The following is a 109,662-nucleotide window of genomic DNA, read 5'->3' as shown; positions in this document are numbered from 1 at the left end:
TCTTCAATCCTCGCTGTCCGCCTGGAGACGCGGAGAAAAAACTCTAAATGCTCGTTTCTCCCTACCTTCAAAGGTGAGACCCTTGATGTTTGCCCCAGTGTTTTTGTCACTTAAGTCCAGTGGGCGACCGTAATGGAACGGTTGGAGGTAAATTGTCACTGACCTAAATTCTGTGGCACCATTACCCCGAAGGCCCTGAACGATAACATCCATTGCATCTTGGAAACGATCGAGGTCGTAAGCTCCGGTCATTCTAATCCGCATCGTCATGCACCTCATTACAAATCAGGGGCATGCCGGTGAAACCGGGTGTTGGTAACCTGAGCTCGCGCCAAGGCGCCGCCGCCTTTAGGCGAGCCTTGGACATACGCGACGGCCACCCGGTCGTGTGTTCACGACCGGCCGCAAGCTTCGGGGTTACCAAGCCCCATCGCCGGATCATAGGCGACAGGTCGGTTCGTCGCAGAAGATAGCAAGCAGTTCAAGACACCTCTCTTGCCGCGGTCCGAGGCCGTCAACATTTCCTTTGCTATTGGCTCAAGGTCCAGCTCACATGGGTTCAGGTTAGAGTGGCCCTCGAACAGCAAATCGCTGCAAGGTGCCGCATGGGCCTTACCTTCGAATCTACAACACCTGTTACGGGCCAGCGAGGATGCCAGCGTTGCGCCCACATCTCGATTATTTAAAGGTTGCGACTTTCGTCCGCTAGCCGACAGGAAGCTTTCAGCCTCGGGCGGAGTGACATACGGACATGATCTTTGACCACTTTCGTCACATGCGACAAAAAAGCAGCCATCAATACGCTCGCGACTTTCGAAAGCCTGCTGCCTTTGCAGCGCTTTCCGTACAAAAGCGCCTTTCCGCTCTGGTGGCGGCGTAATATGGTCGCCCAGGCATGTGATAAATCGATGCACCTTTACGGCTACGATTGCCCTTGATCGCACAGTTTAGACCATCGATGTAAACGGGCTCGCCGTCATAGCTCTCAGCCCCGCTCAGTCCTGTCACATGCAGTAGCGCTACTGGCGACACAGGTGCAAAAACGAACAGCGCAACCAATAGGATCGACGCGGTGAAAACGTAACGCATCTGCGGAAACTAATAGAACCATTTGGCTCTCGCAATCGCGCTAAGTGATATCCGAAATTCAACCAGCCGAGACCCGCAAATGCCCTGGAGCGCCTCACCCTCAGGAACCTTCATGAGCAAAAGCTAATCCTAGTCTGACCTGCTTCGAGCCGCCGCCCGAACAACGCAGCATCTCAAGACGGCACCAACTTGCCGCGACCGGCTTCGCCTCTGCTGAAGTCTCCCACGTCCCCTAGCCGCTTGCTACTCATGGTTTCCGTCTGATCGACCAGACCAATGCGCTCGCTGCCGTCAGCAACGCAGCCAACGCGAAAACACTCGTCGAATCCAACACGAACATCTGAACCTCCAGCTTTGCAAAGTTCGCATGTTCTATAAATGTTCCAAGTAGGAAAGTGCTTTGTGCTTGGGCACGCGCTCGCTAGCGTAACGCTATGCGTGAATGGGATGACGATAGCTCTGACGACGACGTCATCATCAAGCTCGAGTTTGGCTTTTGGCTTGCGTTGGCCATGCTGGGCCTAGGCAGTGTTCTGTACTGGCTGCTCGCGTGACAGCGCCTCCCGTAACAGAATGGGAGCAATGGGCCGTGGCGCATCACTACGTCGAAAAACATGGCAACGAAGCGCCTATCGCCATTGCCATGCGGGCCGACCAGCTCCTTGAGCGTGGCGAAATACTAGGCGCTAATACGTATGTCGCCATCATGCGGAAAAGCGAGCAGCTCCTAAACCGCAACAATGGCAGCGTCCATTGAACTTCGGCGGTCGAGCAAAATGATATGGAAAGAAGCCGATGATCGCGAGAGCGATATCGAGCAGCTCCAAAAGCTTGATGAGACGGCATCTTACGCAGAGAAAACACGCATCCAGAAGCAGATCGCAAATATTCGTGCGGGCCGCGCGGGGGAACGTGATGCAGCGCACTTTCTCGGGCGGGAATTCGGCGAAAGCCAGAAGCTGGGAATACTGCACGACTTGCGCCTGGAGCTGAATGGCGAAGTGGCGCAAATCGATCATCTCGTCATCCATCGCGTCCAAGCCACAGCGTGGGTTTTAGAGACAAAAAACTATGCTGGCCGCCTGACGTGCGATGAGCATGGCGACTGGACGCTGTGGAGCCGCGGAAAACCACGAGACATTCCATCACCTGTCAATCAAGCGCGCAGGCAATGCAAGCTCCTACGCCAATGGCTCGAGGCAAACAAAATCGCCTCGATCCAGAAAATCCAGCCTGTCGTCCTCATCTCTCCCAGATCCAGCATTGATCGTTCGAAACTACCCGACGACGCGCACGTCGTGAAATCGGACAACTTTGGCCAGTGGTGGCAGAAAGAAACTGACAGCATCGGCTTCGGCACGGCTTTACGGATGGTGTCAAAGCATTTTCTGTCTGGAATGTCGGAGCAAGATTTTGATGCGCTTGGACAGCGTTTAGCAGCTGCTCATCAGCCTACTGACTACGACTGGATAGCCATGTTGGGCTTGTCGGAGAAACAGGACGAGACCGAGCCAGCGGAAGTCACGAAAGATGATCAGCAAGTCGTCTCCAACAGTCCCTGCGACCTAGCCGGCGATGGGCCGTGGACTTTTCAGACATCCACCGGCGAAGTCAAAGTTAGCCGTATTCCCGATGGCCGGTTTGCCATCAGAAACGATGCCAATTCCGATCTGATCGAAGCCGTCAAAAACTCATGCAAAGGTCGTGGGCAGTGGATGCCGCGCTACCGCAATTGGCTAATCTCGGAGGCGGAAATCGACAGTGTACTCGGCGATATTCTGGCACAGGCATCGCCCGAACAAGTCACTGGAATACCTACGAAAACTTGACATTCTCGCTAGATTTCGCTACGATTACAGTAGTTTAATCAAACATCGAGGATCTTATGACCCAGCCCGCCAAGGTGCTGGCGCCTCCCGACGTTCGTCGCCTCTGCGCGCGAGCTGGGCGAGGTCGCTTTGCCGTGCGCAATCGCCTTATTATTTTACTGAGCTTCAAAGCCGGGTTGCGTGCTTGTGAAATCGCTGGCTTGGATTGGAGTATGGCAATCACTGCGAAAGGCAGGATCGCCGCAACACTGACCATTTCCAACACGATCGCGAAAAATGGCAGAGGCCGCGCGCTTCCCAACCATCCGGAGCTGAAGCGGTGTCTCGAGCAACACCATCGAGCCAGCGGCCGACCACTAAGCGGATCGGTGATACGTTCGCTTCGGGGTTCGCATATGACACCTAGGAGCATCGTAAACTGGTTCGCCGCCATCTATGCGGAGCTCGGACTGCATGGCTGCTCGTCACACTCTGGCAGGCGTACGTTCATCACGACGGCAGCCAGGCTCGTTAGCAAGACAGGTGGCTCGTTGCGTGATGTCCAAGAGCTCGCTGGCCACAGCGCGCTCACGACGACGGAGCGTTACATCGAAGGCGACAGGGATGCGCAGCGCAAGCTCGTGCGAATGCTGTGATTACGCTGGAGCGTTTCAAGCTGCTCGAAGCGGCCATTCGGGCGCGCGGCTACGGACCCACGATTGAATGGACTGAGAGCCTTGCGCCTCCAGCTGGCGCGGACGAGTTCGCCGAGCAAACGATCTATGTGATTTGCAATTCTGGTATGGCCAACACAGTCGCCGCGGTGATCTACGATCGCTGCATGAACGCGCTTCGGATCGGCGACAGCGTGACCGATGTCTTTCGCCACCCCGGCAAGTCTCTGGCGATCGATGCGATCTGGCGCGAGCGCGAGCGGCACTACGCTGACTACTTGGCTGCAGACGACAAGGTATCCGCGCTTCGTTCTTTGCCATGGATAGGCGACATAACGGCGCTGCATTTGGCTAAAAACTTCGGAGCAGACGTCGCAAAGCCAGATGTCCATATGGAGCGCTTGGCGCGCGCCGAGAACACTTCGACCGACGAGCTGTGTGCACGGTTGTCAGCAGCATCAGGCTACCGAGCGGCTACAGTCGACACGATCTTGTGGCGAGCTTGCGCGCTCAAGGTGCTCAACTCTGCGAGATACGAAACAACAGACTGGGATGCGGCGTACTCGCCAGGCGACTCAGCCTCTTAGAACCTTCGCGGTAAGAGCGATGGTATCGGCGCGATAGCGCTCCGTCGGCGGCGGATCCGCCAACTCCAACATCGATGAAGAAAGGATACGGCCATGACAGGCAGTGAACGGGCGCAGTGCGCCTGCGATACCCCGCGCGCAGAGCAAATCGCGCGCTTGAACGATCAACTTCGCAAGCACGGTGCGGGTGGTGCAATCATGCTGACACGAGGCGTAAGGATGATGGCAGGATTTAAGTCGACAGAATTGCTAACAAAGCTCGCATCCTACGAAAAGTTCGACGTCGAAAATGATCCACACGGCGAGCGCGACTTCGGCGATATCGACGTGGCCGGAACGAACTTGCTTTGGAAGATCGACTACTATGACAAAGCGATGAAGTTCGCATCGCCCGACCCTGCTGATCCCGATGTCACCGAGCGGGTGCTTACGGTCATGCTTCCTGAAGAATGGTGAGAGGTGAAAGAGCGCTGCTCATTGCGGCCGCGCTCACTCCATCCATTCGAGGTCCCTTTCAGGAAATAGCGCAACACTGGGGCTTTCCGGCGACACGTTCAGCGAGGCAATTCTATGACTAGATCCACGATATTAACGACACGACGGCTCCGCGTACGAAACTGGCTGCCCGCTGACGTCGAAGCATTTCACGAGCACTGCAACAGCGAAGAGGTCATGAAGTATCTCGACGGCCCCAGCACTAAGCGGGAAATCCGGCGCGAGGTCGCGTGGTATCAACAGCATCAAACACGGCACGGCCACACGTTTTGGGTGGTCGAGCGCAAGTGGGACCGAGCATTCCTAGGCTTCTGCGGCATCATCCGCGTGTCGGAGCGGCAAAGCCCACTCGATGGCAAGCTCGAGATTGGCTGGCGTATCAGGGCAGACAAATGGCGACGCGGCTATGCATTCGAAGCTGCGACAGCGGTAATCGACTGGGCCGAATGGGAACTACCTAGCAGCATTTTATACGCACGCATCCACCAGCGCAACGTGCCCAGCCAAGGTCTCGCACGCAAATTAGGGATGCGGAGGGCTAGGGTGATCGAGGCGCAGCAGCTGCCAAGGGAAGTGTCTTTGTGGGTGTTTCGATTGCGCCTTTAGCTGAATTAGCCTCGCGCTCTCGCTTCCCCAGAGAGAACTGCGGACAGATGATCGTCGTTGCAACTCATTCGAGGATGCTACTGACGATGACGTAAATACAGACCAGCTTCAGCTGCGTGGCAGGTCATATTGAAAAAGCTTTCGCGACGCTAGGGAGGGCAATCATGGGTACCGAAGTCTCACCAGTCACGCGCAGATGCGCGATCTACACCCGAAAGAGCACAAACAAGCGCCTAGATCACGATGTGAACTCGCTCGTCACGCAACGCGAAATCAGCAGCGCTTACATCACTAGCCAACAATACAAAGGCTGGATCGAACTTCCGACACGTTATGACGACGGAGGGCACTCTGGCAGCGGCTTGGAGAGACCGGCCCTCGCTCGGCTGATGCACGATATCGAAGCTGGCGAAATCGATGTCGTGGTGGTTTACAAGATCGATCGTCTCACTCGAAGTCTCGCCGACTTTGTAAGGCTCATCGAAATTTTCGACAGGCGAAACATCGCGCTCGTATCGATCTCACAAGCCTTCGATACGACAGACAGCATGGGGCGAATGATCCTAAACGTCTTGCTCACTTTCTCTCAGTTTGAGCGAGAGCTGATCGCCGAGCGTGTTAAAGACAGCATCCGAACAAGAAAGCGGCATGGCAAAATGCACGGTGGCCTGCCGCCTTTCGGCTACATCGCTACTACTGATGGCTTGCAGATTGACAAACCGGAAGCCGAGATCGTCCGCTTCATATTCGCAGAGTTTCTGCGAACACGGCGCTATACGCAAGTCATGACAGCAGTACGCGAGGCTGGCATGTGTAGCTCGATCAAATACTCTCCACGCGGGAAGGCCAGAGGCGGGACGCCGATCAATCCGAGCACAGTCTACAGCATAGTGCAGAACCCGATGTACGTCGGACGGATCAGAGGAGAAAGTTGCACCTATCCCGGCGAACACGAGCCCCTAATTTCACAAAACGTTTGGGATCAAGCGCAAGCTATTTGCCAAGAGCGGAAGAAAAGCGGGCCTCATAGCCGCGGGACTGACCATTTCCTCACAGGCTTGTTGTGGGACGAGCTCGGCCGCCACATGCTGCTCGACGTCAAACTTAAACGAGGGAAGCATTACGCGACATATGTGTCGAGCAACGCGATCTGGTCTCAAAAGGAATTTCGCCGGCAATACCGCTCTGCTGCCGATCAATTAGACGCTATCGTGGTCGCGTCAGTCGCCGAGTTTCTCGCCGACAGGATCAAATTACGGAAAGCTTTGAAGCGACTTGGCTTATTCGATCAAGAGCTTGAGGTGCTCGCTGGGCAAGGGTCTGCAGCTAGCGAGCGTTTGATGGCGACACCCAAGACGCAGCGCAAAGAGCTTTTCAAGGCGGTCCTTCACAGGGTCGAGCTGGGAGAGGATCAACTAACGATCGAATTTCGGATGCTCGAAATTCGCCGCTACATCGAATGGCAAGGCCGGTTGGCGTTTCGCGGCCGTCCTGCGGATTGGCAATGTAGCGACGCGCGATACGTCCATGTGATTGCAGTTAGAGCCGTGACGGCTGAACGTTGGCCATCACTTCACGTTGCCCCTCGTGCTAGCGAGTGCCCGGGCGTGCCAGACGAAAAGCTAGTCGCGCTTATGCGCAGCGCGAGGAAAGCGCAGTCGCTTCTGGAAGAATATCGAGAGCTAGACTTGGAAGCTTTGGCGAAGCTTCAAGGCTGCCGGACGGCTCAATTCGCGCGCTTGATCAGGCTGAATTATTTGGCCCCTGACATCGTAACTGCGATTTTCGATGGGACTCAGCCACAAAATTTGACGCGCAAAGTCTTTCTAAATTCCAATGTGCCGACCGACTGGGCTGTGCAGCGCAAACTATATGGATTTCCTACACCCGAAAGGGCCATCGATCCTCGGAATTTGTATGGCCGAGGCATGTGGCCAAGCGCGATGCCGGATTGAACGAACGTTGGCCATTTGTTGTAAAAGTGGTGGTAGGTCATGACGGCTTTGGGGCCGCTAGCCGTCGGTCTGCTTTCGGCCCATTCTATCGAAAAGCGGTCATTCCGCTTCCGACCCGATAGCAGTCGTTCAGAATGTTAGTTTGCCGACCTCTTCTCTGATCAAACGAGCTAGCTTTTCAACCCGCGGTGAGCGGGTCTTCCGCTTCAGCGTAATGAGGTGAAGTTGGAGGACGCTGGATTGCGGTAAGGACGCGATCGACAGTTTTTCGCGCTGCGGGAAAGCCAGGACTCCGCTGCGCGGCAGGATCGAATAGGCCAACCCTTGCGCAACGGGCGCGGGAATCTGGCCGATCTGGTTGACGAAGCTGCGGACGCGCAGGCTTTCTGTGCTGCGGTATTCGCTGGCGAAATTAGCTCCGAGAACCGCATCGGCATATAGTGCCCCGTCGGGATGCTGGACGAGGCCCAGCGCTTGCAAGTCCTCGAACTCGAGCGGGCGTCCCTCCCATTCAAGCGGCAAAATCAGGTCTAGCGGCTCAGCACCCAAATGCTCGCTCGTCAGACGCGGGTGGCGCGGCACATCCCCCACAATGCCGACATCATAAGTCCCTGCGAGAACACCGGACACGATGCTTTCTTCTGGCGCCGCTGTGAGGCGCGAGGAAATTTCCGGGGCCTCGGCCATCCAAGCAATCAAGCTAGGATAGAGCAACATCGCGAAACTGCCCGAACAGGCCACGCTGATCACACCTCGATCCTCACCCTCGTCCTCCAAGCTATCGAGAAACTCGCGTTCCTCGCGCCAACGTGCGCGCGCCATCGCAAGGGTCTTCTCGCCGGCATCGGTGAGGACGAAACCCGGCGTATCCCGCTCTATCAGCGATCTACCCAACTGCTGTTCCAGCTTGGCGATGTGCTGGGACATTCCGGGCTGGGTCATGTTGAGCCGCTCGGCTGCGCGCGTGAAGTGGCCCTCTTCACAAAGGACGGTAAAGGATCTCAGCCAATGCGAATTAAGCTCTGCCATAACGCAGTGTTATCACACTTATGCCAGATGATAATTTCAAATTCTTGCGCCGAAGGTCGATATCAGCGGAGTCAGATAGTGAAAGGATAACCATGAACGTATCGCCCAAGACCTTCTCGCATATCGGTCTCTCGGTCCCCGACCTCGAGGCTGCCGTCAAATTCTACACCGAAGTCCTCGGCCTTTATACCATAATGGAACCAACCGAGGTGTTCGAGGACGACAGTCCGATCGGCGTCATGTGCACAGATGTGTTCGGCCCCAATTGGAGGTCGCTCAAGATCGCCCATCTCGCGACGGCCGACCGAGTAGGCATCGAAATCTTCGAGTTCCCCGATAACTACGCCCCCGATGACAATCTCGATCAAAAGCGCCACGGGACCTTTCACTTCTGCGTGCAGGACCCTGACGTCGAAGGGCTGGTCGAGAAGATCGTGGCGGCTGGCGGCAAGCAGCGCATGCCGATCCGCGAATACTACCCCGCCGAAAAACCCTATCGCATGTGCTACGTCGAAGATCCGTTCGGCATCGTCTTCGAGGTCTACAGCCACAGCTACGAGCTGACCTACTCAGAAGGCGCCTACTCATAATCTCGGGCCTTGAGCGGGAGGTGTCGTACCTCTCGCTCAAGCTGCCATTCCGTTAAACGGTGTTCCGTAGTGCGCCAGGAGTAGACAGGCACGTCACGCGCGTACCTGCACAATTCACTCTTGGGCGGCGAGCGTTTCGAGCAGCTTTTCGGCAGCCGGCTCGCTCGAAGGCGGGTTCTGGCCGGTAATCAGCAGGCCATCCTGCACGACATAGGGTTCGAATACGCCGTCCTTGGTAAACTCGCCGCCTTGCTCCTTCAGCACGTCCTCGAGCAGGAAAGGTACGACGTCGGTCAGGCCGACCGCTTCTTCCTCCTCGTTGGTGAACCCGGTGACCTTCCGGCCCTTCACGATCGGGTCCCCTTCAGGCGTGGCGACATTCTTGAGCACGGCAGGGGCATGGCAAACGAGCGCCACCGGCTTGTCCGCCTTAAGCGCGCCTTCGATGATCGCTTTGGAATCGGCGCTTTCGGCCAGGTCCCACAAGGGCCCGTGGCCGCCCGGGTAAAACACCCCGTCGAATTTGGAGACGTCGATATCGGCAAGCTTGTGGGTCGATGCGAGGTGGGCCTGCGCTTCCTCGTCTTCCTTGAACCGCTTGGTCGCATCGGTCTGCGCGTCGGGCTCGTCGGATTTGGGGTCGAGCGGGGGCTGTCCGCCGGCCGGGCTCGCCAGCGTGATCTCGTGGCCCGCATCCTTGAGCAGGTAATAGGGCGCCGCAAATTCCTCGAGCCAGAAACCGGTCTTCTTGCCGGTATCGCCCAGTTTGTCGTGGCTGGTGAGAACCATGAGGATTTTCATGCGAGTAGTCCTTTTATCGAGGGAATTGCGCCCGTCGCAATCGAAGCGGGCTTCGTGATGTGAACACGCCAGCGGCAGTTCGGTTTCGAAACGCAATTTTCCCTGTCGGGCGGAACCGTTCGCGTGGCGGTGTTTATCCATGGAGAATGGGTCGCTCCGCGCGGTTGGCAGCCGGCCCATGTCGATTTATTCAACAACCATTGAATAATCATTTGCCGGGCCTTATGTTGCAGCGCACAAGGAGCGGTGAATGGCTGAGCGACGCGGGCGGGGACGCCCTAAAGATACCGATACCGACACCAGTGCGGCGATATCTCGCGCCGCGCTGCAGCGCTTTGCCGCGCAGGGTTTCGAAGCCACCTCGCTGCGCGAGATCGCGGGCGATGCCGGGGTCGATGTCGCGCTGATTTCCTATCGCTTCGGCGGCAAGCAGGGCTTGTGGAAGGATATCGTCTCGCAAGCCGGTGCCGACCTGCGGGATGCGCTCGAGCAGGCTCCCGGCAATAGCGACGAGGCAAGTGCGCAGCAGCGGCTCGACCATTCGGCCCGCGCCTTCCTCGCCTACCTCCTCGACCGGCCCGAGGTCCCCCGCCTGCTGCTGCGCGATATCACCATCGACAGCGACCGCTCGCAATGGCTGCTCGAAACGCTTTCGCTGCCGCTGCACCGCCACTTCATCGATCTGGCCCAGGCGGCGGCTGAGGAGCGGGGTGACGCACAGGCGCACCTGCAGTTCCGGGTGGCGAACTTCATCTATTCTGCCGCCAGCACCGTCGCCCGGCGCGAACGCCTCGGCAAGCTTGTCGGCGGCATGGAAGACGATGCGCGTTTTGCAGCCGCGCTCGAAGAGGTACTCGTCGCAGGAGCGCTGGTGCCATGACCGGGCGCGATACCCTCGTCGACACTGTGGACGGCTATCGGTTCAAGCCGCACGAGATGCCGATCCTCCCCGGCTCTCCGGCCAATCCCGACCACCCCCCGGCGCGCCGGGCGGCCTATCTCGCCATCGGTGTCTTCATGGCGCTGGTGGGCGGTGCGCAAAACGGCTTCCAGCTCGCCAATGCCCCGGCGCTCCAGGCCGAGTTTGCTCTGACCCCGGTCGAGGCCGGGTGGCTGACGGTGGCCTTCTATTCGACCTATGCCACGATGAGCATGCTGCTGTTCCGCGTGCGCCAGGAATTCGGCATCCAGCCCTTCGTGCGCTGGGCCATGGCGGGACTAGTCGCGGCCAATTTCGTGCAGATGATCGGTCCCGGCTTCTATCCCGAACTCGCCGCGCGTGCGGTTGCGGGCATTACCGCCAGCGGGCTGTCGGCGCTCGCCATCTATTACCTCATGCAGGGCCTGCCCCCCGCCATGCGCGTCGGCGGGCTGGTCATCTCGCTCGGCTTGACACAGGTTGCGATCCCGCTGACCCGTGCGCTGTCGCCAGCGCTGCTGGTCGATGGCGACATCAGCCACATTTTCCAGTTCCAGTTCGCGCTTTCCTTGCTCGGCCTGGGGATGGTCTACTGGCTGCGCCTGCCGCCGGGCATCCGCAAGCAGACTTTCGAGAAGCTCGATATACCGAGCATCGCCCTGTTCATCGTCGGTGTCGCCGCGCTCTGCGCCTTCCTCATCCAAGGCCGCATCCAGTGGTGGGACACGCCATGGCTCGGCTACGCGCTGGCCGCCAGCATCCTCGCGCTGGGCGGCTGCTTTCTGATCGAGGCGAACCGCAAGAGCCCCATGCTCGACCTTAGCTGGCTGTCGAGCCGCTCCATCCTCGCGCTCGCGCTGATCGGGGCGACGGTGCGCATTCTCGTGGCCGAACAGGGCTTCGGGGCGAGCGGGATGTTCGCCGCGCTGGGTTACGGCAACGAGCAGCTGACGGACTATTTCTGGGTGCTTGCCGGGGCGACGTTCGGCGGCATGGCGCTGTCGGTCGTGCGGCTGGACCCCAAGGACCTGACCCTGCCCGTGCTCTTCGCGATCCTCGTCATCTGCATCGCCGCCTTTTCCGATACGCGCACCGGGGTGATGACGCGGCCGCAGGACCTCTACCTCACGCAGGCCGCCATCGCCTTCGCGGCGGTCTTCGCGATGGGACCGATCATGATGGAGGGCATGCTGCGCGCGCTCGCGGCAGGCCAGAGCTATGTCATCAGTTTCATCGCGATATTCTCGCTCTCGCAATCGATCGGTGGCCTGGCGGGTATATCGCTGCTGTCCGCCTTCCATACCGTGCGCCTGAAGACGCATCTCATCGATGCGGGCAGTACGCTCACGCTCGCCAACCAGCAACTTGGCCAGGCTCTCGGCAATGCCGCACAGCGCGCTGCTCCGCTCCAGGGCGATCCCGCCCTTCAGCAACAGGCCGCCGCCGCGAGCGTCTCGCAGGAAGTCGGCCGCGAAGCCGCAGTGCTCGCCTTCAACGATGTTTTCTTCCTCATCGGCACGCTGTCGGCGGTGACGTTCGCCGCCGTCTTCGTGCCGTGGTTCATCAACAAGATCCGCGGGCGCAACCCGCTCGCCAAGGAACTGGCCTTCATGGAGGCCATGCTCGCAAGGACCAGACAATGATCGACCCGAACCTTTCCGGAACCGAAACCATGACCGAAGACGCGCGCGCTTCCGGGCAGGAGACAGGGTGGTCGCCCAATCCCTCCCGCCGCCGCATCGTGGTGGCGGTCGGAGCGATCCTGATCGGCGTTCTCGTGGCGTTGTTCGCCTGGGACCTCCCGCCCTTCGGCGGAGGCGACGAGACGACGAACAACGCCTATGTCCGGGGGCGCACCACGGTCGTCAGCCCGCAGGTCGCAGGCTACCTCGTCGATGTGCCGGTGGCGGACTTCCAGCGCGTGGAAAAGGGCGATCTGCTCGCCCGGATCGACGATGCACCCTACCAGCAAAAGCTCCAGCAGGGCGCGGCCAACACGGCGGCGCAGCAAGCCACGCTGGCCAACAGCGCCCAGAGCCTGCGCTCGGCACAGGCGCAGCTCGAAGCGCAGGATGCCGCCGTCGCTGCCGCCCGCGCCGGGCTACAAAAAGCGCAGGCCGACACGAACCGCATCGCCGAACTGGTCGATGAAGGCTCGGTCTCCTTACGCGAACGCGACCAGGCCCGTGCAGCGCTGCAACAGGCGCAGGCGGGCGTGAGGCAGGCGCAGGCGCAGCGCGCCATCGCGGCTGAAAACGTGCGCTCGGTCACCGTCGGGCGCGGCGCGCTCGAAGCGCAGGTGGCTGGCGCCCAGGCGACCAAGGGCCTCGCCGAGTTCGAGCTTTCCCGCACCGAGATCCGCGCGCCTCGGGCCGGACGCCTGAGCGAGGTCAGCGCGCGCGTGGGCCAGCTGGTCACTGCCGGGACCCAGCTCATGTATATCGTGCCCGACGATTTGTGGGTGGTGGCCAATTTCAAGGAAACGCAAACCGCGAACATGGCGGTCGGCCAGCGCGCCACGCTGGAGATCGATGCGCTGGGAGGCGTCGAACTCACCGGCCGCGTGCAGAGCATCGCGCCGGCGGCCAGCAGCGAATTCAGCCTCGTGAAGCCCGACACGGGGGCAGGCAATTTCGTGAAAGTGCCGCAGCGCATCGCCGTGCGCATCGTGCTCGACAAGGGGCAGGAGGCGGCAACGCGGCTCGGCCCGGGCATGTCGGTTGTCGCCACCGTCCATACGGAGGATTGATCGTGAAGCGCACATCGCTCGCTTTTTTGGCCACCACCGCGCTTGCCCTCTCTGCCTGCGCGCCTGCGTTGCAGGAGGCCCTGCTCGGTGCCGCGGTTACTCCACCGACCGAGTGGCGAACCAGCCTCGAGGTGACGGCTCCGGTCGAAGGGGATTGGTGGGACGCCTTCGGTGACCCGCAGCTTTCGCAGCTTGTCGAACAGGCCCGGCTCAACAATCCCGATGTGCAAATCGCCGCCGCCCGTGTCGAAGAGGCGCGCGCGACCGAGCTGGCCTCGCGCGGTTTCCTTCTTCCCGCACTTGGCGCGGGCGTCGAGGGCGGCGTCCGGCGTGAGGTTTCGCCGTTCGGACAGGCGCAGACCACCGTTGCTGCTCAGCCAGCATTCCGCGCTTCCTACGAGCTTGATCTCTTTGGCAAGAATGCCGCCCGCGTCGAGGCTGCCGAGGCGGGGGTCGCCGCAAGCGCTGCAAGCGCGGAAGCGGCGCGCCTATCGGTAAGCGCGGCAACCGCCAGCGGCTACATCACCCTTCTTGCGCTCGACAAGCGGCTTTCCGTGCTGCTGGAAACTCTGGTTGCACGGCAGGAGGCGGTGAAATTTGCCCGCGACCGAGCCGAGGTCGGCTACACCTCCCAGCTCCCCCTCAGGCAGGCCGAGGCCGAGTACCAGGCCACCGCGCAGCTCGTTCCGCAATTGAAGGCGCAGATCGCGCGGCAGGAAAATGCCCTCTCGGTCCTGACCGGCGAATTGCCAGGCGCAATCGAGCGGGGCGGGACGCTGGCCGATCTGCGCCGGACACCGGCACCTGCGACCCTCCCTTCCGAGCTGCTGCGCCGTCGTCCGGATGTCGCTGCAGCGGAGTACCGCATTGCGGCGGCAGATGCGCAAATGCGCGTGGCCCGCGCCGACTTCATGCCCTCCATCGACCTCGGGGCCGCGGCGGGGTTGGTGCTATCCGACCTGCTTGCCGATCCCCTAGGTGTATGGTCGCTTGGCGGCAGTATTCTCGCCCCTATTTTCCAGGGCGGCAAGCTGCAGGCACAGCTCGAGGGAGCGAAGGCACAGCGGGACCAGGCGGCCTGGGCATACCGCTCGGCCGTCCTCAACGCCTTTCGCGAGGTAGAAGATCGCATGGCGGTGCTGGCCAATCTCAAAGATCAGGAAGCTGCGCTCGAAGCCCAGCAGGTGGCCGTGGCCGATGCGCTGCGCCATGCGCGCAACCGCTATCGTGCCGGCTACACACCCTATATCGAGCAGCTCGATGCACAGCGTGCCTTGCTGGGCGTCGAGCTGTCGCTGGTGCAAGTGAGGGCCGATGAGCTGACCGCGCTGGTCGGGCTCTATCAGGCGGTCGGTGGGGCACCAGAATGAATAAACCAAGGCTTGCTGATTCTTGGTAGAGAACGGCTGCTTTCCACCCATAATCGGACATTCGCGGTGCTCATTGCCGGAGCAAAGCTGCCGGTCGGCTTTCAGGCATTCGCAGGGAGCATTCGAACGTCCGGAATTAGGGCGCGATGCTGACCGTCAGCTCTCATTGGTAGCGGTCTGGCGGCTTTGGGGCCGCTTGTGGAACTTCCGCTTCTAGTCGCCATGTGTTCGAGAGCAGCCACGCCGCGAGCGGGCGCATTGCTGAAATAACCAGCAACTCAGTTCAAGCGGCTACTCCGGATTCGAGTCAACGGATCAGCTTTCGGATGCTAGCGGCCTTCCATCACATCAATGATGTCTGGCGGAGTCTCGTCGAAGTCATCAGCTATCGAGATTTTACCTTCCAAAGCTCCAAACAACCGATCTCTCGAGGTTTTCAATGGGGGCGCCTCAGCATCAAGGTACTGCCGGACCACCAATAGGTCACTGACATTGCCCGCAGTCATTCGATCAAGAGCACTGATTCCGTCGAAGATCGGAGCATCGTTGGGCTGGCGAACCCACGCGGCTGCAATCTCCTTATCTGGCAAGAGGGTATTGATCCCCTGAAAAATCCCCAAGACGTACGAGATGCGCTCAAGCGTGTCCCTTGGAAGCGTCGGCCCTTCGCCGTGTCGCCACGCATCGAAAGTCGCCTGGTCTGGCTGACCCAAAATGCTTAGCTGTTCATCGTCGGTGAGCCCCCAAACCTTTGCAATCTTGAAAAAGGCACGAAGGGCTACACGGTCCTTAACTACCCTCGTCATGCGGAGATCCTCGCATCCGCGGCCTTGATATCCGCTTCTAACACTTGGCTCACTTCGAACGATGCTAATACTTACGGACCACACGCCGATTGACGATCGCAGGCGACGAAAAGAGTCCATTTGCGCGCGCTAACTCGTCACGCGTGACGTCGCCTTGAGCCAAAGCCTCGGCATCGACGTCTCGCTGTGCCTGCTTTCCAGCTCGACGCTCGATGGATCGAAGGTCAGCTTATCGTTCATGATCAGATAGTGACTTACTTCGGCTTGAGACGCAAATCGCCTGATTATATCTCAAAATTGTCAACTTGGAGGCCGGAAGCGGACCGACGGCTGTGGGATATTTGCAGGCGGAAAGCGAGCTGGCCGGTTTTGGTTCGCGCCTCCTCGTACAGGCAAGCCGACGGGAGGGCAGTCGATCAGGATGGTTATCTACCTGTATCGGCCTGCGACAGTTTCTTGCAGGCTTCCTTTGCGTCGGCTTCTTCGGCATTCTCCCATGCGAACGCACTCCCGCTTCCCGCACTGTCATCGATAGGTTGATTGGGCTCGATGGGAGACGCATGCCGTTCCTTATCAAGTGGCGGAAGGCGCCGCACGCAGACGGTCCAGAACGACTTCAAGAAATCGAAGACCCCGCCGCCGCTTTCCCACGCCGGATGCGGTTGGGGAATGATGAAGTCCGTATTGACGCGGCTGTCGCGCACCGTCCAGTCGTCGCCAATCAGATTTTGCCACTCGGCGCGGAGCGCGGCCACGTCGGCCTCGGTCTCGCAAGCAGCGAGCGATGCGGTCCGAGGCGAGACTGCCGAGGTCTCAATGTGGACGAAGAAGAGGCAGCCTTTCATATGCTCGCCTCATTGTCTCTAGTTACCCGACTTGCAGTCATCATCGCCGTCAACGCCGCTCGGAGATCGAGTTTACCCTTGTCGCTCAAGTTCAGGTGCAATCGGCGCGCGTCTTTGGGATCGTCCTCTCGAAACACTAGATCGAGAGCAACCAGTGCCTCGATATATCGCAGAGCGGTCGTGGGTGGCAGACCGGAGGCAATGCACGCGCTACTAATTGAAACCGGTTTCCCGCGCGCCCCCATGACGAACAGGTCCAGAAGGATATTCCATGCACCTTCTCCGAAAATGTCCGACGGGAGCGAACTATGTCGCGCCTGACGTCGGCGAATTTCACATTCGGCAAAGGCGATGAGGTTCTCGTCGGCGATTGCCTCCACAGTCGACGCGAGGCCCGGTGCTCTAGGTGTTCCAACCGCCATGGCGATCAGGCGCTCTCCTATGGCGCGCAGTTCATCCTCCTGGTCCTGCGTCACAGCAGGCCTCGATCTGCGCAACTGGCCGTTTCGGTGCGGGTGACGATGAGGTGATCGAGGAGCACGATGCCCAGCTGGCGACACAAGGTGGCGATGGCGACTGTCGTTTCGATGTCGGCTGCGCTCGGCTCCGCGATACCGGACGGATGGTTGTGCGCGAGAACGATGTAGCGGGCATCGAGGCACATGGCGCGGGCAGCGAGCGCGCGGGTCGAGATCGAAAGGTTCGCATCCGACCCTTCGGCCAGAACGTCTTCGGATATTAGGTTGCCCTGCGTGTCACCGAAGAAAACGACCATTCGCTCGTGCCGGAGCGCTCCGATGGCCATGATGAGGTATTTTTCGAGTTCGGCCCGCGCCTTGGTCAGCGGGCTGCGAAGAACCCGTTCGCGCATCCCCTCCTGCATCAACTTGCGAATGCAGAGAAAGGCTTCCGGCCAGGCTTCGCCGTCGAGGGCTGAACTGCGCACGGCTTCGTCGCTGGCCGCAGTGAGTGCTGCCAGGGATCCGAAGCGCCGCAGCAGCCGCCGGGCCAGGTCCTGCGGATCGGGATGTAAAGGCACCAGCAGCGACGTCAGGTGTCGCCAATTCTCCGATTGCGGGTCCAATGCAGGTAGGTCCCGAGACCCGTCACGACAATCGCAATCCAGACGGGCCAACGTTCCATCGTCGAGTAGACCAATGGATTGAGCGGGGCCTGCACCGCCTTCAGCAGGTGCGCGCAGAGCGCGAGTAATTGCGCGGAACCTACCCACAGGGTCCACCATCTGTCGTACAGTAAAGCAATGCTCGCGACTCCGATGAAGGCGGCAAGGTCGAGCAGGAAGCGGAACGTTATCAGCGAGCCGTAGCTGCCGTCGTCCCATTGGCCCACGAGCAAGACCTTGCCGACATCGAGAAACAACATCGTGGCATAGATCGTCGCCACGGCCTTTTCCGGCTTGGCGCCGAAGCGCCAAGCCGCGGCGAAGACCAAAAGTATGAGGACGACCTGTATTGCGAAGCGCGTCATGGTCCTGCACGGTGGGGCTTCGCCTGTGAGAAGACAAGATCAGGCGACGCGCAGGTCCGCCTCGCCCGTGTAGATGATTTCTTTCTCCGGGCAGGTCGGCTGTTCGGTAGCTCCTGTCTCGCGGGCGATGTCCATCAGCTGATCATGCACCCGCAACGCCTCGCCCTGGGCTTCGATCAGGCCACCGTTCAGTTTGAGGAGGCGCATGAAAGTCTTCTGCACTTCGACCGGCGAGCCTTCGCCAACGTCACGATGGGCGAGTGCGGCGGAATGCATGAGTGCCGAAGCTGCGACGATTGCGTCGGCGACGGCCTGTTCGGTCGCGGACATTTCGCGGCCAATGCGGGCAAAGGCGGTAGTTTTTTTAAGGGGCATTCGGTTTCTCCTGGTTGCGACAGACCGAGGAGGATTCAGACTCCGAAAAACGTCCCCAATGCGCTGGCCGAGGTCACCAGCAGGATGGCGACCGCCAGCAAGGCGATCGCGCCACCGACGATGGCGAGCAATTTGCCAGTTACACCGAGATCGGAAGGCCTGATCCCCGGTCGCAATCCGCGCCGATCACCGTGCCACGAAGCCCTCTGATCAAAGATGAGGGCATCCGAAACATGTAGGTGGCGATCGACCGGCTGCTGTGCCTTCCATGCGTCGGAAACAGAGGATTCGCCGACCCGTAACGGTTCACCCCGTAACCGTTCCGGGTCTCCTTCCACAGATCGGTAGATGCGCGCTGCCTCGTTTCTGGTGGCGACGCCAAGAATGCGGCAAGCCGCTTCGATGCGATCATCGAAACTTCGCGGGGAAATGTCGAGTTGAAGAGCCGCCTCTTTGGAGGTGTATCCCGCAGCGACAAGGGCCAGCGCCTCACGCCGTTTTTCGCTCAGCTTGGCCAAGCTGTCCTCTGTTCCCTGTTCGCCCACACGGTTCCAATAGCGATTCGTGACAGGAGTAAAAAGAGTGAGCGTTAACCATGTTCCCGCTAGAGAAAGCTAGGTCCTTGGGTCTTCCGAATCGACTTCAGACTTAACGAGACGATCCGCGATGGCACTTAGGTCAGCCGCGATCATCAGTTCGCCGCATGCTTCCGCTTCCAATATCGCGCTCTCGAAAAAGGCGCGTAGCCGAGCCGGATCGCCAGTCGGACTCTCCGTCTCTTCATTCGTGGGTCGCGGATCGTCTGCGCGCTGCATGCAAATACCTGTAGCGCACTTATAGTGAAAAAAAAGTTGATCCATGGAAGTAGGATTACGTAAGTCGCACTACCTTTGTGGAACATAGAGTGAACAACACACTTGCGGCGAATCCGGTCTGGGTATCAATAGACTGAAATGTCCGATGCGCCTCGCCCTGCAATCCATCGCCTCGCCACGCTTGCTCTGGACGTCCTCCAAGATGGCTATCGCGCAGCAGAAGTCGAGCCGTTGGAACGCACTGCACTCCATCGTCTGGCCTTGGGTTATCTGCTGCTGACCGGCTGCGCGACGAAGCGCCATGTGACGACGATCTGGAGGGTGCTGGGGCATGAAGGGAGCTTCAGCCTGCCGGCCTGCCGCCAGTCGCACTTCGGCGTAATGGTCCACGGCATTCGGATCAATGTCGACAAGCGGCTGCGCTGACATGGGCCGGATGCGCCTCGACACGGTCAGCGATGTCGCCAGACGAGGCTACAACCTGCGCATCGCCTGCCTAAGCTGCAGTCGCGTGATCGAAGCGAACGCGGTCCTGTTTAAGCTGAAACTGGAGGGCGATCGGTCCCCTGGGCCTAGGTTGAGCAACGAGATAGGGCATCAGACGTCGCCGGTTGGACCATAGTTGCTATATTTCCGTCTTTGAACGAACCGCAGCTTTCGGCCCACACGGGCTGCAGCCGAAATGGCCGGAATTGTGGCTCGTAGCTGCCGTACGTTCCGAACTGGACGAACGGCGGCTTTCAGGTCGTGTTGATGACGTCCCGGATGACCGAGATTAAGGCGCAAAGCGGTCACTAAGTACAAAAGTGACAAACTGTCATGAGAGCCGCGCGGCGCAGGCTGAACTCTCAGAACGAGTGTTCTTCGACTTCGATGCCGTTGGCTTGGCATAGTTCTTTCAGCTCGCTGACTGCGTGTGTGCTTCCCGACCAGGAGTGCTTGACTAAGGCCAGTGCCAATGCGCCAACATGCTCAGACGGTACCGTGACCCAATGCTCGTAGTCCCGGTCACCGAAAGCCGCTTCCGCAGCGTCGCCAATGTCGTGAAAGAACACTTCGAGCGATCCGTCTGATTTAAGCGTAGCGTCAATGACTAGCGTGCCGCTTTCGTCCGACCTGCGGAACAACTCGACACGTTTCTCGGTCATCTATTAATCCCGAACGTCTGCTCAACGCCGTTTTTCACATGCAACGCCATCGTTATCTCGGTCTAGGTGGCTGGCATAGCCGGGTTCGCCGCGAAAAATCGGATCGGCGCCTCTGCGGCTCGCACAGCATCGCAATTCGCATAGTAGACGTTACCTGATCGTCGGTCTTGTCGTCGAGGCGCAGTGTCCTTGGCGCGAGAACAGTGGCTGCGATCAATTTCATTGTGCCCTCACATCCTATCCGCCTTGCCATATAATAGGGTTAGCCAATCATAGCCTCGTATCGGCGCTTAATCTGGCAAACCTAATTTAGACAGACCAAATCCGCGCTGCAGAGTCACATAAAGCGTCCGCCCTCTCCCTAATCTTCTCCTCGTTCCACACGTCTCCGGCCGATGTCAGCAATCGCTTATTGAGATGCAGCAAGCTGTGCTCAGCAAGCCCATCTCTTTTGCCCTTGGATGAATTCTCTGTTGGGAGCCAACTGGCGTTGGACAATGACGGATTCAGTTTGCCACTTATCAGCGTCAGATTGCCGATTCCATGCACTATGTAGTCTCGATCTTCGGCTGAGACATGCGAAGGCAGCTCCCAGTGCTCAGCCCACTTTCGAGGCATGATATGCTCGACTTGGAGTTTGTCCCAATCAAACGCGACGATGGGTTCGGCTAGCGTGGCTGCCCTTTGATAATCCTCTTCGATCGCTTGCAAGATCATCAAGACGCGGTCTCGGCGCAACCCTCCATAAAAGCGGCGCGTCGTCCATTGCTCGCGGAATTCTTTGTCGCTCGGGCATGCCCAACTATCTGAGCCTTGCTTCTCGATCAGTTCAGTCCTGAATATTTCGGGGATCAAGCGGTAATCGCCACAGTCCTTGATGGCAGCCAACAAGCGGAGCGACAAAGTATTGTAGCCGCGTGTCTGATAGCCGCAAACCATCCGGCGGACCAAGAAGGTCTCCAAGATTTCCGCGGCGCTGCCCAGAATCTTTTCGTCAGTGCCCACCCTATCCATGACCAACAGAAGAAGCGGGTGATAGACGACAACGTCCATCACTTTAAGTCGCTGCAGAAACTTATCGAACCTTCCACTGCCAGATGGCTTGTCGATCCGTTCATAGAGATCGGCATAATGCCGTATCCCAGACATCAAGGCTTGCAGATCAATTTCGTGGTCAGCCGACCTATCGGACTGGCGCCGCGTGTACCGAAGAAACCTGTCGTACAAGTGTTTTGCAGGGACGGCCTCTACTATCTGTACAGTCAGCCAGTTCTGCAGAAACGTATCGACCCTCGCTCGAGCGGCATGGCCCGTACCTACTCTCTCACGCCAATAATCGTGGTCGCTGTCGAACGGCTTCCAATACTTAGTATAGAACTCGTCGGCAGGTGCTTGCTGCCTGGCTGCTTCCCAAAGCAACCAATTCTTCATCAGATCAGCTGGCAGCAAAGGCGTCCCGTGAGCATTTAGGGTCTCGAAAATGGCTTGGGGCTCGTCCGAGGGGTCCAAGTCGAGAACGATGACTTTAAGGTAATCTTTCAGAGCAGCAGCGAAGCGCTGTGCTCTCAGAGCTTCGCCAGATGCAGAGAGATATGCTTCGAACTGCTGTCGAAAATACTCGTAAGCGGCCACCATTCGACAATCGGAATCTAGGCCCTCTTGGTCAAAGCTCGCGTCCATGACGGCGCGAAATTGCTGCCGGTCCTCGTTAGTGGGCCAGACCTTATAACGTTCCACATCCTCCGAATACGCCGGGTTTTCGGTGAGCATCGCGATTTGACGATATGCTACACTGAGCGCTTTCACAAAAGACTCCTGATCCTCAGCCTCAGCTTGCTCACCTTCACCGTCTTCAGAGTGAGCACCACAAACAGCTTCTTGCGATCGCATAGCGTGCTCGGCAGCTTTGAGAACTATTTGAAGCGTTGTCAGCCTCTGCTGGCCATCGATCACTTCGCGTCGCGGTAGGCTACCGGTGGGATTGCTGGCCTGATCTAGGACGATTGTGCCGAGGAAATGGCTGGCGACGCTTTCCTCGTTTTTCCGCGCTTCCAAGCGTTCGAGCAATCCAGAGATATCTTCCCATAGAGGTTCCCATTGGTCCTCTTTATTCCAGACGTATGGGCGCTGGAAAAGGGGAACTGTATGTCGTGTCTGAGCGCCGAAAAGGGTCGACACCGGAATGTAAGTTGGTTGCATTTATCCCTCAAGGACCATCAAGAGCTCTTGTTGCCTCTTTCCTGATTGAGCTGGAAAAGACGCGCTAAAATTTCTTCATCGGTGAGTATACCGGCGCAAAAATCGTCAGCCCATCCATATGCTTCCGCAACAGCCTCATCGAGTACACGGTGAGCGTGATCGAGCCAAGCTGGTCGGATGTTATAGAGGTTAGTTAGGGTGCGCTTCTTCAGTTCCTTCGTCGCAGCCTCATCTTTCGGCAGAATGCGGTCGGGAAAGCCTTCGATCACTTCTGGTACGCGCTCGACAAGATCAGGTGGATTGAGCCAGTTTTGGCGTAGGTCGTCGAGCCGCGCCGCCGCTGCCGCAATTGCCTGTGCGCGAGGATCGTCGGCATAGTCGTCTGAAGGAATGTCGGGCGTCAGTCCTTCGGGGAAGGGAAATGTCTCGAAAGTAGTCGAAGGCGTGTAGCGAGGTCTGTCCTCAAGCGAAGTGCCCATACGCAGCGCCCATAATTCGTGAAAGCGGCTTTGCAGTATACCGAAAGTGGCGTCGTCGTCGCGGGCGATTACTACAAGTTGGCAGTCTGGCAGTACGCTTGAATCAAGCCAAGCGAACATCCGATGTTTCGCTACTCGTGGGGTGGCCAGAAATCGCGAACAAGTTGAAAGGGCCCGACGCATTCCAGGCCTTGCCTCCCCATGTATCCACCAATTTTCTCGGTGATTATCGCGCCGTACATTCGCACGCATTGGTTTGACGTTTTCTTCTACGATGGAAAACGGCATCTCATATAGCATGGCGTCTGGCAGTGACATTGCTGAGCCAAAGTCAATGATCCACTTGCCGGCAGGCCTCCTTGATAAGTCCATGCCGTTCATCCAAGGCCGTAAGACCTCGGCGTTCGGCCTCCCGTGAGGGTTGCCTTTTGCCAACAACAATTTTGCAGCCTCCTCATAAGGAATATCAAAAGGACCGCTTTTCTGGTCGCCGATAAACGCTGTGCTCGAATTTGCTTTGAGAGCCTTGGCCCGCGACAAGTCATACTCATGCAAATTTGCTGAAAGATCAGACAGAATTTTCAAGACGACCTCACCATTCAGTGTTGCCGGTTCTTCTAACTGTCGATCAAAGCAGATAAGGGAGACCCGAACTGCCGCTCCTTCGACCGTCCATTCTTCATCACTCCAAGCATCAGAAATCCGTCCTTGTTCGACAATAGGTTTCAATACGTCTCGATTTGAACCTCCTCGTATGGAGTTTGTCGCCACCAACCCTGCACGCTGCAATTTGTTAGCCGCAATTCGATCCCAAGCCCCCGCGACCCAGTAGCAGACTAGATCCGCCCCACCAGGAACTTGCGGCCAGGCCTTACGCAGGGCGATCGTGTAATCTTCGCCCAATTCGGCGATCATCTTTTTGTCGCCAAGAAAGGGCGGGTTCCCAACCACCAGATCCGCTTCTGGCCATGCGGCCCTTTGGGGCTGCCCTTCCGCATTGAGCGTGGGATTGCCCTCGTCGTCCGTTACCAGCACGGCATCGCGATTTTCGATATTGCCAAGACTGCGCAAAATCGGGTTCTTTGCTGCCTCGAAGCCATTGCGCCGCATCCACTGGATTTCGCCGATCCAGACCGAAACCCGCGCCAGTTCGGCAGCATATGTATTGAGCTCGATACCGAGCACATTCTCCGGCCCGCTATTGGGGAATTGCGCTGCGAGGCTCGGAGAAAGCGCCTCCGCCTCAAGATTGGTTAAGTGCTCGATGTCCTTGAGCGCAAGCAGAGACAAATAGAGGAAGTTGCCGGAGCCGCATGCCGGGTCGAGAACGCGGAACTTGCGCAAACGCTCATGCCACTGGGCCTGCAGCTTCTTCGCTTCGTTTTCGGCCTTGGTCCGCGCTCCTCCTATGGCCTTCTCAGCCTTCGCGATCGCCTCTCCAATCTTGACGCGAACCTGCGCCCATTCATCCATCAAGGGACGGATGAGGACTGGTTCGACGATCTGCATGATCTTCTCGCGATCGGTGTAATGCGCACCGAGTTGGCTGCGCTTGCTAGGGTCAAGACCACGCTCGAAGAGCGTGCCAAGGATCGAAGGGTCGATTTCCGACCAGTCGAGCTCCGCCGCAGCAAGCAAATTGTCGATATCATCGCGTTGGAGCGGAAAGGCGCTATCGTCATCGAACAGCCCGCCGTTGAACCATTCGATAGGCGTAAAATCGAGATCTCCCCCTTTGTGCATCGCTGCGAAGAGCTTGCTGGCATTCAGCTCAAACCGCTCCGGAGCCTTGATGCTGGCCTTCAGCATTTTCGTGAACATTTGGTCGGGGAGCAGCCGGACATCTTCAGCAAACATGCAGAATACCAGCCGGTTCACAAAATGCGCGACGGCGTGAGCCTCGTGGCCGCGTTCGCGCAACCTTTGTGCAAGTTGTGAAAACTCCTCTGCTGCCTCTTCGGTCAGCATCTGGCGCGTCTTTGCCGGCTTCAGGCGCTCCGGATCAAGAAAGCAGTTCCGCAGGAGATCGCGCGTTGCGCCATCAAGCAGATCTTCGACCGAAAATTCGTGCATCTCCTGAACCGTGTTGGTCCAGTTGGTGTGGACGCGGAACCGGTCCATATCGCTGACAATCAATAAAGGCGGGTTGTCCAGCGCGATGGCATACTGCTGCAGCTGAGCGAATGCGCGGTCGAGGTCCTTCTTTTTGCCCTTGTACTCCCACGCGAAGCATTCTTTCCGCCAGACATCGGCCCAGCCCTCTCCACCCCCGGTCTTAGACGCGCCTTTTTCGAAGGTGAACCATTCGCCTTTAGGATCAGCCGAGATTGGTTCTTCGATATCCAGCAGCCGGCAGATATCGTTGAAGTGCGACTGTGAGGCAGTACGCTCCTTCAGGTCAACGCTTCGCCATTTTTGGATGAATTCTGTTGGGGTCACGCTTGGGTATCTCTTAGCTCACACAACGACAAAACCCTGTCCATATTGCTAAGCTTTCCAATCCCGAGCATTGGTGCTGCCCGTCCGGTAGAATTGCCAGACCAAGTTCACAACTTCGCGGAAATCAGAATTCTCAACAGCAAGTCTATTGCAACTTGCCCAGTCAGTGTCGGCGCGCTCACGCGAAGGGATCAGTATCTGGCTTTCTGGCGGGTTCTCGCTGTCGAGCTTGATCAACCCAATACCGTGCAAGGCGGCCAACATGCGCAGCTCCTTCAACGTCTCCGTTCCCTCAAGCTCTCCTGCGACGAGATACCCAAAGTTCGCCCATGATGAATTTGACACTGCTTGGAAATAGGCTTCCCGCACGTTCGAGCGGTTCAACAGTAACTTGACTTCAAAGGACCAAAGACGGCTTTTCTGACCACCTGCTTCCGATACGCACGCCTTGACTTCTGGCGACCAGTCAGTCGTCAGGTCTTCAAATGAAACGAGATCCGGGAAAAGCCATCGATTGCCCTGTGGTCCTCGTCGATTTGAAGACCGCTTTTCATCGATGCGGCGCGTATGAAGGTCAAATTCGCTTTGCAGATATTCCGCCAGAAGCGGGTAGAGGTCGTGCTCACTTATCCCTGGCATTTCGTTGCGGCCTGCATCTTCGCGCGCACCTACGTCGACCGCTGCGATTTCAGCCTCTTCAGACTGTTCGGACCAGTAATAGCGTCTTGGACGCCCCTCTGTTGTACGTACCTGCGGGTGGCGTTTGGTTATCGCGGGGCGGTTGGCTCCAATCTCAGCGACAAGCTGTTGCAATAGGTCTGCTTCTGTCTTGAGAGCGCTGCTCCGCTCCAGTTTGGCCTTGCAGTCTTCTGGATAAGTATCGAAAATCCATTCAGCGATTTGCCTCGCTTTGAGCTTTTCGCCCTGATGAGCTTTCAAGCACTCTACGACCGATTTTCGAAGCTGCATCATTCCCCCCAAGTGCGAGCTTTTTCTTATGAAAGACAGATCGCTAACTGTCCATGGAGGTCTCTGGGTCGCGCTCACAACCACTCAGTACAAAACTGAGAAAAGTTCACATCTGCGCTAGCGCCGGTCGGGACGGTTCATGAGCGCCTCTAAGTAAGAAGCGATCGGCGTCACTTCGTGCTGAAGCAGCCCGACGAAGTTCGATGCTTCCGCGCAGTGAGCAACTTCGCTTTTGAGCGACTGCCATTCGACTTCGTCCGTGCCCTCGGGAACGGCTTCGATAGTCAATGGAACAAAATCATCGAAATCGATACGAATGTTCGTGCCGTGCTTCTCGACCATTGCCTCGCTCGTCGAGCTCATCGATTTCAGCCAGCAAGTTCGGAGCGCTGCGTTGATGCTCGCGAGGCCGCTTTCTCGCTTTGCCTGAAGCTCACGTCGTAGAAGTTACCCCTCGTGATCATTTGGCTGCATCTCACGCTTGTCGCCCATGTTGATCAGTCTTCATCGTGGTACGTCTCGAAGTCCGACCACCTAAGTTTCAACCTGCCTCCCTTTGCCTTGGGGAGCGACTTTCGATCGATCATCCTACTCTGGACCTCAAACTGCTCGTCTATTTTCACGATCAGAACCTTGCTGAAATTTCTCTTCAAATTTAGCTCAATCTCGTCCTTGGCTTTGAACGGCGTGATCGTCTTGACCTCGACAAAGTCGTTTCCAAGCCGGCCATCTGAGCCTTGCGCATAATTGCGATGCAATTTGATGCCGTGTGTGATGGCGCCGTACAGCTCACCCAAGTCTCCATAGACCTGCAAGTGACTTCCGGTCAGAGCATGGTAGCTCTCCGCAATGCCCAGTAGCTTTTGGAAAATGGGCACCAGCTCGACGTCCAAGTCGGGGTATTCGGCTTCGAACTCGAGCCGCGCCAAATGTGAGTTGATTTCGGTCCAGGTAACCCACTCACCATCGTCGTAAATCGCGTTGTCGTCATTCCACATAGCGTGCGTTTCCTGGATGCTCAGCTCGTGGATTTCGCTACCGTCGTCGCTCGCACGCCATGCCGTCCCCGTCTCGGTCCAAATGCGACGCATAGCTTGGTTGGCCACGAGAAATGGGCGCAGCTCCAGCAGCGCGTGCGGCATCACAATTTGCGAAGTAAAGTGTCCCAGTCGAGACCCGCTGCTGCGGCAAGCTCTGCCGCTGCTCTCCATGACAATGTCGACCGCCATTTTTTCGATCATTGTGACAGCCGTCTGCTGCCAGCCCGCCTGGATGTGCTCTTGCTGCATAAGGCACGAGCACAGGACTTGGAATCGTCGCAAGTATGGCGACAGTTCCTATCACCCCCCTGAGCCGAGGCGCCATTACCTTAGGATCGCAGTTTCGCCGTGTCCGCTAGAGCGCGGAAATCAGCGAGAGTCTGATCGAAATAGTGAAGTCGGGGCGCGTCAAAAGTCAGCATATAGAGCTTGCCTTCGATGATTGCCGCTCGCGCCTCTCCCTTTCTGGTCAACTGATCCGCGTCCGTAAATTCATACGTGAAGTGCACGCCTCGCGTTCCCAGAAACGACCCCGGCTCCACATTGAGCATCTGGAAAGCTGCGAGGTTCTTATATGTGCGGTAGGTGCCCTCGAGCAACTCTGGCACTTCAATCAACAAGGTCGATGCTGTGAATTTTGGAAGCGGATCGCGTTTCTTGTCGCGCTCCTTTACGATAGGCTTGCCGGCTTCGATACCTCCAAAGAACGTTACGTCGTTTAGCTGTTCACCGTCGAGCGTCCACGTCTCGGTTCGCTTACCGATCCTCCCATTAAGTCGGTTCCAGTCCCTCGCCGGTGTCATAGTAACATCGGAATCGGCAACTTGGACGGTTTCTCCTTTTTCCCTGAGCTTATGGGCATGCGCTGGCACCGAGATGGTCGCGATGGATGCCAAAGCGACCAGCGCAATGGTACGTTGGGCGAAAATATTCATTGGGAAGCCTCCTGAGGGAGCATCATTTCAATCATTCTTGCATCTTCAGCATCGGGCGCGAGCTCGAGATAACGACCTAGCGACGCTTGTCCGCGTGTTCTGTCGCCCGTTTTGAAAAGAGACAGTCCGAGACCCCGATGCGCCGCCGCAAGACGTTCATCTAGCGCGATGGCGTTACCATAGAATTCGGTCGCATTGACTAGGTCTCGCTGATGGCCACGGGTTCGATATAACTCTCCCCGAGCGTGCCATAAGTCGGCTGTCCAACCGTCTTTTGCGAGATTTTCTATGATGTACTCGCTTCCCCCAAAATCGTTCAATTTGATCTGGTCTTCCAGGAAGACGGGAAGCCATTGCTCCATCGCTGCGCGATAACGGTCCGCACCATAGTCTCTGGGCGCGCCATCGGACGACGCCAACGCTGCCAAATAATCAGCTCGCTCACCTTCGGGTGGGTGCGATGCGGTGAAAGCAATGGCGTTGAACTTTGGTTTTTTCAGTCCGCGGGCCACGGCCGAGGCCTGAATTTCGCCCATCAAGTTCTGCCAGACCTGCGAGGCGGCTTGCGGCGCCAAGCTGCTACGATTGAGGTATCCCAAGCCCAGCAAATCGGCCTCACGCTCGTGATCACGATTGTAGCGAAAAAGATTGCCGTAAACCGAGATTTCGAGAGACTGGTAAGTACGACGAGCATCGTAGCTTGGAGACATGCTGGCGAGCAGCGCGCCCCATGCCAGGATGTCGGTCCCCTTTCGGGCCGCCTGGAACCGGTTCAAGCCATGGCGGTTCTCAAAATGCCCAAATTCATGGCCAAGTACTGCCGCCAACTCAGCTTCGTTGCGCATCCTCAGCAGCAGCCCGCTAAACACGCGCATTGTACCATTGAACGACATCGTTGCGTTGAACGTCGGCTCTCGCATCACATAAATGCGTGTCGCATTGCAGCGATCATCGCCCACTGCACGGCAAAGGACGTCTTTCAGATAGGCATTCAACTTTTCGTCGCGAATGACCAACGGCGAAGCGGCGAGGCGACGTTCGCTTTCGTCGTCTTCACCCCACCAACCAATCTCATCGACACCCTGCGGCTGGTAATAACCCTGGAACGGTGGTGGACTAGGCGCGGGTCCGGCAGCGAGCGGAGAAGCAATCAAGCAACTCGCTGCCAGTAGAGCTGCCAGGCCGGAGCGGACGCCGGACACGTTCATTCCTCTCCGATATCGCTGCCTGGAAATTCCTCCAGGAGCTGACTTACTCGCTTTTGCGATCCATCCACTTCACGCACGTCACCTCCCATGGCACCGTCCGCATTAAGCCAAAGCAGGTCGCCCGTTTTGAGATCGACGAGGCCAGCATATCCAACGTGTTCGCCCGACTTCACGGCTATTCCGGGGCCCAGCAATGCAACGACCTGGAGTATCTTGCGTCCAGTCGATCCGTACGCATCCTTGTTGTAGATGAAGAGTCCATAGTCGGCTTGGTCAGCGCCTGGAAGCTTCGACACTGCGTCTCCGAGCGACCAATCAAAAATGTCAGCTTTGTTGTCGCGCTTTTTCGTAGGCAGTCGATTACCGACGAAGAACTGGTATTCGATCACGGCCTGCGAGACAGCGGCGAACAGCGCCATGTGCTCTTCCACAGCTTGCGCGTCGTTGCCGTAGGCTTCTGGCGCGACGATTACTTCATTGCCTAGCCGGGCTTGAAGCTCCTCAAGGGACGCTTGGATGTTCGCCTTTGCTTGCTCAGTCCATTCAGCATTTGGTTCGAACATACCGCCTGTCGACTGAGAGCCCACGCTAACGGAAGGCCGGAAGACCAGGATACGTTTTCCACTGTTGGGTGCGAGTTCGAACCCCTGCTTAACCGCGGTGCGCTCCTGCGCCACCGCGGGTGCGCTGGCGAACGTCACCAGCGCCATCGCCGCAGCGATCCACGTAAAAAACGATTTCATTGCTAACCCCCTGAAAGCCACGATGTGTTGGCTTGCCTTGACCTAACTACTTCAAGGTTTTGCAATGTTACAAGATTAATTTCGAGGAAACTTGCGGGTAAACAGGAGTTTGCTTGTCGCGACCTAAAACGCCCGATCTATTCGCTCTTACGCCGCAACATTGTTGCGCCCCAGCATTCCAAGCCCTGACGATAGGGCGAAAAGTCCATATCTGCTGCGATATGCTGCTTATCGCCAAATTTACGTGAGCGCGTTACACTCTGCGGCATGGCTAAGCGTTACTATCCTGGGTCCGGCAAGCGGCGTTATTCGAAACGCCGCAGCGGCTTCCTTGGCTATTTATCGCGCATGCGCATCGCCGACATGCTTATCCTCGCGCTCATCGGCATTGCGGGTATTTCTTGGGCTGGAAAGAAGTTGGGCATGACTGATGAAAGCGCACCTTTCGGCCTGACATCAGCTGGCTCTTCAGACGTATATTACCGCTACTGCAAAGATGCCCGAGCAGCAGGCGCGGCACCACTATACCGCGGTGACCCTGGCTATCGCCCCGCGCTCGATGCGGACAATGACGGCGTCGCGTGCGAAACTTACCGCGGGCACTAGCACCACGGCTCGCGGCGGCCAGTCCATGTCCTAGCAAGGCCCTCACGGACAAGCTGGTCGCCTAGTGATCGACCATCACGCACGACTACTCGCAGTTTTCGATCATTGCCATCTTCATCGCGGCTTCCGACACGATGAAGCTCGAAGGGCGCTGCATTCAAGAGCGCCATGAAGCGATCGGTTGCCCGATCGCCTAGTTGCTTTTCAAAGTCGCACTGCGGCTGAAAAACCTCTGGCGTGTCTATGTCTGCCACGCGGACTTTGACACCCCGTATCCAGAATGTGTCCCCGTCAACAACACAAGTGTATCTGCCGGACCTCGGGCAAATAGAGAATGTCTCCGAGAATTGCCCTAGGACGGCCTTTGCATCGGTGATCGGTCGCTCGAATTGCTCTTCCGGTAATGGTGCGGGGAGTGCGGCTGACTTTTCTTCTGGCGGCTCACGACCACTCGCCAGAGAGACGTTCTGTTCTTCGGGCCGAGGCGGATCCTGCGGCCAATAAGCTGCAGCCATTCCAGCGAGAAAGACGGCTGCTATCATCATAAGCCCAACCATCGCACCTTTGCCCAAAATACGTTCCGGAGGCGGCTTGCGCCTGCCGAACCGGAATTCGGTGCTTGGATGGAACCGTGCTTTTGGCCGAGAATGGCGGCGACTACGACTCGATCGCCTCACTTAAACCCTACCCACTTTTTGAACCGGGACCAGATGGAACTCTTCACCACGGTCAGCTCTCGGCTATCGATGTTATTCTCTGACGCGCCCTCTGAACTCGAACTATCGGGTAAAGCCGCGTCAGGTGCTATTGTAACAACAGACTCTTCCGCACCGCTAGCGGCCTGATCTGGTTCTGCCTTAGAAGCATCAACACGCTCGTGATCTGCGCTTTCTAATCGCGAAGTGTCGGCGTTCGAATCCTCGCGGCCATCAGGTGCTATCGAGTCCTCCGAAGGCGGATCTTCGACTGATACTTCATCGTGTGAACGTGAGCCGCTCTCGACAAAACTATGGTCCGGTAAATGAATTACTCCGCCGCCATCATCAGCGGGTCGTAGCTCATTAGCTTTCAACTCTTCTGCGCCTGCACCGTCCAGGCTTTCATCATCATCTGCTAGACCCTCTTTTCGATTAGTATTCCGATCAGACTTTTCAGCGTAATCAGTGGTTTTGTCAGACGCGATCTCCGACTCAGCTGTCGGCCCAGAATTTTCACCTTCATGAGACGTGCTCGAGTAAGTTCCCTTTTCCTTGATCACCTCAGGACCGGTAGCGACAACACCAAGCGACACTAACTTCGAAGGGTTGCTATCCCGCGTGATCCTCGCATCTACCGCTTGGCGAATACGTCGCAGATTATTTTCGAGCTCGTCCATAGCTTTAGTTTGCAGGCTGAACTTGCTCAGTCGATCGACGCAGCCTGATCTCGATGCGACGCCTGAGTTGATCGCTTGTGTTCGCCGTCCCATCAGCAACCTTGTCGACCGGCACGATCATTTGCGCTCCGGACAGTGGCAGGATCGTGACACCGCTTAGGCGGGTATCGGCACGCAAAATTTTTACCACAGCAACTGCACGCGCGATCGCAAGGCCGGCATTGTCGGTTGACCTTAAAGCCTCGGTGGGAAGTAGGTTTGCTGAAGCACGAATAAGGGTCTGATCGAGGTTGCTTTGACCAACCATCGGAACTTCATCGGTATGGCCAATGACCTCGACAACATCGACGCCATACTCCTCTATATTCTTCTTCAGAGCTGGAATAATCGAAGATCGAAGCTTTCGTTCGAAGTCCGGCCTGAGCGTCGCTTTGCCGCTTTCAAAATAGTAACCTCCTGCCTCACTCAAGCTGAAGAACGGAGGCCATTCGCCTTTCTTTCCGGCCCGAGCCTTTTCGATCGCGTTTCGGGCAAACTCAGCTGGATCGTCTGCGCCAGCTTGTTCTGCCGCTTCGCGAGCTTCACGGCCTATGCCGGCGTCCTCGACTAGGTTTTCCTGTGCTCCGCTTTCTCCAATCTCTTCGACCTGCTTCCGCGCCTCCAGAGCGCGCACGAGCTCTTTATAATACTCGTCCGCAGGTGCGTCGGGATACGCCTCCTGCATGGCCTCAACTAACCGTGTTGCAGTACCGTCCTCGAATGCCTCAAGCTTCTTCTCGCGCGTTGCCAGCGCCGAAGCCAAAGCCATCAACAGTACGAAGATCAACAGGATCATTATCTCGGCCATCGTCAAGCCCAGGATCAGACCTCGGCGATACGGCTTATCCTGGCGAATATCATATTGAGACACTAAGCGTGGCCCTCAACGTGGCGCGCCAGCTTCTCTGTTGTCGCGACAAGCTCGTTGTGCACCCGCATCGTCGCCGCACGTGATTTCTCCAGCTCAGTGTCCAGCGCCCTGTTATGTGCTTCGACCCGTTCAAACGCTGCCTTGCTATGATCGGTTAGACCGTCTGAAAGCTGGTTGTGGGACGATGACAACTTTTCAATTTCTTCGGCTAAGTTAGCAGATGCCTCTTTTATCGAGACCAGCGCTGACGTGACAATCTGGCTTGGCCCACTGCTCAGGTTCTCCAGTTGTTTCCCGGTCTCCTCCGCTACAGCGCGAATGCTTGTTTCCAGTTCGTCCACCGCTTTCGAAATATTCTCGGCTGCCTGGCGCGTCATATTGCTGCTTTCACGGATATCCGTGACGGCCGACCTAGCTTCATTCGCTCCTTCAACGAGCCCATCGAGCGAAGCGTTTGTAGCACCGACAGCACTTTGCGTAAGTTCGGCAGCCTCTTTCAGTTTTTCATGCGCGCTTGTGACACCTTCCAAACTGTTGGAGTGAGCATCCAGCTTATCGAGAAGCTTTGTGAAGCTAGAATCGTATTTCTTCGCTCGGGCCGCAAAGTCGTTCGCTTCGGCCCGAATGGCTTCGTTGGCCGTGTCGACCACACTTTGGAGGCCATCAACCGAAGACTTCGTGAATTGCTCCATACTCTCAATGGCAGCCTCGTGCGTCTCTCGGAGCGATTGCTGGATCGCGACTGAAAAGTCCTTCATCTGTCTTACGACTAAGCCGAGCTCGGTTTTCAGACGACTGGAAGCCTCGGTCAACTCTAGCCGCGCCTGCTCTTCTACGTTCTCGAGGTCGGGACGGCCTTGATTGAAGAAGACACGTAGAATGAGACCGCAGATTGTTGTTGCGAGTGCGATCCCAAAACCCTGTACGATAGTTGACGCCGTATCATTTGGATCGAATGTTGCGATCGCATACGACAAACTCGCAAGCGTATATATCAGACCGAGATAATAGCAGTTGTCACCGGCTTGGTCCGCTCGAACTCTCCCCGTGCCAGTCCAGCCAACGATACCGGCGTATACAAACATAAGCACAACTGCGCCTGCTGCGATCCAGAATGTTTCCGCACCCAACCACTTCGCCGACAAAATTGCAGCGAAACCGACGGTTGCGAAGATCACAAAAGACCACTGATCGATAAAGCCGCGATCACGCAGCCTATCTACGAATTGTATCTTTCGTTCTTCCATTGATTACCCGCTTACCCGGTACACGCGTGTGACCTGGCCCCCTTGTTCACCAATTATGCGCTCCCAGAACGTCGGCAGAGCGATTGGCTGTGTTTGACTGGAATCATCTCGCTGGAGCATCCACAACTCGACTTCGACTCCGGACAAATCTGTGCTGACCCGGTGGAAGTTCTGAGTTCCAATGAATTCGGCCGCGTCTGGCAAACCTTTGTAGAAACTGACTCGATCCGTATTTTGAAGGAGATCGGACGCAACAATAAGGCGTTTTTCCACGCCCTCTAAACCTGCTTTTTGGAACTCACTAAGAGCGACCGACTGAACCGATTCCATCACCGGCGACCGGTCTGCAGAGCTTGCCTCCATTAAGGTGTCGAAGGCTTCTTCCATAGGTTTAATAAAGCCTTCTCGATGCAATTTCTCGAGCTTCTTGGGATTACCATCTACCTCGCTCTCATCAGCGCCCGATCCAGGGTTACAGCGCGTGATGACGGGAACCAAAAGGCTTTCACCGACTGGGTCGACTTTGACGATAATCAGCTTTTCGTAGCGCTCGATTTGCCCAAGCAGTCGATCAAGTTGATTTCTAAAGTCCTGGCGTTGAGGCGTGTTCATCGGATCGGTGACATCAACTAACACCGCTGTGAAACGCTCGATTTGGGAAGGGCAAAGCGTCTCGTCGTCCAACGTGCGATTGCCCAGAACTGACTGAATATAGAAAAAGCCGACGGTCCCGATCAACACAAACACGATGGCGATATTTCGCCAGGCCTTGGAGCTTTCCTGTGACCTCCGCTCGCGCGCGGCAGAGCGACGCCCCCGTCGTTCTCGTTTAGCCATTCCTTAGGTTGTCCTTGATGGTATCGAGATGCTCAAAGCTCTCGATTGCTTCATTGTAGGCTGCAGAGATGGTCGTGATTGACGCACTTAAAGCGTTTTGTGCGCGCTCGACCTCTTCGTCGATCAGAGGCTCGCTGGGCATCACTGGAAGCTCTGTGCGCTGCAACTCCCATCTCTTTCTGAAACTTTGAGGGGCCCCGGAAGTACGAGATCTAGTGTTCACACCGCGATAGTAGCTAAGCAATGCGTTGGCTTGGTCCTCCAAATAGCTTTGGTGGTCACGGTATCGCGTCCGCAAGTGCTCCCTTGATGCAATTATGTTTCCACGCTCGCGAAACTGAGAGCTTAGCTCGTCGCGGAGCGCTTCAGCTTCGCCGATCGCTTCTCTTCGAATGTCACGGAGATCCTCCATGGCATCATCGATCTGTTCGGCATAATCTTCACAACGGTCTTCGTGCCGCCGATAAATGTCACCATAACCGGGATAAGGATCATCCATCTTGAAACCGGCGATTGCTGCGACGACGGCGAACAGGAGACCAGCGCCGAGCAAGCCGTATGAGTAGATGCTGTCGAACTGAAATAGGTTGTCGGCAAAAAGCCCCAACGCAGCTGCCTCGGGATCGGGCAGCCCGGCAGCCTTTGCATCGCGGAAGTGACCCGCGAGGAGGTTCCATGCGAAAAGCAAAACCAACCAAAGCGAAGTAGCAAAGTAAGCTGCGACGCGCGGGCCAGCTTTCCTGTAAAAAAGATATGGCCAAACTTTACGGCCGACAAACGCAGAACCAAGAAGATTGACAGCCGCCACAACGGCAGCAGCGACAAAACCGCCAATCAGGCCAGCATCATCGTTTACTCGCAAGAACGCTGTGTTGAATGCACTCTCAATGAACCAGGCAATGCCAATTGTTGAGTAAGCATAAATGGGAAGTAGGCCGCGATGGGCTGGACGATTTAGACCATGCTCAGCTTTAAAATCGTCGAGCTCGCTGTAGGACTCCTTGATGGCATCTTTCGCGAGAGCCAATTCGCCCTTGCGCTTGATAACTGTGGCTCGATAATCGCCAATGGCTTCTTCGCTCGCACCAGTCACTGTCGAAAGTTCCCGAAGTAGCGCTAGCTCGGAAATTCTCTCGCCATACACCCTGAAGTTTGCCGAAGCGTCGATCTGCGCACGACTAGCGTATTCCGAAATTTCAGCAGCGATCTCCGACTCGACATCATCAAGGCTCTCGCTGTCTTCAGGCGGATAGTCAGCTCTTCCATTCGCTTCACCCTTTTCGTCGAGCTTCAACCTTGCAATGGCAGCTTCCCTATCAATCGCAATGAAGGGATCGCTCGGGAGAGCGATTGTTACATCCGGTCGACCAACAAGCCTCTTGAATTTCTCGAAGGCACTCATGCCCAACCCCCAATAAGTTCGGGCATTTCATCTGGTAGCGAAACCCCCCAAATCCTCGCTAAGTTGTAAGCCCTGCAGTGCCAAGGATTAGTTATTCACACCTTCACCGCCAGTTTACCAATTATCTTCATGCCACTTCGACTATGGCGTGAGCTGGTTTTTAACACAATTCGTTGGGCTCAGGAGATCGCTGCTATTTTGCTCCTCGCGCGACAGATTGGGATGCGCTCAGTGACCACTGTATTGCCAACCCCATGCTGGTTGCGATGGAACTGCCAGTCAAATTTATGGGCGCTGGCAAAATAGCTCGCAGTCTGACGCAGCGTCGTTCAATCTCCCAGCCCACTTATTGCTTTCATTCAGCAGTCCAATGGAACGTCGTTGCCAAGCTACGAACACTCGGGCGCCAAATCCAACAAGATTTAACGCGACAATAGTGAGAGCGGGCCCACTGCCTTCGCAGTGGGTCCTTGGGAAAAAGCTCAAGCGCTGTGCCTGAAGCAGGTGCGACCCTCCACTACTTGGAGGGGCTCCGGGCCGCACCTGCTTCCCTTCGAGCGAAGGGAAATTGTCAGGGATCAAGTTTCCGAGGACAAAGCTCAGAAGGAAAATTAGGGCATGTGTAGAGTAGTCTTAAGGAGGGCAGCCGTCGAAAGCTCGCATTACGACCTGCCGATCGCGCTGGCGCTGTTGGCGGCGATGGGCGTAACCGATGCCGAGCAGCTGACCGAGTGGATTGCAGTGGGCGAGCTGGCGCTCGATGCGCGGATCGTGCCCTCGCCCGGCGTGTTGCTGGCGGCCATCCATGCGAGCGAGGCCGAGTGCGGCTTGATCTGCCCGAAAGCGCAGGGCGCCGAAGCCCGCTGGGTGAGCGAGGTGCCGATCTGCGCCGCGCCCGATCTCGCCAGCCTGCTCAACCATCTGAAGGGCACGCAGCAACTGCCTCCACCCGAGCGCGGCGAGGTGGAAGAGCCTGCGCGCGGGCCGGACCTCAAGCAGGTCAAGGGCCAGGAAACCGCGAAGCGCGCGCTGGAGATCGCCGCGGCTGGCGGGCACAACCTCTTGATGATCGGGCCGCCCGGCGCGGGCAAGTCGCTGCTGGCGAGCTGCCTGCCGGGCATCTTGCCGCCTCTCACGCCCCCCGAGGCGCTGGAGGTCAGCATGGTGCAATCGGTCGCCGGAACGCTGGAGGAAGGCCGCATCAGCCGCGCCCGCCCGTTTCGCGCGCCGCACCATTCGGCCAGCATGGCGGCGCTGACCGGCGGTGGCTTGCGGGTGAAGCCGGGCGAAGTCAGCCTCGCGCATCTCGGCGTGCTGTTCCTCGACGAACTTCCCGAATTCCAGCGCGCCGTGCTCGATTCGTTGCGGCAGCCGCTTGAGACCGGATCGGTCGATGTCGCCCGCGCCAATGCGCATGTGACGTTTCCTGCGAACGTCCAGCTGATCGCGGCGATGAACCCGTGCCGCTGCGGCCATCTCGGCGATGCGGCGCTCGCCTGCAGCCGCGCCCCGCGCTGCGCCGCCGACTACCAGAGCAAGGTGAGCGGGCCCATGCTCGACCGCATCGATCTGCACGTCGAGGTCGACCCCGTGAGCGCCGCCGACCTCGCCCTGCCGCCCCCTGCCGAGGGCAGCGAAGAGGTGGCCGCGCGCGTGCTGGCCGCCCGCCAGCGCCAGACCGCCCGCGCCGAGCAAACCGGCGTACGCAGCAATTCGGACCTCGATGGCGAAGCGCTCGAGACCTTCGCCACGCCCGACGAACCGGGCCACCAATTGCTGATGCAAGCCGCCACCGCCATGCGCCTCTCGGCCCGCAGCTATACGCGCATGCTGCGGGTCGCCCGCACCATCGCCGACCTTGCCGGCGCGGAGCAGGTGGGTCGCATTCATGTCGCGGAAGCGCTCAGCTATCGGAGGCAGGCGCCGCGGGCTTGAGGGGGAGCGGTCAATCCTCGGTCATGTCGAGGTTGAGCTTGACCGTCTCGTGCTCGTGGTCGCCTTCGAATTTCTTCAGGAAGTCCTCGATCGGCACCTGCTGGGCCTTGTCGACCATCGGGTTCGATTTCGCCATCTCGACGGCCTTCAGTTCGTCCGGCGTCATGCGGACGTGGACGTAGGGCAGCCAGACGTCGCCATATTCGGCCTTCTGGTACCACACGTCGAGCACGTCGTAGGAGGCCCAATTGCCGCCCGGCTCCTGCAGGCGGATACCCTCGCCGATGCGCGGCACGGTGACGGCCTTGATGGTGAACACCGTCTGGTGGGTCTCGTTCTGAACTTCGATATCGATCACGAAATTGGTCCGGCCTAGTTATTCAGATTCGCGAATACGATTCTGCCTTTAGATGCGACGTGTTGAGATCACTTTAACGATGACGTCACGCAGCCACGCTGGCATGTGACGTCACGCAACACCGGCTGTTTTCCTGAACCCCATGTCTCTCGCATCCTCCGAACCCGCCGAGCGAATGGCGTCATACGGCGCGATGTCACGGCTACGCGAGTGGTGGCATGCGCTCGATGACGATGCGCGGCGCAAGGCTGGTGGTCTGGTCTTTGCAATCCTGCTCGAAGCGCTGTTGCTGCTTTTGCTGCTGTCGCTCGGGCTGGTGAGCCGCGACCCCGTGCCGATGCGTGATGCGGTGTCGACATTCGATGTGAGCGATGCGCGAGAGGAGGCCGACGAGGCGCCGGCAGAGCCGCCTCCGCAGCCTGCGCCCGCCACCGTCCAAGCTCAACCTCAAGCTACCTCGCCGGAGCCTGTTCCCGACCAGGCGGTTCCGCAGCCCACCCCACCGCCTGCCCTACTGCGGACCGCACCGACATCGTCGCCCAGCTTCGATCTCGCGCTGCAACCGCAGGCAAGAAGTAGAGAGCGTGCAGGTCCGATCGGCCCGGCGTTCACGCCGCGACCGGGCGATTCGCAGCGCATTGCGGGAAGCGGGCCGAACGGCGAGCCGCTCTATGCCGCGCGCTGGTATCGCGAACCCACTAATGGGGAGCTGGCAGGCTATCTTTCGACGGCCAGCGGACCGGGCTGGGGCCTGATCAATTGCCAGACCGCACCGCGATTCAGAGTAGAAAATTGCGTGCTGGTCGACGAGTGGCCCAGCGGCTCGCAGATCGGGCGCGCAGTGCTTGCGGCGGCGTGGCAGTTCAAGGTTCGTCCACCGCAGATCGGCGGGCAGCCGCAGGTGGGTGAGTGGGTACGCATCCGGATCGACTACGAGCTGCGGCGCGAGCCCTGATCTGCGTCGGCTTCGTCAGCATAGGGCGTATTCTTGAGCAGATGGCGATTGTAGTCGGGCGCGCCGTCGTCCCACCACACCGGGCCGCGTTCGCCAAGCGCGACTTTCGCTTGGTGGACTTCCGCACGAGCGGCTTTTTCCGCAGCAGGATCGCCAGCTCGTTTGGCCGCACCGACCGCCCGGCGCGCATCCATCAAGGCATTAACCTGCCGCTGGCGCTCGTCCTCCGGTAGGGCTGGATTGCTCGCGCGCCACAAGCGGCCGCGAACGACGATATAGCGCCCGTCGGGCGTGCGCTCAGGCGGCGGATTTGGCGCGGCGTAGGCTTTCGATGTCGATTACCTCGCCAAGGCCGAGGGAACCCTTCTGGTCCGCCTGGCTGCCATCGGCACGCACGCCGAGATCGGAGCGTTCGACCAAGGCGAGATCCTGCGGGCCGAGGATGCGCCCATCGTGGCTGAGGATCGAGGTCGGGCCGATCGGCAGACGATCGCGCTCGTCTACCAGTACCGGATTCTCGGTCACTTCCGCGCCGTATTTCTGGCCCCATTGGCGCAGTGCGACCATGGCGGGCAGCAGGTCGAAGCCCTTGTCGGTCAGGCGATACTCGATCTTGCGGCGATCGTCCGGACAGGGATCACGACGGAGGATGCCGTTCTCGACCAGCTTGGCAAGGCGATTGGATAGGATGTTGCGGGCGATCCCGAGTTCGCTGAGGAACTCCTCGAAGTGATGCAGGCCGTTGAAGCTGGCGCGGAGGATCATGAAGGACCAGCGCTCCCCCATGACTTCGAGCGCCTGCGGCAGCCCGCATTCGGTCAGTTCGCGCAGCGGTTCGCGGATATCGCCCATGGATCAGTTCCCTTCTTGCAACCTATCTAGCGCAAATTGCCGCAAATCCAAAATATTTCAAAAAATAGGTTGCTACATGCAACTTAAAGTCATAGGTAGTGATTCGCAACTGGTTGCTTTTTGAAACCTGATAGTTCGAATGGCAAGCCGGTTGATTAGAACTGGAGCTTTTGAAGGACCCTCTCATGACCCTCTCCCTCCCCCGCTCGGTCAATCTCGGTGCCATCGTTGGTGCCGTCGCCTGGACCACCGCCAGCTTCGGTGTGGCGCTTGCACCCGCACCCGCCACCGCCGCCCCCAACGCACCCTTCTACACCGCCGAACTGGCTCAGCCGGCCAAGGATCGCTTGATCGTCGCCGGCGGCGTCGCCTGGCAGTGCAACGGCACTACCTGCGTTGCCGAGAAGGGCACGTCGCGTCCGATGCGCATGTGCCGCGAACTCCAGCGCGACGTCGGCGAAATCGCCGGCTTTACCGCGAAGGGCGAAGCGCTGGCCGAAGACAAGCTGGCGAAGTGCAACGGCTGATTTCCCCCGCCCCTCCCCGCCCTCTCCATCGTGGGGACGACTCATGGGCCCCCGCGTTATCGTGGGGGCCCTTTTTTCTTGATGTCAGATCAACTCTCGCGCGGTGAGATCGACTTCGAGCGTCGCGGCATCGCTGAAATGGTGGACCTGCCAACCGAGTGTCTTCGCCGCAGCGACATTTGCCGCATTGTCGTCGATGAACAGCATTGCCCCAGCGTCATGACCGAAGCGCTTCCAGGCGAGTTCGAAGATGGCGGGATCGGGCTTCGCTAGCTTCTCTTCGCCGGACACCACGATGTCCCGGAACCGGTCGAACACCGGCGCAGTCGGCCGGAAGCCCGCCCAGAATTCGGCGCCGAAATTGGTGATCGCGTACAGCGGGACGTCGCGCGCCGCCAATCGCTCGACCATTTCGATGCTTCCGGAGACCGGGCCGGGGATCGTCTCGTTGAAGCGCGTCGCATAGGCGCGGATTTCGGCTTCATATTCGGGATAGAGTGCGATCCTCTCGGGCACCATGTCGGCCAGCGCACGGCCGCGATCATGCTCGAAGTGCCATTTTTCGGTCACGACCTCGGACAGCAGGAAATCCAGTCGCGCCGGATCGTCGACGATCCGCTCGAACAAATGCGACAGCTGCCATTGGTAAAGCACGCGCCCGACATCGAACACGACGGCTTCCACGGTCATTGCATCACCTTCATGCGCTTAGCCCAAATGCGAACGGCCCGTACCCCTGCGGGGCCGGGCCGGTCTTGCACATCCACGCTGCCGGTGCGGCAGCGCGCCAAATCAGCCCTGGCGGGCCTTGAAGCGGCGGTTGGTCTTGTTGATCACATAGGTGCGCCCACGACGGCGGATGACGCGGCAATCGCGATGGCGACCCTTGAGGGACTTGAGGCTGTTGCGGATCTTCATGATTTGTCTCGTCAAATAAATACGCGCCGGAGATAAGCCCCGACGCGGCAAATTCAAGGGCGCCCGTTAGCGGCGGGGGTGATTCCGGTCAAGGGTGATTGGGGGAACGGTGGCTTCGAGAAGGTTTTAGTTGCGTGCGGGCTGGACATCCGTCCAGCCCTTGCTGTTCCGTCCCATGCCCCCACCCGGCCACCCACGGCACTATACTGATTGGGTGGCCGGGTGGGGGCGTGGGACGCAACAACCGCAAGGAAAGCGCGGATGCGCTTTCTACACCATACAAAACTACCCCTCTCCCCTGATCTCCGCCAGCCGCCGCTCCCACTGCAGCGCGTGGCTCACGATCGTATCCAGATCCGCAAACTGCGGTTCCCAAGGCAACGCCCCCCGGATGCGCGACGGGTCCGAGATCAGTTTGGCCGGATCACCCGCGCGGCGCGGCTGCATGCGGCGGTCGATGGTCTGGTTGGTTACCCGGTCCACTGCGTCGAGCACTTCGAGCACCGAAAAGCCGCGGCCATATCCGCAATTCATCGTCAGCGAGCGGTCGGGCTGCGCGATCAGTACCTCAAGAGCCATCAGATGCGCCTTCGCCAAGTCGCTTACATGGATATAGTCGCGCACGCCGGTGCCGTCGGGCGTCTCGAAATCGGTGCCGAAAACCGCGACATGATCGCGTTTGCCGGTCGCCGCCTCGCAGGCGACCTTGAGAAGATGCGTCGCGCCAGCTGTCGACTGGCCGGTCCGTCCCTCGGGATCCGCACCTGCGACATTGAAATAACGCAGCGCGCAATAGTTGAAACTGTGCGCCGCGCTGGCGTCGGCCAGCATCTGCTCGGTCATCAGCTTCGACCAGCCATAGGGATTGATCGGCTGCTTCGGGGTGTCCTCGCTCACCTGCTCGACATCGGGCGTGCCATAGGTCGCCGCGGTCGAGCTGAAGATGAAGTGCCCGACCCCGCCGTCGATCGCAGCCTCGATCAGAGCGCGGCTTTTCACCGTGTTGTTGTCGTAATACTTGAGCGGGTTCTCGACCGACTCCGGCACGACGACAGACCCGGCGAAATGCATGATCGCACCGATCCCCTGCTCGAGAAAAATCTGCTCCAGCAGGATCGTATCGGCGATGTCGCCCTCATAGAGCGGCACCTCCTCTGGCACCGCGAAGGCGAAACCGGTGGAAAGATTGTCGATCACTGCCACCGGCCAGCCCGCATCGCGCAAGGCAAGCACCGCGTGGCTGCCGATATAGCCGGCTCCGCCCGTCACCAGCACCGGTATTTTCTGTCCATTGTCCATGGGCCGCGCCCTAGCATACGAATTGGTAACGGCAACGACCTAGAGAGCCTGCCGCCATGTTCCGGAGCGGATTGCCCTGCCCATGCGTTAGGCAACTGTCGCAATCTGGCGACGAGCCGTGAAAGGATCGCATGATGAAACCGATGATATCGCTGAGCTGCCTGTGCGCCGCGCTCGCTCTTGCCGGATGCGCGACACCGCCGGGCCCGGTCGAAGTGACCCGGTTCGTCGCCCCGGAAAGCTTGGCCCGGCTCGGCCAGGGTACGATCTTCGTCGAGACCATGCCCGGCACCGATGGCGATAGTCTGGCCATGGCGCCCTACAAGGCTGCCGTGGCGCGCGAACTCGCCGCGCTGGGTTATGTCGAGACCGACCGCGCCAGCGCCAGCCAGATCGCCCAGGTCGGGGTGGATGGGTACGTCATCGGATCGAACGGCCGCCGTAGTCCCGTCAGTGTCGGGGTCGGCGGACGAACAGGCGGTTATGGATCCGGCGTTGGTGTCGGGATCGGCATCAACCTCGGCGGCGGCGAGAAGGATCGGCTCGGCACGGAACTGTCGGTCCGCATCAGCGAAGCCGCCGGTGGCGCGAGCCTGTGGGAAGGTCGCGCCGATTTCAGCCCGCCCGAAGACTCCCCCCTTGCGCGCGGCACGGCGAACGCCCAGACGGTCGCCTCCGCGCTGTTCCGGGAGTTTCCCGGCAACAATGGGGAAACGATCGAAGTGAAGGTACCCGAGTGAACGACATCCATATCGATTGCGCATTCGACAGCGGCAATATCGAAGTCCTGTCCGTCGACGGCGCGAGTGCCAGGCTGGCCATCCGCAAGGACCATCAAAGCGAGTTTGCGCAGTGGTTCCATTTCCGCGTGAGCGGCGCCGCGGGGCGCGAATTAGAACTGAAGATCACCGGCCTCAACGACAGCGCCTATCCGGGCGGCTGGCCGCAATACGATGCCTGCGTGTCGGAAGATCGCGATTATTGGGGCCGTGCGGCGTCGAGCTGGGACGAGAGCGCCGACAACGGCACGCTGACGATCCGCTATACCCCCGCCAGCGATATCGCCTATTTCGCCTATTTTGCGCCCTATTCGATGGACCGGCACCACGATCTCGTGGCCGAAGCCGCATCAAGCGAAGGTGTGGACTACAAGCGCCTCGGCACCACGCTCGACGGGCAGCCGATCGACTGCCTGTCGATGGGCGAAGGTGAGACGCAGGTGTGGCTCTATGCGCGCCAGCACCCTGGCGAGACGCAGGCCGAATGGTGGATGGAAGGTGCGCTCGAAGTGCTGACCGATCCCACCGACAGCGTCGGCCGCCTGCTGCGCCAGCGCTGCCGCCTGCATGTTGTGCCCAATGCCAATCCCGACGGATCGAAGCGCGGGCACCTGCGCACCAATGCCGTCGGCACCAATCTCAACCGCGAGTGGGAAAATCCGACTGCGGAAAAGAGCCCCGAAGTGCTCGCCATCCGCAATGCGATGGACGAAACCGGCGTGCATTTCGCGATGGACGTGCACGGCGACGAGGCGATCCCGGTTGCCTTCCTCGCCGGCTACGAGGGCATCCCGAGCTGGACCGACGAGCACGGCGAGCGCTTCTATCTCTACGAGCGCATCCTCGACCGGCGCACGCCCGATTTCCAGACCGAGCAGGGCTATACCAAGTCGGCACCGGGCAAGGCCAATCTGTCGATGAGCACCAACCAGGTCGCCGAACGCTTCGGTGCGACGGCGATGACGCTGGAAATGCCCTACAAGGACAATCCGGCCAGCCCCGAGCCCGAGCAGGGCTGGAGTCCGGAACGCTGCAAGATGCTGGCGCGCGACTGCCTCGCCAGCCTGCTCGAATGGCTGGATAGCGACAAGGGCTGAAGGGGGCCGGGGCGCAGCTACGCGCCCCGGCTCCATTATTCGTTGGCGGCGATACCGTCGGTAATCTTTTGCGCGACCTCTTCGATAGATCCGGTGACCAGCAGCGGCTGGCCGCCGACCATGCCGACGTTGGTCTGGCCGTTCTCGCCGGTCCTGAGCCACGCGATATTGCTGGCGACGACGAGGTAATTGCCGCCGCGCGATTCCAGTTTCACGAATTTCATCGAATCATCTCCTGACGCGGCGAGACTAGCGCACAAAGCGGTACGCAATGGTTAATGCCGGACAGCGAAAATTCAGCTAGCGGGTGGCACCTCGGGCCAATGCGCAAGTTGCCATCCATCGCCGCGATGATTGCGGCATTCGCCTCCACCCCGGCAGCCGCGACCGGCGGCCTGCTTTGCACGACGGCAGCTGAGCCGGAGATCAAGGTCTCCATCGGCTTCGGCCACGTCCCCGGCGCGCCGATCGTCGCCAAACATCTTTGGGTCGACGGCAAGACAATCCCGGTTCAGGCGCCGCAATGGTGGCTGGATGACGAGGAGATGCGCCTCGAACTCACCGATGCCGAGATGATGAACACGCTGCTGGTGATGCGCACGAAGCGTAACGGCTGGACATACGACGGGCAGGTGACATGGGCCGGCAAGACCCACTGGATTCGCTGCAAGGAGAACTGAGCCGGGCGCGCGCTCGGTTCAGCGCACCTCCCGGCTCGCCACGCGCCCGTCGATCACGACGCCGGTGACATGGCTGGTGTATTCCAGCGGGTCGCCATCGAACAGCACGACATCGCCATCCTTCCCGACGCTGAGCGAGCCGACGCGCTCGCCGACCCCGACAGCCCGGGCCGCATCGATCGTGATCGAGGCCAGCGCATGTTCGGGCGCAAGGCCGTTGGCCGCCGCCCAGCCCGCTTCCCACAAGATCACGCGGGTCTTCGGAACATAGCCTTCGTAGCCGGACTGCAGCGCGAAGGGGATACCTGCTTCGCGCAGGGTTGCGGCGGTGGTGAAACTGGCATTCTCCAGGTCGCCATAATGCCTGCCCATGGTCGGGTGCAGGATCACCGTCACCCCGGCCTCGCGCAACTGGTCGAGCAGGCGATAGCTTTCCGCGCCGCCGTCGATGACCAGATCGATGCCGAACTCCTCCTTGAGGCGCAGCGCGCTCATGATGTCCTGCGAGCGATTGGCGGTGACCATCAGCGGCACGCGGCGCGCCAGCACATCCTTCCAGACCTGGGTATCGAGCTTGGTCGCAGCGCCGGGCTTTGCCTCGGCATCGCCACTCTTCGCTGCCGTCAGCGCCGCGCGGAGCAGAGCCATTTGCTTGGGCCGCGTGCCGGGGCCCTTGTCGCTGTCGAGCGCATTCGGGCCGAGGTTGGCCGCGATCATCGCGCGCGGCACGATCGCCGCGGCGTCGGCCGTCTTGGCCCAGGTCTTCGCGACCATGGTCTGGCCCGACACGACGGTGCCGGGGCCATGCCCGGTGTGAATGGTGGTAACCCCGAACGAGCGGACCCAGTCGACCAGCGTCTCGTCCGGATTGTAGCCGTCGATCGCGCGCAACTGCGGCTGGAGCGCAGCGCCCGTATCGAGCTGGTCCTGATCGTCGAACTGGTTGAGATAGCCGGCAAGGCCGACCACCGTACGCGCATCGACGAAGCCGGGCGTCGCCACCTTGGCGGTCAGCACTTCCATGCCCTCGGGCACGCCGGTGCTGGCAGCGGGGCCGACACTCACGATCTTGCCGCCGCGGATGACGACGACACCGTCACTGATTGCAGCGCCATCCATCGTGTGCAGCGTCTCTGCGCGAACGGCAACATCCTGCGCGGCGAGGTGGGCGGGGGCCAGGGCAAGGGCAGCTGTGGCGAGCGACTTGGCGATATGCTTGATCATTGTCCGGCCTCCGCTTCCGCTGCTTCCCAGTGGTGATGGGCGAGCTCCATCGGGCTGCCCGCGCCATAGCCGCCTTCGGCCAGCAGTTTGCCTTCCTCGGTCGTACGGTCGAACAGCTTTTCTCCTTCGACCCAGGTCTCCATGACATCGGTATAGACCGACAGCGGATCGCCGGAGAGCAGGATGAAATCGGCGTCTTTGCCGACTTCCAGGCTACCCACGCGGTCGTCCAGCCCGAGCTGTTTGGCGCCATTGATGGTGAGCGCCCGCAGCGCGCCTTCGCGGCTCATCCCGCCGCGCACGGCAATTCCGGCCTGGCGGAACATAAGGCGCGAATCGATGATGCCGTCATCAGAGTGCAGCGAAGTCAGCACGCCAGCCTGTTCCAGTGTGGCGGCGGTATCGAGCCGCGATTCCTGCGCTTCCAGTTTGCCGCCGGGGCTATCGACGAGGATGTTGGAAACCGGGATACCGGCCACGGCCAGTTCCTCGGCGACCTTCCAGGCTTCCATTCCGTGCTGGATCAGCACCTTGAAGCCGAACTCGCGCTGCAAGCGCAGCACGGTCATGATGTCGTCGGCGCGGTGCGTGTGGTGGTGCACCAGCCGCTTGCCCGACAGCACTTCGCACAGCACTTCCTTGCCGAGATCGACTGTCTTCTTGTCGCCGCCGCAATAGGCCTTCGCCTCGGTGAAGGCGGCGCGGACCAGCGCGGCGGACTTGGCGCGCGTGGTCGGGAAGCCAGGCGTTTCGCGGATCGGGTTGGTGCCATTGGCCATTTTCAAGCCGCCCATCACCGAACCGTCGGGGAAGAACCACGCGATGTCCTCGATCGTCTCGCCATCGCGCAGTCGCATATAGAAGGTTTGCCCGCTCACCAGCCAGCCCGAACCGGGCATGACGTTGGCGGTCGTGACCCCGCCGGAACGCGCCTTGGCAATGCTGGCATCGCGGGGATTGATCGAATCCATCGCGCGGACTTCGGGCTGGATCGGCGAGCTGCTGTCAGCACCCGCGACCGAGCCGATGTGCGAATGCGTATCGACGATACCCGGCATGATGACCATGCCGCTCGCATCGCGGCGCTCGGCATCGGCGGGAACGGCCACGTTGGTGCCGACCGCTACGATCTTGCCGCTCTCGACGACCAGCGTGGCATTGTCGAGCGCAGGGCCGGCCATGGTGTGAATGGTCGCGCCCTCGAATGCCACAGCCCGTTCCTGCGCTTGTCCTGCGCCCGCCCAAAGCGCCACGGCAGAACAGGCGCAGACAGCGCCGGTGCGAATTGCGGTTGAAATCATGAAATACTCCCTCGACGCACCACACTAGCGCCGGATCGCTCCCCCGCAAGCCCGATCAGGCGACCACCGGTTCAAGCAAGCGCAGTGTGCGTGCATCGGCGTCGAGCTCCACCTCTACCCCATGCGGCATGGCGAGCTGGTTGGTGACGTGGCCAATGTTGGCGCCGGTGAAAGCCGGGATGCCAAGCGCAGCGAGATGATGGTCGAGAATGTCATCGAGGGCGAAGCCCGACTGGTCTTGCGTTTCGGGTTCGCATCTCGTGCATTGCCCGAAGACGATTCCCGATAGCTTGCCGAGCACGCCAGCCAACCGCAGCTGCTGGAGCATCCGGTCGACGCGATAGACGTCCTCGTTGACGTCTTCGAGAAACAGCACCGCGCCGTCGAAGCTGGGCAACCACGGAGTCCCCATCAGAGTCGAAAAAATCGTCAAATTACCGCCGAGCAAGCGGCCTCTCGCCGTCCCTCCGGCGATCGTCCGCCCCGCACGGCCGCTTGCCTGCTCGGCGTCGGCCCCGCCCAACACCGGCGTGTCTGCAGCAAAAGCCAGCCGCCACAAGCTTTCCCAGCTCTCGCGCTCCCATCGGCTGGCGGCATTGGGGCCATGGATCGTCGGGAAGCCCGCCCGCGCCGCGATCGCCAGATGCAGCGCGGTCGTATCCGAATAGCCGATCAGCAGCTTGGGATTGGCTCGGATCGCGTCCCAGTCGAGCAGCGGCAGGATCCGCGCCCCGCCCCAACCTCCGCGGACTGCGAAAATGCCGCGCACGTCCGGATCGGCGACCATCGCCATGTAATCCTCCGCCCGCTGCGCGTCGGTCCCGGCAAGATATCCGTTCTGCTCGCGGACATGCTGGCCGAGCTTCGGCACCAGACCCATCCCCCTGATCCAGTGCTGCGCCCGGTCGAGTTCCCACGGGAGTGTCAGGGCGCTTGCCGGCGCGACGAGACCGACCGTGTCGCCGACGCGCAAGCGCGGCGCTTTTCGCGCGACGGCGGCACCCACGGGCACAGGCAATGCGGTGGCGAGAAGCGCGCCGCCCATGCTGCCGAGCGCCTGCCGCCGGTCAATCATACCAGGCTGGTCGGTCCGAACGCGTCGGGCAGCAGTTGCGACAGCCGGACCCGGCGTACGCTATCCGGACCTACGCACAGGACTTCGGGATCAGTGCCGCCCAACTGCGCCAGTTCGTTAAGTACCTGGCGGCAGCGACCGCAGGGGGTGATCGGCGCGGTGCCGGGGCCGGTCACCGCGATCGCTTCCAGCCCGCCGCGCACGCCGTCTGCCATGGCCTTCGACACCGCGACCGTTTCCGCACAAAGCGCCAGGCCATAGCTCGCATTCTCGATATTGGTGCCGGTGACCACGCTGCCGTCGGCAAAGCGCAGCGCTGCCCCCACCGCGAAATCGGAATAGGGCGAATAGGAATGTTCGGCAGCGCCGCGCGCAGCAGCGATCAGATCGTCGTCGGTCATTTCGTCCTCGTCATAACGGCCGCACCACGACCCAGCGGAGCGACGCATCGGCCGCCTCGCTCTTGTACCAGCGGTTGGCCGTCCACATCAGCCAGGGCCGCGCGCCATATTCAGGCTCGAACCAGCTGCTGGTGAGCCATAATTGCCGGTCGATGCGGCGCGAAACGCCGTAGGCTTCCTCGAATTCTTCGGTCGGCGCGAGAATGGCCGCCTTGCCGGAATGCGCCTCGATCTGGTTGACCAGCGTCATCAGCTCGCTCTGGACTGCGGCATCGGAGATGCGCTCCGGGCAATCGCCTGCCGTGCGCTCCAGCAGAATGGCCGGCGGCAGCAGGCTCGCATCGCGCGGCACCATGGTGACGAAATTCGCCGATTGCCCGTCAGCCACCTCGCAAGGGTCGAAGCGATGCGCGGCGCCGACCTCGAGACCGGCCGCCCTCGCCCGCGCGAAATTCTGCGCGAAGGCGATATCACGGCCCTCGTTGCCGTCGCTTGCCTCGATATAGGCGAAGCTGGCCCCCAGACCCTTCAACGTATCGAAAGCGACCGGTCCGTCGCTGATGGCGATGATGGCGCCTTGGTCCGGCCATTCCGCCTCGTCCGGGCGCCAGCTGCGCCGGTCGTACCACAAATACGCGCAGCCGATGCCGACAAGGAGGACCAGGAGCAGTGCCGCCTTGGCACCGCCGGACAGCCCCTGCCGCTTCGTCTTGCGCTTGCGCTTGCTGCGAGCCACCCGATCAGCCCTTGATGTGCAGCACGCAGATCAGCGTGAACAGCCTGCGCGCGGTAGCGAAGTCGGTTTCGATCTTGCCTTCCAACCGCTCCATCAGCAGCTCGGCCGCGCGGTTGTGCACCCCTCGGCGGGCCATATCGATGGTCTCGATTTCTGCCGGAGTGGCCTTGCGGATCGCCTGGTAATAGCTGTCGCAGATGGCAAAATATTCGCGGATCGGGCGTCGGAAGCGGGCGAGGCCAAGCAAAAGTTCCTCGAGCAATTCGTCCGACGTATCGGCGATCGTCATCAACAGCCGCCCGTCGCGCACCGCCAGCCGCAGGTGATAAGGACCGCTCGCCCCGCGCTCGGCTGCGCGCAGCGGCTTGAACGTGTTTTCCTCGATCAGGTCGAAAATCGCGATCTTCCTCTCCTGCTCGATATCGGCGTTGCGCCAGATGATCGTCTCCTCGTCGAGGTCGACCTTGGCGATCCGGTGATCGGGACTGGCGGAAGCGGAATCGGTCATGCTTGCGCCCGCTTTCGCAGGTTTATGCGGGCCGGGGCAAGGGCTTGGCGAATAGTCCCCGATATCCACAAGCGAAGTGGCTGCATTGCAACTTGCCAGCAGGGGTGCCCGCCCGTCATCAGAGCCCGATGGCCGATACCGATCTCCTCTTCCCCGCCGACGATTCGACTGCCGACAAGGCGGACAAGGGCACGCAGCTGCCCGCCAACCTCGAGGCGGAGGCGGCGTTTCTCGGCGCCGTCCTGATCGACAACAAGGTGATCGAGGAACTGACCACGCCGCTGGTCCCAGATCATTTCCACGAGCCGGTGCACCAGCGGATCTACGAGCGGGTGCTCAAGCTGCTCGACCGCAATTCAGTGGCGACCCCGGTTACGCTCAAGCCCTATTTCGAGAGCGACGAAGCGCTCAAGCAACTGGGCGGCACGACTTATCTGGCGCAACTCACCGCCGACGGCCAGGGCCTGCTGCACCCGCGCGAGCTGGCCGACCAGATTTACGATCTCGCCCTGTTGCGCCAGCTGGTCAGCGTCGGCCGCACGCTGGTCGAAGGGGCGCTCGACACGTCGGACGAGGTCGAGCCGCTCCGCCAGATCGAGCAGGCCGAGGCCGATCTCTATCGCGTGGCTGAAGGGGCGAGCACCGGCAGCGAGGCGCAAAGCTTCCGCACTGCCGCATTCGGCGCATTGCAGGTGGTGCAGGCGGCGATGAATTCGGGCGGGAGGTTTTCCGGCAAGACCACCGGCCTCGACACGATTAACGACAAGACCAGCGGCCTCCACAATTCGGACCTCGTGATCCTCGCGGGCCGCCCTGCCATGGGCAAGACCTCGCTTGCGACCAACATCGCCTTCAACGCCGCCTCGCGCCTCATGCGCGACGAGCGCGACGGAATAGACCGCGCGGATTCTCCCGGCGCGGGCGTGGCCTTCTTCAGCCTGGAAATGAGCGCCGACCAGCTTGCTACGCGTATCCTCGCGGAACAGGCGGAAATCTCCAGCGAGAAGCTGCGCTCGGGCAAGCTCAGCCGCGAGGAGTTCCAGCGCCTGTCATTCGCCAGTCAGGAACTGACAGACCTTCCCCTGTATATCGACGACACGCCTGCGCTGACGATCGGCGCGTTGCGCACGCGGGCACGACGGCTGAAGCGCCGGCACGATATCGGGCTGGTGGTGGTCGACTATTTGCAGCTGCTGCAGGGATCGGGCCGCGCGAGCGACAACCGGGTGAACGAGATTTCGGAGATCAGCCGCGGTCTCAAGACGCTCGCCAAGGAGCTGCATGTGCCGGTGATCGCCCTGTCGCAGCTCTCGCGTCAGGTCGAACAGCGCGAGGACAAACGCCCGCAACTCGCCGATTTGCGCGAATCCGGCTCGATCGAGCAGGACGCCGACATGGTGTGGTTCATCTTCCGCGCCGAATATTATCACAACGCCACCAAACCCGACACGCCCGACGAAACCTCCTCCGAAGAGGTGCGGATGAAATATGCCGAATGGGAGGCCCGCCATCTGGAGCTGGTCAATAAGGCGACGCTGATCGTCGCCAAGCAGCGTCACGGCTCGACCGGTAACGTGCCGCTATTGTTCCACAGCGAGTATACCAAGTTCAGCAGCCCTGACGTGCGGAATTACGAGGATTACGACTGAGGTTCGTCCACCGCATCGATCCCGCAATTGTAGGTACCTTCCAAGGTTACGGTCTGCGAGCCGCGTCTGAGATTCAGGCTGCCGGTGAAGTTCGGTTCCGCCACGACGGGTGCCGGCGTCTCGCTTACGGGTGCAGAGGCGCGGACTTCTACTTCGACTTCAAGTCCATCGGGGCCTGCGAAACTCGCCCCCCGGCTCAACGTATTGTAGCCGCCCCCGCCATTCATTTCGAGTTCAACGGGACTGCCGTCCAGAACGATCAGCGCCTCCGCGCTTTCGGCAGAGACCGAATTCGCTGCTGCTGCCAGCAGGGTTTCCTCGCCCCGGCGGAAAACACATCCGAGGTCGGAAACGAGGTTCGCCTCGCTCCGCATCGTCTCACTTACAACGCCAGGCACCAGCGGAAGCGTATTCGCCGGCGCGTCGACCGATGTCATCGGGACTGGCTGCTCGATCGCCCCCTCATCCTCTTCGACCGGCTCGGCACAACCAACAAGAGCGCCGACAAGGACGGGCAGCATCACAATACGCATCGAATTCTCCTTCACGGTTAGGCTACGCCCCAGCGTCGCCGCTCGTTCCGCAGAAGGTCAGAGGCCGAGATTCAGCCTGCGCGCCACATTGTAATCGACCACCGCGACGAGGAACCAACTGAGGTTCCAGCGGATGCGGTTCCACAGCGTGGAATGCTTGCGGTGCTCTTCCGGTGTGATCTGCTTGGACGCGGTATGATGCTGCGCGATAAAGTCGCGCATGCGATCGGCGAAGTCCGCATCTTCGATCCGCAGCATCAGCTCAAGGTTCACGTAAAGGCTGCGCATGTCGAAATTGGCGCTGCCGAGATAAACCGCATCGTCGATCACCAGCAGCTTCATGTGCAGCTTGCAGGGGCGAAATTCCCAGATCTTGGCATTCTTGTTCAAGAGGTAATGATAGAGCGATCGGGTCGCGCCGATAGTCGCGCCATTGTCGGACTTGGCGGCCATGACCAACCGCGCCTCGCCTCGCAACGCAGTCTGACCGATCCGGCCGAGCATTTTCTTCGACGGTGAGAAGTAGGCCATCACCATGTCGAGCCGGTCGCCTTTCTCCAGATCCTCCGAAACGCAGCGCGCCCAGCTGGACAGGCCCTTGGTCGGCCCGCCGATCAGCAAGCGCACCGGCCCCCTGGGCGGGCTCCATTTGGTGACCTTGCGCACAATCGAGCGGAACTGCGCACGCGGCTGCGCCACCCAGTCGGCCAGCTCGTCCCACCAGGCCAGCAATTGCTCGACCGCTTGTCCTTCCAGCTTCACGCCCAGATCGTGCCAGCCGTTTGCTTCCGGCCCTTCGAAATAGGCCTTCTCGATATTGAAGCCGCCGATCATCGCGACCTTTTCGTCGACGATCGCCATCTTCTGGTGATTGCGGATCAGCGCACGGCGCGACCACTTGGCCATGAAGCGGTCGTATTGCCCGCCGGCTTCCTTGAATTCATCGAAGAAATCATCGGCCACGTCCTCGCCGAACCCGTCGACGATCAGGCAAACCGATACCCCGCGCCGGGCCGCTTCGACCAGCGCATCGCGCACGCGCGTGCCGATCTCGTCGTCGACGAACATGTAGTAGAACAGCCTGAGCGAGCGTTGTGCGCCTTCTATCAGCTCTACCAATGCCTCGAGCCGGTCTCCACCGGCCGGGTAGATGGTGAGGCGATGGCCCTGCGCCTCGACGTCGAAGGGCTCGTCGTCCTGCCAGACGTCATGCGCAGCCTGCTGCGCGTAGAGTTGATCGCTCCCCATGCAGGACCGGCCTAGAACGGCTGGCGGCGCGGCGCAATTCCTTGACGAAAAGCCGCGCCGCACCTATGTCGCGCTCTTTCCCGGAATCACTTGATTTGCATCGGAGTGCCCCATGGCGCGCGTTACCGTCGAAGACTGCGTAGATAAGGTCCCCAACCGTTTCGATCTCGTCCTGCTGGCTGCCCAGCGTGCGCGCGAGATTTCCGGCGGTGCGGAACTGACCATCGATCGCGATCGCGACAAGAACCCGGTCGTCGCCCTGCGGGAAATTGCGGAGCAGTCGGTCAAGCCGAAGGACCTGCAGGAAGCAGCGGTCACCAATCTGCAGAAGATCCTGCCGGACGACGATGACGAGATCGATGAGGTCGGCTCGCTCAGCCAGTCGGCCGAAGCCCTTCGCATCACTGCGTCGGCCCCGACCCGCTCCACCTCGATCGGCGCCGATTACGACGGCTGATCGCGGGGAACAGGATATGAATGGAAAGGCCGCCTCACGGGCGGCCTTTTTGTTTAGGGGTTATTGCCCGCGGCCGGTTTCCGCCTGCAATTCGTCGATCATTTTGGATGCGTCAGCCTTGGTCAGCTCAGGATCGTAGCGATCTGGACAGCCGGCTTCTTCGCACAGGGTCTTGAGATAGCTTGCCTGCGCGCCGGTCATGCGCTCGTCGCCGGTGGTCCAGTTGTCGGGGTCCTTTTCTGCATTCGAGACGGGGTCGGTCTTGGGACGTTCGGCTGGCTTCGTTGCAGTCATGATGGAATTCTCCTTTGCCGAACCAACGGCGTCGTTCCCAATATGTTCCGCGTCATGTTGGGGGATGACCTTCGGCGCGTCGTTTCTTATGACGGGTGCCGGAGGTGGGCGTGAGCGAGATCGGTGAAGCATTGGGTACGGCCGTGGAAGGCGGGCTGTTCGCGAAAGCGGTCGGCAAGGGCAGCCAGACCCAGCCGGAGCATCGCGAGCTGGAGGATGGACACTTCGCGGAAGGCGCCTGCCTCAATTGCGGCACCGAGCTGATCGGCAGTCACTGTCACTCTTGCGGTCAAAAAGCGCATCTGCACCGCACGGTCGGCGCTTTCATGCACGATCTGCTGCACGGTGCGCTGCATTTCGAAGGCAAGACCTGGAAGACCCTGCCGATGCTGGCGTTCAAGCCCGGCGAGCTGACCCGGCGCTATATCGAGGGCGAGCGCAAGCGCTTCGTCAGCCCGATGGCGCTGTTCCTGTTCTCGATCTTCCTGATGTTCGCCGTGTTCCAGGTCGTTGGCCTGACCGCGCCGAGCGAAATCGATCAGGCAGGCTTTTCCGCGCGGGCCAAGGCGGTAGAAGCAAAAGCCGCCCTCGAGCAGGAACGCGGTGCTGTCGGCGAGAGCAATCCCGAGCGCCGTGCCGAGATCGACGACCAGATCGACGGTTTGACCACGGCCATCGAAGCCATCGATGCAGGCGAGGACTATGCCTTTCGAGACAAGGACGGAAACCGGCAAAGCCAGTCGATCAATCTGACCGGTATCGATCTGATCGATCAGGGGATCGTGAAGAAATGGCGCAGCAACCCCGGCCTCATGCTCTACAAGCTGCAGGCCAACAGCTACAAATTCAGCTGGCTGCTGATCCCGCTATCGGTGCCTTTCGTGTGGCTGCTCTTCTTCTGGAAGCGGCGCTTCGGGGCGTACGACCACGCGATCTTCGTGACCTACTCGATCGCCTTCATGTCGCTGCTGTTCATCGTGATTTCGGTGCTGGTAAAGATCGGCGCGCCCGAATGGCTTTACGGCACGATGATCGCCTTCATCCCACCGATCCATATCTACAAGCAATTGCGCGGAGCCTACGCCCTGCGCCGCAGATCGGCGATCTGGCGTCTGGCGGTGCTGATGATCTTCATCAACATCGTCGCCCTGCTGTTCCTGCAGCTGCTCCTGCTGCTGGGCGCGTTCTAGTCGCGCGCCGGTTCGCCACCGGTGATCGGGGCGGGGCCGGGTTCCTCGGTGTCGCCAGCTTCGAGATTGTCGCGCAGATTCGCCGCCCCCTCGCTCACTGCGTCGGAAGCTTCGATCGCGCCTTCCTCGATCGCTTCCCCGGCGACCTGAAGATTGGCTTGCGCATCGTCCTCGGCGAGATCGGCTGTGCGCGCGGCATCCTGCTGGGTCTGTTCGGAGCAGGCGGTAACGCCTGCGAGAGCGATGGCGGCAAGGCTGGCAATGGCGAGACGGTTCATGGCGATTTCCTCATCAATCTTGGTGTTCTGACCCTATAACGCGCGAATTGCCTGTCGCGTTTCCGCAGCGGCGATCAGCGGCAGGGGTATTCGCGAATCAGCGCGGCGCGCCACGCTTGAGCCAACGTCATGCGGCGTCGCTCGCTCTCCGGCACGGCTCCGAGCATTTCAACGACGGCGTTGGCGTTGAGACCCTTCTTTCGCTCTGCATCGCTGACGCAATAGATCGGCTGCCCCTTGGCAGTCGCCCGGTCGTTCTCGGCCTTGGCCAATTCCGCAGCGGCCTTGAGTTGCGCCATCCGGGGTTTGGTTCGCTTGTCGAACATCGCACGCATGCCCTTCCCCATGAGTTGCTGCGCATCGGCATAGAAAGCTTGCGCATTTACATCGGCCGGCCCTGCGGTTGCAGAAGTGGCAAGCGCCAGCAGGCCGAGGCTGGCCATGAGGTATGTTCGCATAAAAAAAGGCTCCGTCCCTGGATCAGGAACGGAGCCTTCGACGATGTTTGCTGAATCCCGGCTAAACGCCAGACGCGGGTCCTATCAGCCCGGTTGCGGCGCGGTGCCGCCGCCGAACTTCTTGCCGGCCTTCGGAACGGCAGCCCCGGCAGACGGCTTGACCGAAATCGGGCCTTTCGGCTCGTCCGGGCGGTTGAGCTTGCCGTCTTTCATGAGCTGGTCGATCTCGTCGCCGGTCAGCGTTTCGTATTCGAGCATTGCCTGTGCCAGCAGGTGCAGCTTATCTTCCTGATCGGTGAGGATGTCGGTCGCACGCTTGAGGCCTTCTTCCACCAGCCGCTTGATCTCTTCGTCGATCAGCTTGTTGGTTTCCGCGCCCGACATCGTCCGGGCGGTCTGACCCATGCCGAGATAGCCTTCCTGGCTCTGCTCGTATTGCAGCGGGCCGAGCTTGTCGGACATGCCCCATTTGGTGACCATATTCTTGGCGAGGTCGGTGGCATACTGGATGTCGCCAGATGCGCCGCTCGAGACCTTGTCGTGGCCGAAGATGATTTCTTCCGCCACGCGGCCGCCCATGGCCACGGCGAGGTTCGCATGCATCTTGTCGCGGTGGTATGAATAGCTGTCCCGCTCCGGCAGGCGCATCACCATGCCCAGTGCGCGGCCACGCGGGATGATGGTGGCCTTGTGGATCGGGTCGGATGCCGGCTCGTTCAGCGAAACCAGCGCGTGGCCAGCTTCGTGATAGGCGGTCATCTTCTTTTCGTCCTCGGTCATGACCATGGAGCGACGTTCCGCGCCCATCATGACCTTGTCCTTCGCGTCCTCGAATTCCTGCATGGCGACGAGGCGCTTGTTGCGGCGCGCAGCCAGCAGGGCGGCTTCGTTGCAGAGGTTCGCAAGATCCGCGCCCGAGAACCCCGGCGTGCCGCGTGCGATCGTGCGGGGGTTCACGTCGGGAGCCAGCGGCAGTTTCTTCATGTGGACGGCAAGAATCTTCTCCCGCCCATCGATGTCCGGCACCGGCACAACGACCTGGCGGTCGAAGCGGCCCGGGCGCAGCAGCGCAGGGTCCAGCACATCGGGACGGTTGGTCGCCGCGATGATGATGATGCCCTCGTTCGCCTCAAAACCGTCCATCTCGACCAGCAGCTGGTTCAGCGTCTGCTCGCGCTCGTCGTTGGAATTCCCGAGCCCGTGGCCACGGCTGCGGCCGACGGCGTCGATCTCGTCGATGAAGAGGATGCAGGGCGCGTTTTTCTTCGCCTGTTCGAACATGTCGCGCACACGGCTCGCGCCGACGCCAACGAACATTTCAACGAAGTCCGAACCCGAAATGGTGAAGAAGGGCACGCCTGCCTCGCCTGCAATGGCGCGGGCGAGCAGCGTCTTGCCGGTACCGGGCGAGCCCACCAGCAACGCGCCCTTTGGAATCTGGCCGCCGAGCTTAGAGAAGCGGCTGGGGTCTTTCAGGAACTCGACGATTTCTTCGAGTTCCTCGCGTGCCTCGTCAATGCCGGCGACATCGTCGAACGTCACCTTGCCCTGGCGTTCGGTCAGCAACTTGGCCTTGGACTTGCCGAAGCCCATCGCACCGCCAGCGCCGCCACCCTTCTGCACCTGGCGCAGTGCAAACACCGCAATGCCGAGGATCAGGATGAAAGGCAGAATCTGAATCAGAGCGTACAGCAGGATATTGCCGCTATCGGCTTCCTTACCCGTATACTGCACGCCGTTCTCGTTCAGCAGCTCGGTCAGCGACCCATCGTCGGGGACGCGCATGGTGGTGAACGCTTCGCCGTTTTTCATTTCGCCGGTAATCTGGGTGTCCGAGATTTGCACCGAGGCGACCGATCCTTCGGCTACCTTACTGCGGAAGTCGGAGTAGAGGATCTGCGCGCCGCTGCCCTGGCCACCGCCACCGAAGGCGGACACCACCATCAGCAGGGCGAGGAAAATACCGCCCCAAACCATCAGGCTCTTCACCCACGGGTTCGGGCCGTTGCCCTCGGGCTCGGGCGGAGTGTTCTGGTCGCTCATGCGCGGAATCCTTTCATCGTCGGTAATGTAGGATCGCTACGGTGAATGGCAAGTTGACTGTGCCCGCGATATTTTCGCTCTCAGGCAGCGAAACGCTCAATCACCATTGAGGTCATTGCCGCCTGGTCGCCGCCCTCCTCCTCGTCGGAGGTGTAGTAGTAGTACGTCCCTCCGCCGATCGCCGCGATGCCGAGCACCAGGGCGACCAGCATGACCACGCCGTCGCGCACTGTCAGTGCGAGGCCGATGGCGGCAATCGCCAGCATGGGGCCGCTACTGGCGAAAGGAAGAACTTCGAGCGGCGGGACGGTCATGCACAACAGGATCACCACCAGCGCGGCGATCTTGACCCACACGCCCTGCGTCATCGGTTTCAGCCGCCCGTGGCTGTGCTCGTCGAGCCAGTGCGCGACACCACGCAGCTTAGCGATCCCCTTGTGCAGTTTCTTGCTTTCTACCGCCCGGTTCTGGAGAAAGCCGGGCATCCATATGTGCTCCTTGCCAATGAGCAACTGGACGGCGACGAGCGCGATGAGTGCGGCCAGGAAGGTCGGGACGCCGGGTATTCCGCCCACCGGAGTAAGCTCCAGCAGAGCCGGCAGCATGATGAACGGGCCGAAGCTGCGCCCGCCGAAATCGTCGAGTACGTCGCTGATGCAGACCTTGCCCGACTTCGTCGTCAGGTCGTCGAGCTGCCCGAGGACTTCCTCGACGCCCTCGGGCTCCTCCTTGCTCATCCTGCTCTCCTCAGCGCTCTCAACGTGCGAGAAGCGAAAAAGTATTCGCTGTCAGGCAGCTGCGGACTTCAGCAACGCCGAACGCTCGCACCGGCAGACGGTTTCGCCGCGCTGGTTGATCGCCTCGTGCACGAAAGTGACGATGCCCGATCCGGGGCGCGACTTGCTTTCGCGCAGGCCGATCACCTCGCTCGTCGCGTGCAGCGTATCGCCGATGAACACGGGTTTCGGCATCACCAGCTTGTCGTAACCGAGATTGGCCACCAGCGTGCCGAGCGTAGTGTCCCCGACGGACAGCCCCACCATCAGCGAGAAGGTGAAGGTGCCGTTGACGAGGATCTGGCCGAACTCGCTCTCCTTCGCCGCTTCGGCATCGAGATGCAACGGCTGCGGATTGTGAGTCATCGTCGTGAACAGGAGGTTGTCCGTTTCGGTGACGGTGCGCCGGATCTCATGCTCGATCCGGTCGCCCACCTTCCATTCGTCGAAATGCCGGCCCGCCATCAGCTATGCCCCATCACGGCTTTCACTTCGAGGAAGTCATGGAAGCCCCACTCCCCCCATTCGCGGCCGTTGCCCGACTTCTTGTAGCCGCCGAAGGCCGCATTCATGTCGTAGCCGCCGTTGATCGCGACCCGGCCGGCACGGATGCGCTTGGCGAGGCTGCGGGCCTGTTCGATATCTTCGCCCGTAATCGCACTGGCGAGACCGTATTCGGTGTCATTGGCGATGCGGATAGCATCGTCGTAGTCTTCGTAGCCGATGATGGTCAGGACCGGTCCGAAGATTTCCTCGCGCGCGATGGTCATGTCGTTATCGACATCGGCGAACACGGTCGGCTTGACGTAGTGGCCGGTCTCCAGCCCCTCGGGCTTGCCGGGGCCGCCTGCGACCAGCGTGGCGCCTTCCTTGATACCCTTTTCGATCAGCCCCTGGATCTTGTCCCATTGCGTGCGGCTGACCACCGGACCGATCGCGGCATTGCCCTTCGGATCGCCGGGCATCACACCCTCGGCGGCTTCCTTGGCTGCCGCCTTGGCCTCCTCCATGCGCGCATGCGGCACCAGCATGCGGCTCGGCGCAGTACAGGTCTGGCCCGAATTGCCCATCATGCCGACCGTCCCCTTGGCGACCGACTTGGCGAACGCGCTGTCGTCGAGCACGATATTGGGGCTCTTGCCGCCCAGTTCCTGCGCCACGCGCTTGACCGTGTCCGCGGCATTCTTGGCGATGAGCACGCCCGCACGAGTCGATCCGGTGAAACTGACCATGTCGATGTCGGGATGGCCGCTGATGGCCTCGCCCACACCCGGCCCGTCGCCGTTGACGAGGTTGAAAACGCCTGCCGGAACACCGGCCGCATCCATGATCTCGGCAAAGATATAGGCGTTGAACGGCGCGATCTCGCTCGGTTTCAGCACCATCGTGTTGCCGGTCGCCAGCGCGGGGAAGACCTTGCAGGCGATCTGGTTGAGCGGCCAGTTCCACGGCGTGATCATGCCGACCACGCCGATCGGCTCCCAAACGTGCAGCGTCGGGCCGTCCTGCCGCTCGAACGAGAACCCCTCGAGCACTTCGATGGCCTTGGCGCAGTGCCCGGCGAGCAGTCCGACATGCGGGCCGTTGGCGAGACTCATCGGAGCGCCCATTTCGTCGCTGACCGCGGTGGCGAGGTCCTCCTTGCGGTTTTCGATCTCCGCCTGGATCGCGCGCAGCAGCGTAAGTCGCTCTTCCTTGCTAGTCTGCGAGAAGCTCTCGAAGGCGCGGCGGGCTGCGGCGACGGCCTTGTCGACATCGGCCTTCGTGCCGAAGTTGATGTGGCCGATGGTCTCCTCGGTCGCCGGGTTCTCGACCGGCTGGGTGTTTTTCGTGACCGGGTCGACCCACTGGCCGTCGATGTAGAACTTGGTGCAGTCGCGCATGGGGTATCTCCTCTATGCGCGCAGCCACTAGCCCCCTTCGCGCCAGCGCGCCACCACCTCTTCACCGTCCTGCGCCGCATCGCGGATGGTGTTCGGCGTCCGGTCGAAGCGTGGCGCGGGCGCGGTATGCCAGCGGCCGCCATGTTCGACATAAGCATGACGCGCCTTCATGTGCGGATGCTCGCGCGCCTCGTCCATCGGCACGACCGGCGCGAAACAGGCGTCGGTGCCTTCCAGCAGCTCGACCCATTCGGCCTGCGTCTTCGTCTTGAACATGGCGGCAAGGTCCTCGGTATACTCATCCCAGTTGGCCGGGTTCATCTGCCCATCGCGCAGCTTCTCCGGCGCATCGGCGCGCTGGAGCAGTTCGGCATAGAATTGCGGTTCGATCGCGCCGACGCTGATCTCCTTGCCGTCCGCACACTCGTAGCAGCGATAGAAATGCGCCGCGCCGCCGAGCAGGCCGGTGCCGCGCTCGGTGGTGCGGATCGAACTGGGCGGCTGGCCGAAGAAGAAGCTCATCAGGCTGGTCACGCCGTCGACGATTGCTGCGTCGACCACCTGGCCCATCCCGCTCCGCTCGCGTTCGTAAAGCGCGGCGAGAATGCCGAGTGCGCAATACATCGAGCCGCCGCCGAAATCGCCGACCAGGTTCTGCGGCGGGATCGGCAAGTCGCCCTTCTTGCCGATCGCGTCGAGCGCGCCGGTGATGGCGATATAATTGAGGTCGTGGCCTGCGGCCTGCGCCAGCGGCCCATCCTGCCCCCAGCCGGTCATGCGGCCATAGACGAGGCGCGGATTGGCTTCGAGCAGCTCGTCGGGACCCAGACCCAGCCGCTCCATTACACCGGGCCGGAAGCCCTCGATCAGCACGTCGGCCTTCGCCAGCGCGTCGAGGCAGAACTGCTTGCCCTCATCGCTCTTCAGATCGACGGCGACGCGGTGCCGCGCGCGTTCGACCACCGGGTTCATCGGCTGGTAGCCCTGTCGCTCGATCCGCACGACCTCGGCCCCCATGTCGGCGAGCAGCATGGCGACATGCGGGCCCGGCCCGATCCCCTGGAATTCGACGACCTTGAGGCCGGTGAGCGGGCCGTGGCTGGCGGTATCGGTCATATGCGCATTTCTCCTCTCGCGTTGCGGCCTGCATGCCAAGCTGCGCGATGGGTTGCAATTACGAACGCGATTGCGCAGACCGCAAAACCGCAACGAAAGAGACGAGAGAGGCCGAACAATGAGCGATTATCAGACGATCAAGACCGAAAAGACCGGCAATGTCCTGAAGGTCACGCTCAACCGGCCGGAACGCCTCAACGCCTGCCCGCCCGAAATGGCTGACGAGATTTTCGACGCGGTCCGCAATCTGGAGGATGCCCGGGCGGTATTGCTGACCGGCGAAGGCCGCGCCTTCTGTTCGGGTGCCGACCTGTCCGCGCGCGGCGAGCGCTCGGTCACCGGTGGCGAAGGCGCATTCCGCTCGCTGACCCAGCATTACAATCCGATGGTGCAGACGCTTGCCAGCCTGCCGGTGCCGGTGGTCTCGGCCGTGCAGGGTCCTGCTGCCGGTGTCGGCTGCTCCATTGCGCTGGCGGCCGATTTCGTGCTGGCGGGCAAGAGCGGCTATTTCCTGCAGGCCTTCGTCAATATCGGCCTGGTGCCCGATGGCGGATCGAGCTGGATGCTTCCGCGCCTCGTCGGCACGGCGCAGGCCACGCGGATGATGATGCTGGGCGAGAAGATCCACGGCGAAGAGGCGGAGCGTATCGGCCTGATCTACAAATGCGTCGAGGACGATGCGCTGATGGGCGAGGCCAATGCGCTGGTCGAAAGATTGGCCAATGGCCCGACCGTGGCGCTCGGCCTGATGAAGCAAACCTTGCGCGACGGGCTGCAGTCCGACTTCGGCAGCACGCTGCGCGCCGAAGCCGAAACGCAGAAGATCGCCGGCGGCACGAAAGACGCGATGGAGGGCGGCATGGCCTTCCTGCAGAAGCGCAAGGCCGAATTCACCGGGACCTGAGCCGCGTTCAGTTGAGCGCGTTGATGGCTTCGCGTACGCGGACTTCGATCTCGTCACGCGGAAGGCCTGGCGGGATCGGCTCGCCGAAGCGATAGGTGATCCGGCCGGGCTTTTTCAGGCCCCGGTGATAGACCGGCCCGCTGTCGACCGCCACCGGCACGACCGGCAGGCCGAGCATCTTGTAAAGCCCCGCAAAGCCCGACTGGAGCGGTTTCGCTTCGCCATGCGGTACGCGGGTGCCTTCGGGAAAGATGACCAGCGGCCGCCCGTCCGCCACCAGCGCCTTGGCCGAGCGGATCATCTGCATCAACGCGCGCGCGCCGGCATTGCGCTGCACGGGGACGAGCCCGAACGCAGCGGCCGCACGACCCCAGAGCGGGATGCGGAATAGCTCCTCCTTGGCGAATACGCTGGGCGTATCGAACAGCGCAGGCGCATCGATCGCCTCGAAAAAGCTCTCGTGTTTGATCGCGTAGAGCACCGGCTCGTCGAGCGGGCCGCTCCCTTCGATCACGATCTCGCAGCCAAGCAGGTGCGTCAGGCACCAGCGTTGCCAGTTTGACCACATGCGCACGAAATAGCGAAACCGGTCGACGCTGAACGGCAGGGCGATCAGCGACGCCGACGTAATCAGCAGCGAGCCGAGATAGAAGGCCGGATAGAAAGCGAAATTGCGCAAGTATCGCATGGCGGCGTCAGACGGGCAGCCCTTGGGAGACCGCCGCTGCAATCAGCTTGTTATATTCGAGGAACAGCGTCGCAAGCTCGGGAGAAGAGACCACCGCATCCTTCTCGATCACCGTGCCCTCCGGCAGTGCTCCGCTGAATTCATTTGCCGCGCGGGCCATGTGCCAGTCGGTCGTAACCAGACGGACGGACGAAAAGTCGTGCTCCTTGAGCCACTCCGCCGCCTCCCCCGCGTTGCTGCGGGTATCGACTGCAAGGCGGCCCAGCGTCACGCAGCAATCCATCGTTCTCGACGACACGTCGAATTCGGCGGCGAATTCTTCCGTTGTAACCTCGGGATCGACGCCGGACACGAACAGTTCCTTGGCCAGACCCCGATCGACGATATCGAGACCGCGCGCGATCCGCCCGGGACCGCCGGTCGGGACGATGACCGCATCGGTCGGCTCACCGGCGAGCGGCTGAGGCAGCGTTACCGCGAAGCCGAGAAAACCGAAGGCATAGACAAGCAGTATGGCAGCGACGAAACGCAGGATCACAGCATCTTCCTGAGGGACGAGAGGACGGTCATGCGCGCCGTGTAGACGGCAATCGCGATGGCGAAAAGCGGAACCAGCGCAAGCAGCATCCAGTCGACCCTCTCGAGCCCGCCACCCGCGACGAGACCGGAATCGAGCACCGCGAACTGCGCTCCCATCAGCAGCACGGCTGCAAATCCGGCCAACAGGCCAAGCAGCCCGCCGACCAGCGCATCCAGCAGGATCGAGCGCTGGAAAATGCGCGCGATCTGGTCGTCGTTTCCGCCGAGAAGATGGACGATCTCGATCGTGTCGCGATTGGAGCCGAGCGCATTGCGCGCTGCCAGCCAGACGGCGGCTGCGCCGGTGAAAGCGAGCAGGGCAATGAGGCCGAATGCCATCCAGCGCAAGGTGGACAGCGCGGCAAGCACAGGCGCAAGCCAGTCCGACTGGGCATCGATCCGCGCGTCGGGTGCGGCCTCTGTCAACCGATCGGCGAGCCGGGCCAGGTCGGTTTCATCGGCACCATCTCGCAAGCGCAGATCGATCAGCGCCGGGATCGGGAGGGCATCGTCCTCGGCCCCGGCACCGAGCCACGGTTCGAGCAAAGCCTCTACTTCGTCCTCAGGCAGAACTGTGACACTGACGATGGCCGGATCTGAAGCAAGGACACCACGCGCCGCTTCCGCCTGGGTGCTGCGCGTGCGGGGATCGGGGTCGACGATCTGCACTGTCGCGCTACCGGCCAAATCCCCGCTCGCCCGCGCGACGAGATTGGACAGGGCCAGCCCGCCCGCCGTCGCGAGGACCGTGATGGCGACCATGATCGCGATCACCCAGGGCATCGGCCCACCCAGCCGGGCGCGCGGCAGAAGATGCGCCGCCCGCTTCCCGCGGAAGGGCGAGAGTCCGCGCTCGACAGCGCGCGTGACGACGGGAGGGCGCTTCATCGCCCGACCTCGACCCGCCTGGGCGGATAGCGCAAGGCACCGGTCGGGTCGGCGAGCGTGCCTTTATCGAGCCTCATGATGAGCGAATCCGGGACCTTGCGAATGAGGTGGACGTCGTGCGTTGCGACCACCACAGTCGTGCCCAGGCGATTGAGCGCTTCGAAGAGGCGGATGAGCTTCAAAGCCATTTCGGGATCGACGTTGCCCGTCGGCTCGTCGGCCACAAGCATGTCCGGGCGACCGATTACAGCGCGAGCGATGGCGACCCGCTGTTGCTCTCCGCCCGACAGCGTCGCCGGGCGCGCCTCGGCGCGGTGGCCCAGCCCGACCCATTCGAGCATGTCGCTGACCGGCCCCTGCAGATCGGCTTCGCGCACGCCCGACACGCGGAGCGGCAGCGCAATATTGTCGAAAGCGCTCAGGTGATCGACCAGCCTGAAGTCCTGGAACACCACGCCCATCCGCCTGCGATAGGCGGGCAGCCGCTCGCGCGGCAAGGTAATCACGTCGGTACCGAACATGCGGATCGCCCCGCGCGACGGGCGCTGCGCGAGATAAAGCAGCTTGAGCAGCGAGGTCTTGCCCGCCCCGCTCGCCCCGGTGAGGAAGTAGAACCGCCCCGGAAACAGGGTAAAGGAAATGTTCGAGAGAATTTCGCGATCGGTGCCGTAGCGCAGGCCGACATTGTCGAACTGCACGATCTCGCTTTCCGGGGCGCTCATGCGCGTTCGACCCGGATCGAGGGAGGTTTGGTGGCACCGTTCATGGTCGCCAAGGCCTATAACCGCGCATCGATGTGGAAAAAAGCCGCCCTGCGGGGTTGCGAACAGGCCTCTCGCTTGTCGTGATTCGCCTGCCGCCCTAAGCAGACCTTCACCATGATCATCGCCTGTCCCGCCTGTTCGACCCGGTATGTGGTGCCCGATAGCGCCATCGGGATCGAAGGCCGGACGGTGCGCTGCGCGAAATGCAAGCACAGCTGGTACCAGGATGGACCCGACGCGGAACAGATCGCAGCGGCTGCTGCGGTGCCTGCGCCGCCTCCGTCTGCCGCAGCGAAGCCTACCCCGGCTCCGGCGCCGAAACCGACCCCCAAGCCCGCGCCTGTCCCCCAGCCGGCCACCACGAATGCGGATACACCAGCCACCGCCGCCTCGGACGTCAGCTATGGCGGTGCCGACCCTGCTGCCGAGGAACAGCGGGACGGGCCGGACTTCGACGAGGCAGAACCACCCTATGGCGAGGTGCAAGACGATTTGCCCCCTGCGCCCGAACCGGAAGACATGGACGATGGCTCTTCCAGCTTCGACCATGCCCCGCCGTTCCGCCCGCGCCGCAACATCACCAAGATGTGGACGATCGCTGCGGCGGTCTTCGCGCTGCTGGCGGTGGGCACGATCCTCACGGTGAATTACGTCGGCCTGCCGGATTGGGTGCCGGTGTCGAAACCACTGTTCGGCCAGGCGCAGCCCGATCTCGAACTGTCCTTCCCGGTCGAGGAGCAGGAGCGGCGCACACTGCCCAACGGCACCGAATTTTTCGGCGCGAAGATCGTGGTGAGCAATACGGCACGCGAAAGCCGCAATGTCCCGCCGATCCTGATCGTGCTGCTCGACCAGCGTGAGCGGCAGGTTTACAGTTGGGTCGTAAATCCGCCGCAGCCAACGCTGGCTCCGGGCGAGGAAATGACGATCAACGAAGCCGTGACCGACGTGCCGAAATCGGCCGTGTTCGCGGATATCGGCTGGGCCCCGCGTTAACCGGGCCGAACCACCTCACAAACAAGCTTGCGAGGGCGTGGCGGCGCTGCTAGTGGCGCGCTCCTACCGGCGGGACGGCGTGCGATTCACGCGCTCCCGATGCAGACTGTGTGCGGTCGTGGCGGAACTGGTAGACGCGCAACGTTGAGGTCGTTGTGGGTGAATAACCCGTGGAAGTTCGAGTCTTCTCGACCGCACCAACAGTCTTTGTCCGGATATCCGATCCTTACTTTCAGAGCGTGCTGAGCGCCCACCAGGGGCCATCCTTGCGATCCGCCTTGAACCGGCCGAGGTCGCGTAGCCGCGCCATGAAAGCCGGCTTGAACATCTCGTCGTCCTTGAAGTTCTCGCCGACAGTGCTCGGAAAAGTATCGTACATATCGGCCGTGGTGAGCAAGATCTCGCCGTAGGGATTGCCGAGGCGCAGCGCGGCGATCGCGCCGATCTCGCTTTCGTTGACGAGCAGGTCGTAGCCGCGCTGGCCATTCTTGAGCGGGCCGGACTTGCGATTAAGCTCGGGCGCAGGCTTGCGCACCGTCGGCCCGTTACGAACGACGTAAACCTTGGGCGCGGTCTTGCGATATTCCTCGGCAAAGTTTTCCTGCGACGTAGTGGAGGCCTTGGTCACTCCGTGCGACGCCATCTCCTTGCGCACCTGCCGATCGACGATCGCCATGGTCCGGTCGAAGAAGACCGACCGCCGCACCCCGCCATCGTAGAGCGACACTGCCTTGCCGTCCGATCCGGCCACCCGCAGTTGCTGGTGGAAGACCGGCATGGCCGACGACGCCATGGTGGCCGCCGCGAGCGCTTCGGCCGCTTTCTCGAGGCTTGGCGCCTTGTTCACCAGTTCGCGCAAATCGGCATAGCGGAAGCTACCGTCGTCGGCTTCGACGAAGCCCGCGTAACCTGCGATGCTGGAGTTCCCGATCGCTTCAACCAGTCTGCAGTCGCCATCGGGGCACAGCGCCTCGATAATCCGCTTGCGTAGCGGCGCAGTGCCTGCAGCGGAACCGAAGAACGGCACCAGCGCGAGGCCCGTATGGCGCACGACCTCGCTCTCCTTCGCGGGCGAATAGCCCCAGACCAGCCGGTCGAGCGCATGACGACGCATTACGGGCGTCTGCTTGGGATCGAGAGCCACCATCAGCATCAGCGCCTGCAGCGATCCGGTCGAAATGCCGGTGATGACGCCGATCCCTTCGAGGCCCAGTTCCTTCGCCCCGCTCTGTTCGCTCAACCGCTTGAACAAACCCGCGCCGAAAGCGCCCCACTGCCCGCCGCCCGACAGCAGCAGAACGTTGCACTCGGGCGCCTCGGCTTCGACATGGCATTCCACCGCTTCCTTGATGGAACAGCTCATCGGATCGTCCAGCTTGCATTCCAACGCCGCAGTCGCATCGCGCTGGACATCGCGGATAAGCGGGCCGGGATCGCCGTCCATCACATGGGTGTAGAAACCTTCGATCTCGAAGGTCAGCGCGCCGCGCCGCACGATCTTGAACGCAATGGCAAGAACAACGACAAGGCCCAGCAGCACTGCGCCGATGCAGATAAGAATATCGATCACGATCCGGTCCCCCCACCCGATGGATTTCGGGCAGGATAGGCCAAACCGCTGGCGAATCAATCAGCCGTGCGCCCCGAACTCATTGGCGATGCAGGTCGAAATGCGCAGGCACAGCGCATAGGCATCGTCGATCGGGTCGATATAGCGTTCGCGGATGTCGGCATAGCCTTCGCCCTGTCCGCGCGGATATTCACCGGCCTCGTCCATGTTGAAGTCGTCCTTGCGCGGGAAGCTAACCGGATAAGCGCGCCGCAACTGCGCCAGCGCGTCGTCGATGCGGAGGGAAAAGACCATTTCCAGCACGTCGGTCCGGCTGATGTCGTTTGCCCGGCTGAAGGCAGGGACCGAGACCGCCTTCAGGAACATGTGCTGGAGCAGTGCGAGACGCACGGCTTGGAGCACACCGATGATCCGGCGCACATTCTCGCGATCCGGATGCGGCTCCTCATCGGGCACGAGTTCGAACAGGCGGTGGAGCTTGAGCGCATCGACGCGCAGGCGCGAGGCGAGGCGACGGAAGACGCCGTTGCGATCGTCCGAAATGAGATATTCCGCCAGCGCCTCGCAGGCTTCGCCAAGGTGATCTTCGGTCCCGCGATAGGGCCGGCTCGCCCAATAGGCGGAATTGAACAGCTCGCCATAGGCAGCCACGGTCTTGATGCTGGCGAGCGAATTGGACGCGCGGACCAGCCGCATGATCTGCCGCCCGCGGGCGCTTTCGTTGAGCAGCGTGGCGATATCCTCGATATTGCCTTCCGCCGCGCTGCCGATGCCGGCGATGATATTTACCGGATAGCCGAGCTGCTGGAGGATCGAATTGTGCGGGATCGCGCGGATCTGTCGCAGGCTCATCTCACGATCGGCAGAGAGGTCCGACTGGCGGCGCGATACGCGGCTGCCGGTCTTGTTCAGCAGGCCGAGGCCGAAAGCTGTGACGGCGCGACTGTAGGTCCGGCTTTCCAGATGGTCGCGCTGATGCTCCTTGATCGCGCGATAGAAATCGAGGCTGAGATCGGTGCGCCGATAGAAAGGATCGGTCGGCACTTGTGCATCGGTGTGCGCTGGCGTGTGCTCGACGATCTTGGTCAGCGTCGCGAGAGCCAACTCGGGCGTGGCGAAGAACAGATAGCCATCGCCACCTTGGAAGCTGGCCTCCGGCTCCAACCGGATACCCGCGCGCGCGAAACGGCGCTGCGACCAGGACGATAGCGGCCATTCGATCCGGTCCTCGAAACTGGAGGGGTGCGCGCCGCGCCCCATCCCCTCACCATGCGTATTGAAGATGAGCGCGGCCACATCGGTCAGCCCGTTATTCTCCATCGCCTGCGATAGACGGCCTTGCAAACGCTCGATTGCAAGGCTGGCCGGAATCTGCCCCACGAAGCGCCCGGCATCCGAAAAACCGGTCTGGATCGCGATCCGACCGCGGCGCTTCGCGTACGTGCGGTACTCGCCCTCGGCCAGCAGCGCGTCGAGGAAACGGCCGCCATGCTCCAGCGCAGTCTCGGTCTCGAACAGCGGCGAGACATCGACCTTGTCCTCGATCCCGAACAGCTTGGCGAAATAGAGCGCGGCGAGCACCGTCGCGGGCTGCTCGCATTCGGCCACCAGCATGCGGATCGGCGCATCGGCATCGATGTGCTTGAGGATCTGCGTCATCACGAGGAATTGCCGCACGGCAGTCGAACTCTCGACCGCGAGGCTAGCGAAATTCGCGCTGACAGGTTCCACATTGGCGATCAGCTCACGCAGCGCGGCAAGCGCCCCGCGACTGCCGAGGTCAATATCCGCCGCATCGCCCAGCCGCGTGCGGATCGCATTGTGCAGCTGCTTGGCGTTCACACGAAAGTGGATCCACCCCATGCCGATTCCGTCGGCGCGCATCGCCGCAGTGAGCGTACGTAGGGCGATGGCTTTTTCCGCGGTGGAAGACGCCGCCTCGCCTTCAAGCTGCGCGATGGTCTGGCGCAGGGACAGCAGCTTGCCTTCGCCGTCCTCGGTCAGACGGTTGGCAGCCGCCGACAGGTCGCCAGCGTCCGAAAGATCTCCGGCGAACTCATCCGCGCTCGCCCGCGTCCGCGTCGCCGCGGCCCGCAGCGTCCCGAGTAATTCGTGGTCGTCGTCGATCGCTTCGAGTTGCGCGGCGTAGCGCTCGAGCCGCTGCGCTTTTTCGGCAAGGCGGAAAGCGATCGAGGTGTACCACTTGATATCGGTCCGGCCATCCATGTCGTAGCCGACCCAAGTGGCAAAGCGGAACGGCAGCGGGGTGAAATCGAACCAGCGACTCGGCCATTTCTCATGCGCGGTATCCAGCGCTTCGCTTACGATGCGGTCGCGCGCGTCCTGCGCATTGGCAATGGCGGACATCGCCCGCTCGTGTTCGTAGCGCAGCGTGATCTCCGGCCGCTCGCCGCTCTTGCCAGGCGCGATCCCGCCGCCGTGCGAGGCCGCCTGCGCCACGGCCGCGGACTGGTCGGGCGTCAACAGGAAGGTCGGATGCGCGGTGAACACCGCGTGCATGTGCGGGTGCTCCCAGAAATTGCGGAACACGTCGAACTCGCCATCCGCCGACGTCTGGCCATCGAGCCGATCCTCGGCCTCTTCCGGCACGACGAGGCAGCGCAGCCGCTCGGCCCGGGCATCGAGGGATTTCGCCTCCAGCTCTTCGATCAACCGAGAGAGGTCCGCGATGCCGATTTCGTCGCGCTCCAACCGGCGAGAGATATCGAGCGACAGCTGAAATACTGGATTGAAGATTGGGGTCAGTGCGGTCTGCCGATGAAGCTCCTGCAATCTCTCGCTGAGGCCAGCAAGCGTGATGGCCAGCGTCTGGTCGGGCATTCGGGTGTCCTCCGGCATAAAAATCGCGATCCGTTCGGCGGGAATGCGCCGCGCAAGTCAAGGCGAGCGCGCCCCCGTTGTCCATGAATACGCATGCGGCGCGCACTGGTTGCAAGGCGTTTCGCAAGGGGCTGGACAGCGCGGGTGCGAAGCTTCACCGATGCGCGAATGATGCAACAAGCGGGACGACGAGCATGAGCGACTGGACCATCGGAATTATCGGCGGCTCCGGCCTCTATGCGATGGATGCGCTGGAGGATGCGCAGTGGATTTCGGTCAAATCGCCCTGGGGCGAGCCGTCGGACGAGATCCTGTGCGGCACGATCGGCCATGTCCGCGTCCGCTTCCTGCCGCGGCACGGGCGCGGCCACCGCATCGCACCGTCGAACATCAATGCGCGCGCCAATATCGATGCGCTCAAGCGCGCTGGCTGTACCGACATTCTCGCCATCAGCGCGGTCGGCTCGCTGTCCGAAGAGCTCCCGCCCGGCCGCTTCGTGACTGTCGATCAGTTTATCGACAACACGAAGGGCCGCCCCGCGAGCTTCTACGGTGACGGCTTCGTTACCCATGTCAGCATGGCCGAACCGGTGTGCCCGCGCCTGTCGAAACACGCGCTCAAGGCGGTCGAAAAAGCAGGCGGCGGCTGCAGCGAGGGTGCGACTTACCTGGCGATGGAAGGCCCGCAGTTCTCGAGCCGCGCGGAAAGCAAGCTCTACCGCCACTGGGGCGCCGAGGTTATCGGCATGACCGGCATGCCCGAAGCGAAACTCGCGCGGGAGGCGGAGCTGCCCTATGCGCTGCTTGCCATGGTGACGGATTACGACAGCTGGCGCGACGATGCGGAAAGCGTCGATGTGGCGGAGATCGTCAAGCAGATGAACGCCAATGCCGCCATCGCGCGCAAGGCAGTCGAGATTTTCTGCAAGGGCCTGCCAAAGAAGCGCAATCCTTCGCCCATCGACCAGGCGCTCGCCGACGCGGTCATCACCGCCCCGGACAAGCACGACAAGGCGCTGGTTGCCAAGCTGGACGCGGTGGCAGGCCGCCTGCTGGGCAAGGGATGAGCCAAGCTTACGACCTGCTGGTCGTCGGCGGCGGCATCAACGGCGCAGGCATCGCGCGCAATGCTGCGGGGCGCGGCTTGCGCGTGCTGCTGGTCGAGAAAGACGATCTCGCCTCGCACACCTCTTCCGCCAGCACCAAGCTGGTACATGGCGGCCTGCGCTATCTCGAGATGTACGAATTCCGGCTGGTGGCGGAATCCCTGCGCGAGCGGGAAGTGCTGCGGCGCGCCGCGCCGCATATCATCTGGCCGCTGCGCTTCGTCATGCCGCACGAGCCGAGCATGCGCCCGCGCTGGATGCTGCGCGCCGCCCTGTTCCTCTACGACCATATCGGTGGGCGGATGAGCTTGCCGGGAAGCAAGGCGGTCGACCTTACCGTGCCACCGCACCGTGGCGTGCTGCAGGATCGCCTGACAAAGGGCTTCGAATATTCCGATTGCTGGGTGGAGGATTCCCGCCTCGTCGTGCTCGCCGCGATGGACGCCGAGGCACGCGGCGCGACCGTGCTGACCCGGACCGAATGCACCGCGCTGGCGCGCTCGGCGGACGGCTGGCGGGCGACGTTGCAGGCGCCGGGAGGGGACCGCGAGATAGAGGCGCGAGCCGTCGTGAATGCGGCGGGACCTTTCGTGGACCGGCTCGCGAAGGCCGCGCTCGGCAGCGGCACGCCCTCGCACCTGCGGCTGGTCAAGGGCAGCCACATCATCCTCTCACGGCGCTTCCCGGGCGAGCATGCCTATATCTTCCAGCAGCCAGATGGCCGGATCGTTTTCGCCATCCCCTACGAGCGGGATTTCACCCTGATCGGCACCACCGATCTGCTCTACGAAGGCGATCTCGACAAAGTCCGCATCGCGGATGAGGAGATCGATTATCTCTGCGAAGCCGCCTCGCGCTATTTCGTGAGCCAGGTGACGCGCGAGGAGATCGTCTCCACCTATTCCGGCGTCCGCCCGCTCTACGAGGACAATGCGGCCAGCAACAGCACGGTCACGCGCGATTATGTGTTCGAGCTGGAGGCCGACGGCGGCGCGCCGATCCTGTCGGTCTATGGCGGGAAGATCACCACTTTCCGCAAACTGGCCGAGCATGCTCTGGGGAAGCTGGGCGAAGCGATGACCGTTCCCGGCGAGCCGTGGACTGCGACTGCATCTCTGCCGGGCGGCGAGTTCGAGGACGGGGACTTCGCCCGCTTCCTCTGGCAATCGAGCGAGCATTATCCGTTCGTGCCGCCGGAGATGCTGCTGCGGCTGGCCCGCGCCTATGGGACACGGCTGGCCTCCATCCTGCAAGGTGCCGAGAACCTCGACGATCTCGGGGAACGCCTCGGCGGAAATCTCTACGAAGCGGAGCTGCGCTACCTCGTGCGCCACGAATATGCGCGCACCGCCGAAGACGTGCTCTGGCGGCGCAGCAAGCTCGGGCTGCACCTGCCCGCCGATGCACAGGCACGGGTGGGCGAGTGGATGGCCGCCAACGCTACGGAAACCGCCGACTTCGCTTGAAAGCAAGAGGTTGCAGGTCCAAGTGGGGCGCTTCCTCTGACCATAAGCGAGTCGAATGGCCCTGAAAGATCCAGCCCCCAAGCCTATTTCCCGCAACGAAGTGCGCGTCGCCTATCGCGCCGAAGAGAACGCCTGCGTCGCGCAGCGTCTCGCCGAAGCCTCACGGGCATCGAAACTGCATGACGAGGCTGCGGGCATCGCTATCCGGCTCATCGAGGATGCGCGCAAGCGCAAGGCTTCGGGCATCGATGCTTTCCTCCACCAGTATGGCCTCGCGACCGAAGAAGGCGTGGCGCTGATGTGCCTTGCCGAAGCGCTGCTGCGCGTGCCCGATGCGGCCACCGCCGACGCGCTGATCCGCGACAAGATAGGCGATATCGACTGGGCGGAGCATATGGGCGAAAGCTCCTCCACTTTCGTCAACGCCGCCACCTTCTCGCTGATGCTGACGGGCGAAGTGCTGGAGCGGCCGGAGGAAGCGCAGAAGGGCATGCGCCGCACGCTCAAGGGAGCGGTAAACCGCCTGGGCGAGCCGGTGATCCGCAAGGCGACACTGCAGGCCATGCGCATCCTCGGCGGCCAGTTCGTTTATGGTCGGACGATCCAGGAATCGCTGAAGCGCGCCGCGCCCGAGCGGGCGCGCGGGCTCACGCACAGCTTCGACATGCTGGGCGAAGCGGCGATGACCTATGCCGATGCCGAGCGGTACCGGGTCAATTACCAGAAGGCGATCGAGCGGCTGGCGCGCGAATCCACCGGTAACCTAGCGACCTCGCCCGGCATCTCGGTCAAGCTGTCGGCGCTGCATCCGAAATACACCTTCATGCATGCCGACCTCGCCATCGCCGACCTCCTGCCGATCGTGCGCGACCTGGCGGAGATGGCGCGCGACGCGAATATCCATTTCACCGTCGATGCGGAGGAAGCCGACCGGCTCGAGATGTCGATGGACATCATCGAAGCGCTGGCACGCGACGACAGCCTGTTCACCCGCGCCGACGGCACGCGCTGGGAAGGCTTCGGCATGGCCATCCAGGCCTATCAGAAGCGCGGCGTGCCGCTGTGCGAATGGGTCGCCCGGCTAGCCCGCAAGCACGATCGCAGGTTCTTCGTCCGCCTCGTCAAAGGGGCCTATTGGGACACCGAAATCAAGCTCGCCCATGTTGGCGGGCTGAGCGATTTCCCCGTTTTCACCCGCAAGATCGCGACCGACGTCAGCTTCCTTGCCTGCGCGGACAAATTGCTCGCCGCGAACGATGCAATCTATCCCGCCTTCGCCACGCACAATGCCTATACCATCGGCTCGATCAAGGCGATGGGGGAAGGCAAGACCTTCGAGTTCCAGCGCCTGCACGGCATGGGCGAAGACGTCTATGGCGCGCTTGCGCAGATGGAGGGCAACCGGCGCACCAATGTGCGCATCTATGCGCCAACAGGCACGCATAAGGACCTGCTCGCCTATCTCGTGCGTCGCTTGCTTGAGAACGGGGCGAACAGCAGCTTCGTCAACCGCATGGCGGATGCCGACGTTCCGGCGGCAGACTTGGCTACCGACCCGATGGCCGAACTGGCCGCGCTCGATCCCTATCGCAATCCGACGATCCCGCTGCCCGAAGACATCTTCCCGGACCGGAAAAATTCGGCGGGGGTGGACCTGTCGGACCCGCTGGTGCTCGAACCCCTGCTCGGCCGCCTGGCCGAGCTCGACCGCAAGCACTGGCGCGCGGAACCGACCTTCTGCTCCGGCGCGGAGGGCGAAGTCGCGCCGATCAACAAGCCGCACGATCTTTCCGCCGAGGTCGGCACGCGCCGCGATGCGCTCGATTTCGAAGTCGAGGAAGCGATCACACGGGCCGAGGATATCCAGCCGGGCTGGAACGCGCTCGGCGGCGAAAAGCGTGCGCTCCTGCTGGAAGCCGCAGCCGACCTGTTCGAGGAGCATACCGACGAGTTCCTCTCGCTCTGCCAGCGCGAGGCGGGCAAAACGCTGCTCGATGCCGTGCTGGAGCTGCGCGAAGCCGTGGACTTCCTGCGCTTCTATGCCAACGAAGCGCGCCGCCAGTTCAGCGGGCCGATGCCGCTGCCCGGCCCGACGGGTGAGGAAAACCGCCTGACCCTGAACGGGCGCGGCGTCTTCGCCTGCATCAGCCCGTGGAACTTCCCGCTGGCGATTTTCATCGGCACCCCCGCCGCCGCACTGGCTGCGGGGAATACGGTGGTGGCCAAGCCCGCCGAGCAGACCCCGCTGATCGCGGCGCTTGCGGTGCGCCTGTGTCACGAAGCTGGCATTCCTGAGGAAGCCTTCCAGCTGCTTCCCGGCGCTGGCGAAGTCGGCGAACTCATCACTTCGGACCCGCGCATCGCGGGCGTTGCCTTCACCGGCTCGACCCAGACCGCACAGGCGATCAATCGCAGCCTCGCCGCGCGCGACGGGCCGATCGCCACGCTGATCGCCGAGACCGGCGGGCAGAACGCGATGATCGTCGATTCCACCGCGCTGCCCGAGCAGGTGACGCGCGATGTCGTCGCCAGCGCGTTCCAGAGCGCGGGCCAGCGCTGCTCGGCCCTGCGTGTCCTCCACATTCAGGAGGACGTGTACGACGAGATGCTGACCATGATCCGCGGTGCATTCGAGGCTCTGCATATCGGCAATCCCGAACACCTCGCCACCGACATCGGGCCGGTGATCGATCCGGACGCGAAGAGCTCGCTCGAACGCCACGTCGCGCGCCGCAAGAAGGGTAGCAGCAACGTCTGGCGCCGCCGCCTGCATCGCGGAGCGGCCGCCGGATGCTTCGTCGCGCCGACCATTATCGAGCTCGATTCGATCCTCGACCTGAAGCGCGAGAACTTCGGCCCGATCCTCCATGTTGTGCGCTACAAGGCGAGCGATCTCGGCCGCGTGGTGGAGGACATCAACGCGACTGGCTACGGTCTCACGCTCGGCCTCCACAGTCGCAACGACGACACGCGCGCCTTCGTCGAGAGCCGCGCGAAGGTCGGCAATTTCTACGTCAACCGCAACCAGATCGGCGCGGTGGTCGAAAGCCAGCCCTTCGGCGGCGAAGGGCTCTCCGGCACCGGGCCCAAGGCCGGCGGACCGCATTACGTCGCGCGCTTTGCGACCGAGCGCGTGGTCTGCATCGACACGACGGCCGCAGGCGGAAACGCAACGCTGCTGGCGAGCTAGACGCGGATAAAATTCCCGGGCCGCTTGCCGTAACGGCGCGGCTCGGGAATCTTCGCCCCATGGCGATTCTTTCCGACAAGTGGATCCGCGACAAGGCGACGAACGAGGGCATGATCGAGCCCTTCGTCGAGGCGCAGCGGCGCGAGGGGTGCATTTCCTACGGACTGTCGAGCTTCGGCTACGATGCGCGGGTCGCGCCCGAGTTCAAGATCTTCACCAATGTCGACAGCGCGGTGGTCGATCCCAAAGATTTCGCCAGCAACAGCTTCGTCGATCGCGATACCGACGTGTGCGTGATACCGCCCAACAGCTTCGCGCTGGCGCGCACGGTCGAATATTTCCGCATCCCGGAGGACGTGCTGGTCATCTGCCTCGGCAAGAGCACCTATGCGCGCTGCGGGATTATCGTGAACGTCACCCCGCTGGAGCCGGGTTGGGAAGGCCATGTGACGCTGGAATTTTCCAACACCACGCCGCTGCCCGCGAAAATCTACGCCAACGAAGGCGCGTGCCAGTTCCTGTTCCTGCAGGGGAACGAGCGACCCGAAGTCACGTATTCGGACCGGGCTGGCAAATATATGGGGCAGCGCGGAGTCACCCTACCGCGGCTTTGACTCTCCCGCGCGCCGGGCGCATGCAGCGCGCAAAGGAGATAAACATGGCCGACAGGGAATTCGACATCGTGGTCTATGGCGCAACCGGTTATACCGGGCGCTTGGTGGCAGAGCATTTCGTCCGCGAGTATGGCAGCCGCGACGATGGCCCGAAATGGGCGATGGCGGGCCGCAGCGAAGACAAGCTGACGGCGGTGCGCGACGAGATCGGCGCCCCTTCGACAACGCCGATGATCGTCGCCGATGCATCCGATCCGGCCAGCCTCGAGGCGATGTGCAACCGCACTAGGGTCGTGCTGACGACCGTCGGCCCCTACCAACTCTATGGCGACGAGCTTGTCGCGGCCTGCGTCAAGACCGGCACCGACTATGCCGACCTGTGCGGCGAGCCGGTCTGGATGCGGCAGAAGATCGACGAGCACATGGAGGCCGCCAAAGCCAGCGGCGCGCGCATCTGTTTCTCGTCCGGCTTCGACTCGATCCCCTTCGATCTCGGCGTGCTGATGGCGCAGAAGGAGGCCGAGAAGCGCTTCGGTTCCGCCGCTCCGCGCGTGAAAGGGCGCGTGCGCGGGATGGCAGGCAGCGCCTCGGGCGGGACTGTCGCCAGCCTGACCGAGACGATGAAGGCGGTGGCGAAGAACCCCAAGCTCGTCCCGATACTCACCAGCAGTTTCGGCCTGACGCCGGGTTTCGAAGGACCGGACCAGCCCAACGGCATGATCCCGCGTTACGAGGAAAGCCTCGGCAAATGGGCCGCGCCGTTCGTGATGGCGCCGATTAATACGAAGAACGTCCACCGCACCAACTTCCTGCTCGGCCATCCGTGGGGGACCGATTTCCGCTACGACGAGATGGTGCTCACGAGCCCCGGCGACGCGGGCAAGGCGGCGGCCAAGGCAGCCGCCGACATGATGAAGAACCCCTTCGGCGCCAAGCCGCCCAAGCCCGGCGAGGGGCCGACCCCCGAAGAGCGCGAGAACGGCTTTTACGATGTGCTGTTCGTGGCCGAGATGCCGGACGGCCGGACGCTGCACTACGGCGTGAAGGGTAAGTACGATCCCGGCTACGGCTCGACTAGCCGCATGCTGGCCGAAACCGGCATGGCGCTGCTCGAGACGGACGGCGAAGGCGGCGTCGGCACCCCGGGCTATTTCCTTGGCGAGAAGCTGGTCGAGCGACTGCGCGACCATGCCGAACTCACCTTCGCCGTCGAAGACTGACCTCGCCTAGAAGCTGAGCCGCACGCTCGCGGTGATGTTGCGGCCCGCCAGCGGCACGAAGTCCTTCGTGAAGCTGGTGTGACGCCGCCCGGTTACGTCGAAGATGTTGTCTGCCTGGAGCAGCAGCGACACCGCCGGGTTGGCCCGCAGCGGACGCCAGGCGACCGAGGCATTGACGAAGGTGTAGCCGTCGGTCGGCGTTTCGAAAGCCGCAACGTCGTCCTGACCGTCGTACCATTCGACTTCGGCACGCACGTCGATGGCCTCGCTCGACGCTTCCAGCGCGCCCGACAGGCCCAGCGGCGGAATGCGCGGGACGTTGCTGCCATCGTCCAGCTTGGCGCGGACATATTCCGCGGTCAGCTCGGTGCCGAAGCTCCAGTCGCCATTGTCGAAAAAGGTGTAAGCCAGTTCGGCCTCGACGCCGGTGTAGGTCGCATCCTGCTGGAGATATTCGAACACCGGCAGATCGTCTTCCTCGAAGCCGGTTTCGGACAGGTAGATATAGTTGTCGAACCAGCTCCGGTACGCCGCCACGCTGAATTCGGCGCGGCCCAGCCGGCCTCGCGCATAAATTTCGCCACCCCACGCACGTTCGGTGACGAGGTCGGGGTCGCCGACTTCGAATGCCTGCGTGGCGATATGCGGACCGTTGGAGAAGAGTTCTTCCGCACTCGGGGCGCGGGCTACGCGCGAGACGTTGACGCCTGCGCGGAAGGCCTCGGGCCCGTCGTAAGCAAGACCGACTGCGCCTGAGAGAGTATCGAAATTGCGTTCGATGCCAAGCGGGACCGAGTTCACCGACGTCGTCTCGAATCGCGCCGAACCTTCCAGCTGCAGCGGGCCATTGCCGTATTCCTGCAGCGCGAAAAGCGCATATTGCTCGGTCCGGTTGGGCGCGACATAGGCCTCCGCGCCCTCGGCATCGAAATCGCGGGCGTAATATTGCGCGCCCATCGATCCGCGCCAGCGGCCTTGCGTATCTTGGACGATCTCCAGCCGCGCTTCGACCCCGCCGACGTCGAATACGGTGCCGACCTCATCGCCTTCGAATTCGGTATGCGTGTAATCGGAATAGCCGACGCGCAGCTTCATGCGCTCGAAGAAACCGTCTCCCAGGGCAAGATCGGCCAGCAGGTCGGCGCGGTACTGGCGCAGGCCGATGCTGACGCGCTCTTCGCCCTCTTCCTCGCCTTCCTCTTCTTCGCCGCCCTCTTCCTCGCCATGGTGGTGACCGGCGCCGGGGCGGCCGGGAATGCCATAGGCGGAATCGTAAATGCCGAAGGATGCGCCCAACTTGCTGTCGCCATCGATGAAGGCGAGGCCGACATTCGCCGACCAGGTTTCGCTGGCGGTGTTGGGTACGAACCCGCGCTGATCGGCGGCTTCGCGCAGCTCGTCGGCCTCTTCGAATTCGCCTTCCGCTTCTTCCTCGGCAGCTTCCTCGAGCAATTCGGCGCGCAGCGCCGGTGCGACCGAGAAGCCCGGGATCTCAAGATCGCCGGTCTCGCGCCAGCTACCGCCGAAATGGGCGACCAGTCCGGTCTGGCCGAAGGGCACGTCGACCGACGCGCCTGCTTCGCGCAAGTCGGTCGCCGTATCCGCGCGGACGAGCGCATCGACATGGACCGGCTCGTCGGGAATGCGGCGGGGGATGCGCTTGTCGATCACGTTGACCGCGCCGCCGATCGCCTGGCTGCCGAACAGCAGGACGGCCGGGCCGCGCAGCACCTCGATGCTCTCGGCGTTCAGCGGATCGATCGATACCGCGTGGTCGTCGGATGTGTTGGATACGTCGATCGCGCCGACCCCGTCGACCAGCACCTTCACACGTTCGCCGGAGAAACCGCGCAGGACCGGGCGCGACGCGCCGGGCGAGAAGCCGGTTGCGGAAACGCCGGGAAGATGGGCAAGCACTTCTCCCAGCTGGCCGTCGAGATTGCGCTGGAGTTCAACGTCCTCGACCACGCTCGTCCCGGCGAGCAGGTCGAACTGGCGCAGCCCCTGCGCGCTGACGATAATGACGTTCTGCGTATCACGGCGACGGTCATGCACGTCGTCGGTACGATCCGGATCGGCCGCTTCGGTCTCGGGAGGCTGCTCCGTCGTTTGAGCGATTGCGGGCGTGACCCCGACGAACGCGACGGACGACAGGAGAAGGGCGATGCGGTGATGATGATACAACATAACCGGCCCATTAGCGCCTGCATTTCACGTTGCAACCCGAAACCGGCAGGTTTGGACGAATGCACGCCAACACACGACGAACCGCATCGGTCGTCGCTTCTAGCTCGATCGCTGGAGGAAAATGGAGCGGGCGAGGCGATTCGAACGCCCGACCCCAACCTTGGCAAGGTTGTGCTCTACCCCTGAGCTACGCCCGCTCACTGACGCTCGCCGAACCGCATGGCCCGGTGGGGAGGCGGCCAACTAGCAGCGGGTCATGAGTCCCGCAAGCCCAAAAAATGCAGAATTTGCGACAGGCTTGTCGCTTGGCCCCTGCTCCTTCACATTGCCGCGCGAATGCCCACATGGGACGCACTCCGGATTACGCAAACAGGTGGTATAACGTGGCAAGCATGGGTCTGAGCATCGACGAGCAGAAGGCGGTCGACCGCTTCAAGCAGGACATCGTCGAACCCTCGATGTCGAAGCTGATCATCCTCGATTTCTTCGCCGAATGGTGCGGCCCGTGCAAGGCACTCGCCCCCCTCCTCGAGAAGGTGGCCGCAGAGTATGCCGACAAGGGCGTGGAGCTGCGCAAGATTGATGTCGACAAGGAGCAGTTCATCGCCGCGCAGTTTCAGGTGCAGTCGATCCCGACCGTCTACGCCATGTTCCAGGGGCAGCCGGTCGCGGATTTGACCAATGCGCGCACCGAATCGCAGTTGAAGCAGACGCTCGACCAGATTCTCGCGCAGATCCCCGTGCAGGGCGGCGATGTCGATGGCGGTCAGCCGCAGCAGCAGGACGTCACGCAATTCGTCGAAATGGCCGAGCAGGTGCTGGCCGAAGGCGATGCGGAGCGTGCGGCGGGCATCTTCGGGCAGGTCGTGCAGATGGCGCCCGACAATGCGGCAGCGCATGCCGGGCTCGTGCGCGCTCTGGTGCAGGCGGGACAGGTCGAGTCCGCACAGTCTGCGCTGCAGGCCGCCGAGACCAATCCGGCCGTGGCCTCCGACCCGCAGATCGAACAGGCGAAAAGCGCGCTCGAGCTTGCCGGCAACAAGGTCGACGATGGCGAGCTCGCCGAATTGAAAGCCAAGGCCGAAGGCGGCGATATGCAGGCGCGCTATGACTATGCCGAGGCCGCCTTCGCCGCCGGTGATCGCGACGCGGCCGCCGATGAATTGCTGGCCATGTTCGAGACCGATCGCGAATGGAACGAGGGCGCGGCGAAGGCCAAGCTGCTGCAGATCTTCGAGGCGGTCGGGCTGGAAGACCCGTGGGTCGTCGCTACGCGCAGGCGGCTGTCGAAGCTGCTGTTCGGATGACGATGACGAAGCGGCTTTCCATTTTTCCCCTGCCTGGCGCGATCCTGTTTCCGGGCTTGCAGCTTCCCCTGCATATCTTCGAGCCGCGCTATCGCGATCTGGTCGGCAGCGCGCTGGCCAAAGACCGGCTGATCGGCATGATCCAGCCGCAACGCTCTGCCGATCGCGCGCCGCTCTACGACATCGGGTGCGTCGGACGGATCGCCGATGTCGAAGCGCTGGAGGACGGACGCTACAACATCGTTCTCGACGGCGAAGCGCGCTTCCGCGTGCTCAAGGAGCTGGAGGTCACCACCTCCTTCCGCCAGGTCGAGGCGGAAATCCTCGACGATCCGGAGAACGAATTCCTCTCCAGCGTGGAGCGCGGCAGCTTCGAGTTCGAGGCCCGCCGGTTCGCCGATTTGCAGGGCTATTCGGTCGACTGGGATTCGGTCCAGCGGCTCGACGACGAGACGCTGATCAACGGCGTCGCGCAGATCATACCCTTCGATGCGGCCAGCAAGCAGGCGCTGCTCGAAGCCCCGAACCTGTCGCAGCGCTGCGAGCTGATGATCCAGCTGATGCAGTTCTTCGCCCTGCGCGACGACGGCGACGAAATCGTGACGTTGCAATAATTGCCAACCGGCATCCGCCGGTCGGTCCTCGCTAGACGTGCAGCAAGCTGCACCCGCTGCGGGCGCGCGGTCGCGCTTGCCTCGCCTGCTGGCTCGGGGCCTTATTTAGAGCCCGAAGCTTCCGCGCAGTCCGTCGATCACATATTGCGCGGCGAGTGCGGCCAAGAGCACGCCTAGCACACGGGTGACGGCGGCTTCCACCTTGTCGCCGAACAGGCGCATCAGCGGTCCGGCGGCGATCAGGGCGAGCATGGTAATGACGAGAACGGCGCCGAGCGCGCCGAGCACTACCAGCGATTGGTTGAGCCCCTGCGCCTCGTTCATCAACAGCATGATGGCGGCGATCGCGCCGGGTCCGGCGAGCATCGGAATGGCCATTGGGAAGACCGAGACATCCTCGACCTCGGGCGTCGCCGCGACCTTTTGCGCGCGGTCCTCGCGCCGCTGGGTGCGTTTCTCGAACACCATCTCGAAGGCGATCCAGAACAGCATCAACCCGCCCGCGATGCGGAAGCTATCGAGTTCGATATGCAGTGCGCCGAGCAATTGTTCGCCGAACAGGGCGAAGACCAGCAGGATGACCGCCGCAATCACGCAGGCGCGGATCGCCATATTGCGGCGCTGCGCAGAGGTCGCGCCCTTGGTCAGCCCGGCATAAATCGGAGCGCAGCCCGGCGGGTCGATCACCACGAACAGCGTGATGAAGGCGGAGAGGAAGAGAGCGGTCATTGGTTGGCGGCTGCTCGCAAATCGGCGGGCCAACGCTCGTCCACGACCAGTGACCATCGGCCTTCGGTGAAGGCGTGGAGCCGGAAGATGCGGGCGGAGCCGGAATACCCCCACCGCCATGAGAGCGTACCGTCCGGCGAGTTCGTCGCCGCCGAACCCTCGGCCACCGGTGGCGCAGCACTCGTCGGCGCGGTGCAATCGCTCACATTGCCATCGACGGACTCCAGGCCTTCGACCACGATTGCATTCGGGTCGGACACAGCGGAGCTTGCTTCACGTGGCGGCTGGGGATCGTCGAGCGCCGCTGCGTTGTGGAGCCACTCGTAGTCGCCATCGCGTGCGCGCCGCCAAGATGTCAGATAGCTGCCGACATCGCCGGTCGCATTCTGGAAGCGGCCTTGGCTGACTGCGAATTCGCCATCGCAGCTCATCCAGACCAGGCCAGGCGACCAGGCGGCGACCATTTCGCTGTCGTCGAGGCCGGGCACATACTCGGCTGCCAAGCGCTCGCCGGATGCCGAAAGCACCTTCGCGCCCGATGCGGCAAATTCCAGCGAAGCAGAGAACCGCCCCTCGTCTTGCACGGCGCGCACCATCTCGCTTTCGCGTGCGACGATACGGCTCGGCTGGGCGGCCCCCGGTGCCGAACGCATCAGTCGCTGGTAATGGTCGTCCGAATAGGAGCGACTGGTGCACCCCGCCAGCGCCAGTGCGATGGCGAGCACGGCCAGTCTCATATCGTGCCCTCGGGCAGGTCGAGCCCCTCGTTGCGAAAGGCCGCGACCACCGTGTTGCGGAGCAGGACGGCGATGGTCATCGGCCCGACCCCGCCCGGCACCGGAGTGATCGCGCCTGCAACGCCTTGCGCGCCGGCATAATCGACATCGCCGACCAGCCGGCCTTTCTCCGCGCCCTCGGCAGGCGGAAGGCGGTTGATGCCGACGTCGATTACGGTGGCACCGTCCTTGAGCCAGTCGGCCTTGACCATTTCCGCGCGCCCCACGGCAGCGACGACGATATCGGCGCGCTTGACCACGCCCGGCAGGTCCTTCGTGCGGCTATGCGCGATTGTGACCGTAGCATTGGCGTCGAGCAGCAGCTGCGCCATCGGCTTGCCGACGATGTTCGAACGACCAATGACGACCGCTTCCAGTCCCGACAGATCGCCGAGCCGGTCGGTCAACAGCATCATGCAGCCGAGCGGAGTGCAGGGCACGAACCCGCTCTGGCCGACCGCCAACCGGCCCGCATTGGTCACGTGGAAGCCGTCGACGTCCTTGTCCGGACTGATCGCGGCGATCACCGTCTGCTCGTCGAGATGGTCGGGGAGCGGCAGCTGGACGAGAATGCCGTCCACGGCGGGATCGGCGTTGAGCTGCTCGACCAGCGCCAGCAAGTCGGTGTCGCTCGTATCCGCAGGCAGGCGATGCTCGAAGCTTTCCATGCCCGCCGCTACGGTCGCCTTGTGCTTAGAGCGGACATAGACCTGGCTCGCCGGGTCCTCGCCTACCAGCACTACGGCGAGGCCGGCCTTGCGCCCGCTCGCGGCCTCGAACTTCGCCGCCTGCTCGCCCACACGCTCGCGCAGCTTCGCGGCGAAGGCCTTGCCGTCGATGACCTGCGCTTCGCTCACGCCATGCCCCGGATGATGCCGTCGAGGACGATCAGCACCACATTGACCAGCAAGATCAGCACCAGCGGGGAGAAATCGATCGTTCCGGTGTTCGGCATGAAGCGCCGGATCGGCCGGAAGAGCGGATCGAGCAGCCGGTTGATGGCGTCGTAGAAGCTCATCAGGAATTCATTGCGCCCGACCACGTTGAAGGCGAACAGCAAGCCGATGATGAACTGGATGATGACCAGCATGATCAGCGCGCTCGCGAGCATGGAGATGATGTTGTAGATGGTGAGCAGAGCCTGCATCGAACCCTTCTTCCCTTGTGGCGGCCAATGGCCGGTGTCCTACACGCCTGACGCACCCTGCGCCAAGCCTTGAATGGCGTCTATCCCGCGCTGACCAACGTACCTGCGCCGCGCGCGGTGAAGAATTCCAGCAGCATCGCATGCGGCACCCGCCCGTCGAGAACGACCGCCGCCTCGCAGCCCGCCTCCACCGCGCTGACGCAGGTTTCCAGCTTGGGGATCATCCCGCCGCTGATCGTGCCGTCGTCGCGCAGACGCGCGATATCGGCAGGGGTCAGGTCAGTGAGCAGATTGCCCTGCTTGTCGAGCACGCCTGTCACGTCGGTCAGCAGCAGCAGGCGCGCCGCGCCGAGCGCCGCCGCCAACGCGCCCGCCATGGTGTCCGCGTTGATGTTGTAGGTATGCCCGTCCTCGCCGACGCCGATCGGCGCGACGACCGGGATCATGCCCGCCGCCGTCGCGGTTTCCAGCACGGTCGTATCGACTTTGGCAGGTTCGCCGACGAAACCGAGATCGAGCGCCTTCTCGATATTGCTATCAGGATCCTTGACCGTCCGCGCCAGCTTCTTCGCGGTAACGAGTCCGCCATCCTTGCCACTGATGCCGATCGCCTTGCCCCCGGCGCGCGCGATGGAGCCGACGATTGCCTTGTTGATGGCGCCCGACAGCACCATTTCGGCGACGTCAGCCGTCTGCTTGTCGGTCACGCGCAGCCCGTCGACGAAGGTCGTTTCGACGCCAAGCTTTTCCAGCATCGCGCCGATCTGCGGGCCGCCGCCGTGGACGACCACCGGGTTGATCCCGACAGCCTTCAGCAGCACGACATCCTCTGCGAACTCGCGCGCGGCGCGCTCGTCGCCCATGGCGTTGCCGCCGTATTTCACCACGAAGCTGCGCCCCGCATAGCGCTGGAAATAGGGCAGCGCCTCGATCAGCGTTTCCGCTTTTGCGTGGATGTCGCGGCCTGCCGCGGTGTCACCGGCCATGATGGGGAGCCTCCTCAATGCAGCCGTGCCCTAGCGGGGCGCGGCTACAGGGGGAAGCCCGTTTGCGAGGCGATGCGCTTACTCGGTGGCAGGCGCTTCTGTGGCGGGCTCGTCGCCCTCGGCCACGATGACATCGTCACCCAGCGTCGGATCTTCGCCTTCCATCGTCACGCCGGAGACGTCCGCGTCCTCGCGGATGGGCTGGTTCAGCCGCTCTTCCTGCGTCGTTATCGCAGCGTCGGGGATCGTCTCGACCGTCTCGTCGCCATCGGGATTGAGGAACATGATGACGGCCGCCACGGCCAACAGCACGATGATGCCCACCCACATCCAGCGGGTGTGAGGCTTGGTGTCGGGAACGGGATCGGTCATTCTCGGGTCTCCACTGTTTGCGTACCAATGAACGAACCCGCGCCGACGTTCCGGACGGCTCCTGCAAGGATCGCCAGAGCAGTGTTGGACAATAGTTGGACTTGCCGAGGGCCAGTACCGCGACATGGACCGCATGGACCACTGTCCTGGCGCGAAAAACTTTCCCGCGCCCACGGCCTCTCCGCAAACGGACTATCGACCAGGGCAGGGAAGGCTCGCATGGAGGCATCCAAGCATTTTCCGGCCAAGTAGGAAAATGCGGGCCGGGCTGCTCGCGCTCTGCTAGCACCGGGATCATGAAACACCTTGTGCCCCTCGCCGCCCTTCTCCTTATCGCCTGCGCCACCACCGCGCCAAGCGAAACGTCGCAGGACCGGTTCTGGCAGGCGCTGACGAGCCATTGCGGGAAAGCCTATGAAGGCGGCCTGGCAAGCGAGGATGCGCGCGATGCCGACTGGGCGGGCAAGCGCATGGTGGCCCATTGGGCGGAGTGCAGCGAGGACCGCGTAGCCATCGCCTTCCATGTCGAAAGCGATATGGAAACGGCAGTCGAGCAACCTGTCTGGAACCGAAGCCGCACATGGATCGTGACGCGCGAGACGATTTCCAACGCCGCGCAGACGACGACCACGCGCCTGACCCTCAAACACGACCACCGCCACGAAGATGGCGAGCCCGATGCCGTGACCTTCTATGGCGGCACCACCGAACTGGCGAGCGGCAGTGCGCGGGGCCAGGACTTCCCGGTGGACGAGGAAAGCATCGCGCTGTTTCGGCGCGAAGGGCTGGACGCCTCGCTCACCAATGTCTGGCGGATCGAGGTCGACCCGGCGAGCGATCCCGACGCGCGCTTCGCCTACCAGCTGACGCGCGCGAACGACCCCACGCGCCTGTTCCGTGTCGAGATCGACGCGAGCACACCGGTCACCCCGCCCCCGCCCGCCTGGGGGTGGTAAGGACAGAACGGGGCCGATACGAATCCCGATTGCCGACCGATTTTTTCGGCAGTAAATAGCGTGCTGTCACCGGGGCATCGGGCTTCGGTGCACGGGGGACATTCGACCATTAAAAGCATGAGTTTGCGCGGCGCGCTGTGCGCCGTCGCATTGGCTGCCGGCATGCCGGTTGCCGCGCAGGACACGCAAGGTGCAACGCAAGCTGCGGTGGCACCTACTGCCGAGGCGCAGTGCGAATTGCACGTCTGGCCGACCGAGAATTACCTCGGGGTCAAGATGGGCCTGTTCAGCGGCTTCGGCCTGATCGGGGCGGCGATCGACCAAGCAGGCCATGCCAAGGGCGTGCGCACAGTGAAGGACCTGATGCGTGATTACCTCGGCCCGCAGGTGCAGCTGGAGGAGCTCGAGAAGCTCGACTATCTCGCCAAGCTCGGCCTCGACGCCAGCGAATATCGCGTGATCGTGCAGGAGCCGACGCCCTGGAACGAGGACCTGAAGGGCAACAAGGAACTCAAGGCGCAGGTCAAGGCGATGAACGCCAAGATCAAGCAGGGCGAGCGGCTGACCGCATCGACCAATCCCTGCTACGCCGAGCTGATCACCACCCACATCTTCTATCACAAGGCGATGATGTACGGATCGAACCTGTTCACCGGCTGGCATTACCGCCAGTTCGATGGCGATACTCTTGTCAGTGACGGCAAGGGGCAGGTGAAGAACCCGCTCGAGGAATTCCCGCCCAAGGACGAGACCATGGTGGAAACCGCGAAGATCGAACTGCGCGATGCCTATTCGAAGGATTTCGCGGAATGGGTCGAGAAGAAGTCGGGCACCTGACCGGAAATGTCCGGCTCGCCTGAGTAACTCGGCGGAAAAGGCGCAAACTGGATAGGATCCAAACGACAGCGGCCGCCCCTTTGACCGGGGCGGCCGCCGAATTTGCGCCGTAAGGCGGGGCGCTAGCGCGAGCTACTTGGGCTGACGCGCCTTGTCGTCCGACTTGCCGCCGTCCTGCTGCTTGGACTTGTCGCCCTGCTGCTGCGGCTGCTTGTCGTGGTCGTTCGAACCCTTGCCGCCCTGCTGGGCCTGGCCGGGTTTCTTGTCTTTATTGTCCATGGAAAATTCCTTTGGATGATGCAGGCCGGGAAATACCGATCCACACCAAACCAAGCATTGGGGCGGCTAATGGTTGCGGCTACATCGCGCTTTCGCGCCAGTAGGGGCGGGAAACGGGTCAGGCCCCCTGAAAGGCAGTAAAAACCGTGGGTTGGATGGACGAGACACTCTGGGCAAGCCAGCCGCTCGGTTGCGCCACTCTGGCAAAACCTGCTACCCGCGCTATCGGCTCGTGCGATGGGAAAGCTTCCTCGCTTCGATCCGAAACGGCGCAAGGCCCGCAAGCCGAGAAAGGTCCGGCCTGCGAAGTTCGGGCGGCGGCGGTCGGGGTGGATGGCAGCGTGGGCGGCGGTGCGGCCGTATGTCCTGCTGATCGTGCTGGCGACGCTGTGCTACATATTCGCCCTGCCCGGCGCCTTTCCCGCGCCCGGTTTCCTGTCGAGCGAGGCGCAGGTGATCGAGGGACGCTTTACCCGCTGCGGGCCGGGCCGCGGCTATTACTGCGTGATCGACGGGGACACGTTCAAGATGGGGCAGACCAGCGTGCGCGTGGTCGGCATCGACACGGCGGAGCGGGACGCCCAGTGCCCGGCGGAGGCGGCGCAGGCCGAAGCCTCGACCCGCGCACTGCAAGGCTGGCTCAATCGCGGCCCCTTCGAAATGACCGCCCGGCTGGACGATCCCACCGACCGCTACGGCCGGGCGCTTAGAACCCTCACTCGCATCCGCCCCGACGGCAGCGAGGACCGGCTGGCGGACTTCATGCGCACCGAAGGCGGCGCGCGGGGCTATTGGGGCGGATGGAGAGGGGGGTGGTGTTGAATTCAGTCAGCTTTCAGCGGCGGCAATTGATGATGGAAAAACCGTCCCATCAATTCCTCACAAGCCCCATCCAAGCCAGGGAAAAGTGAACCGGCAGTTATGCCCATAAGGCTTAATTCTACCATGATTTCCGATCTGTTTTCTGCTGGCAGGTCGATTGCCTTTAAAAAAGTCTTGCCCGATGAGTTTTCGATCCTGCCTATAAGCGTTTCGACATCGTCCACGTTGGTAAGCGTAGATATAGCTTGTTGGGGTATCGCTCTAGCGTTTTCTAAGGAAATTGCCTCAAAAAGAGAGAAATGAAGGGGCGCGAAATTAACTGTATCCAGCTGCGCAAATTGCTTGCTCCAACCGTCTCGATCAAACGCGAAAATTCGCACCTTGTCGCTTCTAGAGTCAGAGGATTTTCTACGCCGAAAAGCGAAAAACGCAGCAACGAAAGGAGAGTACGTCCAGTCTAAAAGTGGTGTCGGATAGCCGTGATGCTGAAGTAAATTCCAAAACGCTCCCATTTGCTGGGGATTGTTTGCATCAAAGAAATGACTGGTGCGAGCGCTCAATTGCCGATGTGCGGTTGGAATATCCTCTATAACATATCGGATCAAATCTTTCCGATAGGTTCGATGGAATGCGGTTCGCAACCGAAAGGGTTCTGGCTGCCCACGATAGACAAAGGCTTGCGGCGCCTGTTTAAGTGCAAAATCCTTAAACTCCGCCCAGCTCATATTATCTGCTCTCAGGGACGACTCTGTGCCAGTCGGACTTCTTTGAAAGGTGACTTGGCCCGAATTATCTGGTTCGGTCTGCCAATTCACCGACAGCTCATCGCCATCAAGAACGAAACGAAGATTGATAGTTTCTGGAAATTGATAATCTGGAAATGCCGCTTTGATTTGACTGGTATTGAGCATCGTCGCTTGACCGGGAGGCATCCAGTATAATTGGACCCCTCTCAATTCGTGGTGCGTAAATTCTCGCGGTAGTTCAAATTCGCACGTTACCCCCGGCGATCCGTCAGCGGTGAAAACTCGGGCCGTACCTCGCGCAACCTTATCGCCATCATCCAAATCGATGATGGCGTTAGGAAATTGTCCAACCACGTTATCGGGTGTGCAGCCTGTCCATTGGCCGGCGACTAGCGGCATATGGTTAGCCTTGCTTCACTCCGCCGCCACGCTCCCCGCAGCCTCGTCGCCGAACAAGCCCGGGCCGTCTTCACCGGATGCCTCTTCCTCGTTCGCGGCCTTGGCCTTGTTGCGCTTGTCGAAGCTGGACCACACGGTGTTCCAGTCGCCCTTGGTCGCGCCCTTGGAATATTCGGTCGCGCGCTGTTCGAAGAAGTTGGCGTGCTCCACGCCGTTCAGCAGCGGGGCGAGCCAGGGCAGCGGGTGGTCGTCCACCATGTAGATCGGCTGGAGGCCGAGCTGGCCCAGCCGCCAGTCCGCGATGTAGCGGATGTATTTCTTGATTTCCTTCGGCGTCATCCCGCTGACCGGGCCCATTTCGAAGGCGAGGTCGATGAAGTTGTCTTCCAGCCGCACCGACTTCTGGCAGATGTCGATGATGTCTTCCTTCACCGCCTTGGTGTAGCAATCGCGCTCGCGCACGAATTCGTGGAACAGGCGGATGATGCCTTCGCAATGCAGGCTCTCGTCGCGGACGGACCAGCTGACGATCTGGCCCATGCCCTTCATCTTGTTGAAGCGCGGGAAGTTCATCAGCATGGCGAAGCTGGCGAACAGCTGCATGCCTTCGGTAAAGCCGCCGAATGCCGCAAGCGTGCGGGCGATATCCTCGTCCGTGTCGACGCCGAAGACCTGCAGGTAATCGTGCTTGTCCTTCATTTCCTCATATTCGAGGAAGGCGGAATATTCGCTTTCGGGCATGCCGATCGTGTCGAGCAAGTGGCTGTAGGCCGCGATGTGCACCGTCTCCATGTTGGAGAAGGCGGTGAGCATCATCTTCACCTCGGTCGGCTTGAACACGCGGCCGTATTTGTCGTGGTAGCAATCCTGCACCTCGACATCGGCCTGGGTGAAGAAGCGGAAGATCTGCGTGAGCAGATTGCGCTCGTGCTCGGTGATCTTCTGCGCCCAGTCGCGGCAATCCTCGCCCAGGGGCACTTCCTCGGGCATCCAGTGGATCTGTTGCTGGCGCTTCCAGAAGTCGTAGGCCCACGGATATTCGAAGGGCTTGTAGGTCTTTCTGGCTTCGAGCAACGACATCTTGTGATCTCCGGGTTCCGCGTGAACGACTCATATAGGGAATCACAGGCCGGATTCGAAGGCAAGAGGGGACGATTCGGCGGGGATAAGATGGGAGGGTGCGGGGATAAGTCCTGAGCCGTGGCGAATGCGACGAACCGCGCAAGCGTGCGACGAGTGGCGGAACGGTGCGGGGGCCGCGCCCGTTGGGTCGGTGAAGGAGATATCCCATGGGTGAATACGCCCCCGACGATCAACGCACCGTCCACAACAATGCCGATGGCGAATGGCAGGATAAGCAGGCTGAAAACGCTTCGCAAAAGAACCAGACGCCGAAAAACGATGGTGAGGCCCAGATGGGCTATGGCAATGCGCGCAATGAAGATGGCACGAGAGAACAGGCGGAAGCCGAAGGCGATCTCGAGAACTCGCTGAACTCCGACGTTTACGACGCGGCACAGCCGGGCGAAACTTCGGACAACGAGGCAGAGCGCGCTCGCGCCGACGCCAACCGGCCACTGAACGGCAGCTGATCGCAACCAAATTCGGGAAGTGCGGGCATGGCCCGGTTTCCCCTTTTGCGGGACATGTTCCGCACCCCCGGCGCTCCGCCTCCACCAGAGGCGGGGCGCTACTTTTTCGCCGTCCCGATCGCTCGACCAACGACCCGTGCCTCAGCGCCGACGAGCCGAGGAACGGCATATGCGACCATCCGTTGAGTGGGTATAACCAATTCAAAACAAAGGATTAGCATGTTTGAGAAGCTACGTATCAAGGAACATATGGAAGTCGCCAATTCGGAAGGCCAGCATGTCGGCACCGTCGATGGCGTTCAGGATGACAAGATCAAGCTGACCAAGTCCGACAGTTCGGATAGCATGCACCACTTCCTCTCGCTCGACGATGTCGAGAAGATCGATGACAACCGCATCTATCTGAAGGAAAGCGCACGCATTCCCGAAGGCCTCGGCAATAAGGCGACCATGAACGCCTGATCCAAAACCTTACCGCGATCTGTCGTAGATCGCCACAACCCCGCCGGTCCTCTGGATCGGCGGGGTTTTTTATTGTGCTGAACGAGGCGTTAGGAATTTCATTACCAGCTTTTCAAATACCGGATTAATCCGGTGCTGGCATGGTCGAGCACAATGGGTGAGAAATCCGTCCTCGATCCGGCCCTGCGTCCGATGGTCACCACTGCGCTGGCGCAGCCAGTAATGCTGGGCGAGTGGCCGCAGCCTTTGCGCAGGCAATGGTATGCGGATCGCAAGGCGCAGATGCTGGTCGAACTCGCCTTCGTGCTCAAGCTCGGCTTCGGTCTCGCGATCATGGCCTTCATCACCGACTGGCTGGTCGTTCGCGATCTCGCATGGACGGCACTTGCCATCCGGGTGGGTACGATCGGCCCCATAACGGCCATCGGACTGTGGGCCGCGCGGAGCGGTCGGGTCGCACTTGCGAACATAGCCACGACCATTGCCCTGTCGATCTTTGGCGCCGTCGCCATGTGGGTCGCGGCCCACGGCACACCCGCCGATATTGCGCGCTACAGCATGGCGATAGTCGTCACCATGCTGGCCGCATTGTTCGTGCTGCCGATGTCGATCGCGCACAAGTTGCGCGTGGCTCTGGTGTTTTTCCTTGCGAGCACTCTGGCGGCTTTCTTTCCCGAACCGATCCCGCCCGAACTGCTGATCCATCATTTCGCTGCCGGGGCCATAGCAGGGATTGGCGGCCTGCTCTTGGCAATGCGCAACTGGCACATGGAATCGCGCAGCTTCCTGCTCAGCCTGCAATTGCGTTTCGACCGCGAGGATCTGGAACAGAGCAACGCGCTGCTGCGCGAATTGTCCGAAAGTGATCCGCTCACCGGGCTATCCAACCGCCGCAGCCTGGAGCGGGTGTTCGAGGACGAATATATCGACCGGTCCGCGGGGGCGACGGCCTTGCTGATGGTGGATGTCGATCACTTCAAGCGCTTCAACGACCGGTTCGGCCACCAGATCGGCGATAGCTGCCTGGTCGAAGTCGCACGAGAACTGGAGCGCTGTATCGAACACCACGGCGGACATATCGCCCGGTTCGGGGGTGAGGAGTTCATCGCCATCCTCCACGAACAGGGCGGGCGAGACGCGGAAGCCATCGCCGAAGAAATGCGCGAGGCCGTCGCCAGCCTGACCATAGAGACCGGTCAGCGAAAGCCTTGCGCGGTGAATATCAGCATCGGCATGGCCCGGGGGCGGGGCGGCCAGTCAATGGGGCAGCTGATCGCACGGGCGGACGAGGCGCTTTACCGCGCGAAGCAGAACGGCCGGAACCGGGTCGAAGTGGCCTATGCCGCGATGGACGAGCTGGTCGGATAGCAGGGATTTCAGTCTGCTGGATCGCGAATGTGACGAGGGCCCAACGGTTGAAACCGCCGGGCCCTTTTATCGACCTTGCAGCCAGATGGCTGGACATGCCTACTGGCAGGCGAGGCATTCCTCGTAATCGGTCTGCTCGCCGCCGGCAGCCAGTTCGTATTTCGCGGCGTCGGCAGTGTTGTCCGCTTCCACGCCGCCGGCGAAACCGGCGCGCTGCACACTCTTGGAGCGCAGATAATAGAGCGACTTGATGCCCTTCTCCCAAGCCTGGAAGTGCAGCATCATCAGGTCCCACTTGTCGACATCGGCGGGGATGAACAGGTTCAGCGACTGCGCCTGGTCGATGTAGGGCGCGCGGTCGGCGGCGAATTCGAGCAGCCAGCGCTGGTCGATCTCGAAGCTGGTCTTGAACGCGGCCTTTTCCTCGGCGCTGAGGAAATCGAGATGCTGGACACTGCCGCCCCGCTCAAGGATCGAATTCCAGATCGAGGTCGAATTCTTGGACTTTTTGTCGAGGATCTTTTCGAGATACGGGTTCTTCACCACGAAGCTGCCCGACAGTGTCTTGTGGGTGTAGATGTTCGCCGGGATCGGCTCGATACAGGCGCTGGTGCCGCCGCAGATAATGCTGATCGACGCGGTCGGCGCGATCGCCATCTTGCAGCTGAAGCGCTCCATCGCGCCCATTTCTTCCGCATCGGGGCAGGCCCCGCGTTCCTGTGCGAGCACCAGTGAAGCCTCTTCGGCCTTGCCGCTGATGTGCTTGAACATCTTGAGGTTCCAGACCTTCGCCATCGGGCTTTCGAAACCGATGCCCTTGGCCTGGAGGAAGGAGTGGAAGCCCATAACGCCCATGCCGACGCTGCGTTCGCGCATCGCGGAATATTTCGCGCGGGCCATCTCGTCCGGTGCGCGGTCGATATAGTCCTGCAGCACATTGTCGAGGAAGCGCATGACGTCCTCGATGAAGGTCTTGTCCTCGTTCCACTCGTCCCATTTCTCGAGGTTGAGCGAGGAGAGGCAGCATACCGCCGTGCGGTCGTTGCCGAGGTGGTCGATGCCGGTCGGCAGGGTGATCTCGGCGCACAGGTTCGAGGTCGAGACCTTGAGGCCGAGCTCGCGGTGATGCTTGGGCATCATCCGGTTCACCGTGTCGGAGAAGACGATATAGGGCTCGCCTGTGGCCAGCCGGGTTTCGACCAGCTTCTGGAACAGGCTGCGCGCATCCACGGTCTTGCGGACCGATCCGTCGCGCGGGGATACGAGGTCGAATTCCTCGCCCGCACGCACGGCTTCCATGAAGGCGTCGGTCACCAGCACGCCGTGGTGCAGGTTCAGCGCTTTGCGGTTGAAATCGCCCGAGGGTTTGCGGATCTCGAGGAACTCCTCGATCTCTGGATGGGTGATGTCGATGTAGCAGGCGGCCGAGCCGCGGCGCAGCGAGCCCTGGCTGATCGCCAGCGTCAGGCTGTCCATCACGCGCACGAAGGGAATGATGCCGCTGGTCTTGCCGTTGAGGCCGACCGGCTCCCCGATCCCGCGGACATTGCCCCAATAGGTGCCGATGCCGCCGCCTTTGGAGGCGAGCCAGACGTTCTCGTTCCAGGTGTTGACGATGCCGTCGAGGCTGTCGGACACCGAATTGAGATAGCAGGAGATCGGCAGGCCGCGCGTGGTGCCGCCGTTGGACAGCACCGGGGTTGCCGGCATGAACCACAGGCGGCTGATGTAATCGTAAAGGCGCTGCGCGTGCTCGGCATCGTCCGCGAAATAGTCGGCGACGCGGGCGAACAGGTCCTGGTATTTCTCACCGGGCAGCAGGTAGCGATCGGTCAGCGTTTCCTTGCCGAATTCGGTCAGCAGTTCGTCGCGGCTCTCGTCGATCTGCACGTCGAAACGGCGGTCGAGGACTTTCTTGGAATCTTCCTTCTGCGTGGCAGCCTTCATCGCGCCGGCGAGCGCTTCGCCCGCGGCTTCGCTGACCAGCGCATCGCTGCCTGTATCGCCCTTGTCCATGCTCACTGCCTTTCCGGCTTCGGCCGTGGTCGCATCGTCGGTGGAGTCGCGCACATCCAGGTCCATCTCCATCGCAATATCGTCCCCGCTCTTGAAATCCATCGTGGTCAGCCCCGCCGTTTGGGCCCGGCTGCTCGTCGTCGCATGTCCGGGCGCGTGTTCCGCTTGTGTTCGAGTCGGCGAGCCAGAGACACGCCTATCAATTATCGCCGGTCGCAGGGCGGAAACTTATCCCTTTTTTACCCACAGACCGGCGCGGCGACGACGCGCATCCCATATGGGGATGAACGCTCACGATGCTAGGTCTTGTGGGTACCCCCGGTAGCCCGACTACTAGATACTGAATCAGGCGAGACTCGCACGCAAGAGGGTGAATGAAGATTTAATGGCGCGGACGCGGCTCGAGGCCGGGTGTCCTACCTTGCTGCAACGCCGCGACGCGTGGAGAAAGCTGGACTGGCGGCCCTCGCAAGCCGGAAAATGAATCTGCGAAAAAAATTTTGCGGGCAAAAAGGATACGTCGCCCTTGCGATTCATTCGAATCCTGGCGCGCAATTTTTGAATCTTGCGGCCCCGCAGCTGTCCAAAAGGCGGGCCCCGCCGAAGCAGAGCCCGCAACCGTTCGATTCAAAATGGCGACCCCGGCACGGGACACCGTTCCCGCAGACGAACACCGCCCCGTGCCGAGACGGTAATCGCATCGTCGTTAGGAGACGGGGGGACCGCCGACCGTCAGCGCGAGGACGCTGCGCTCCGCCGGGGACGACGCGAGCCGACGACTTTCTTCGCGCGCCAATTGGCGCGAGAGCCGCTCGGCTTGCTTCTCGTTATTGGCGAAAATGATGTTCGCCTGAATGACCTGGCCGTTCGCACTGCCTCGCGGCAATGGTGAAAGGCTGCTAAGTCGCGAGACTGCGCGTCGGCTCGCTCGGTCCACCTGGGAGGAGCCGGACTTGCGATAGATCGTCACGTTTTCCGGGCGTCCGTCGACACCGGCGGTGAAGCGCACACTCGCAGCACCGCTTGGAGCCGATTGGGGTGAAACGCGTATCTGTCGGAGGTGCCGGTCCAGATCTTTCTGCACATTATCCACGAACTCGCTGGGCGAGGTAGGAGACACGACGATCTCCTGCGACGCCAACGGCGTGGCGAGCAGCGATGCCGTGACGGCAACGGACATGGCGAAAATGGAAAGCTTATTCATGGGATCATCCTTTACGTATAGAGGATGATCGGCCGAAGAGAGTATCACACGAAGTGCGACAAACCTTGTTCTAAAGCGATAGCGGTCTTTGGTCGATCAGCGTCGAGGCTTCTGCGGACGCTCGCGACTTCTTCGTGAATACATGAATCGCTACTAATGTCAAAATCGGGTCACTTTGACATGTCGAGTCTATACAAAGTTGTAACTTTATAACGAGCCAAAGCACTATCTGCGCTTTGGTTAATAATTTTGAACCCGCAACAGCATCCAAAGTAACCGGCTCGGATGGCGTCTTGTGAGCGACTCGCTAAGCGGTGGCACGGGCGTGGGACGCAATGGCCTCCGCCACCTCGTCGACCAATTCCAGCGGCAGGTCGTGACCCCATCCCGGAATGGTCTTAAGCTTTGCGCCGGGGATCGCTGCGGCGGTATCGCGCCCGCCCTCGACCGGGACGAGTGGATCGTCCTCGCCATGCATGACGAGGGTGGGGACGGAGATATCCTTGAGCATCTCGCGGCGGTCGCCATCTGCGACGATCGCCGAGAGATGGCGGGTCGGCCCTTCGGGATAGATGCTGCGCTGTACGCTCGCCCGCGCACGGTCCCGCAGGCGCTCTTCGTCGGATGGGTATCCGGGCGAACCGATGGTGCGGGCGAGCATCACCCCGTGATCCACCAGCGCCTCTTCCTCCATGCTCTTGGGCCGCGCCACGAGCGCTTTCAAAGCTTCGGGCCTGGCGGCAGGCAGCTTGGGATTGCCGGTGGTCGAGAAGATCGAAGTAAGCGACTTGCAGCGCTGCGAATAGCGCGCGGCGACATGCTGCGCGATCATCCCACCCATGCTGGCGCCCACGATATGCGCGCGGTCGATCTCCAGCGCATCGAGCAGGCCGACCCCGTCGTCCGCCATATCTGCCAGCGTATAGGGCACCTTGGGGGTGAAGCCGAGCTTGGTCAGCAGCGTCATCTTGAGGATGCCGGGCGCCTTCACCCCGTCGAACTTTTCACTCAGCCCGATGTCGCGATTGTCGTACCGGATGACGCGGAAGCCATGCCCGGCCAGCGCTTCGACCAGCTCGTCGGGCCACAGCGTCAGCTGCGCGCCGAACCCCATGATCAGCAGCATCGGATCGGCGGCCGAATCCCCATGCTCCTCGTAATGGATTTCGATCCCGTTCGCCTGTGCCTTGGGCATGCCTCGTTCCCCTGAATTCAAATGCTTTCGAGCCCTTTTCAGCCGAAACATCCCGCCAAGTCCATTGCGAATGTCGTAGGTATACAAGCGTTATCCAGCCGGGTGCGTCACTTCGCGACTGTGAGCCTCGATCCAGGACCTTACGATCAATGGACCGCAGGAAAGAAGACCGCAGCCCGACGCGCGAGACCATTCGTGCAACCATCGCCGGCGTCGAGACCCTTTGCACGATGCGCAATCTCTCGCAGTCCGGCTGCATGATCGAGGGCGACGCCTTGCCCGGCAACGTCGGCGCGCCGGTGACCATCCAACTGACGGCCGACCTTGTCGTCTCCGGCGAAGTGGCATGGCAATTGGGCCAAAGCATGGGGATTTTCTTCCTCCAGCCAATCCCGCTGCCGGTGGTGCGCAGCTTTGCGCTCGACGACTGGCCGCTGCGTTCGGACTGGAACGTACCCAGCCCGTCGACATCGCAATAGCGCTTCCCCCAATCGCACTAGGACGGATCGACTAGGCCCGCTGGCGTATTTTCGCCGGCCCCCGTCTCGCTAGCCTCGCTCCCTGGAACTGACATCGGGGAGAATCGCCATGGCCGAAGAAAAGCAGCTGGATTGCCCCAGCGCGCCGCACCAGCATCCCGAAGCGCGTCTGCTGGGCGTCGTGCTCGAAGAGGAAGGCGCACCCCGCGTCTCCTATGTCGAGAAGGGCGTCGATCTGCCGGAAGATTTCGACGCCGAACAGCTCGGCGTCGATCCCGGCCATGCGCTCCGCTTCGCCGCACCCTGCGCCAACAAGGGCTGTGGGCAATGGAAAGAGGGCGGCTGCGGATTGGGGCGCGAAATCATCAAGCGCCTGCAACCGGTCGTCGATGTCGCGCCCGCCTGCACCCTGCGCGCAACGTGCCGCTGGTTTGCCGAGAACGGCACCGCGAGCTGCCTGCGGTGCCCCCAGATCGTGACCCGTCGCAAGAAAAGCGACGCAGTCTCGCCGCATGTCCACGCAACACCCTCTCCTGTCGGCCCCCCGGACCGCAGGGAACGGGTCACCGCTTGAAGTCCGGGTCGTAGAAAGGAAACCGAAGATGACGAAGAAAGCAGGGCGCCTCGACAGCGCCGATCTGACAGCAGCCCTCGGCCAGGCCGGCGATCTTGCAAAAGCGCGCATCGTCCAGCTGGACGCCACGACGCTGGACGCGGTTGCAGGCGGCGTCGAACCTGTCTCCAGCTCCACCGGCGGTTCCATCTTTCCGGGCATGGGCGACATCGGCGATGTCGTTACCGACGGCATGGCACCGACCGATCCCGACCCTTGGCTCGACTTCCTCAACGGCGGCGACTCTTCGGAGTTCTAACAAAACCGTGAGCGTATGGGGATCGCGGCCTCCCTTGGCTGCGATCCCCACCTTTTTCGCGACTCCCTCCGCGGCGAGGCGAATGAGGCGGTTGCAAGCGCACTCAGGCATACGCCCCCGCCGCAGGTCCGGACGGCTGGTGCGGTTTCAACCGATCTCCGGGCCAGCAATGGAAGGAGAACCATCATGAAAAGCAAGGCAGCACGGCTCGGCCAGGCAGAACTCGCTTCGATCATCGCCAATGCCGCGGATGCGGCCAAGGCGCGGATCGAACAACTCGACCCGACTTCGCTCGACGACGTCTCGGGCGGCACCGATCCGCTCGGCGACAGCGGCGACGACTGGACGACGGACGGGGCGATCATGCCCTATCCCGATCCCTTCGAGGATCTGATCGGCTCGCGCGGTTCGCTCTAGAACCAAGCTTGCGCATAGGCCATGGCCGCACCCCGCAGCAGAGGGCGCGGCCATGGCTTTTAGTGTCGGGCCGGACTGCGATCAGCCACCGAGCATGATGACATCGGCGCCGTCACCCGCAGCCAGGCGCGCTCTTTCGAGATCGGCCAATTCGGCCTTAAGCGCGGTGCCTTCGTTCGGATCACGAGCGAAGACGAGGTTGGCCTGATAGGTCGCGTCCAGTGCCCCGGTTACCGGAGCCCGGTCGAACCCGCGCAGATTGCGCACGGCCATCTTCGCCACGCGGGCAGCGCGCCGCGACCCTGAATGGTGAAGGGTCTGAAGGTTTGTCGGCTTGCCCGCTTCATCGAGCGTGAAACGGATCTGCACGATAGCGCTCAGCACGGCCTGATTGCGGTATCCGTCCGAACGGATCATCTGGCGGTCGAGCTGGGCGTTCATGTCCGCTTTCCATTCGGTCATGGCGGCGGGCGAGGTCACGACGATGCCGTCGTCCTGCCCGGCAGTAACCGGGGTGGCGAGCATGGCAGCCGAAGCGGCTGCGGCGAAAGTCAGGTGTACAAGAGTCTTCATCGGATCATCCTCCTTGGGGGGAACCAGGATGACCGGCCATTTGGGACCAGAAGCCGAGCACAGTCCCGTAACGCTCGTGCATGGGCTTTGATGGTCGATCGGGGCAGCCGCCCAATGCGACTGCCTCGGTCAGACAAACAGCAATTCAGTCGAAGGAATGCCACCGAGCATCGTCAAAGCGTAAACTACGATCTTTCAACTACACGCGTAGTCGACGAGCTGCGATCGTCAGGGCACAAGCACCGTATCACGTGCGACGGACGACGTTTCGGGGTAGTCGAGGATGAAATGCAGGCCTCGGCTCTCATGTCGCCGCAGCGCGCTTTTTACGATCAAGGCCGCGCATTCGAGCAGGTTGCGCAGTTCGATCAGATCGGTCGTGACGCGGAAGCTGCCGTAATAATCCTCGACCTCCTGACGCAGCATCTCGATCCGGTTGGCGGCGCGCTCCAGCCGCTTGGTGGTGCGTACGATGCCGACGTAGTTCCACATGAAGCGGCGGATCTCGGTCCAGTTCTGCTTGATGACCACTTCCTCGTCGGAATCGGTCACGCGGCTTTCGTCCCAAGGCAGGATTTCCGGCGGATCGTCGAGCTTGTCCCAGCATTCGAGGATATCCTTGGCCGCCGCCTCGCCGAACACGAAGCATTCGAGCAACGAGTTGGAGGCGAGGCGATTGGCGCCGTGGAGGCCGCTCTCGGTGCATTCGCCCGCCGCCCACAGGCCGGGCAGGTCGGTCTTGGCATCTAGGCCGATCTTTACTCCGCCGCAGGTGTAGTGCTGTGCCGGCACCACCGGGATAGGCCCCTTGGTCATGTCGATTCCGAGGCCGAGCAGCTTTTCGTGGATCGTCGGGAAATGTTCCTTCACGAACTCGGGCGGCTGGTGGCTGATGTCGAGATGGACATAGTCGAGGCCGTGGCGCTTGATCTGGTCGTCGTTGGCGCGGGCGACGATATCGCGGGGTGCGAGTTCCATGCGCTCGGCATCGTATTTTTCCATGTAGCGCTCGCCCGTGTCCGGGTTGACCAGCCGCCCGCCCTCGCCGCGCACCGCCTCGGTGATCAAAAAATTCTTGACCTCGAGGTTGTAGAGGCAGGTCGGGTGGAACTGCATCATTTCCATGTTGGAAACGCGCGCCCCTGCCCGCCAGGCCATGGCAATGCCGTCGCCCGTCGCGCCGCGCGGCGCCGTGCTGAACAGGTAGACGCGGCCCGCCCCGCCAGCCGCCAGCACGGTGGCCCGCGCAACATGGGCGACGACCTCGCCGCTTGCCTCGTCCAGCGCATAGGCACCCCAGACGCGGCCGGACCCCGAATACTCTACCTGGTTGCGCCCGGTGATCAGGTCGATGCAGCTCTGCCCCGGCAACAGGGTGATGTTCGGATTTTCCTCCGCTGCCTTCAGCAAGGCCGCCTGAACCGCCCAGCCGGTGGCGTCGTCGACATGGACGATTCGGCGGTGCGAATGGCCGCCCTCGCGGGTGAGGTGGAGATCGCCGCCCTCGTCCATCGCCTCGCGATTGAACGGCACGCCCAGCTCGCACAGCCGGTCGATGGCGGCCGGTGCCCGTTCGATGACGAATTCGACCGTTTCGAGATCGTTGAGCCCCGCGCCCGCCACCATCGTGTCGCGGATGTGATCCTCGAACGTGTCGCCTGCATCGAGCACCGCCGCAATCCCGCCCTGCGCCCAGGCAGTCGAGCCGCTCTCGAGCGTGCCCTTGGCGAGGACCATCACTTTCTTGTGCTCCGCCAGCGCCAGCGCAGCTGTCAGGCCGGCCGCGCCCGATCCGATGATGAGGACGTCGTGGGGTTTTGTCATGCGCGCGTCATGCCCAAGGCTTCGCCACGCGGCAAGCGAGGAACGCCTCGGCGCAGGAGGGCTGAACTGGGCGGGCGCTATGGTTAAGGCGCGACTCGACAGGGGAAAGACAAAAAAGTGGACTGGAGGGTCACGCACATATGAAACTGGGTCAAATCGCTTGCGCGTTCGGAAAGCACTCTGTCGATCGCGAGGGCATCAAGCGCGCCGGAGGCCAGCAGTTCGGCCGCTGCCGCTGCTGCAAGACACCGATGGAAGAAGTCGAACCGCATCACTGGGCCGCCATGCGCGTCAAGGATGCGGGCCTGGGTCGCCAGGCGATCTACTGAGCCGACATTCGGATTGAATCAGCCGGAGCCGGTCAGCTGGACGAAGACGTCCTCCAGATCGGCTTCGCGCGTCGTCACATCCTCGATCGCATAGCCGTGCGACTGCACGATCGATAGCACCTGCCCCGCGCTCGCCTTGTCGCGATCGTAGGTGATTTCCAGCTTGCGGGGCTGGACGACTTCGGCGCGCACGAAGGCCTCTTCCATGATCGGTCCGCCGAGGTCCTTGTCGACCGTGACGGCGACCACTTTCTCGCGCGCCATGCCGACCAGTTCGCGGGTCGGCTTCTCTGCGATCAGCTCGCCATGGTTGATGATGGCGATACGGTCGCAGAGCTGCTCGGCTTCCTCGAGATAGTGCGTGGTCAGCACCACCGTTACGCCTTCGGCATTGAGTTCATTCACCAGCTCCCACAGCTGGCGGCGCAGCTCGACATCCACGCCGGCAGTCGGCTCGTCGAGTACGAGAATCGGTGGCGAGTGGACCATGGCCTTGGCGATCAGCAGGCGGCGCTTCATCCCGCCCGACAGAGTCCGCGCATAGGCATCACGCTTGTCCCAGAGGTGCACCGCGCGCAGCAGTTCCTCGCTGCGGCGTTCGCTTTTCGGAATGCCGTAAAAACCGCCCTGGTTCTCCAGCACTTCGAAGGGCGTGAAGAAGGGATCGAAGACGATCTCCTGCGGGACGATTCCGATGCTGCGCTTCGCATTGCGCGGGTTCTCACCGATGTCGAAACCCCAGATTTCCGCGCTGCCCTCGGTCTTGGTGACGAGGCCTGCGAGGATATTGATCAGCGTCGACTTGCCCGCCCCGTTCGGCCCCAGAAGTCCGAAGATGCCGCCCTGCGGCACATCGAAGCTCACGCCCTTCAGGGCGAGCTTCGGTGGCTCGCCCGGCCCCGGCGAGGCATATTCCTTGACGAGATTGTCGATGCGGATTGCGGGCGGTGTGCTCATGCGGGTCACCTAGGCTCTTGAGCGGTTCGGTCAAACCCATTATCGGCCCAGACCCATGAGCCTGCCTCCTCCCGAAGTGTCCAAGGTCACCACGCGGCGCGTGTGGTGCGACGGTGCAACCGACATTCGCAGCGGCGAGCGGTACAAGCCGATCGCGCTCGGCCATCCGAAAGTGTGGCTGGAGATCGACGAGCACGGCTATGTCGATTGCGGCTATTGCGACCGGCGCTTCGTCCTCGAAGGCGGCCCGGCCGACGGGGTGGACCAATCGACGCTGATGGACATTTCCGAGGGTGCCGATCCGGGGCATCGCTGACGCCACTGCGAGGCCCCTCGCGCAAACGGGCGCGAATGCCTACATGGGGTGAATGACCGACCCCAACGATCCGCACGCCCTGCTCTACAACCAGATCGATCCGCAGGATGCGCAGGCCCTGACCGCGCGCCTGCTGAAGCCTTGCGACGATGGTGAGCTCTACCTGCAGTTCATGGCGTCGGAGACCTTCGCTTTCGACGACGGCAGGCTGAAGACGGCCGATTATTCGCGCGATTCGGGCTTCGGCCTGCGCGGTGTTTCGGGCGAAACGACCGGCTTTGCGCATGCCAACGAAATCAGCGCCGCGGCGATCTCGCGCGCAGGCGAGACGCTGCAATTGCTCGACGCGACCAAAGCGCCCCATGCCGCTCCGCCCGAGCGCACCAATCGCCATCTCTATACCGATGCCAGCCCGCTCGACCTCGTGCCGTTTGCGGAAAAGGTCGCGCTGCTGGAAAAGATCGACGCGGTCGCCCGCGCCAAGGACCCGCGCGTGGCGCAGGTCAGCGTGGGCATGTCGGCGAGCTGGAGCGCCATCGACATCATCCGCGCCGACGGCTTCACCGCGCGCGACATCCGTCCGCTGGTGCGCCTCAACGTATCGGTCGTCACCGAGCAGAACGGACGGCGCGAAACCGGCAACTTCGGCTTCGGCGGCCGCTATCTCTACGACCGGCTGTTCGACGAAGGCCAGTGGATACGCGCGGTGGACGAGGCGGTGCGCCAGGCGCTGGTCAATCTCGACAGCGTCGAGGCACCCGCGGGCGAGACGACCGTGCTGCTTGGGCCGGGCTGGCCCGGCATCCTGCTGCACGAAGCGGTCGGCCACGGGCTGGAGGGCGACTTCAACCGCAAGGGCACCAGCGCTTTTTCCGGCCGTATCGGCGAGCGTGTCGCCGCGCCGGGCGTCACCGTGATCGACGACGGCAGCATTGCGGAACGGCGGGGCTCGCTCAGCATCGACGACGAAGGCACGCCGACGCGCGAGACCGTGCTGATCGAAGACGGGATACTCAAGGGATACATGCAGGACCGACTCAACGCGCGGCTGATGGGCGTGGAGCCGACCGGCAACGGCCGCCGCGAAAGTTACCAGCACGCCCCGATGCCGCGCATGACCAACACCTTCATGCAGAGCGGTGAGGACGATCCCGCCGAGCTGCTGAGCCGGGTCGACGACGGCATCTATGCCACCAGCTTCGGCGGCGGCCAAGTCGATATCGTCTCCGGCAAATTCGTCTTCGCCTGTACCGAGGCCTACAAGGTCGAGAAAGGCAAGATCGTCGCCCCGATCAAGGGCGCGACGCTGATCGGCGACGGGCCGAGCGTGCTGACCCGCGTGACCGGCATCGGCGACGACATGACACTGGACGAAGGCATCGGCATGTGCGGCAAGGGCGGCCAGGGCGTACCCGCCGGCGTGGGCCAACCGACGCTGCTTATCGACGGCCTCACCGTGGGCGGAACGGCGTAGGGTCCGCACATTGGCCAGAACTCATCGCCCGTTCAGGCGTTGACCGGTATATATCGCGCCTCTGAAGGAGACCCGCCATGTTGAAGCCCATCCTTGCAGCCACCGCCGCCCTCACCATGCTGGCCGCGCCCGCAACCGCTCAGGACTATGCCAACCGCGAACTGACCAAGGGCGAGGCAAAGCTCGCCAAGATGCTGGATGGCCGCGTCGCCGGTGAGCCGGAACGCTGCATCCGCACCATCGGCAGCCGCAATCTGACGCAGATCGACGACACGGCGCTGGTCTACAAGCAGGGCCGCACGATCTGGGTGAACTACACGCGCACGCCGGGATCGATCGATTCGGACGACATCATGGTCATCCGGAAGTTCGACGGCTCCAGCCTGTGCCGCACCGACCAGATCACGACGGTAGAGCGCTTCGGCGGGTTCCTGTCGGGCGTGATTTTCCTCGACGATTTCATCCCCTACCGCCTGCCGGAAGACGCCGAGGGCTAGGCTTCAGCTAGTAGCCGCATAGTAGAGGCACAGGTCCGAGACCGGGCAGCTCCCGCATTTCGGCGCACGGGCGGTGCACACGCGCTTGCCGAACTGGATCAGCCAGAAGTGCCCGTCATGCAGCGCCCATTGGGGTGAGCGGTCCTCCAGCTGGGCTGCGGTCTTGTCCGCAGTTTTCGCGTCGGTGAGGCCGATCCGGTTGCACACGCGGTGCACATGGGTGTCGACCGCGATCACGTCTTTCCCGAAGGTAAAGCTAAGCACGATATCGGCGCATTTGCGACCGATCCCTGGCAGGGCCATAAGCCCTTCGCGTGTATCGGGCACGCGTCCGTCATGCTGCTCCAGCAGGGCGCTGCAAAACGCGCGAATATTGCGCGCCTTCATGTTGTAGAGACCGCAGGGCCGGATCGCCTCGGCGATGTCACGCTCGTCCAGCGCGAGCATCTCTTCCGGCGTCTGAGCCAAGACAAATAACTCCCGCGCCGCCTTCGCCGTATTGCGGTCGAGCGATTGCGCGGAGAGCATGCAGGACACGCAGGAGCGGAAGGCATCGGGCTGGCCTTTGGGGCCTTTTGCGCCCGGCGTGCGGCCGGGCATGGCCTCGCGCAGCCGTTCGTAGACTATCTCGACGTCGGACTGATTGAGGGTCTGGCTCACGGCGCAGTTCTTGTTGGACGAAGGGCGATGGCCGCGAAGCCGAGCAGCAGACCGATTACCGCAGTGACCGGCAGCAGGATCGCCGGGTCGGGCAGCTCCGCGCCGCTCAGCGACACGAAGACGCGCGTGAGTGCCACCAGTCCCAGCATGCAGGCGATCCCTACCACGAACAGCCCCACTGCATTCGCGAGCGGGCCATTCGCCGCGCCGCGCTGCAAGTCTGGATCGTTCATTGCTGCCAGCAGGAACAGCGCGACCAACGGCAGCAGCGCACCATTGAACGCCTGGGCCGCGAGAATGGCCGGTCCGGGCCTTAGATCGGCCAGCCCGAAGCCCGCACCGATAACGATTACCGCTGCCCACACGCCGCGGAAGCGCCAACCCTGCGCCGCCCAGCGCGGATCGTCGATACTCCCGAACAAACCGCGCGCTGTCAGCGCAGCGGCGAGCGGTGCAGTGACTGCAGAGGACAAACCGGCGGCGAGCAGCCCCAGCGCGAGCCCGGTGCGCGCCCATTCGCCCAGTTGCCCGGCCAACGTATCGGCCAGCGCTTCGAAGGAGAATTCGCCGTCGAGCGCCGTCCCGACCACGAGGATCGCTGCCGTAATCAGCACGCCCAACCCGACGGCAATGGCGAGGCCGAGCCGCATCTGCCCGACGGTCTGCCCACGCGCCAGCGCCGAGCCGAGAAAGAGATTGTAAGGCACCACCGTCGTCCCGACGAGGGCGAGGATGGTGAGCAGCGCAGCCTCTTGGCCAAGAAGCGAGAGGTCGGGCACTATCCCGCTAGCGACAGAAGACACGGTCGGCGCAAGGCTCGCAGCAACCAGCAGGAAGCCCGCTCCCATCAGCGCCACGAACACCGCCATCGCCTGCGCGATCCGTTGCGGCGAGCCCAGCAGGAGCAGCGCAAACGCCGCAATGGCGAGCGCCAGCGTCAGCACGCCGCGGGGCAAGTCGATGGCGAGCATCGCGCCCGCCACCCCGCCGAGGATATTGCCCGCCTCATACGCCGCACAGCCGAGCAGCACTGCACCCGCCACCAATGCTAGGACGAGGAAGCGGGCAGCGCCGCGCGGATAGCGGCGTCGCAGCACCGCCGCGAGGTCGCCCCCGGTCGCGATCGCCAGCCGTCCCGAGAATTCCTGCAGTGTGAATGTCGCCACGCCCGAAAAGACGATCGCCCACAGCACCGCCATGCCGGGGCCCGCCCCCGCACTCGCCGCAGCCGTGACCGTACCCGGTCCGATGAAGGCCGCAGCGATCGCGGACCACAGGAGGATCGATCCGAGCCTTGTCATGGCTGCCGCTTGTGCCGCGTGGGTGCGGCCTGCGC

At 61.8% G+C, this 109,662-nt stretch carries 119 protein-coding genes, 2 tRNA genes and 1 pseudogene; 47 read left to right on the top strand and 75 right to left on the bottom strand.

The genetic code is table 11. The features are described 5' to 3' along the window. Positions 1 to 795: 795 nt before the first annotated feature. Positions 796 to 897 (bottom strand): sunset domain-containing protein, encoded by a 102-nt coding sequence (locus Q9K02_RS14580; RefSeq protein ID WP_479692278.1) that lies wholly within the window; start codon positions 895 to 897, stop codon positions 796 to 798. A 781-nt stretch (positions 898 to 1,678) separates the two neighbouring features. Here Q9K02_RS14580 and Q9K02_RS03130 point away from each other — a divergent pair. The 7 genes from Q9K02_RS03130 to Q9K02_RS03100 all read left to right on the top strand — a co-directional run bounded on the left by Q9K02_RS03130 (position 1,679) and on the right by Q9K02_RS03100 (position 7,214). Further along, positions 1,679 to 1,846 (top strand): hypothetical protein, encoded by a 168-nt coding sequence (locus tag Q9K02_RS03130; RefSeq protein WP_305931580.1) that lies wholly within the window; start codon positions 1,679 to 1,681, stop codon positions 1,844 to 1,846. Then, on the top strand, positions 1,830 to 2,918 hold the full coding sequence (locus Q9K02_RS03125) for a nuclease-related domain-containing protein (protein WP_305931579.1): 1,089 nt from the start codon (positions 1,830 to 1,832) through the stop codon (positions 2,916 to 2,918). Before Q9K02_RS03130 ends, Q9K02_RS03125 begins: the two co-directional genes overlap by 17 nt. Positions 2,919 to 2,974: 56 nt before the next feature. Next, the gene (locus tag Q9K02_RS03120) at positions 2,975 to 3,553 is read left to right on the top strand and encodes a tyrosine-type recombinase/integrase (protein WP_305931578.1); all 579 of its coding nucleotides are present in this window, start codon (positions 2,975 to 2,977) and stop codon (positions 3,551 to 3,553) included. After that, positions 3,550 to 4,158, top strand: coding sequence for a hypothetical protein (locus Q9K02_RS03115; RefSeq protein ID WP_305931577.1), 609 nt, complete (start codon positions 3,550 to 3,552; stop codon positions 4,156 to 4,158). The genes Q9K02_RS03120 and Q9K02_RS03115 overlap by 4 nt, the downstream gene beginning before the upstream one ends. Positions 4,159 to 4,251: 93 nt before the next feature. Next, positions 4,252 to 4,614: a DUF3768 domain-containing protein gene (locus Q9K02_RS03110; protein WP_305931576.1), complete on the top strand. Its 363-nt coding sequence runs from the start codon at positions 4,252 to 4,254 to the stop codon at positions 4,612 to 4,614. A gap of 114 nt (positions 4,615 to 4,728) precedes the next feature. Then, a complete protein-coding gene (locus Q9K02_RS03105; protein WP_305931575.1) occupies positions 4,729 to 5,259 on the top strand; it encodes a GNAT family N-acetyltransferase in 531 nt (176 codons plus the stop codon). 164 nt (positions 5,260 to 5,423) lie between these two features. Further along, positions 5,424 to 7,214 carry a recombinase family protein gene (locus Q9K02_RS03100; RefSeq protein WP_305931574.1) on the top strand — a complete coding sequence of 597 codons (1,791 nt, stop codon included), beginning with the start codon at positions 5,424 to 5,426 and terminating at the stop codon, positions 7,212 to 7,214. 129 nt (positions 7,215 to 7,343) lie between these two features. On the opposite strand, the gene Q9K02_RS03095 is transcribed toward Q9K02_RS03100, so the two are convergent. Next, on the bottom strand, positions 7,344 to 8,243 hold the full coding sequence (locus Q9K02_RS03095) for a LysR family transcriptional regulator (RefSeq protein WP_305931573.1): 900 nt from the start codon (positions 8,241 to 8,243) through the stop codon (positions 7,344 to 7,346). A gap of 92 nt (positions 8,244 to 8,335) precedes the next feature. On the opposite strand from Q9K02_RS03095, the gene Q9K02_RS03090 reads away from it, so the two are divergent. Continuing rightward, positions 8,336 to 8,833, top strand: a complete 498-nt coding sequence (locus Q9K02_RS03090) for a lactoylglutathione lyase family protein (protein ID WP_305931572.1) — start codon at positions 8,336 to 8,338, stop codon at positions 8,831 to 8,833. A gap of 114 nt (positions 8,834 to 8,947) precedes the next feature. Here the strand turns inward: Q9K02_RS03090 and Q9K02_RS03085 are convergent, their stop codons facing one another. Next, positions 8,948 to 9,634: a type 1 glutamine amidotransferase domain-containing protein gene (locus Q9K02_RS03085; RefSeq protein ID WP_305931571.1), complete on the bottom strand. Its 687-nt coding sequence runs from the start codon at positions 9,632 to 9,634 to the stop codon at positions 8,948 to 8,950. A 250-nt stretch (positions 9,635 to 9,884) separates the two neighbouring features. Between Q9K02_RS03085 and Q9K02_RS03080 the strand changes: the two genes are divergently transcribed. Genes Q9K02_RS03080 through Q9K02_RS03065 form a run of 4 tightly spaced genes read left to right on the top strand, consistent with a single transcriptional unit; the run spans position 9,885 to position 14,672 of the window. After that, positions 9,885 to 10,514 carry a TetR family transcriptional regulator gene (locus tag Q9K02_RS03080; RefSeq protein ID WP_305931570.1) on the top strand — a complete coding sequence of 210 codons (630 nt, stop codon included), beginning with the start codon at positions 9,885 to 9,887 and terminating at the stop codon, positions 10,512 to 10,514. Further along, on the top strand, positions 10,511 to 12,196 hold the full coding sequence (locus Q9K02_RS03075) for an MFS transporter (RefSeq protein WP_305931569.1): 1,686 nt from the start codon (positions 10,511 to 10,513) through the stop codon (positions 12,194 to 12,196). Before Q9K02_RS03080 ends, Q9K02_RS03075 begins: the two co-directional genes overlap by 4 nt. Continuing rightward, positions 12,193 to 13,302 (top strand): HlyD family secretion protein, encoded by a 1,110-nt coding sequence (locus tag Q9K02_RS03070; protein WP_305931568.1) that lies wholly within the window; start codon positions 12,193 to 12,195, stop codon positions 13,300 to 13,302. Before Q9K02_RS03075 ends, Q9K02_RS03070 begins: the two co-directional genes overlap by 4 nt. A gap of 2 nt (positions 13,303 to 13,304) precedes the next feature. Further along, entirely contained in the window at positions 13,305 to 14,672 is a 1,368-nt protein-coding gene (locus Q9K02_RS03065; protein WP_305931567.1) for an efflux transporter outer membrane subunit, read from the top strand. A 329-nt stretch (positions 14,673 to 15,001) separates the two neighbouring features. Here Q9K02_RS03065 and Q9K02_RS03060 read toward each other — a convergent pair whose 3' ends face one another. The 7 genes from Q9K02_RS03060 to Q9K02_RS03030 form a co-directional block, all read right to left on the bottom strand. Continuing rightward, positions 15,002 to 15,478 carry an antitoxin Xre-like helix-turn-helix domain-containing protein gene (locus Q9K02_RS03060; RefSeq protein WP_305931566.1) on the bottom strand — a complete coding sequence of 159 codons (477 nt, stop codon included), beginning with the start codon at positions 15,476 to 15,478 and terminating at the stop codon, positions 15,002 to 15,004. Positions 15,479 to 15,903: 425 nt separating this feature from the next. Further along, complete coding sequence (locus Q9K02_RS03055) at positions 15,904 to 16,233, bottom strand: hypothetical protein (protein WP_305931565.1); 330 nt, start codon at positions 16,231 to 16,233, stop codon at positions 15,904 to 15,906. Positions 16,234 to 16,319: 86 nt separating this feature from the next. Further along, positions 16,320 to 16,799: a helix-turn-helix domain-containing protein gene (locus Q9K02_RS03050; protein WP_305931564.1), complete on the bottom strand. Its 480-nt coding sequence runs from the start codon at positions 16,797 to 16,799 to the stop codon at positions 16,320 to 16,322. Beyond that, on the bottom strand, positions 16,796 to 17,407 hold the full coding sequence (locus Q9K02_RS03045) for a JAB domain-containing protein (RefSeq protein ID WP_305931563.1): 612 nt from the start codon (positions 17,405 to 17,407) through the stop codon (positions 16,796 to 16,798). Before Q9K02_RS03045 ends, Q9K02_RS03050 begins: the two co-directional genes overlap by 4 nt. Then, positions 17,374 to 17,811 (bottom strand): hypothetical protein, encoded by a 438-nt coding sequence (locus tag Q9K02_RS03040; protein WP_305931562.1) that lies wholly within the window; start codon positions 17,809 to 17,811, stop codon positions 17,374 to 17,376. The genes Q9K02_RS03045 and Q9K02_RS03040 overlap by 34 nt, the downstream gene beginning before the upstream one ends. 39 nt (positions 17,812 to 17,850) lie before the next feature. After that, positions 17,851 to 18,186: a hypothetical protein gene (locus Q9K02_RS03035; protein ID WP_305931561.1), complete on the bottom strand. Its 336-nt coding sequence runs from the start codon at positions 18,184 to 18,186 to the stop codon at positions 17,851 to 17,853. 35 nt (positions 18,187 to 18,221) lie between these two features. After that, positions 18,222 to 18,704 carry a helix-turn-helix domain-containing protein gene (locus tag Q9K02_RS03030; protein WP_305931560.1) on the bottom strand — a complete coding sequence of 161 codons (483 nt, stop codon included), beginning with the start codon at positions 18,702 to 18,704 and terminating at the stop codon, positions 18,222 to 18,224. Between the two features lie 435 nt (positions 18,705 to 19,139). On the opposite strand from Q9K02_RS03030, the gene Q9K02_RS03025 reads away from it, so the two are divergent. After that, positions 19,140 to 19,427, top strand: a complete 288-nt coding sequence (locus Q9K02_RS03025; protein ID WP_305931559.1) for a hypothetical protein — start codon at positions 19,140 to 19,142, stop codon at positions 19,425 to 19,427. Positions 19,428 to 19,849: 422 nt separating this feature from the next. Here the strand turns inward: Q9K02_RS03025 and Q9K02_RS03020 are convergent, their stop codons facing one another. The 11 genes from Q9K02_RS03020 to Q9K02_RS02970 all read right to left on the bottom strand — a co-directional run bounded on the left by Q9K02_RS03020 (position 19,850) and on the right by Q9K02_RS02970 (position 30,161). Further along, positions 19,850 to 20,149 (bottom strand): hypothetical protein, encoded by a 300-nt coding sequence (locus tag Q9K02_RS03020; RefSeq protein ID WP_305931558.1) that lies wholly within the window; start codon positions 20,147 to 20,149, stop codon positions 19,850 to 19,852. A gap of 21 nt (positions 20,150 to 20,170) precedes the next feature. Continuing rightward, positions 20,171 to 20,284 (bottom strand): excalibur calcium-binding domain-containing protein, encoded by a 114-nt coding sequence (locus Q9K02_RS03015; RefSeq protein WP_305931557.1) that lies wholly within the window; start codon positions 20,282 to 20,284, stop codon positions 20,171 to 20,173. A 174-nt stretch (positions 20,285 to 20,458) separates the two neighbouring features. Then, complete coding sequence (locus Q9K02_RS03010; protein ID WP_305931556.1) at positions 20,459 to 22,348, bottom strand: DUF262 domain-containing protein; 1,890 nt, start codon at positions 22,346 to 22,348, stop codon at positions 20,459 to 20,461. Between the two features lie 17 nt (positions 22,349 to 22,365). Beyond that, complete coding sequence (locus Q9K02_RS03005; RefSeq protein ID WP_305931555.1) at positions 22,366 to 25,266, bottom strand: class I SAM-dependent DNA methyltransferase; 2,901 nt, start codon at positions 25,264 to 25,266, stop codon at positions 22,366 to 22,368. A 48-nt stretch (positions 25,267 to 25,314) separates the two neighbouring features. Beyond that, a complete protein-coding gene (locus Q9K02_RS03000) occupies positions 25,315 to 26,238 on the bottom strand; it encodes a COG2958 family protein (protein WP_305931554.1) in 924 nt (307 codons plus the stop codon). Between the two features lie 114 nt (positions 26,239 to 26,352). Further along, complete coding sequence (locus Q9K02_RS02995; RefSeq protein ID WP_305931553.1) at positions 26,353 to 26,598, bottom strand: hypothetical protein; 246 nt, start codon at positions 26,596 to 26,598, stop codon at positions 26,353 to 26,355. Between the two features lie 134 nt (positions 26,599 to 26,732). Then, entirely contained in the window at positions 26,733 to 27,233 is a 501-nt protein-coding gene (locus Q9K02_RS02990; RefSeq protein WP_305931552.1) for a hypothetical protein, read from the bottom strand. 37 nt (positions 27,234 to 27,270) lie between these two features. Next, positions 27,271 to 27,600 (bottom strand): excalibur calcium-binding domain-containing protein, encoded by a 330-nt coding sequence (locus tag Q9K02_RS02985; protein ID WP_305931551.1) that lies wholly within the window; start codon positions 27,598 to 27,600, stop codon positions 27,271 to 27,273. 4 nt (positions 27,601 to 27,604) lie between these two features. After that, complete coding sequence (locus Q9K02_RS02980; protein WP_305931550.1) at positions 27,605 to 28,210, bottom strand: hypothetical protein; 606 nt, start codon at positions 28,208 to 28,210, stop codon at positions 27,605 to 27,607. Next, positions 28,207 to 29,412, bottom strand: coding sequence for a M48 family metallopeptidase (locus Q9K02_RS02975; protein ID WP_305931549.1), 1,206 nt, complete (start codon positions 29,410 to 29,412; stop codon positions 28,207 to 28,209). The genes Q9K02_RS02980 and Q9K02_RS02975 overlap by 4 nt, the downstream gene beginning before the upstream one ends. A 2-nt stretch (positions 29,413 to 29,414) precedes the next feature. Continuing rightward, a complete protein-coding gene (locus Q9K02_RS02970; protein WP_305931548.1) occupies positions 29,415 to 30,161 on the bottom strand; it encodes a hypothetical protein in 747 nt (248 codons plus the stop codon). Between the two features lie 267 nt (positions 30,162 to 30,428). Between Q9K02_RS02970 and Q9K02_RS02965 the strand changes: the two genes are divergently transcribed. Beyond that, the gene (locus Q9K02_RS02965) at positions 30,429 to 30,767 is read left to right on the top strand and encodes an excalibur calcium-binding domain-containing protein (protein WP_305931547.1); all 339 of its coding nucleotides are present in this window, start codon (positions 30,429 to 30,431) and stop codon (positions 30,765 to 30,767) included. Here Q9K02_RS02965 and Q9K02_RS14525 read toward each other — a convergent pair. The 6 genes from Q9K02_RS14525 to Q9K02_RS02935 form a co-directional block, all read right to left on the bottom strand. Next, the gene (locus Q9K02_RS14525) at positions 30,764 to 31,282 is read right to left on the bottom strand and encodes a thermonuclease family protein (RefSeq protein WP_340310320.1); all 519 of its coding nucleotides are present in this window, start codon (positions 31,280 to 31,282) and stop codon (positions 30,764 to 30,766) included. The two genes, Q9K02_RS02965 and Q9K02_RS14525, sit on opposite strands and share 4 nt — an antisense overlap. A 158-nt stretch (positions 31,283 to 31,440) precedes the next feature. Then, positions 31,441 to 32,142, bottom strand: coding sequence for a hypothetical protein (locus Q9K02_RS02955; RefSeq protein ID WP_305931546.1), 702 nt, complete (start codon positions 32,140 to 32,142; stop codon positions 31,441 to 31,443). 4 nt (positions 32,143 to 32,146) lie between these two features. Next, positions 32,147 to 32,977, bottom strand: a complete 831-nt coding sequence (locus Q9K02_RS02950) for an OmpA family protein (protein ID WP_305931545.1) — start codon at positions 32,975 to 32,977, stop codon at positions 32,147 to 32,149. A gap of 74 nt (positions 32,978 to 33,051) precedes the next feature. Then, positions 33,052 to 34,299, bottom strand: coding sequence for a coiled-coil domain-containing protein (locus Q9K02_RS02945; protein ID WP_305931544.1), 1,248 nt, complete (start codon positions 34,297 to 34,299; stop codon positions 33,052 to 33,054). A gap of 3 nt (positions 34,300 to 34,302) precedes the next feature. Further along, complete coding sequence (locus Q9K02_RS02940; protein WP_305931543.1) at positions 34,303 to 35,136, bottom strand: hypothetical protein; 834 nt, start codon at positions 35,134 to 35,136, stop codon at positions 34,303 to 34,305. Beyond that, on the bottom strand, positions 35,129 to 36,538 hold the full coding sequence (locus Q9K02_RS02935; protein WP_305931542.1) for a hypothetical protein: 1,410 nt from the start codon (positions 36,536 to 36,538) through the stop codon (positions 35,129 to 35,131). Before Q9K02_RS02935 ends, Q9K02_RS02940 begins: the two co-directional genes overlap by 8 nt. A 651-nt stretch (positions 36,539 to 37,189) precedes the next feature. Here Q9K02_RS02935 and Q9K02_RS02930 point away from each other — a divergent pair. Then, positions 37,190 to 38,473 (top strand): annotated as a pseudogene (locus Q9K02_RS02930) (YifB family Mg chelatase-like AAA ATPase); the annotation flags it as partial. A 10-nt stretch (positions 38,474 to 38,483) separates the two neighbouring features. Here the strand turns inward: Q9K02_RS02930 and Q9K02_RS02925 are convergent. Next, positions 38,484 to 38,831, bottom strand: a complete 348-nt coding sequence (locus Q9K02_RS02925; RefSeq protein WP_305931540.1) for a hypothetical protein — start codon at positions 38,829 to 38,831, stop codon at positions 38,484 to 38,486. 142 nt (positions 38,832 to 38,973) lie between these two features. On the opposite strand from Q9K02_RS02925, the gene Q9K02_RS02920 reads away from it, so the two are divergent. Then, on the top strand, positions 38,974 to 39,786 hold the full coding sequence (locus Q9K02_RS02920; RefSeq protein ID WP_305931539.1) for a hypothetical protein: 813 nt from the start codon (positions 38,974 to 38,976) through the stop codon (positions 39,784 to 39,786). Here Q9K02_RS02920 and Q9K02_RS02915 read toward each other — a convergent pair. Both Q9K02_RS02915 and Q9K02_RS02910 read right to left on the bottom strand, forming a co-directional pair. Next, positions 39,762 to 40,043: a hypothetical protein gene (locus Q9K02_RS02915; RefSeq protein WP_305931538.1), complete on the bottom strand. Its 282-nt coding sequence runs from the start codon at positions 40,041 to 40,043 to the stop codon at positions 39,762 to 39,764. The two genes, Q9K02_RS02920 and Q9K02_RS02915, sit on opposite strands and share 25 nt — an antisense overlap. A 40-nt stretch (positions 40,044 to 40,083) precedes the next feature. Further along, positions 40,084 to 40,638 (bottom strand): winged helix-turn-helix transcriptional regulator, encoded by a 555-nt coding sequence (locus Q9K02_RS02910; RefSeq protein ID WP_305931537.1) that lies wholly within the window; start codon positions 40,636 to 40,638, stop codon positions 40,084 to 40,086. A 185-nt stretch (positions 40,639 to 40,823) separates the two neighbouring features. Here Q9K02_RS02910 and Q9K02_RS02905 point away from each other — a divergent pair, with 185 nt between their 5' ends. Beyond that, positions 40,824 to 41,165 (top strand): DUF8200 family protein, encoded by a 342-nt coding sequence (locus Q9K02_RS02905; RefSeq protein ID WP_305931536.1) that lies wholly within the window; start codon positions 40,824 to 40,826, stop codon positions 41,163 to 41,165. 84 nt (positions 41,166 to 41,249) lie between these two features. Here the strand turns inward: Q9K02_RS02905 and Q9K02_RS02900 are convergent, their stop codons facing one another. The 3 genes from Q9K02_RS02900 to galE all read right to left on the bottom strand — a co-directional run bounded on the left by Q9K02_RS02900 (position 41,250) and on the right by galE (position 43,382). Next, on the bottom strand, positions 41,250 to 41,855 hold the full coding sequence (locus Q9K02_RS02900) for an HAD family hydrolase (protein WP_305931535.1): 606 nt from the start codon (positions 41,853 to 41,855) through the stop codon (positions 41,250 to 41,252). A 102-nt stretch (positions 41,856 to 41,957) separates the two neighbouring features. Continuing rightward, the gene (gene ykgO / locus Q9K02_RS02895; RefSeq protein ID WP_050599643.1) at positions 41,958 to 42,083 is read right to left on the bottom strand and encodes a type B 50S ribosomal protein L36; all 126 of its coding nucleotides are present in this window, start codon (positions 42,081 to 42,083) and stop codon (positions 41,958 to 41,960) included. Between the two features lie 285 nt (positions 42,084 to 42,368). Next, a complete protein-coding gene (gene galE / locus Q9K02_RS02890; protein ID WP_305931534.1) occupies positions 42,369 to 43,382 on the bottom strand; it encodes a UDP-glucose 4-epimerase GalE in 1,014 nt (337 codons plus the stop codon). 134 nt (positions 43,383 to 43,516) lie between these two features. On the opposite strand from galE, the gene Q9K02_RS02885 reads away from it, so the two are divergent. Both Q9K02_RS02885 and Q9K02_RS02880 read left to right on the top strand, forming a co-directional pair. Beyond that, positions 43,517 to 44,122, top strand: coding sequence for a DUF4136 domain-containing protein (locus tag Q9K02_RS02885; RefSeq protein ID WP_305931533.1), 606 nt, complete (start codon positions 43,517 to 43,519; stop codon positions 44,120 to 44,122). After that, a complete protein-coding gene (locus Q9K02_RS02880; protein WP_305931532.1) occupies positions 44,119 to 45,258 on the top strand; it encodes a M14 family metallopeptidase in 1,140 nt (379 codons plus the stop codon). The genes Q9K02_RS02885 and Q9K02_RS02880 overlap by 4 nt, the downstream gene beginning before the upstream one ends. Positions 45,259 to 45,293: 35 nt before the next feature. Here Q9K02_RS02880 and Q9K02_RS02875 read toward each other — a convergent pair whose 3' ends face one another. Next, entirely contained in the window at positions 45,294 to 45,482 is a 189-nt protein-coding gene (locus Q9K02_RS02875) for a hypothetical protein (RefSeq protein ID WP_305931531.1), read from the bottom strand. Positions 45,483 to 45,581: 99 nt separating this feature from the next. On the opposite strand from Q9K02_RS02875, the gene Q9K02_RS02870 reads away from it, so the two are divergent. After that, positions 45,582 to 45,938 carry a hypothetical protein gene (locus Q9K02_RS02870; RefSeq protein ID WP_305931530.1) on the top strand — a complete coding sequence of 119 codons (357 nt, stop codon included), beginning with the start codon at positions 45,582 to 45,584 and terminating at the stop codon, positions 45,936 to 45,938. A gap of 18 nt (positions 45,939 to 45,956) precedes the next feature. On the opposite strand, the gene Q9K02_RS02865 is transcribed toward Q9K02_RS02870, so the two are convergent. The 6 genes from Q9K02_RS02865 to Q9K02_RS02840 are packed head-to-tail and all read right to left on the bottom strand — an operon-like array spanning position 45,957 to position 51,183. Further along, complete coding sequence (locus Q9K02_RS02865; protein WP_305931529.1) at positions 45,957 to 47,162, bottom strand: amidohydrolase family protein; 1,206 nt, start codon at positions 47,160 to 47,162, stop codon at positions 45,957 to 45,959. Further along, the gene (locus tag Q9K02_RS02860; protein ID WP_305931528.1) at positions 47,159 to 48,463 is read right to left on the bottom strand and encodes an amidohydrolase family protein; all 1,305 of its coding nucleotides are present in this window, start codon (positions 48,461 to 48,463) and stop codon (positions 47,159 to 47,161) included. Before Q9K02_RS02860 ends, Q9K02_RS02865 begins: the two co-directional genes overlap by 4 nt. 55 nt (positions 48,464 to 48,518) lie before the next feature. Then, complete coding sequence (locus Q9K02_RS02855; RefSeq protein ID WP_305931527.1) at positions 48,519 to 49,538, bottom strand: S66 peptidase family protein; 1,020 nt, start codon at positions 49,536 to 49,538, stop codon at positions 48,519 to 48,521. Continuing rightward, positions 49,535 to 49,939 (bottom strand): cytidine deaminase, encoded by a 405-nt coding sequence (locus Q9K02_RS02850; protein WP_305931526.1) that lies wholly within the window; start codon positions 49,937 to 49,939, stop codon positions 49,535 to 49,537. Before Q9K02_RS02850 ends, Q9K02_RS02855 begins: the two co-directional genes overlap by 4 nt. A 10-nt stretch (positions 49,940 to 49,949) precedes the next feature. Continuing rightward, positions 49,950 to 50,675 (bottom strand): glycoside hydrolase family 25 protein, encoded by a 726-nt coding sequence (locus Q9K02_RS02845; RefSeq protein ID WP_305931525.1) that lies wholly within the window; start codon positions 50,673 to 50,675, stop codon positions 49,950 to 49,952. Between the two features lie 4 nt (positions 50,676 to 50,679). Continuing rightward, a complete protein-coding gene (locus Q9K02_RS02840) occupies positions 50,680 to 51,183 on the bottom strand; it encodes a UPF0262 family protein (protein ID WP_305931524.1) in 504 nt (167 codons plus the stop codon). A 128-nt stretch (positions 51,184 to 51,311) separates the two neighbouring features. Here Q9K02_RS02840 and Q9K02_RS02835 point away from each other — a divergent pair, with 128 nt between their 5' ends. Further along, the gene (locus tag Q9K02_RS02835; protein ID WP_305931523.1) at positions 51,312 to 52,832 is read left to right on the top strand and encodes a replicative DNA helicase; all 1,521 of its coding nucleotides are present in this window, start codon (positions 51,312 to 51,314) and stop codon (positions 52,830 to 52,832) included. On the opposite strand, the gene Q9K02_RS02830 is transcribed toward Q9K02_RS02835, so the two are convergent. Together Q9K02_RS02830 and Q9K02_RS02825 are read right to left on the bottom strand one after the other, a co-directional pair. After that, positions 52,823 to 53,365, bottom strand: a complete 543-nt coding sequence (locus Q9K02_RS02830; RefSeq protein WP_305931522.1) for a hypothetical protein — start codon at positions 53,363 to 53,365, stop codon at positions 52,823 to 52,825. The genes Q9K02_RS02835 and Q9K02_RS02830 overlap by 10 nt on opposite strands. Positions 53,366 to 53,422: 57 nt before the next feature. After that, positions 53,423 to 54,613: a phospholipase D-like domain-containing protein gene (locus Q9K02_RS02825; RefSeq protein WP_305931521.1), complete on the bottom strand. Its 1,191-nt coding sequence runs from the start codon at positions 54,611 to 54,613 to the stop codon at positions 53,423 to 53,425. A 112-nt stretch (positions 54,614 to 54,725) separates the two neighbouring features. Between Q9K02_RS02825 and rpoZ the strand changes: the two genes are divergently transcribed. Further along, positions 54,726 to 55,070: a DNA-directed RNA polymerase subunit omega gene (gene rpoZ, locus Q9K02_RS02820; RefSeq protein WP_278329290.1), complete on the top strand. Its 345-nt coding sequence runs from the start codon at positions 54,726 to 54,728 to the stop codon at positions 55,068 to 55,070. A gap of 60 nt (positions 55,071 to 55,130) precedes the next feature. Here the strand turns inward: rpoZ and Q9K02_RS02815 are convergent, their stop codons facing one another. After that, on the bottom strand, positions 55,131 to 55,364 hold the full coding sequence (locus tag Q9K02_RS02815; RefSeq protein WP_305931520.1) for a DUF3072 domain-containing protein: 234 nt from the start codon (positions 55,362 to 55,364) through the stop codon (positions 55,131 to 55,133). A gap of 110 nt (positions 55,365 to 55,474) precedes the next feature. On the opposite strand from Q9K02_RS02815, the gene Q9K02_RS02810 reads away from it, so the two are divergent. Continuing rightward, positions 55,475 to 56,554 carry a DUF3667 domain-containing protein gene (locus Q9K02_RS02810; protein ID WP_305931519.1) on the top strand — a complete coding sequence of 360 codons (1,080 nt, stop codon included), beginning with the start codon at positions 55,475 to 55,477 and terminating at the stop codon, positions 56,552 to 56,554. Here the strand turns inward: Q9K02_RS02810 and Q9K02_RS02805 are convergent. The 7 genes from Q9K02_RS02805 to Q9K02_RS02775 form a co-directional block, all read right to left on the bottom strand. After that, positions 56,551 to 56,832 carry a hypothetical protein gene (locus Q9K02_RS02805; RefSeq protein WP_305931518.1) on the bottom strand — a complete coding sequence of 94 codons (282 nt, stop codon included), beginning with the start codon at positions 56,830 to 56,832 and terminating at the stop codon, positions 56,551 to 56,553. The genes Q9K02_RS02810 and Q9K02_RS02805 overlap by 4 nt on opposite strands. A gap of 74 nt (positions 56,833 to 56,906) precedes the next feature. Then, on the bottom strand, positions 56,907 to 57,290 hold the full coding sequence (locus Q9K02_RS02800; RefSeq protein WP_305931517.1) for a hypothetical protein: 384 nt from the start codon (positions 57,288 to 57,290) through the stop codon (positions 56,907 to 56,909). 84 nt (positions 57,291 to 57,374) lie between these two features. Beyond that, entirely contained in the window at positions 57,375 to 59,333 is a 1,959-nt protein-coding gene (gene ftsH, locus Q9K02_RS02795) for an ATP-dependent zinc metalloprotease FtsH (protein WP_305931516.1), read from the bottom strand. An 80-nt stretch (positions 59,334 to 59,413) separates the two neighbouring features. Continuing rightward, positions 59,414 to 60,070 carry an exopolysaccharide biosynthesis protein gene (locus tag Q9K02_RS02790; protein ID WP_305931515.1) on the bottom strand — a complete coding sequence of 219 codons (657 nt, stop codon included), beginning with the start codon at positions 60,068 to 60,070 and terminating at the stop codon, positions 59,414 to 59,416. 51 nt (positions 60,071 to 60,121) lie between these two features. Continuing rightward, positions 60,122 to 60,574, bottom strand: a complete 453-nt coding sequence (locus tag Q9K02_RS02785; protein ID WP_305931514.1) for a MaoC family dehydratase — start codon at positions 60,572 to 60,574, stop codon at positions 60,122 to 60,124. Then, a complete protein-coding gene (locus tag Q9K02_RS02780) occupies positions 60,574 to 61,992 on the bottom strand; it encodes an aldehyde dehydrogenase family protein (RefSeq protein ID WP_305931513.1) in 1,419 nt (472 codons plus the stop codon). The genes Q9K02_RS02785 and Q9K02_RS02780 overlap by 1 nt, the downstream gene beginning before the upstream one ends. Positions 61,993 to 62,019: 27 nt before the next feature. Then, positions 62,020 to 63,108, bottom strand: coding sequence for a CaiB/BaiF CoA transferase family protein (locus tag Q9K02_RS02775; RefSeq protein WP_305931512.1), 1,089 nt, complete (start codon positions 63,106 to 63,108; stop codon positions 62,020 to 62,022). Positions 63,109 to 63,226: 118 nt separating this feature from the next. Here Q9K02_RS02775 and Q9K02_RS02770 point away from each other — a divergent pair, with 118 nt between their 5' ends. Next, positions 63,227 to 64,012: an enoyl-CoA hydratase-related protein gene (locus tag Q9K02_RS02770; RefSeq protein ID WP_305931511.1), complete on the top strand. Its 786-nt coding sequence runs from the start codon at positions 63,227 to 63,229 to the stop codon at positions 64,010 to 64,012. A gap of 7 nt (positions 64,013 to 64,019) precedes the next feature. On the opposite strand, the gene Q9K02_RS02765 is transcribed toward Q9K02_RS02770, so the two are convergent. The 4 genes from Q9K02_RS02765 to ftsE are packed head-to-tail and all read right to left on the bottom strand — an operon-like array spanning position 64,020 to position 66,889. Continuing rightward, positions 64,020 to 64,700, bottom strand: a complete 681-nt coding sequence (locus tag Q9K02_RS02765) for a lysophospholipid acyltransferase family protein (protein WP_305931510.1) — start codon at positions 64,698 to 64,700, stop codon at positions 64,020 to 64,022. A gap of 7 nt (positions 64,701 to 64,707) precedes the next feature. Then, on the bottom strand, positions 64,708 to 65,238 hold the full coding sequence (locus tag Q9K02_RS02760; protein WP_305931509.1) for a YdcF family protein: 531 nt from the start codon (positions 65,236 to 65,238) through the stop codon (positions 64,708 to 64,710). Next, positions 65,235 to 66,167 (bottom strand): cell division protein FtsX, encoded by a 933-nt coding sequence (locus Q9K02_RS02755; RefSeq protein ID WP_305931508.1) that lies wholly within the window; start codon positions 66,165 to 66,167, stop codon positions 65,235 to 65,237. Before Q9K02_RS02755 ends, Q9K02_RS02760 begins: the two co-directional genes overlap by 4 nt. After that, positions 66,164 to 66,889: a cell division ATP-binding protein FtsE gene (ftsE, locus tag Q9K02_RS02750; protein ID WP_305931507.1), complete on the bottom strand. Its 726-nt coding sequence runs from the start codon at positions 66,887 to 66,889 to the stop codon at positions 66,164 to 66,166. Before ftsE ends, Q9K02_RS02755 begins: the two co-directional genes overlap by 4 nt. A gap of 156 nt (positions 66,890 to 67,045) precedes the next feature. Here ftsE and Q9K02_RS02745 point away from each other — a divergent pair, with 156 nt between their 5' ends. Next, positions 67,046 to 67,927: an MJ0042-type zinc finger domain-containing protein gene (locus Q9K02_RS02745; RefSeq protein ID WP_305931506.1), complete on the top strand. Its 882-nt coding sequence runs from the start codon at positions 67,046 to 67,048 to the stop codon at positions 67,925 to 67,927. Positions 67,928 to 68,039: 112 nt separating this feature from the next. Then, positions 68,040 to 68,127: transfer RNA gene (locus tag Q9K02_RS02740), tRNA-Leu, on the top strand. Between the two features lie 32 nt (positions 68,128 to 68,159). Here Q9K02_RS02740 and Q9K02_RS02735 read toward each other — a convergent pair. Further along, positions 68,160 to 69,497, bottom strand: a complete 1,338-nt coding sequence (locus Q9K02_RS02735) for a patatin-like phospholipase family protein (protein WP_305931505.1) — start codon at positions 69,495 to 69,497, stop codon at positions 68,160 to 68,162. Positions 69,498 to 69,557: 60 nt separating this feature from the next. Continuing rightward, a complete protein-coding gene (locus Q9K02_RS02730) occupies positions 69,558 to 72,338 on the bottom strand; it encodes a phosphoenolpyruvate carboxylase (protein WP_305931504.1) in 2,781 nt (926 codons plus the stop codon). Between the two features lie 194 nt (positions 72,339 to 72,532). Here Q9K02_RS02730 and mtnP point away from each other — a divergent pair, with 194 nt between their 5' ends. The 5 genes from mtnP to Q9K02_RS02705 are packed head-to-tail and all read left to right on the top strand — an operon-like array spanning position 72,533 to position 79,934. Then, positions 72,533 to 73,405, top strand: coding sequence for an S-methyl-5'-thioadenosine phosphorylase (mtnP, locus tag Q9K02_RS02725; protein WP_305931503.1), 873 nt, complete (start codon positions 72,533 to 72,535; stop codon positions 73,403 to 73,405). Beyond that, entirely contained in the window at positions 73,402 to 74,910 is a 1,509-nt protein-coding gene (gene glpD / locus Q9K02_RS02720) for a glycerol-3-phosphate dehydrogenase (protein ID WP_305931502.1), read from the top strand. The genes mtnP and glpD overlap by 4 nt, the downstream gene beginning before the upstream one ends. 55 nt (positions 74,911 to 74,965) lie before the next feature. Then, entirely contained in the window at positions 74,966 to 78,100 is a 3,135-nt protein-coding gene (putA, locus tag Q9K02_RS02715) for a bifunctional proline dehydrogenase/L-glutamate gamma-semialdehyde dehydrogenase PutA (RefSeq protein ID WP_305931501.1), read from the top strand. A 59-nt stretch (positions 78,101 to 78,159) separates the two neighbouring features. Then, entirely contained in the window at positions 78,160 to 78,714 is a 555-nt protein-coding gene (gene dcd, locus Q9K02_RS02710) for a dCTP deaminase (RefSeq protein ID WP_278329269.1), read from the top strand. Positions 78,715 to 78,758: 44 nt separating this feature from the next. Continuing rightward, positions 78,759 to 79,934: a saccharopine dehydrogenase family protein gene (locus Q9K02_RS02705; RefSeq protein ID WP_305931500.1), complete on the top strand. Its 1,176-nt coding sequence runs from the start codon at positions 78,759 to 78,761 to the stop codon at positions 79,932 to 79,934. Between the two features lie 6 nt (positions 79,935 to 79,940). On the opposite strand, the gene Q9K02_RS02700 is transcribed toward Q9K02_RS02705, so the two are convergent. Together Q9K02_RS02700 and Q9K02_RS02695 are read right to left on the bottom strand one after the other, a co-directional pair. Then, positions 79,941 to 82,121: a TonB-dependent receptor gene (locus Q9K02_RS02700; protein ID WP_305931499.1), complete on the bottom strand. Its 2,181-nt coding sequence runs from the start codon at positions 82,119 to 82,121 to the stop codon at positions 79,941 to 79,943. 122 nt (positions 82,122 to 82,243) lie between these two features. Continuing rightward, positions 82,244 to 82,318, bottom strand: a tRNA-Gly gene (locus Q9K02_RS02695). A gap of 195 nt (positions 82,319 to 82,513) precedes the next feature. On the opposite strand from Q9K02_RS02695, the gene Q9K02_RS02690 reads away from it, so the two are divergent. Both Q9K02_RS02690 and Q9K02_RS02685 read left to right on the top strand, forming a co-directional pair. Further along, positions 82,514 to 83,428: a tetratricopeptide repeat protein gene (locus Q9K02_RS02690; RefSeq protein WP_305933430.1), complete on the top strand. Its 915-nt coding sequence runs from the start codon at positions 82,514 to 82,516 to the stop codon at positions 83,426 to 83,428. Further along, the gene (locus Q9K02_RS02685) at positions 83,425 to 84,042 is read left to right on the top strand and encodes an LON peptidase substrate-binding domain-containing protein (protein ID WP_422785403.1); all 618 of its coding nucleotides are present in this window, start codon (positions 83,425 to 83,427) and stop codon (positions 84,040 to 84,042) included. Before Q9K02_RS02690 ends, Q9K02_RS02685 begins: the two co-directional genes overlap by 4 nt. Before the next feature lie 105 nt (positions 84,043 to 84,147). On the opposite strand, the gene Q9K02_RS02680 is transcribed toward Q9K02_RS02685, so the two are convergent. From Q9K02_RS02680 to Q9K02_RS02655, 6 genes are all read right to left on the bottom strand, one after another. Beyond that, a complete protein-coding gene (locus Q9K02_RS02680; protein WP_305931497.1) occupies positions 84,148 to 84,771 on the bottom strand; it encodes a MarC family protein in 624 nt (207 codons plus the stop codon). Next, the gene (locus Q9K02_RS02675; RefSeq protein ID WP_305931496.1) at positions 84,768 to 85,508 is read right to left on the bottom strand and encodes a hypothetical protein; all 741 of its coding nucleotides are present in this window, start codon (positions 85,506 to 85,508) and stop codon (positions 84,768 to 84,770) included. The genes Q9K02_RS02680 and Q9K02_RS02675 overlap by 4 nt, the downstream gene beginning before the upstream one ends. After that, a complete protein-coding gene (gene folD / locus Q9K02_RS02670) occupies positions 85,505 to 86,404 on the bottom strand; it encodes a bifunctional methylenetetrahydrofolate dehydrogenase/methenyltetrahydrofolate cyclohydrolase FolD (protein WP_305931495.1) in 900 nt (299 codons plus the stop codon). The genes Q9K02_RS02675 and folD overlap by 4 nt, the downstream gene beginning before the upstream one ends. Continuing rightward, positions 86,401 to 86,694 (bottom strand): YggT family protein, encoded by a 294-nt coding sequence (locus Q9K02_RS02665; RefSeq protein WP_278329263.1) that lies wholly within the window; start codon positions 86,692 to 86,694, stop codon positions 86,401 to 86,403. Before Q9K02_RS02665 ends, folD begins: the two co-directional genes overlap by 4 nt. 80 nt (positions 86,695 to 86,774) lie before the next feature. After that, on the bottom strand, positions 86,775 to 87,680 hold the full coding sequence (argB, locus tag Q9K02_RS02660) for an acetylglutamate kinase (protein WP_305931494.1): 906 nt from the start codon (positions 87,678 to 87,680) through the stop codon (positions 86,775 to 86,777). A 78-nt stretch (positions 87,681 to 87,758) separates the two neighbouring features. Continuing rightward, a complete protein-coding gene (locus tag Q9K02_RS02655; protein ID WP_305931493.1) occupies positions 87,759 to 88,052 on the bottom strand; it encodes a hypothetical protein in 294 nt (97 codons plus the stop codon). 296 nt (positions 88,053 to 88,348) lie between these two features. Here Q9K02_RS02655 and Q9K02_RS02650 point away from each other — a divergent pair, with 296 nt between their 5' ends. Continuing rightward, on the top strand, positions 88,349 to 89,008 hold the full coding sequence (locus Q9K02_RS02650; protein ID WP_305931492.1) for a hypothetical protein: 660 nt from the start codon (positions 88,349 to 88,351) through the stop codon (positions 89,006 to 89,008). Between the two features lie 117 nt (positions 89,009 to 89,125). Continuing rightward, positions 89,126 to 89,845, top strand: coding sequence for a hypothetical protein (locus Q9K02_RS02645; RefSeq protein ID WP_305931491.1), 720 nt, complete (start codon positions 89,126 to 89,128; stop codon positions 89,843 to 89,845). A gap of 132 nt (positions 89,846 to 89,977) precedes the next feature. On the opposite strand, the gene Q9K02_RS02640 is transcribed toward Q9K02_RS02645, so the two are convergent. Then, on the bottom strand, positions 89,978 to 90,124 hold the full coding sequence (locus Q9K02_RS02640; RefSeq protein WP_305931490.1) for a hypothetical protein: 147 nt from the start codon (positions 90,122 to 90,124) through the stop codon (positions 89,978 to 89,980). A 237-nt stretch (positions 90,125 to 90,361) separates the two neighbouring features. Between Q9K02_RS02640 and Q9K02_RS02635 the strand changes: the two genes are divergently transcribed. Beyond that, positions 90,362 to 90,946 (top strand): thermonuclease family protein, encoded by a 585-nt coding sequence (locus tag Q9K02_RS02635; protein ID WP_305931489.1) that lies wholly within the window; start codon positions 90,362 to 90,364, stop codon positions 90,944 to 90,946. A 2-nt stretch (positions 90,947 to 90,948) separates the two neighbouring features. Here Q9K02_RS02635 and Q9K02_RS02630 read toward each other — a convergent pair whose 3' ends face one another. Continuing rightward, on the bottom strand, positions 90,949 to 92,091 hold the full coding sequence (locus Q9K02_RS02630; RefSeq protein WP_305931488.1) for an FRG domain-containing protein: 1,143 nt from the start codon (positions 92,089 to 92,091) through the stop codon (positions 90,949 to 90,951). A 15-nt stretch (positions 92,092 to 92,106) separates the two neighbouring features. Beyond that, positions 92,107 to 93,171: a ribonucleotide-diphosphate reductase subunit beta gene (locus Q9K02_RS02625; RefSeq protein ID WP_305931487.1), complete on the bottom strand. Its 1,065-nt coding sequence runs from the start codon at positions 93,169 to 93,171 to the stop codon at positions 92,107 to 92,109. Between the two features lie 209 nt (positions 93,172 to 93,380). On the opposite strand from Q9K02_RS02625, the gene Q9K02_RS02620 reads away from it, so the two are divergent. The 3 genes from Q9K02_RS02620 to Q9K02_RS02610 all read left to right on the top strand — a co-directional run bounded on the left by Q9K02_RS02620 (position 93,381) and on the right by Q9K02_RS02610 (position 95,513). Further along, positions 93,381 to 93,683 (top strand): hypothetical protein, encoded by a 303-nt coding sequence (locus Q9K02_RS02620; protein ID WP_305931486.1) that lies wholly within the window; start codon positions 93,381 to 93,383, stop codon positions 93,681 to 93,683. A 219-nt stretch (positions 93,684 to 93,902) separates the two neighbouring features. Next, the gene (locus Q9K02_RS02615; RefSeq protein WP_305931485.1) at positions 93,903 to 94,145 is read left to right on the top strand and encodes a DUF2171 domain-containing protein; all 243 of its coding nucleotides are present in this window, start codon (positions 93,903 to 93,905) and stop codon (positions 94,143 to 94,145) included. Positions 94,146 to 94,298: 153 nt separating this feature from the next. Then, positions 94,299 to 95,513: a GGDEF domain-containing protein gene (locus Q9K02_RS02610; RefSeq protein WP_305931484.1), complete on the top strand. Its 1,215-nt coding sequence runs from the start codon at positions 94,299 to 94,301 to the stop codon at positions 95,511 to 95,513. 99 nt (positions 95,514 to 95,612) lie between these two features. Here Q9K02_RS02610 and Q9K02_RS02605 read toward each other — a convergent pair whose 3' ends face one another. The 3 genes from Q9K02_RS02605 to Q9K02_RS02595 form a co-directional block, all read right to left on the bottom strand. After that, the gene (locus Q9K02_RS02605; RefSeq protein ID WP_305931483.1) at positions 95,613 to 97,631 is read right to left on the bottom strand and encodes a ribonucleoside-diphosphate reductase subunit alpha; all 2,019 of its coding nucleotides are present in this window, start codon (positions 97,629 to 97,631) and stop codon (positions 95,613 to 95,615) included. Positions 97,632 to 98,235: 604 nt separating this feature from the next. Beyond that, complete coding sequence (locus tag Q9K02_RS02600) at positions 98,236 to 98,733, bottom strand: energy transducer TonB family protein (RefSeq protein WP_305931482.1); 498 nt, start codon at positions 98,731 to 98,733, stop codon at positions 98,236 to 98,238. A gap of 307 nt (positions 98,734 to 99,040) precedes the next feature. Beyond that, on the bottom strand, positions 99,041 to 99,928 hold the full coding sequence (locus Q9K02_RS02595) for an alpha/beta fold hydrolase (protein ID WP_305931481.1): 888 nt from the start codon (positions 99,926 to 99,928) through the stop codon (positions 99,041 to 99,043). A gap of 149 nt (positions 99,929 to 100,077) precedes the next feature. Between Q9K02_RS02595 and Q9K02_RS02590 the strand changes: the two genes are divergently transcribed. From Q9K02_RS02590 to Q9K02_RS02575, 4 genes are all read left to right on the top strand, one after another. Further along, positions 100,078 to 100,407, top strand: coding sequence for a PilZ domain-containing protein (locus tag Q9K02_RS02590; protein ID WP_305931480.1), 330 nt, complete (start codon positions 100,078 to 100,080; stop codon positions 100,405 to 100,407). A 109-nt stretch (positions 100,408 to 100,516) separates the two neighbouring features. Next, on the top strand, positions 100,517 to 100,981 hold the full coding sequence (locus Q9K02_RS02585) for a hypothetical protein (protein WP_305931479.1): 465 nt from the start codon (positions 100,517 to 100,519) through the stop codon (positions 100,979 to 100,981). Positions 100,982 to 101,009: 28 nt separating this feature from the next. Further along, positions 101,010 to 101,279, top strand: a complete 270-nt coding sequence (locus tag Q9K02_RS02580) for a hypothetical protein (RefSeq protein WP_305931478.1) — start codon at positions 101,010 to 101,012, stop codon at positions 101,277 to 101,279. A gap of 186 nt (positions 101,280 to 101,465) precedes the next feature. Beyond that, a complete protein-coding gene (locus tag Q9K02_RS02575; protein WP_305931477.1) occupies positions 101,466 to 101,696 on the top strand; it encodes a hypothetical protein in 231 nt (76 codons plus the stop codon). A gap of 81 nt (positions 101,697 to 101,777) precedes the next feature. Here the strand turns inward: Q9K02_RS02575 and Q9K02_RS02570 are convergent, their stop codons facing one another. Further along, entirely contained in the window at positions 101,778 to 102,269 is a 492-nt protein-coding gene (locus Q9K02_RS02570; RefSeq protein WP_305931476.1) for an energy transducer TonB family protein, read from the bottom strand. A 228-nt stretch (positions 102,270 to 102,497) separates the two neighbouring features. After that, complete coding sequence (gene nadB / locus Q9K02_RS02565; protein WP_305931475.1) at positions 102,498 to 104,093, bottom strand: L-aspartate oxidase; 1,596 nt, start codon at positions 104,091 to 104,093, stop codon at positions 102,498 to 102,500. 140 nt (positions 104,094 to 104,233) lie between these two features. Here nadB and Q9K02_RS02560 point away from each other — a divergent pair, with 140 nt between their 5' ends. Beyond that, positions 104,234 to 104,422: a hypothetical protein gene (locus tag Q9K02_RS02560; protein ID WP_278329240.1), complete on the top strand. Its 189-nt coding sequence runs from the start codon at positions 104,234 to 104,236 to the stop codon at positions 104,420 to 104,422. Between the two features lie 18 nt (positions 104,423 to 104,440). On the opposite strand, the gene Q9K02_RS02555 is transcribed toward Q9K02_RS02560, so the two are convergent. Continuing rightward, complete coding sequence (locus Q9K02_RS02555; RefSeq protein WP_305931474.1) at positions 104,441 to 105,379, bottom strand: ABC transporter ATP-binding protein; 939 nt, start codon at positions 105,377 to 105,379, stop codon at positions 104,441 to 104,443. Positions 105,380 to 105,434: 55 nt separating this feature from the next. Here Q9K02_RS02555 and Q9K02_RS02550 point away from each other — a divergent pair, with 55 nt between their 5' ends. From Q9K02_RS02550 to Q9K02_RS02540, 3 genes are all read left to right on the top strand, one after another. Then, positions 105,435 to 105,695, top strand: coding sequence for a zinc-finger domain-containing protein (locus Q9K02_RS02550; RefSeq protein WP_278329237.1), 261 nt, complete (start codon positions 105,435 to 105,437; stop codon positions 105,693 to 105,695). A 52-nt stretch (positions 105,696 to 105,747) separates the two neighbouring features. Continuing rightward, positions 105,748 to 107,169 (top strand): metalloprotease TldD, encoded by a 1,422-nt coding sequence (gene tldD / locus Q9K02_RS02545; RefSeq protein WP_305931473.1) that lies wholly within the window; start codon positions 105,748 to 105,750, stop codon positions 107,167 to 107,169. A gap of 77 nt (positions 107,170 to 107,246) precedes the next feature. Continuing rightward, positions 107,247 to 107,666 (top strand): hypothetical protein, encoded by a 420-nt coding sequence (locus Q9K02_RS02540; RefSeq protein WP_305931472.1) that lies wholly within the window; start codon positions 107,247 to 107,249, stop codon positions 107,664 to 107,666. A gap of 3 nt (positions 107,667 to 107,669) precedes the next feature. On the opposite strand, the gene Q9K02_RS02535 is transcribed toward Q9K02_RS02540, so the two are convergent. Together Q9K02_RS02535 and Q9K02_RS02530 are read right to left on the bottom strand one after the other, a co-directional pair. Continuing rightward, the gene (locus tag Q9K02_RS02535) at positions 107,670 to 108,326 is read right to left on the bottom strand and encodes an endonuclease III domain-containing protein (protein ID WP_305931471.1); all 657 of its coding nucleotides are present in this window, start codon (positions 108,324 to 108,326) and stop codon (positions 107,670 to 107,672) included. After that, positions 108,323 to 109,627, bottom strand: a complete 1,305-nt coding sequence (locus Q9K02_RS02530) for an NRAMP family divalent metal transporter (RefSeq protein WP_305931470.1) — start codon at positions 109,625 to 109,627, stop codon at positions 108,323 to 108,325. The genes Q9K02_RS02535 and Q9K02_RS02530 overlap by 4 nt, the downstream gene beginning before the upstream one ends. Between the last annotated feature and the right edge of the window lie 35 nt (positions 109,628 to 109,662).

Source organism: Qipengyuania profundimaris (assembly GCF_030717945.1).
GTDB lineage: Bacteria > Pseudomonadota > Alphaproteobacteria > Sphingomonadales > Sphingomonadaceae > Qipengyuania > Qipengyuania profundimaris.
This window is presented reverse-complemented; position numbering and strand designations above follow the sequence as displayed.

Coding starts and splice junctions, on each gene's coding strand:
- Q9K02_RS02645 (WP_305931491.1), top strand. CDS start 89,126: ATGAGTTTGCGCGGCGCGCTGTGCGCCGTCGCATTGGCTGCCGGCATG.
- Q9K02_RS02610 (WP_305931484.1), top strand. CDS start 94,299: ATGGGTGAGAAATCCGTCCTCGATCCGGCCCTGCGTCCGATGGTCACC.
- Q9K02_RS02805 (WP_305931518.1), bottom strand. CDS start 56,832: ATGAACCGTCTCGCCATTGCCAGCCTTGCCGCCATCGCTCTCGCAGGC.
- Q9K02_RS02635 (WP_305931489.1), top strand. CDS start 90,362: ATGGGAAAGCTTCCTCGCTTCGATCCGAAACGGCGCAAGGCCCGCAAG.
- Q9K02_RS02800 (WP_305931517.1), bottom strand. CDS start 57,290: ATGCGAACATACCTCATGGCCAGCCTCGGCCTGCTGGCGCTTGCCACT.
- Q9K02_RS03100 (WP_305931574.1), top strand. CDS start 5,424: ATGGGTACCGAAGTCTCACCAGTCACGCGCAGATGCGCGATCTACACC.
- Q9K02_RS02655 (WP_305931493.1), bottom strand. CDS start 88,052: ATGACCGATCCCGTTCCCGACACCAAGCCTCACACCCGCTGGATGTGG.
- Q9K02_RS03080 (WP_305931570.1), top strand. CDS start 9,885: ATGGCTGAGCGACGCGGGCGGGGACGCCCTAAAGATACCGATACCGAC.
- glpD (WP_305931502.1), top strand. CDS start 73,402: ATGAGCCAAGCTTACGACCTGCTGGTCGTCGGCGGCGGCATCAACGGC.
- Q9K02_RS03090 (WP_305931572.1), top strand. CDS start 8,336: ATGAACGTATCGCCCAAGACCTTCTCGCATATCGGTCTCTCGGTCCCC.
- Q9K02_RS03000 (WP_305931554.1), bottom strand. CDS start 26,238: ATGATGCAGCTTCGAAAATCGGTCGTAGAGTGCTTGAAAGCTCATCAG.
- Q9K02_RS02555 (WP_305931474.1), bottom strand. CDS start 105,379: ATGAGCACACCGCCCGCAATCCGCATCGACAATCTCGTCAAGGAATAT.
- Q9K02_RS02630 (WP_305931488.1), bottom strand. CDS start 92,091: ATGCCGCTAGTCGCCGGCCAATGGACAGGCTGCACACCCGATAACGTG.
- Q9K02_RS02885 (WP_305931533.1), top strand. CDS start 43,517: ATGAAACCGATGATATCGCTGAGCTGCCTGTGCGCCGCGCTCGCTCTT.
- Q9K02_RS03105 (WP_305931575.1), top strand. CDS start 4,729: ATGACTAGATCCACGATATTAACGACACGACGGCTCCGCGTACGAAAC.
- Q9K02_RS03120 (WP_305931578.1), top strand. CDS start 2,975: ATGACCCAGCCCGCCAAGGTGCTGGCGCCTCCCGACGTTCGTCGCCTC.
- Q9K02_RS02585 (WP_305931479.1), top strand. CDS start 100,517: ATGGCCGAAGAAAAGCAGCTGGATTGCCCCAGCGCGCCGCACCAGCAT.
- Q9K02_RS02620 (WP_305931486.1), top strand. CDS start 93,381: ATGGGTGAATACGCCCCCGACGATCAACGCACCGTCCACAACAATGCC.
- Q9K02_RS02730 (WP_305931504.1), bottom strand. CDS start 72,338: ATGCCCGACCAGACGCTGGCCATCACGCTTGCTGGCCTCAGCGAGAGA.
- Q9K02_RS02560 (WP_278329240.1), top strand. CDS start 104,234: ATGAAACTGGGTCAAATCGCTTGCGCGTTCGGAAAGCACTCTGTCGAT.
- Q9K02_RS02570 (WP_305931476.1), bottom strand. CDS start 102,269: ATGAAGACTCTTGTACACCTGACTTTCGCCGCAGCCGCTTCGGCTGCC.
- Q9K02_RS02530 (WP_305931470.1), bottom strand. CDS start 109,627: ATGACAAGGCTCGGATCGATCCTCCTGTGGTCCGCGATCGCTGCGGCC.
- Q9K02_RS14580 (WP_479692278.1), bottom strand. CDS start 897: ATGCCTGGGCGACCATATTACGCCGCCACCAGAGCGGAAAGGCGCTTT.
- Q9K02_RS02980 (WP_305931550.1), bottom strand. CDS start 28,210: ATGAATATTTTCGCCCAACGTACCATTGCGCTGGTCGCTTTGGCATCC.
- Q9K02_RS02550 (WP_278329237.1), top strand. CDS start 105,435: ATGAGCCTGCCTCCTCCCGAAGTGTCCAAGGTCACCACGCGGCGCGTG.
- Q9K02_RS03110 (WP_305931576.1), top strand. CDS start 4,252: ATGACAGGCAGTGAACGGGCGCAGTGCGCCTGCGATACCCCGCGCGCA.
- Q9K02_RS02615 (WP_305931485.1), top strand. CDS start 93,903: ATGTTTGAGAAGCTACGTATCAAGGAACATATGGAAGTCGCCAATTCG.
- Q9K02_RS02675 (WP_305931496.1), bottom strand. CDS start 85,508: ATGAGACTGGCCGTGCTCGCCATCGCACTGGCGCTGGCGGGGTGCACC.
- Q9K02_RS02705 (WP_305931500.1), top strand. CDS start 78,759: ATGGCCGACAGGGAATTCGACATCGTGGTCTATGGCGCAACCGGTTAT.
- ftsE (WP_305931507.1), bottom strand. CDS start 66,889: ATGAGCGCCCCGGAAAGCGAGATCGTGCAGTTCGACAATGTCGGCCTG.
- Q9K02_RS02595 (WP_305931481.1), bottom strand. CDS start 99,928: ATGCCCAAGGCACAGGCGAACGGGATCGAAATCCATTACGAGGAGCAT.
- Q9K02_RS02780 (WP_305931513.1), bottom strand. CDS start 61,992: ATGCGCGACTGCACCAAGTTCTACATCGACGGCCAGTGGGTCGACCCG.
- Q9K02_RS02940 (WP_305931543.1), bottom strand. CDS start 35,136: ATGGCTAAACGAGAACGACGGGGGCGTCGCTCTGCCGCGCGCGAGCGG.
- Q9K02_RS02910 (WP_305931537.1), bottom strand. CDS start 40,638: ATGGGCGATATCCGCGAACCGCTGCGCGAACTGACCGAATGCGGGCTG.
- Q9K02_RS02680 (WP_305931497.1), bottom strand. CDS start 84,771: ATGACCGCTCTCTTCCTCTCCGCCTTCATCACGCTGTTCGTGGTGATC.
- Q9K02_RS02590 (WP_305931480.1), top strand. CDS start 100,078: ATGGACCGCAGGAAAGAAGACCGCAGCCCGACGCGCGAGACCATTCGT.
- Q9K02_RS02640 (WP_305931490.1), bottom strand. CDS start 90,124: ATGGACAATAAAGACAAGAAACCCGGCCAGGCCCAGCAGGGCGGCAAG.
- ykgO (WP_050599643.1), bottom strand. CDS start 42,083: ATGAAGATCCGCAACAGCCTCAAGTCCCTCAAGGGTCGCCATCGCGAT.
- Q9K02_RS02685 (WP_422785403.1), top strand. CDS start 83,425: ATGACGATGACGAAGCGGCTTTCCATTTTTCCCCTGCCTGGCGCGATC.
- Q9K02_RS02540 (WP_305931472.1), top strand. CDS start 107,247: ATGTTGAAGCCCATCCTTGCAGCCACCGCCGCCCTCACCATGCTGGCC.
- Q9K02_RS02625 (WP_305931487.1), bottom strand. CDS start 93,171: ATGTCGTTGCTCGAAGCCAGAAAGACCTACAAGCCCTTCGAATATCCG.
- Q9K02_RS02990 (WP_305931552.1), bottom strand. CDS start 27,233: ATGTGGAATGACGACAACGCGATTTACGACGATGGTGAGTGGGTTACC.
- Q9K02_RS03125 (WP_305931579.1), top strand. CDS start 1,830: ATGGCAGCGTCCATTGAACTTCGGCGGTCGAGCAAAATGATATGGAAA.
- Q9K02_RS03040 (WP_305931562.1), bottom strand. CDS start 17,811: ATGACGCGCTTCGCAATACAGGTCGTCCTCATACTTTTGGTCTTCGCC.
- Q9K02_RS02955 (WP_305931546.1), bottom strand. CDS start 32,142: ATGGACGAGCTCGAAAATAATCTGCGACGTATTCGCCAAGCGGTAGAT.
- argB (WP_305931494.1), bottom strand. CDS start 87,680: ATGGCCGGTGACACCGCGGCAGGCCGCGACATCCACGCAAAAGCGGAA.
- Q9K02_RS02905 (WP_305931536.1), top strand. CDS start 40,824: ATGACCCTCTCCCTCCCCCGCTCGGTCAATCTCGGTGCCATCGTTGGT.
- Q9K02_RS03070 (WP_305931568.1), top strand. CDS start 12,193: ATGATCGACCCGAACCTTTCCGGAACCGAAACCATGACCGAAGACGCG.
- Q9K02_RS02900 (WP_305931535.1), bottom strand. CDS start 41,855: ATGACCGTGGAAGCCGTCGTGTTCGATGTCGGGCGCGTGCTTTACCAA.
- Q9K02_RS02790 (WP_305931515.1), bottom strand. CDS start 60,070: ATGAGCAAGGAGGAGCCCGAGGGCGTCGAGGAAGTCCTCGGGCAGCTC.
- Q9K02_RS02650 (WP_305931492.1), top strand. CDS start 88,349: ATGAAACACCTTGTGCCCCTCGCCGCCCTTCTCCTTATCGCCTGCGCC.
- Q9K02_RS02785 (WP_305931514.1), bottom strand. CDS start 60,574: ATGGCGGGCCGGCATTTCGACGAATGGAAGGTGGGCGACCGGATCGAG.
- Q9K02_RS02995 (WP_305931553.1), bottom strand. CDS start 26,598: ATGAGCTCGACGAGCGAGGCAATGGTCGAGAAGCACGGCACGAACATT.
- Q9K02_RS02920 (WP_305931539.1), top strand. CDS start 38,974: ATGTCTCTCGCATCCTCCGAACCCGCCGAGCGAATGGCGTCATACGGC.
- Q9K02_RS02830 (WP_305931522.1), bottom strand. CDS start 53,365: ATGCGTATTGTGATGCTGCCCGTCCTTGTCGGCGCTCTTGTTGGTTGT.
- Q9K02_RS02970 (WP_305931548.1), bottom strand. CDS start 30,161: ATGAAATCGTTTTTTACGTGGATCGCTGCGGCGATGGCGCTGGTGACG.
- Q9K02_RS02865 (WP_305931529.1), bottom strand. CDS start 47,162: ATGATCAAGCATATCGCCAAGTCGCTCGCCACAGCTGCCCTTGCCCTG.
- Q9K02_RS02700 (WP_305931499.1), bottom strand. CDS start 82,121: ATGTTGTATCATCATCACCGCATCGCCCTTCTCCTGTCGTCCGTCGCG.
- Q9K02_RS02770 (WP_305931511.1), top strand. CDS start 63,227: ATGAGCGATTATCAGACGATCAAGACCGAAAAGACCGGCAATGTCCTG.
- Q9K02_RS02840 (WP_305931524.1), bottom strand. CDS start 51,183: ATGACCGATTCCGCTTCCGCCAGTCCCGATCACCGGATCGCCAAGGTC.
- rpoZ (WP_278329290.1), top strand. CDS start 54,726: ATGGCGCGCGTTACCGTCGAAGACTGCGTAGATAAGGTCCCCAACCGT.
- nadB (WP_305931475.1), bottom strand. CDS start 104,093: ATGACAAAACCCCACGACGTCCTCATCATCGGATCGGGCGCGGCCGGC.
- Q9K02_RS03075 (WP_305931569.1), top strand. CDS start 10,511: ATGACCGGGCGCGATACCCTCGTCGACACTGTGGACGGCTATCGGTTC.
- Q9K02_RS02835 (WP_305931523.1), top strand. CDS start 51,312: ATGGCCGATACCGATCTCCTCTTCCCCGCCGACGATTCGACTGCCGAC.
- Q9K02_RS03035 (WP_305931561.1), bottom strand. CDS start 18,186: ATGCCCCTTAAAAAAACTACCGCCTTTGCCCGCATTGGCCGCGAAATG.
- Q9K02_RS02815 (WP_305931520.1), bottom strand. CDS start 55,364: ATGACTGCAACGAAGCCAGCCGAACGTCCCAAGACCGACCCCGTCTCG.
- Q9K02_RS02575 (WP_305931477.1), top strand. CDS start 101,466: ATGAAAAGCAAGGCAGCACGGCTCGGCCAGGCAGAACTCGCTTCGATC.
- Q9K02_RS03010 (WP_305931556.1), bottom strand. CDS start 22,348: ATGCAACCAACTTACATTCCGGTGTCGACCCTTTTCGGCGCTCAGACA.
- Q9K02_RS02855 (WP_305931527.1), bottom strand. CDS start 49,538: ATGATTGACCGGCGGCAGGCGCTCGGCAGCATGGGCGGCGCGCTTCTC.
- Q9K02_RS02985 (WP_305931551.1), bottom strand. CDS start 27,600: ATGGCGCCTCGGCTCAGGGGGGTGATAGGAACTGTCGCCATACTTGCG.
- Q9K02_RS03060 (WP_305931566.1), bottom strand. CDS start 15,478: ATGACGAGGGTAGTTAAGGACCGTGTAGCCCTTCGTGCCTTTTTCAAG.
- Q9K02_RS02935 (WP_305931542.1), bottom strand. CDS start 36,538: ATGAGTGCCTTCGAGAAATTCAAGAGGCTTGTTGGTCGACCGGATGTA.
- Q9K02_RS02825 (WP_305931521.1), bottom strand. CDS start 54,613: ATGGGGAGCGATCAACTCTACGCGCAGCAGGCTGCGCATGACGTCTGG.
- ftsH (WP_305931516.1), bottom strand. CDS start 59,333: ATGAGCGACCAGAACACTCCGCCCGAGCCCGAGGGCAACGGCCCGAAC.
- Q9K02_RS02600 (WP_305931482.1), bottom strand. CDS start 98,733: ATGAATAAGCTTTCCATTTTCGCCATGTCCGTTGCCGTCACGGCATCG.
- Q9K02_RS03025 (WP_305931559.1), top strand. CDS start 19,140: ATGTCCGATGCGCCTCGCCCTGCAATCCATCGCCTCGCCACGCTTGCT.
- Q9K02_RS02605 (WP_305931483.1), bottom strand. CDS start 97,631: ATGGATTTCAAGAGCGGGGACGATATTGCGATGGAGATGGACCTGGAT.
- Q9K02_RS14525 (WP_340310320.1), bottom strand. CDS start 31,282: ATGGCTGCAGCTTATTGGCCGCAGGATCCGCCTCGGCCCGAAGAACAG.
- tldD (WP_305931473.1), top strand. CDS start 105,748: ATGACCGACCCCAACGATCCGCACGCCCTGCTCTACAACCAGATCGAT.
- Q9K02_RS02965 (WP_305931547.1), top strand. CDS start 30,429: ATGGCTAAGCGTTACTATCCTGGGTCCGGCAAGCGGCGTTATTCGAAA.
- putA (WP_305931501.1), top strand. CDS start 74,966: ATGGCCCTGAAAGATCCAGCCCCCAAGCCTATTTCCCGCAACGAAGTG.
- mtnP (WP_305931503.1), top strand. CDS start 72,533: ATGAGCGACTGGACCATCGGAATTATCGGCGGCTCCGGCCTCTATGCG.
- Q9K02_RS02755 (WP_305931508.1), bottom strand. CDS start 66,167: ATGAAGCGCCCTCCCGTCGTCACGCGCGCTGTCGAGCGCGGACTCTCG.
- Q9K02_RS02850 (WP_305931526.1), bottom strand. CDS start 49,939: ATGACCGACGACGATCTGATCGCTGCTGCGCGCGGCGCTGCCGAACAT.
- Q9K02_RS02950 (WP_305931545.1), bottom strand. CDS start 32,977: ATGATCCTGTTGATCTTCGTACTGTTGATGGCTTTGGCTTCGGCGCTG.
- Q9K02_RS02875 (WP_305931531.1), bottom strand. CDS start 45,482: ATGAAATTCGTGAAACTGGAATCGCGCGGCGGCAATTACCTCGTCGTC.
- Q9K02_RS02765 (WP_305931510.1), bottom strand. CDS start 64,700: ATGCGATACTTGCGCAATTTCGCTTTCTATCCGGCCTTCTATCTCGGC.
- Q9K02_RS02775 (WP_305931512.1), bottom strand. CDS start 63,108: ATGACCGATACCGCCAGCCACGGCCCGCTCACCGGCCTCAAGGTCGTC.
- Q9K02_RS03095 (WP_305931573.1), bottom strand. CDS start 8,243: ATGGCAGAGCTTAATTCGCATTGGCTGAGATCCTTTACCGTCCTTTGT.
- Q9K02_RS03085 (WP_305931571.1), bottom strand. CDS start 9,634: ATGAAAATCCTCATGGTTCTCACCAGCCACGACAAACTGGGCGATACC.
- Q9K02_RS02690 (WP_305933430.1), top strand. CDS start 82,514: ATGGGTCTGAGCATCGACGAGCAGAAGGCGGTCGACCGCTTCAAGCAG.
- Q9K02_RS02945 (WP_305931544.1), bottom strand. CDS start 34,299: ATGGAAGAACGAAAGATACAATTCGTAGATAGGCTGCGTGATCGCGGC.
- Q9K02_RS03020 (WP_305931558.1), bottom strand. CDS start 20,149: ATGACCGAGAAACGTGTCGAGTTGTTCCGCAGGTCGGACGAAAGCGGC.
- galE (WP_305931534.1), bottom strand. CDS start 43,382: ATGGACAATGGACAGAAAATACCGGTGCTGGTGACGGGCGGAGCCGGC.
- Q9K02_RS02745 (WP_305931506.1), top strand. CDS start 67,046: ATGATCATCGCCTGTCCCGCCTGTTCGACCCGGTATGTGGTGCCCGAT.
- Q9K02_RS02580 (WP_305931478.1), top strand. CDS start 101,010: ATGACGAAGAAAGCAGGGCGCCTCGACAGCGCCGATCTGACAGCAGCC.
- Q9K02_RS02860 (WP_305931528.1), bottom strand. CDS start 48,463: ATGATTTCAACCGCAATTCGCACCGGCGCTGTCTGCGCCTGTTCTGCC.
- Q9K02_RS02665 (WP_278329263.1), bottom strand. CDS start 86,694: ATGCAGGCTCTGCTCACCATCTACAACATCATCTCCATGCTCGCGAGC.
- dcd (WP_278329269.1), top strand. CDS start 78,160: ATGGCGATTCTTTCCGACAAGTGGATCCGCGACAAGGCGACGAACGAG.
- Q9K02_RS02870 (WP_305931530.1), top strand. CDS start 45,582: ATGCGCAAGTTGCCATCCATCGCCGCGATGATTGCGGCATTCGCCTCC.